The 90,620-nt window shown below is 58.3% G+C and carries 86 protein-coding genes and 7 tRNA genes; 49 read left to right on the plus strand and 44 right to left on the minus strand.

The window, feature by feature from the left end:
• Positions 1-154: 154 nt before the first annotated feature.
• From AB5Y90_RS09100 to yjjG, 3 genes are all read left to right on the plus strand, one after another.
• Positions 155-231: transfer RNA gene (locus AB5Y90_RS09100), tRNA-Met, on the plus strand.
• 171 nt (positions 232-402) lie between these two features.
• Positions 403-1,902 (plus strand): leucyl aminopeptidase family protein, encoded by a 1,500-nt coding sequence (locus tag AB5Y90_RS09105; protein WP_307896858.1) that lies wholly within the window; start codon positions 403-405, stop codon positions 1,900-1,902.
• A gap of 14 nt (positions 1,903-1,916) precedes the next feature.
• Positions 1,917-2,597, plus strand: a complete 681-nt coding sequence (yjjG, locus tag AB5Y90_RS09110) for a pyrimidine 5'-nucleotidase (RefSeq protein WP_307894998.1) — start codon at positions 1,917-1,919, stop codon at positions 2,595-2,597.
• A gap of 117 nt (positions 2,598-2,714) precedes the next feature.
• Here yjjG and AB5Y90_RS09115 read toward each other — a convergent pair whose 3' ends face one another.
• From AB5Y90_RS09115 to dusC, 3 genes are all read right to left on the minus strand, one after another.
• Entirely contained in the window at positions 2,715-3,440 is a 726-nt protein-coding gene (locus tag AB5Y90_RS09115) for an ABC transporter substrate-binding protein (RefSeq protein WP_307894997.1), read from the minus strand.
• Between the two features lie 154 nt (positions 3,441-3,594).
• On the minus strand, positions 3,595-3,963 hold the full coding sequence (locus AB5Y90_RS09120; RefSeq protein ID WP_019445807.1) for an RNA polymerase-binding protein DksA: 369 nt from the start codon (positions 3,961-3,963) through the stop codon (positions 3,595-3,597).
• Between the two features lie 97 nt (positions 3,964-4,060).
• Complete coding sequence (gene dusC, locus AB5Y90_RS09125; RefSeq protein ID WP_307894996.1) at positions 4,061-5,005, minus strand: tRNA dihydrouridine(16) synthase DusC; 945 nt, start codon at positions 5,003-5,005, stop codon at positions 4,061-4,063.
• A gap of 123 nt (positions 5,006-5,128) precedes the next feature.
• On the opposite strand from dusC, the gene AB5Y90_RS09130 reads away from it, so the two are divergent.
• The 5 genes from AB5Y90_RS09130 (at position 5,129) to nfo (ending at position 10,516) form a co-directional block, all read left to right on the plus strand.
• Positions 5,129-5,506 carry a YbaN family protein gene (locus AB5Y90_RS09130; RefSeq protein ID WP_064335934.1) on the plus strand — a complete coding sequence of 126 codons (378 nt, stop codon included), beginning with the start codon at positions 5,129-5,131 and terminating at the stop codon, positions 5,504-5,506.
• 134 nt (positions 5,507-5,640) lie between these two features.
• Entirely contained in the window at positions 5,641-6,186 is a 546-nt protein-coding gene (apt, locus tag AB5Y90_RS09135) for an adenine phosphoribosyltransferase (RefSeq protein WP_058056893.1), read from the plus strand.
• A 172-nt stretch (positions 6,187-6,358) separates the two neighbouring features.
• Positions 6,359-8,911 (plus strand): DNA polymerase III subunit gamma/tau, encoded by a 2,553-nt coding sequence (gene dnaX, locus AB5Y90_RS09140; protein ID WP_307894995.1) that lies wholly within the window; start codon positions 6,359-6,361, stop codon positions 8,909-8,911.
• Between the two features lie 114 nt (positions 8,912-9,025).
• Positions 9,026-9,355: a YbaB/EbfC family nucleoid-associated protein gene (locus AB5Y90_RS09145; RefSeq protein ID WP_005333445.1), complete on the plus strand. Its 330-nt coding sequence runs from the start codon at positions 9,026-9,028 to the stop codon at positions 9,353-9,355.
• A gap of 318 nt (positions 9,356-9,673) precedes the next feature.
• A complete protein-coding gene (gene nfo, locus AB5Y90_RS09150; protein WP_236272397.1) occupies positions 9,674-10,516 on the plus strand; it encodes a deoxyribonuclease IV in 843 nt (280 codons plus the stop codon).
• A gap of 95 nt (positions 10,517-10,611) precedes the next feature.
• Here nfo and AB5Y90_RS09155 read toward each other — a convergent pair whose 3' ends face one another.
• Positions 10,612-11,517: a LysR substrate-binding domain-containing protein gene (locus tag AB5Y90_RS09155; protein ID WP_019445811.1), complete on the minus strand. Its 906-nt coding sequence runs from the start codon at positions 11,515-11,517 to the stop codon at positions 10,612-10,614.
• Positions 11,518-11,619: 102 nt separating this feature from the next.
• Here AB5Y90_RS09155 and AB5Y90_RS09160 point away from each other — a divergent pair, with 102 nt between their 5' ends.
• The 4 genes from AB5Y90_RS09160 (at position 11,620) to AB5Y90_RS09175 (ending at position 16,062) form a co-directional block, all read left to right on the plus strand.
• Positions 11,620-12,612, plus strand: coding sequence for a TDT family transporter (locus tag AB5Y90_RS09160; RefSeq protein WP_005352390.1), 993 nt, complete (start codon positions 11,620-11,622; stop codon positions 12,610-12,612).
• 258 nt (positions 12,613-12,870) lie between these two features.
• Positions 12,871-13,860, plus strand: coding sequence for a lauroyl-Kdo(2)-lipid IV(A) myristoyltransferase (lpxM, locus tag AB5Y90_RS09165; protein ID WP_307894993.1), 990 nt, complete (start codon positions 12,871-12,873; stop codon positions 13,858-13,860).
• A 150-nt stretch (positions 13,861-14,010) separates the two neighbouring features.
• Positions 14,011-15,006: a lauroyl-Kdo(2)-lipid IV(A) myristoyltransferase gene (locus tag AB5Y90_RS09170; protein ID WP_307894992.1), complete on the plus strand. Its 996-nt coding sequence runs from the start codon at positions 14,011-14,013 to the stop codon at positions 15,004-15,006.
• Positions 15,007-15,201: 195 nt separating this feature from the next.
• Positions 15,202-16,062, plus strand: coding sequence for a PA4780 family RIO1-like protein kinase (locus AB5Y90_RS09175; protein WP_307894990.1), 861 nt, complete (start codon positions 15,202-15,204; stop codon positions 16,060-16,062).
• Positions 16,063-16,122: 60 nt separating this feature from the next.
• Here AB5Y90_RS09175 and AB5Y90_RS09180 read toward each other — a convergent pair whose 3' ends face one another.
• Positions 16,123-16,647 (minus strand): GNAT family N-acetyltransferase, encoded by a 525-nt coding sequence (locus AB5Y90_RS09180; RefSeq protein WP_307894989.1) that lies wholly within the window; start codon positions 16,645-16,647, stop codon positions 16,123-16,125.
• Complete coding sequence (locus AB5Y90_RS09185) at positions 16,644-17,873, minus strand: GGDEF domain-containing protein (protein ID WP_307894988.1); 1,230 nt, start codon at positions 17,871-17,873, stop codon at positions 16,644-16,646. The genes AB5Y90_RS09180 and AB5Y90_RS09185 overlap by 4 nt, the downstream gene beginning before the upstream one ends.
• Positions 17,874-17,898: 25 nt before the next feature.
• Here AB5Y90_RS09185 and AB5Y90_RS09190 point away from each other — a divergent pair, with 25 nt between their 5' ends.
• On the plus strand, positions 17,899-18,027 hold the full coding sequence (locus tag AB5Y90_RS09190) for a hypothetical protein (protein ID WP_258721970.1): 129 nt from the start codon (positions 17,899-17,901) through the stop codon (positions 18,025-18,027).
• A 109-nt stretch (positions 18,028-18,136) separates the two neighbouring features.
• Here AB5Y90_RS09190 and AB5Y90_RS09195 read toward each other — a convergent pair whose 3' ends face one another.
• Positions 18,137-18,631 (minus strand): prolyl-tRNA synthetase associated domain-containing protein, encoded by a 495-nt coding sequence (locus tag AB5Y90_RS09195; RefSeq protein ID WP_124929351.1) that lies wholly within the window; start codon positions 18,629-18,631, stop codon positions 18,137-18,139.
• Positions 18,632-18,797: 166 nt separating this feature from the next.
• On the opposite strand from AB5Y90_RS09195, the gene AB5Y90_RS09200 reads away from it, so the two are divergent.
• Together AB5Y90_RS09200 and AB5Y90_RS09205 are read left to right on the plus strand one after the other, a co-directional pair.
• On the plus strand, positions 18,798-21,224 hold the full coding sequence (locus tag AB5Y90_RS09200) for a DNA polymerase II (RefSeq protein ID WP_307894987.1): 2,427 nt from the start codon (positions 18,798-18,800) through the stop codon (positions 21,222-21,224).
• Between the two features lie 74 nt (positions 21,225-21,298).
• Positions 21,299-21,550 carry a DinI family protein gene (locus tag AB5Y90_RS09205; protein WP_005333426.1) on the plus strand — a complete coding sequence of 84 codons (252 nt, stop codon included), beginning with the start codon at positions 21,299-21,301 and terminating at the stop codon, positions 21,548-21,550.
• Between the two features lie 175 nt (positions 21,551-21,725).
• Here the strand turns inward: AB5Y90_RS09205 and AB5Y90_RS09210 are convergent, their stop codons facing one another.
• From AB5Y90_RS09210 to dcuC, 5 genes are all read right to left on the minus strand, one after another.
• Positions 21,726-22,589: a DUF2927 domain-containing protein gene (locus tag AB5Y90_RS09210; protein WP_307894986.1), complete on the minus strand. Its 864-nt coding sequence runs from the start codon at positions 22,587-22,589 to the stop codon at positions 21,726-21,728.
• Positions 22,590-22,615: 26 nt separating this feature from the next.
• On the minus strand, positions 22,616-23,119 hold the full coding sequence (locus AB5Y90_RS09215) for a M48 family metallopeptidase (protein ID WP_040068060.1): 504 nt from the start codon (positions 23,117-23,119) through the stop codon (positions 22,616-22,618).
• Positions 23,120-23,262: 143 nt separating this feature from the next.
• On the minus strand, positions 23,263-24,906 hold the full coding sequence (locus AB5Y90_RS09220; protein WP_307894985.1) for a hypothetical protein: 1,644 nt from the start codon (positions 24,904-24,906) through the stop codon (positions 23,263-23,265).
• Positions 24,907-25,092: 186 nt separating this feature from the next.
• Positions 25,093-26,739 carry a bifunctional UDP-sugar hydrolase/5'-nucleotidase gene (locus AB5Y90_RS09225; RefSeq protein WP_201941625.1) on the minus strand — a complete coding sequence of 549 codons (1,647 nt, stop codon included), beginning with the start codon at positions 26,737-26,739 and terminating at the stop codon, positions 25,093-25,095.
• A 91-nt stretch (positions 26,740-26,830) separates the two neighbouring features.
• The gene (dcuC, locus tag AB5Y90_RS09230; protein WP_005336914.1) at positions 26,831-28,183 is read right to left on the minus strand and encodes an anaerobic C4-dicarboxylate transporter DcuC; all 1,353 of its coding nucleotides are present in this window, start codon (positions 28,181-28,183) and stop codon (positions 26,831-26,833) included.
• 195 nt (positions 28,184-28,378) lie between these two features.
• Between dcuC and AB5Y90_RS09235 the strand changes: the two genes are divergently transcribed.
• Complete coding sequence (locus AB5Y90_RS09235) at positions 28,379-28,903, plus strand: hypothetical protein (protein WP_234917168.1); 525 nt, start codon at positions 28,379-28,381, stop codon at positions 28,901-28,903.
• Positions 28,904-29,028: 125 nt separating this feature from the next.
• Positions 29,029-29,625, plus strand: a complete 597-nt coding sequence (locus AB5Y90_RS09240; protein ID WP_307894984.1) for a DUF922 domain-containing protein — start codon at positions 29,029-29,031, stop codon at positions 29,623-29,625.
• A gap of 95 nt (positions 29,626-29,720) precedes the next feature.
• Here AB5Y90_RS09240 and mnmC read toward each other — a convergent pair whose 3' ends face one another.
• Positions 29,721-31,739: a bifunctional tRNA (5-methylaminomethyl-2-thiouridine)(34)-methyltransferase MnmD/FAD-dependent 5-carboxymethylaminomethyl-2-thiouridine(34) oxidoreductase MnmC gene (mnmC, locus tag AB5Y90_RS09245; RefSeq protein ID WP_201941623.1), complete on the minus strand. Its 2,019-nt coding sequence runs from the start codon at positions 31,737-31,739 to the stop codon at positions 29,721-29,723.
• Between the two features lie 19 nt (positions 31,740-31,758).
• Between mnmC and AB5Y90_RS09250 the strand changes: the two genes are divergently transcribed.
• The 7 genes from AB5Y90_RS09250 (at position 31,759) to fabB (ending at position 39,623) form a co-directional block, all read left to right on the plus strand.
• Positions 31,759-33,189 (plus strand): tyrosine-type recombinase/integrase, encoded by a 1,431-nt coding sequence (locus AB5Y90_RS09250; RefSeq protein WP_368166832.1) that lies wholly within the window; start codon positions 31,759-31,761, stop codon positions 33,187-33,189.
• 309 nt (positions 33,190-33,498) lie between these two features.
• The gene (locus AB5Y90_RS09255; protein ID WP_368166833.1) at positions 33,499-34,065 is read left to right on the plus strand and encodes a recombinase family protein; all 567 of its coding nucleotides are present in this window, start codon (positions 33,499-33,501) and stop codon (positions 34,063-34,065) included.
• Positions 34,066-35,409: 1,344 nt separating this feature from the next.
• Positions 35,410-36,009: a Bro-N domain-containing protein gene (locus AB5Y90_RS09260; protein WP_368166834.1), complete on the plus strand. Its 600-nt coding sequence runs from the start codon at positions 35,410-35,412 to the stop codon at positions 36,007-36,009.
• Between the two features lie 134 nt (positions 36,010-36,143).
• Positions 36,144-36,575 carry a hypothetical protein gene (locus tag AB5Y90_RS09265; protein WP_368166835.1) on the plus strand — a complete coding sequence of 144 codons (432 nt, stop codon included), beginning with the start codon at positions 36,144-36,146 and terminating at the stop codon, positions 36,573-36,575.
• On the plus strand, positions 36,572-37,015 hold the full coding sequence (locus AB5Y90_RS09270) for a hypothetical protein (protein WP_368166836.1): 444 nt from the start codon (positions 36,572-36,574) through the stop codon (positions 37,013-37,015). Before AB5Y90_RS09265 ends, AB5Y90_RS09270 begins: the two co-directional genes overlap by 4 nt.
• Positions 37,016-37,087: 72 nt before the next feature.
• The gene (locus tag AB5Y90_RS09275; RefSeq protein ID WP_368166837.1) at positions 37,088-38,170 is read left to right on the plus strand and encodes a hypothetical protein; all 1,083 of its coding nucleotides are present in this window, start codon (positions 37,088-37,090) and stop codon (positions 38,168-38,170) included.
• 241 nt (positions 38,171-38,411) lie between these two features.
• The gene (gene fabB / locus AB5Y90_RS09280; RefSeq protein ID WP_201941621.1) at positions 38,412-39,623 is read left to right on the plus strand and encodes a beta-ketoacyl-ACP synthase I; all 1,212 of its coding nucleotides are present in this window, start codon (positions 38,412-38,414) and stop codon (positions 39,621-39,623) included.
• A 319-nt stretch (positions 39,624-39,942) separates the two neighbouring features.
• On the opposite strand, the gene AB5Y90_RS09285 is transcribed toward fabB, so the two are convergent.
• The gene (locus AB5Y90_RS09285; protein ID WP_128815308.1) at positions 39,943-41,628 is read right to left on the minus strand and encodes an aspartate:alanine antiporter; all 1,686 of its coding nucleotides are present in this window, start codon (positions 41,626-41,628) and stop codon (positions 39,943-39,945) included.
• Between the two features lie 137 nt (positions 41,629-41,765).
• Here AB5Y90_RS09285 and AB5Y90_RS09290 point away from each other — a divergent pair, with 137 nt between their 5' ends.
• Positions 41,766-41,930 carry a hypothetical protein gene (locus AB5Y90_RS09290; RefSeq protein WP_162519568.1) on the plus strand — a complete coding sequence of 55 codons (165 nt, stop codon included), beginning with the start codon at positions 41,766-41,768 and terminating at the stop codon, positions 41,928-41,930.
• A gap of 471 nt (positions 41,931-42,401) precedes the next feature.
• On the opposite strand, the gene AB5Y90_RS09295 is transcribed toward AB5Y90_RS09290, so the two are convergent.
• Positions 42,402-42,477 (minus strand) — tRNA-Asn (locus tag AB5Y90_RS09295).
• 133 nt (positions 42,478-42,610) lie between these two features.
• Between AB5Y90_RS09295 and uvrB the strand changes: the two genes are divergently transcribed.
• The 3 genes from uvrB to AB5Y90_RS09310 all read left to right on the plus strand — a co-directional run bounded on the left by uvrB (position 42,611) and on the right by AB5Y90_RS09310 (position 45,704).
• Positions 42,611-44,623, plus strand: coding sequence for an excinuclease ABC subunit UvrB (gene uvrB / locus AB5Y90_RS09300; protein ID WP_307894983.1), 2,013 nt, complete (start codon positions 42,611-42,613; stop codon positions 44,621-44,623).
• Entirely contained in the window at positions 44,620-44,877 is a 258-nt protein-coding gene (locus AB5Y90_RS09305) for a YkvA family protein (RefSeq protein ID WP_307894982.1), read from the plus strand. The genes uvrB and AB5Y90_RS09305 overlap by 4 nt, the downstream gene beginning before the upstream one ends.
• Before the next feature lie 179 nt (positions 44,878-45,056).
• Positions 45,057-45,704: a DedA family protein gene (locus AB5Y90_RS09310; protein WP_041202713.1), complete on the plus strand. Its 648-nt coding sequence runs from the start codon at positions 45,057-45,059 to the stop codon at positions 45,702-45,704.
• A 77-nt stretch (positions 45,705-45,781) separates the two neighbouring features.
• Here AB5Y90_RS09310 and dsbB read toward each other — a convergent pair whose 3' ends face one another.
• Positions 45,782-46,303, minus strand: coding sequence for a disulfide bond formation protein DsbB (gene dsbB, locus AB5Y90_RS09315; protein ID WP_005336895.1), 522 nt, complete (start codon positions 46,301-46,303; stop codon positions 45,782-45,784).
• Between the two features lie 98 nt (positions 46,304-46,401).
• On the minus strand, positions 46,402-47,982 hold the full coding sequence (nhaB, locus tag AB5Y90_RS09320; RefSeq protein WP_100653658.1) for a Na(+)/H(+) antiporter NhaB: 1,581 nt from the start codon (positions 47,980-47,982) through the stop codon (positions 46,402-46,404).
• Between the two features lie 333 nt (positions 47,983-48,315).
• Here nhaB and fadR point away from each other — a divergent pair, with 333 nt between their 5' ends.
• The 6 genes from fadR (at position 48,316) to AB5Y90_RS09350 (ending at position 53,926) form a co-directional block, all read left to right on the plus strand.
• Positions 48,316-49,029 carry a fatty acid metabolism transcriptional regulator FadR gene (fadR, locus tag AB5Y90_RS09325; protein WP_026034983.1) on the plus strand — a complete coding sequence of 238 codons (714 nt, stop codon included), beginning with the start codon at positions 48,316-48,318 and terminating at the stop codon, positions 49,027-49,029.
• 265 nt (positions 49,030-49,294) lie between these two features.
• Entirely contained in the window at positions 49,295-49,435 is a 141-nt protein-coding gene (locus AB5Y90_RS09330; RefSeq protein ID WP_005345965.1) for a TIGR02808 family protein, read from the plus strand.
• Between the two features lie 188 nt (positions 49,436-49,623).
• Entirely contained in the window at positions 49,624-50,181 is a 558-nt protein-coding gene (locus tag AB5Y90_RS09335; protein WP_307894981.1) for a YaeQ family protein, read from the plus strand.
• 12 nt (positions 50,182-50,193) lie between these two features.
• Complete coding sequence (locus tag AB5Y90_RS09340; protein WP_307894980.1) at positions 50,194-51,078, plus strand: AEC family transporter; 885 nt, start codon at positions 50,194-50,196, stop codon at positions 51,076-51,078.
• Positions 51,079-51,342: 264 nt separating this feature from the next.
• Positions 51,343-51,807 (plus strand): hypothetical protein, encoded by a 465-nt coding sequence (locus AB5Y90_RS09345; protein ID WP_058056875.1) that lies wholly within the window; start codon positions 51,343-51,345, stop codon positions 51,805-51,807.
• Positions 51,808-52,090: 283 nt separating this feature from the next.
• Positions 52,091-53,926 (plus strand): sigma 54-interacting transcriptional regulator, encoded by a 1,836-nt coding sequence (locus tag AB5Y90_RS09350; RefSeq protein WP_270657014.1) that lies wholly within the window; start codon positions 52,091-52,093, stop codon positions 53,924-53,926.
• 170 nt (positions 53,927-54,096) lie between these two features.
• On the opposite strand, the gene AB5Y90_RS09355 is transcribed toward AB5Y90_RS09350, so the two are convergent.
• The 7 genes from AB5Y90_RS09355 to AB5Y90_RS09385 form a co-directional block, all read right to left on the minus strand.
• A tRNA-Val gene (locus AB5Y90_RS09355) sits at positions 54,097-54,173 on the minus strand.
• A gap of 38 nt (positions 54,174-54,211) precedes the next feature.
• Positions 54,212-54,288, minus strand: a tRNA-Val gene (locus AB5Y90_RS09360).
• A 34-nt stretch (positions 54,289-54,322) separates the two neighbouring features.
• Positions 54,323-54,399, minus strand: a tRNA-Val gene (locus AB5Y90_RS09365).
• Positions 54,400-54,417: 18 nt separating this feature from the next.
• Positions 54,418-54,494, minus strand: a tRNA-Val gene (locus AB5Y90_RS09370).
• Positions 54,495-54,507: 13 nt separating this feature from the next.
• Positions 54,508-54,584: transfer RNA gene (locus tag AB5Y90_RS09375), tRNA-Val, on the minus strand.
• 159 nt (positions 54,585-54,743) lie between these two features.
• Positions 54,744-56,123, minus strand: coding sequence for an MATE family efflux transporter (locus tag AB5Y90_RS09380; protein WP_005360967.1), 1,380 nt, complete (start codon positions 56,121-56,123; stop codon positions 54,744-54,746).
• A 149-nt stretch (positions 56,124-56,272) separates the two neighbouring features.
• Positions 56,273-56,479: a YaeP family protein gene (locus AB5Y90_RS09385; RefSeq protein WP_005336882.1), complete on the minus strand. Its 207-nt coding sequence runs from the start codon at positions 56,477-56,479 to the stop codon at positions 56,273-56,275.
• A gap of 130 nt (positions 56,480-56,609) precedes the next feature.
• On the opposite strand from AB5Y90_RS09385, the gene AB5Y90_RS09390 reads away from it, so the two are divergent.
• Together AB5Y90_RS09390 and AB5Y90_RS09395 are read left to right on the plus strand one after the other, a co-directional pair.
• A complete protein-coding gene (locus AB5Y90_RS09390; protein ID WP_307894979.1) occupies positions 56,610-57,512 on the plus strand; it encodes a DMT family transporter in 903 nt (300 codons plus the stop codon).
• Positions 57,513-57,615: 103 nt separating this feature from the next.
• On the plus strand, positions 57,616-58,233 hold the full coding sequence (locus AB5Y90_RS09395) for a riboflavin synthase subunit alpha (RefSeq protein WP_270657043.1): 618 nt from the start codon (positions 57,616-57,618) through the stop codon (positions 58,231-58,233).
• A 174-nt stretch (positions 58,234-58,407) separates the two neighbouring features.
• On the opposite strand, the gene AB5Y90_RS09400 is transcribed toward AB5Y90_RS09395, so the two are convergent.
• From AB5Y90_RS09400 to AB5Y90_RS09415, 4 genes are all read right to left on the minus strand, one after another.
• The gene (locus AB5Y90_RS09400) at positions 58,408-58,611 is read right to left on the minus strand and encodes a CPXCG motif-containing cysteine-rich protein (RefSeq protein WP_005336871.1); all 204 of its coding nucleotides are present in this window, start codon (positions 58,609-58,611) and stop codon (positions 58,408-58,410) included.
• A 271-nt stretch (positions 58,612-58,882) separates the two neighbouring features.
• Positions 58,883-59,542, minus strand: coding sequence for a hexitol phosphatase HxpB (hxpB, locus tag AB5Y90_RS09405; RefSeq protein WP_139741909.1), 660 nt, complete (start codon positions 59,540-59,542; stop codon positions 58,883-58,885).
• A 127-nt stretch (positions 59,543-59,669) separates the two neighbouring features.
• Positions 59,670-60,848 (minus strand): formate-dependent phosphoribosylglycinamide formyltransferase, encoded by a 1,179-nt coding sequence (gene purT / locus AB5Y90_RS09410; RefSeq protein ID WP_270657011.1) that lies wholly within the window; start codon positions 60,846-60,848, stop codon positions 59,670-59,672.
• A gap of 86 nt (positions 60,849-60,934) precedes the next feature.
• Positions 60,935-61,777 (minus strand): DMT family transporter, encoded by an 843-nt coding sequence (locus tag AB5Y90_RS09415; RefSeq protein WP_257124992.1) that lies wholly within the window; start codon positions 61,775-61,777, stop codon positions 60,935-60,937.
• 274 nt (positions 61,778-62,051) lie between these two features.
• Between AB5Y90_RS09415 and AB5Y90_RS09420 the strand changes: the two genes are divergently transcribed.
• The gene (locus tag AB5Y90_RS09420) at positions 62,052-62,639 is read left to right on the plus strand and encodes an FMN-dependent NADH-azoreductase (RefSeq protein ID WP_257124867.1); all 588 of its coding nucleotides are present in this window, start codon (positions 62,052-62,054) and stop codon (positions 62,637-62,639) included.
• Between the two features lie 198 nt (positions 62,640-62,837).
• Here the strand turns inward: AB5Y90_RS09420 and AB5Y90_RS09425 are convergent, their stop codons facing one another.
• The 4 genes from AB5Y90_RS09425 to AB5Y90_RS09440 form a co-directional block, all read right to left on the minus strand.
• On the minus strand, positions 62,838-63,017 hold the full coding sequence (locus AB5Y90_RS09425) for a hypothetical protein (RefSeq protein ID WP_257124868.1): 180 nt from the start codon (positions 63,015-63,017) through the stop codon (positions 62,838-62,840).
• Between the two features lie 163 nt (positions 63,018-63,180).
• On the minus strand, positions 63,181-63,369 hold the full coding sequence (locus AB5Y90_RS09430; RefSeq protein ID WP_019445848.1) for a DUF4250 domain-containing protein: 189 nt from the start codon (positions 63,367-63,369) through the stop codon (positions 63,181-63,183).
• Positions 63,370-63,371: 2 nt separating this feature from the next.
• Positions 63,372-63,836, minus strand: coding sequence for a MarR family winged helix-turn-helix transcriptional regulator (locus AB5Y90_RS09435; protein WP_005336856.1), 465 nt, complete (start codon positions 63,834-63,836; stop codon positions 63,372-63,374).
• Between the two features lie 170 nt (positions 63,837-64,006).
• Positions 64,007-65,221 (minus strand): YecA family protein, encoded by a 1,215-nt coding sequence (locus tag AB5Y90_RS09440; RefSeq protein WP_257124869.1) that lies wholly within the window; start codon positions 65,219-65,221, stop codon positions 64,007-64,009.
• Between the two features lie 231 nt (positions 65,222-65,452).
• On the opposite strand from AB5Y90_RS09440, the gene AB5Y90_RS09445 reads away from it, so the two are divergent.
• Together AB5Y90_RS09445 and AB5Y90_RS09450 are read left to right on the plus strand one after the other, a co-directional pair.
• Entirely contained in the window at positions 65,453-66,313 is an 861-nt protein-coding gene (locus tag AB5Y90_RS09445; RefSeq protein ID WP_005336853.1) for a S1 RNA-binding domain-containing protein, read from the plus strand.
• Position 66,314: 1 nt separating this feature from the next.
• Positions 66,315-66,626, plus strand: coding sequence for a DUF1289 domain-containing protein (locus AB5Y90_RS09450; RefSeq protein ID WP_005360950.1), 312 nt, complete (start codon positions 66,315-66,317; stop codon positions 66,624-66,626).
• Positions 66,627-66,681: 55 nt separating this feature from the next.
• Here AB5Y90_RS09450 and AB5Y90_RS09455 read toward each other — a convergent pair whose 3' ends face one another.
• Entirely contained in the window at positions 66,682-67,005 is a 324-nt protein-coding gene (locus tag AB5Y90_RS09455; RefSeq protein WP_005336851.1) for an HI1450 family dsDNA-mimic protein, read from the minus strand.
• A 147-nt stretch (positions 67,006-67,152) separates the two neighbouring features.
• Here AB5Y90_RS09455 and AB5Y90_RS09460 point away from each other — a divergent pair, with 147 nt between their 5' ends.
• Positions 67,153-67,281 (plus strand): hypothetical protein, encoded by a 129-nt coding sequence (locus AB5Y90_RS09460; RefSeq protein ID WP_019445852.1) that lies wholly within the window; start codon positions 67,153-67,155, stop codon positions 67,279-67,281.
• Positions 67,282-67,284: 3 nt separating this feature from the next.
• Here AB5Y90_RS09460 and mtgA read toward each other — a convergent pair whose 3' ends face one another.
• From mtgA to minC, 5 genes are all read right to left on the minus strand, one after another.
• The gene (gene mtgA / locus AB5Y90_RS09465) at positions 67,285-68,076 is read right to left on the minus strand and encodes a monofunctional biosynthetic peptidoglycan transglycosylase (protein WP_307894977.1); all 792 of its coding nucleotides are present in this window, start codon (positions 68,074-68,076) and stop codon (positions 67,285-67,287) included.
• Positions 68,061-68,387 carry an HI1450 family dsDNA-mimic protein gene (locus AB5Y90_RS09470; protein ID WP_005352317.1) on the minus strand — a complete coding sequence of 109 codons (327 nt, stop codon included), beginning with the start codon at positions 68,385-68,387 and terminating at the stop codon, positions 68,061-68,063. Before AB5Y90_RS09470 ends, mtgA begins: the two co-directional genes overlap by 16 nt.
• A gap of 197 nt (positions 68,388-68,584) precedes the next feature.
• Complete coding sequence (gene minE, locus AB5Y90_RS09475) at positions 68,585-68,851, minus strand: cell division topological specificity factor MinE (RefSeq protein WP_005336848.1); 267 nt, start codon at positions 68,849-68,851, stop codon at positions 68,585-68,587.
• 2 nt (positions 68,852-68,853) lie between these two features.
• Positions 68,854-69,666 (minus strand): septum site-determining protein MinD, encoded by an 813-nt coding sequence (gene minD / locus AB5Y90_RS09480; RefSeq protein ID WP_005336847.1) that lies wholly within the window; start codon positions 69,664-69,666, stop codon positions 68,854-68,856.
• Positions 69,667-69,684: 18 nt separating this feature from the next.
• Positions 69,685-70,404, minus strand: coding sequence for a septum site-determining protein MinC (gene minC / locus AB5Y90_RS09485; protein ID WP_013723728.1), 720 nt, complete (start codon positions 70,402-70,404; stop codon positions 69,685-69,687).
• A gap of 107 nt (positions 70,405-70,511) precedes the next feature.
• Here minC and AB5Y90_RS09490 point away from each other — a divergent pair, with 107 nt between their 5' ends.
• The gene (locus AB5Y90_RS09490; protein ID WP_005360946.1) at positions 70,512-70,790 is read left to right on the plus strand and encodes a YcgL domain-containing protein; all 279 of its coding nucleotides are present in this window, start codon (positions 70,512-70,514) and stop codon (positions 70,788-70,790) included.
• Between the two features lie 854 nt (positions 70,791-71,644).
• Here the strand turns inward: AB5Y90_RS09490 and AB5Y90_RS09495 are convergent.
• The 3 genes from AB5Y90_RS09495 to AB5Y90_RS09505 all read right to left on the minus strand — a co-directional run bounded on the left by AB5Y90_RS09495 (position 71,645) and on the right by AB5Y90_RS09505 (position 75,115).
• Positions 71,645-73,015, minus strand: a complete 1,371-nt coding sequence (locus AB5Y90_RS09495) for an L-serine ammonia-lyase (protein ID WP_005336844.1) — start codon at positions 73,013-73,015, stop codon at positions 71,645-71,647.
• Between the two features lie 275 nt (positions 73,016-73,290).
• Complete coding sequence (locus tag AB5Y90_RS09500; RefSeq protein ID WP_368166838.1) at positions 73,291-74,676, minus strand: L-serine ammonia-lyase; 1,386 nt, start codon at positions 74,674-74,676, stop codon at positions 73,291-73,293.
• 154 nt (positions 74,677-74,830) lie between these two features.
• On the minus strand, positions 74,831-75,115 hold the full coding sequence (locus tag AB5Y90_RS09505; protein WP_005336842.1) for a pyrimidine/purine nucleoside phosphorylase: 285 nt from the start codon (positions 75,113-75,115) through the stop codon (positions 74,831-74,833).
• 270 nt (positions 75,116-75,385) lie between these two features.
• Between AB5Y90_RS09505 and AB5Y90_RS09510 the strand changes: the two genes are divergently transcribed.
• A complete protein-coding gene (locus AB5Y90_RS09510; protein WP_320545016.1) occupies positions 75,386-76,627 on the plus strand; it encodes a dicarboxylate/amino acid:cation symporter in 1,242 nt (413 codons plus the stop codon).
• A 1,635-nt stretch (positions 76,628-78,262) separates the two neighbouring features.
• Here the strand turns inward: AB5Y90_RS09510 and pfkA are convergent.
• From pfkA to elyC, 3 genes are all read right to left on the minus strand, one after another.
• On the minus strand, positions 78,263-79,234 hold the full coding sequence (gene pfkA / locus AB5Y90_RS09515; protein WP_005336840.1) for a 6-phosphofructokinase: 972 nt from the start codon (positions 79,232-79,234) through the stop codon (positions 78,263-78,265).
• 148 nt (positions 79,235-79,382) lie between these two features.
• Positions 79,383-80,138, minus strand: coding sequence for a triose-phosphate isomerase (gene tpiA / locus AB5Y90_RS09520; protein WP_047440675.1), 756 nt, complete (start codon positions 80,136-80,138; stop codon positions 79,383-79,385).
• Positions 80,139-80,273: 135 nt separating this feature from the next.
• Positions 80,274-81,044, minus strand: a complete 771-nt coding sequence (elyC, locus tag AB5Y90_RS09525; protein WP_368166839.1) for an envelope biogenesis factor ElyC — start codon at positions 81,042-81,044, stop codon at positions 80,274-80,276.
• A gap of 101 nt (positions 81,045-81,145) precedes the next feature.
• Between elyC and cmoM the strand changes: the two genes are divergently transcribed.
• From cmoM to def, 7 genes are all read left to right on the plus strand, one after another.
• Positions 81,146-81,922, plus strand: a complete 777-nt coding sequence (cmoM, locus tag AB5Y90_RS09530; protein WP_031227571.1) for a tRNA uridine 5-oxyacetic acid(34) methyltransferase CmoM — start codon at positions 81,146-81,148, stop codon at positions 81,920-81,922.
• A 100-nt stretch (positions 81,923-82,022) separates the two neighbouring features.
• The gene (mukF, locus tag AB5Y90_RS09535) at positions 82,023-83,357 is read left to right on the plus strand and encodes a chromosome partition protein MukF (RefSeq protein WP_005345760.1); all 1,335 of its coding nucleotides are present in this window, start codon (positions 82,023-82,025) and stop codon (positions 83,355-83,357) included.
• Positions 83,338-84,057 (plus strand): chromosome partition protein MukE, encoded by a 720-nt coding sequence (mukE, locus tag AB5Y90_RS09540; RefSeq protein ID WP_005345759.1) that lies wholly within the window; start codon positions 83,338-83,340, stop codon positions 84,055-84,057. The genes mukF and mukE overlap by 20 nt, the downstream gene beginning before the upstream one ends.
• A gap of 3 nt (positions 84,058-84,060) precedes the next feature.
• Positions 84,061-88,488 carry a chromosome partition protein MukB gene (gene mukB / locus AB5Y90_RS09545; protein WP_368166840.1) on the plus strand — a complete coding sequence of 1,476 codons (4,428 nt, stop codon included), beginning with the start codon at positions 84,061-84,063 and terminating at the stop codon, positions 88,486-88,488.
• Between the two features lie 256 nt (positions 88,489-88,744).
• Positions 88,745-89,131 carry a septal ring lytic transglycosylase RlpA family protein gene (locus AB5Y90_RS09550; protein WP_164979957.1) on the plus strand — a complete coding sequence of 129 codons (387 nt, stop codon included), beginning with the start codon at positions 88,745-88,747 and terminating at the stop codon, positions 89,129-89,131.
• 244 nt (positions 89,132-89,375) lie between these two features.
• Positions 89,376-89,858, plus strand: coding sequence for an N-acetyltransferase (locus AB5Y90_RS09555; RefSeq protein WP_139747306.1), 483 nt, complete (start codon positions 89,376-89,378; stop codon positions 89,856-89,858).
• Positions 89,858-90,361 (plus strand): peptide deformylase, encoded by a 504-nt coding sequence (gene def, locus AB5Y90_RS09560; protein ID WP_139440848.1) that lies wholly within the window; start codon positions 89,858-89,860, stop codon positions 90,359-90,361. The genes AB5Y90_RS09555 and def overlap by 1 nt, the downstream gene beginning before the upstream one ends.
• Positions 90,362-90,620 lie beyond the last annotated feature (259 nt).

Raw genomic sequence — 90,620 nt, forward strand, 5'->3', positions numbered from 1 at the left:
GCAGCTCGGTAGCTCGTCGGGCTCATAACCCGAAGGTCGTCGGTTCAAATCCGGCCCCCGCAACCAACTTTTTCGTCAGCGTGCGATTGTGTAAACAGTCGAAAGCAGACAAACGCCACCAAGCTACTGCTCGGCTTGAAGGTGACAATTCGGACGCGGGGTGGAGCAGCTCGGTAGCTCGTCGGGCTCATAACCCGAAGGTCGTCGGTTCAAATCCGGCCCCCGCAACCAACTTTCTGTACGTTCCCTTCCTGTATTGCCAATCATTGAACAATCCTTCTTGATGCTCATCACCATCTGGTGATTGCTGCTATTTCTGACGCTTTTTCAAGACCAAAACTGGTCGTATCAACCATTTGTTGGGTATCATCAGGTATCTCTTCATGGATGAGGCACGTGCCTGTGATCACTCCCTTCACCTATCTTCCTCCTGCTATTGAAAGCCGGGATGCCACGCTGGCCGAAGCCCTTGCCCTAGGGCTGCCGTTGCAACTGCTGCTGATCGCCGAAGAGCAGAAGGAGTCCTTGCTTTCGCTGCCCGCCCTTGCGGGTCTCCAGACCCAGCTTGCGCTGGGGAAAAAAGCGCCCTTTACCCTGATGCATGGCAATACCCTGTTGCAGGTGATGTTTGTGGCCGGCAGTGTGACGCGGGATCACCGCCTCTATAAACAGATCAGAGGCTGGATTGCTCCTCTTTCTGGGCTTAATGTGGAGCGGCTCGGGCTGCATCTGGAAGGTTTTTCCCCCTCCGAGCGAGTGATGCTGGCCGAAGTGATGTTGTCGGCCCTGCTTGCCGTCAATATTTCGTTGCCCACCAGCAAGCGCCGCAGTGCAAGCTGCTGGAGCTACCAGCAGATCAAGGTTTCACCCGCGGTGGTGCTGGACTTGGCGCGCCTCTACAGCGAAGCGGGGGGCAACGGGCTGGCTCGCCATCTGGCGGTGTTGCCTGCCTCCGAGCTGACGGCCGCCAGCTATCGCGAGTTTGTCAGCAAGCTGGCGCAAGATGAGGGGTGGCAGTGTCATCACTATGATCAGGCGCAGCTGGCCGAGTTGGGGGCGGGGGCGTTTCTGGCCGTTGCTCGTGGCTCGGAAGACAATCAGGGGGCCATGGTCAAGCTCAGCTACTACCCGCCTAAGCCGGTGCGCCGCATTGCATTGGTGGGCAAGGGGATCTGCCACGACTCTGGCGGTTACAACCTCAAGATCTCCGGCAGCATGTATGGCATGCATCTGGACATGGGGGGTAGCGCGGTGGCGCTCGGTACCCTCTACGCCATCAGCCGGGCTCAGCTACCCTACGAGGTGCACTGCTGGCTGGCCATTGCCGAGAACCATATCGGCCCTCATGCCTATCGTCCTGGCGAGGTGGTGACCGCCATCAATGGCACCTCCATCGAGGTGGTCGATACCGATGCCGAAGGGCGAATGGTATTGGCCGACACCCTGGCGATGGCGGTGCAGGATACTCCGGATCTGCTGCTCGATTATGCGACCCTGACCGGGGCCTGCAAACGGGCGCTGGGTAGCCGCTACAGCGGTGTCTTTACCAATCGCAGCGAATGGATGGCATCACTGGTCAATCTGGGTCAGCGCAGCGGTGAGCGGATCTGGCCCTTCCCGCTTGATGACGATTACGACGACAACATCGAGAGCGAGTGGGCCGATCTGTTGCAGTGTGCGCCGGGCAGTTCGCCGGACCACATCGATGCGGCCCGTTTCCTCGCCCACTTCGTGCCCGAGCAGACCCCCTGGCTGCACTTCGACCTGAGCGGTTTTCGCAACAAGGGGGGCAATGGGGTGGTCTCCAGCGAAGTGACCGGCTTTGGCGTGCGTCTCACGCTGGATCTGCTGGCCAGCCCGCTTGGCAGAGTTGGTCGTCAAGCCTCTGAACAATCTGAATGATAACAAGGAGTTCTGTGAAACAACCAAGCTATGACTGGGTGCTGTTCGATTTGGATGAAACCCTGCTCGATTTTCCGGTCGCCTCTGCGCTGATGCACACCTTGCAGATCTATGGCGTACAGGCTGATGACGCCAGCATGGCGCAGTATCACGCCCTCAACCATGGGCTCTGGCAGAAGTACAACGACGGCGAGATCGATGCAACGGCGTTGCAGCAGACCCGCTTCTCCCTCTTTGCCCAGCAGGTCGCCGCCGATCCCATGGCGATGAACAACACCTTTCTGGAGCAGATCATTGCCCTTAGCATGCCTCTTGAAGGGGTGGTCGAGACTCTGCAGGAGCTGCGCAGCAAGGTGCGGATGGGGATCATCACCAATGGTTTCAGCGTGCCTCAGCGGGGGCGGCTCGGCAAACTGGGCTGGAGTGAGTGGTTCGAGCCGCTGGTGATCTCCGACGAGAGCCGGGTGACCAAGCCGGCGCCAGCCATATTCCAGCACACCCTCTCCCTGATGGGGCAGCCAGATCCGGCCCGGGTGCTGATGGTGGGGGATAACCCGAAAACCGATATTGCCGGGGCGGCGGCGCAGGGGCTGGCGACCTGCTGGTACAACCCGGCGCGGCAAGCGGGCGAGTGCGATGCCACCCACGAAATCCACCACTTCGCCCACCTTGCCGACATTGTGCTGGGACGCTGATAGCCAGGCTTAACCCATCACGTTATCGGTGACCAAAACGTCCTGGCAAGTTGCAACCAGGGTTGTTTGAAACAGGATTGGGTTTGCTTGAGACTGCAAGGGGAGCTGATGCTCCCCTTACTTATGAGTGTTTTCCTGTGAATGCAGGGATCTGAACTGGTAGCGATCGAGGATCTGCTGATAGTCGGGACTCTGTTTCAATTGATCGATAGCTTGATTGATCCGCTGCAGTTGCGCCTCAGTGGTGCTCTCTTTGCTAAGCATCAGGTGAACAGGTGTCTGTTCGATATGCAGCAGAATATACAGCTTGTCCTGCACGCCATCCTTACTCTGCCACTCCTGCAGTCCGTGGGGATCCAGAATAAACCCCTGGATCCGTCCCCCTTGCAACATCTTCAGCAGCTGATCCAGCCGCAGGCGCATCTGCAAACGGGGCTGCAGCTCGGGCCTTGCCATCAACTGGCGGAAGGTATTGCCGTAATCAAAGCCCTTGAGCACCCCGATATGAAAGTCAGGGGTGTTGATCAACTGCTCCAGGGTGGTAATCCCGCGCCAGCGATCGGCATCTTGCCGACGGATGACGATGGCCGTCTCCTCTTCCCGATAGGGGTGGCTGAAGCGGGCATATTGCTGCCGCTCGGCGGTGATATTGGCTGACATGGCCAGTTGAACCGTGCCGAATTTCAGCTCGTGCAACACGCGAGCCCAGGGCATTTCACTGAATTTGGCCTGATAACCGGCCCGCAGGAAGATGGCGTTGAGCAGCTCCACATCCAGTCCGCGGAGCTGTTGTTGTTCATTGCGATAACTGAAGGGCTGCCAGTCGACCCAGCCGACGACCAATGACTCCTGTGCCGTAGCCTGGCAACACAAACACCATAACAACAAGAGTCTGTACACAACGCATACCCTCGAACAGGCTGATACGGTGAGTATTGGACAGGAACGACGGAGTAACCAGTGCTGAGGGTTGAGCGGATGCACAGATGTGCATCCCTCACAGTTCGTGGGCGTGGAATCCCTTGCGATAGCGGGCTTCGCAGCGCGGGCAGCGTTGCAGGGTCGGATCCTGTTCCAGCTGTTCGATGGAAAGCGGCTCTTCACAATCGGAGCAGAGGCCATAGAGGCCGAGATCCATCTGGCAGAGTGCCGCATCGATCCGCTTGAGGCGGGCCACGCTCTGCTCAACCTTCGGCAGATCCAGCCGGCTGGTCAGTTCCACCAGTTGATCCTGCTCGCAGTGACCGACCTGTTCGGCCCACTCGTCACGGCGGCAGGCTTTGAGCTGACCGATCAGCGTTTCTCGTACTTGGGCCCAGTCTGACAGCAGGCGATTACGCCAGACAGTCAACTGTGCTTGCGTCATTTCACACACATTATCCCCCACAGGACAGACGACAGATTTGGGGCAGTATAGGGATCCGATAACTCTATCAAGATGATATGCGTCAAGTTAAACGTGGTTAGCCGTGGCTTTTGGCTGCTTGCAGCAGGGCATCGCGGATCGGATCCGTCTCTTTGAGCACCCGGATCTCCTGAAACAGCTGGTCCGCTTCGGGATATTCCCGCTTGAGATAGCTGAACCACTGTTTGATGCGGCTGGGGTAGTAGTCGGCTTTTTCGCTGGCCAGATCCTGCTCGGTATAGCTCACCATCAACTGCAGCACCTCGGCCCAGCTCATGTGCGGGCAGCCGGTTTTCATCACGTTGGCCAGATTGGGCAGGGAGATGGCGCCGCGCCCGACCATCAGGGCATCGCAACCCGAGACCCTGGCGCAGGCGAGGGCATCTTTGTGATCCCAAATTTCGCCGTTGGCGGTGACGGGGATGGGCATGGCGCGGCGAATGGCGTCCACATACTCCCAGTGGGCGGGGGCCTTGTACCCTTCACGCTTGGTGCGCGCATGAACGGCCAGCTCGTTGGCGCCCCCCTGAAAGACCGCCTGAGCGTTTTCCAGATAGAGCTCCTTGTCATCGTAACCGAGACGAATTTTTGCGCTCACCGGCAGATGGGCGGGCACCGCCTCGCGCACCGCCTTGACGATGCGATAGATGGTCTCGGGCTCTTTGAGCAGCACCGCACCGCCCTTGCTCTTGTTGACCGTAGGGGCGGGACAGCCGAAGTTGAGATCGACCCCGGGGGAGCCCAGCTCGATGGCGCGCAAGGCGTTCTCGGCCAGCCACTCGGGGTGTTGCCCCAGCAGCTGGACCCGCACCGGGGTGCCTGCGCGGGTTTTGCCATCTTGCAGCAGTTCAGGGCAGAGGCGGTAGAACACCTTGGCGGGCAGCAGCTGATCGACGACCCGGATAAACTCGCTCACGCAGAGATCGTAATCATTGACGGAGGTGAGTACCTCCCGCATCAGGTGATCCAGTACCCCCTGCATGGGGGCCAAAATAACGCGCATAACGGCTTTCCGACGAGAGTGGCAAGAAAAAAGAGCGCAGATTGTAGTGGGGTTGCGGCCCGCTGTCAGCACCCGCTCAAACTCTGTTAGGCTAGAGGGAGATAAATCACGCAAGGAGAAGGAATGAAGCGTTGGTGTCTGATGGCGCTCGGGTGGCTGGCATTTGCCACTGGTATTGTGGGCATTGTGCTGCCGCTCTTGCCGACTACCCCCTTCATGTTGCTGGCTGCCGCTCTGTTTGCCCGCTCGTCGCCCCGTTTTCATCGCTGGTTGCTGACCCATCCCTGGTTTGGCCCGCCCATCGTGGATTGGCAGCAGTATCGCGGCATTCGTCGTCAGGCCAGACGGCGCGCCATTATCTTCATTTTGCTCACCTTTTCGGTGTCGCTGGCGGTGGTGCCACTGCTGTGGGTCAAGGGGTTGCTGGTTATCATAATGGTGATCCTGCTCACCTGGTTAATGCGTCTGCCGGTGCTGGAGCCAGTTGCAATGGTGAAGTGAAGTCCCTAAGCTATTGCAGCAATAATGCTATGGAGTCGGCCTGTCATTTTTGCGTGACAGGCTTTTTTATTTCCCGCAGAAGGGAATTGAGAAAAAATGGCCACCCCTGGGTCAAAAAAATAAGCGGTCAACACATGAATCCGGAAACCCTGAAATTTATCGAAGCAAGCATCAAGACCATTCCCGACTATCCGAAGCCGGGCATTCTGTTTCGTGACATCACCAGCCTGATTGAGAACGCCGAGGCCTTCAAGGCCACCATCGATCTGCTGGCCAATCATTATCGTGATCAAGGGATCACCAAGATTGTTGGCACCGAAGCTCGCGGCTTCATCTTTGGCGCGCCGGTTGCCTATGCCATGGGGCTGGGCTTCGTGCCGGTCCGCAAGCCGGGCAAGCTGCCGCGCGAAGTGATCGAGGAGTCCTATGCCCTCGAGTACGGCACCGATACCCTGCAACTGCACACCGATGCCATCGTGCCCGGTGACAAGGTGCTGGTCGTGGACGATCTGCTGGCGACCGGCGGTACCGTCGATGCGACCGTCAAGCTGATCCGCCGCGCAGGTGGTACTGTGGCAGATGCGGCCTTCATCATCTCCCTGCCGTCTCTGGGCGGCGATGCCCGTCTGACTGCCGCTGGCATCAAGGTGGTCTCACTGGTCGAGCTGGCCGGCGAGTAATGCCTCTTCGGCCCGATCCTCTGCATCGGGCCTGCATTGAACCGGTGCCCTTGCGGGCATCGGTTTGAAAATCAAGCGATCCCTCCCGCTCTCACCGATAGCCGATACAGCCAGCCCGCCATTTGTGTTAGCATCCGGCCTCAATGCCCTGTCTTCCCTGCATGATGGATTTATGAGCTATCAGGTTCTGGCGCGTAAATGGCGCCCCCATACGTTTGAACAAGTGGTAGGCCAGCAACATGTGCTGACCGCCTTGACCAACGCCCTGGATCAGGGACGGCTGCATCACGCCTATCTGCTGAGCGGTACCCGCGGGGTCGGCAAAACCACCATCGCCCGTATTCTGGCCAAGAGCCTCAACTGCGAGCAGGGGATCAGTAGCCACCCGTGCGGCGTCTGTGATACCTGCCGCGAGATCGATCAGGGCAACTTTGTCGACCTGCTGGAGATCGATGCGGCGTCGCGTACCAAGGTGGAAGATACCCGCGAGCTGCTCGACAACGTGCAGTACCGACCGGCCCGTGGTCGCTTCAAGGTCTATCTCATCGACGAAGTGCACATGTTGTCCCGTCACAGCTTCAACGCGCTGCTGAAAACCCTGGAAGAGCCGCCCCCCTATGTGAAGTTTCTGCTGGCCACCACGGATCCGCAGAAGCTGCCCATTACCATTCTCTCGCGCTGCCTGCAGTTTCATCTGAAGAGTCTGGATCAGACCCAGATCGCCAAGCAGCTCGAATGGGTGCTGGATCAGGAGGGGCAGCCCTTCGAACCACGCGCCCTGCTGGCCTTGGCCAAAGCTGCAGATGGCAGTATGCGCGATGCCCTGAGCCTGACCGATCAGGCGCTGGCCCACGGTAACGGCAGTGTGCGCCTCGACAGCGTGCTGGCGATGTTGGGCACGCTCGATCACCGCCATCTGCACCAGTTGCTGGAAGCCATTTTGCGGCAAGATGCCCCCGCGACCATGGCCAAGATCACCGAGATTGCCACCCTGGGCCCCGATTTTGATCAGCTCCACGCAGAGCTGGAAGGCTTGCTCCATCGCATCGCCATGGCGCAGCTGCTGCCTGCCAGCGTGCAGGAGCAGGGGGCGGATGCCGATTCCCTGCTGCAACTGGCCAAGGCGATGAGCCCGGAAGAGGTGCAGCTCTGCTACCAGATCGTGCTGGGTGGCCGTAAAGATCTTCCCTGGGCTCCCGATGGCCGCACCGCGCTGGAGATGACCTGCCTGCGGATGCTCGCTTTCTCGCCAAGGCGTGATGCCCTCCATCCGGCCAGCCTCACTGCGTTGCCCCCGTCAATGACGAGCAGTGCGGCGAGCAGTGCCACGCCGGTAGCCTCCTTGCCGGGAAAGCGCCCGGCCGCTGAATCGGCCGCAGTGGCACCGATCAGCGGCGCCGTGCCAGCGGTTGATGTCTCCCTGCCTGCGATGGTGGATGACATCGGCAACCCCGCCGACAGCGAGGAGGAGGCGCAAGCCGCCGAGCTGTTCAGCCAGCAGGATGAACTGCTGCGCGAAGCTGCGGGCATGGGGTATCAACCCGAGCCCGCGTTGCCACATGCGCAGCCCGATGTGCCAGCGCACTCAGCCGAACAATCTGCTGATGCTGATGATCGAGCGCCTGCCGCAGCCGATATGGACTATTCCCGTGGCGAGCCGCTGACCGCCCCCTTCGAGCCCGCGCTCGAACCGACAACCGCGCCGGTTAGCGCACCTGAAGCCGTGTCTGCGGTATCGAGCATGCAAAGCCTGCTTGGTAAGCGAAACATGTTGCGCAGCCGCCAGCGTGGTCAGGATGCCCCGGCGGCGCCCGCGCCGCGCGCGGTGCCGGTTGCGCCAGCTCGTCCTGTCGCGCCCGCCGCCGCACCGACCGTAGCGCAACAGCCAGCTCCGGTCAGCCAACCGGCCGGGCAGGGGATGCCGGCGATGGGTCACTATGATGATCTGCCGCCAGTGGATCTCTATAACGACGGTTACGAGCCGCAGGGTGACAACGGGGAATACGAAGAGTACCTCAATCAGGGCTTTGCCGAGCAGACTCCGGTGATGAGCCACGCCCCCGTCACGGCTCCGGCCCAGCCAACCGATCTGCCCCCCTGGGATCTCGACGTACAGCCGAGCTATCGACCCGGTGAGCGCAGTGCTGGGGTGCCTGCGGTGACGCCCACCCCAGCGACCCAGCCGCCCGTTGCCATCACGGCAGTGGCTGCTGCCCCTGTGATGCAGAGCGAACCCCCTCAGCCGGTGATGGAGACCATTGACTGGGATGAGCTCGAGAGCGACAGCGAGCCGCAAGAGGGAGAGGCGACTCGCCTTATCCCCTCCTCGCTGCTCAATGGTTGCGGCGACCCTTGGGCCGAGTTGATCGCTCACACTCAGGTGGGAGGGCGGCTGCGCCAGTTGGCCATCAACTCGGTGATGACGCGGGAAGGGGACAAGGTACTGCTAACCCTCAAGCCTGAACAGCGCCATCTGGTGAGCGACAAGGCGCGCGCCGATCTGGCCGAGATCATTGGGCCAGCGCTGGGTCAACCGGTGCAGGTCGAGGTGACGCTTGGTGTGGTGCCTGACCAGGAGACCCCCCTCGAGATCGAACACCGCCTCTATCTCGGGGTGCGCGAGCAGGTGACCCGGGATCTGGAGCAGGATCCCAACGTACAGTTTTTAGTTCAGCGGTTTGGTGCCGTGCTTCATCACGAGAGCATCGAGCCCCTCAACCGCTAAATTCCGTGGCCGGGAGCTTGCTTCCGGTTGAAAAGCAGTTTGGCTGTCCCCATCTAGGACAGACAAGCCCACAGCCCGGCGCTGGATGCCGGATTTCAAGACGAGAGACGACATATGTTTGGTAAAGGTGGAATGGGGAACCTGATGAAACAGGCCCAACAGATGCAAGAGCGTATGCAGAAGGCGCAGGAGCAGCTGGCTCAGATGGAAGTGACCGGTGAAGCCGGTGCTGGCATGGTCAAGGTCACCATGACCGGTAGCCACAGCGTCCGTCGCATCGAGATCGACCCCTCCCTGATGGAAGATGACAAGGAGCTGCTGGAAGATCTGGTTGCCGCCGCTTGCAACGATGCCGTGCGTCGTGTGGAAGAGCAGAACAAGGCCAAGATGGGCGAACTGACCGGTGGCATGCAACTGCCGCCAGGCTTCAAGATGCCCTTCTGAGGCGACTCTCCCCGCGCATTCTTGCTCCCTTGTCGCTGGCCATTCGGGTCACGGCAAGGGGGACGGCCGAGAGACCCAAAGACGCAGCGTTATTGCTCAGGCGATACGCTGCGTTTTTTTATGGGCGCCATGCTGGCGTGGATGGGCTCTAACTATCCCTTCTGGGGAGAGGTTGCTACAGCGCAGGCCGATTGCGCCATGAAACGCAGCCGCCTTGCTAAGGCAGCACTTTTTGTCGATACCCGCTATCGGATATCCCGGTTTGGCGTGGCCGGGCTGGATCGGCATAATGGCGGCTTGCCGTATCGAGGAGATTGTATGAAATATATTGGAGCCCACGTCAGTGCGGCCGGTGGGGTGGAGAATACCATCGCCCGCGCCCAGGCCATCGGGGCCAACGCGTTTGCCCTCTTTACCAAGAATCAACGTCAGTGGCAGGCGGCCCCCTTGTCGGATGCCACCATCCGTGCCTTCAAGGCGGCTTGTGACAAGGCCGGTTTTCTGCCGGAGCAGATCCTGCCCCACGACAGCTATCTCATCAATCTGGGCCACCCGGATCCCGATGGTCTGGCCAAATCCCGCGATGCGTTTCTCGACGAGATGAAGCGCTGCGAGCAGCTGGGGCTTTGCTATCTGAACTTCCACCCCGGTAGCCATCTCAAGCAGATCCCTGAGGCGGCCAGCCTCAAGCTGGTGAGCGAGTCCATCAACTGGGCGCTGGAGCGCAGTGAAGGGGTGACGGCGGTGATCGAGAATACCGCCGGGCAGGGGACCAACCTCGGCTGGTCGTTCGAGCACCTCGCCACCATCATCGAGGGGGTGGAGGACAAGAGCCGGGTCGGGATCTGTTTCGATACCTGCCACGCCTTTGCCGCAGGTTATGATCTGCGCACCACCGAGAGCTGCGCCACTGTCTTTGCCGAGTTCGACCGCACGGTGGGTTTTCATTATCTCAAGGGGATGCATATCAACGGCGCCAAGTGTACCTTCGGCAGCCGGGTCGATCGCCATCACAGCTTGCGGGAGGGCAATCTGGGGGAGGCGGTATTCCACCACATCATGAATGATGATCGCTTCGATCGCATTCCGCTGATCCTCGAGACCATAGACGAGTCCATTTGGGGCGAGGAGATCAGCTGGTTGCGCAGTCTGGCGAAGTGATACTCAGAAGCGAATCAAAGAGAGGGAGCCGTGGCTCCCTCTCTGTTTTTTTTCCCATAGGCATGCAGGTCTGCCAGCGGCGCTCCGAGCGCGCGTTACTCTGCACGGCTCACCTCGGCATTGTTCACCTGAGCCCGGCAGAAGTGGATAAAGTGGCGCAGGGAGGTGGAGTGGTACTTCTGCTTGTGCCAGATAAGGGAGAGCTGGCGCGGGAAGCGGCGGGAGAGGGGCAGGGCGATCAGCCGCCCATCTGCCAGGCGATCCGAGGCTGCCAGCCGGGAGATAAAGGAGATACCAAGCCCCTTCTCCACCGCCAGCATCACCGCCTCCAGGGTGTTGAGTTCAAGCCCTGGTTGCCAGCGGGGCAGCTCGGGCTGGATCTGCTGGATAAATTGCTCGCGGCTGCCCGATTGTGCTTCACGCAATACCCAAGTCTCGCCCCCCAGACGGGAGAGGGAGAGCTCCTTCTTGTTGGCAAGCGGGTGACCGGGTGGGGCCACCACCAGCATCTCGTCCTGCAGCCAGGGTTCGGCGAGCAGGTCGGGGTGGTGGTTCTCCCCCTCGATCAGCGCCATATCCAGCTCGAAGTTGGCCAGCGCATGGCAGAGCAGGTGTGTGTTGTTGATGGTCACCTTGGGGGGGAGCCCCAGCTCCTGTTTGCTGCTGGCGAGCAGGGTGGGGAGCAGGTAGTTGCCGATGGTCTGGCTGGCACCAAGGCGCAGCTGGCCGCTCGGCTCGGCATCGGGGCTGAACAGGTTCTCGATATCCTGCATCCGGGTCAGCAGCTCTTCGGCGGCCGGTTGCAGCAGGCGCCCCTCGTTGTTGAGCTGCAATCTGGGGTGAATGCGGTCAAACAGCGGGGTAGAGAGCTGGCGCTCCAGCTCCTGCAGCGACTGGGAGACGGCCCCCTTGCTCAGGCAGAGCTCGTTGGCGGCAAGGCCAAGGTTTCCATAACGGGCAATGGTGGCGAACACTTTCAGCTGCTGCAGGGTCAGTTTCATCGTGTTTGGTTTTCCTGAATGATTGATTTAATTCATTTAGATATCGTAAACGATAAGGGGGCATTATCCTATCGCCATAGTCATCAATAGAAAGGTGTCATCATGATCGCAAGAACCCGTAAATCACTGGCTGCCGCCCCAACCCCCATGGCGGGTCTGGCGCTGGGCATCGCCAGCCTTGGTTGGTGTTGGGAAAATGCCGGTCACTTCGATGGCCGGATGCAACTGCTGGGCGCTGCCATTGCGGCCGTGCTGCTGGTGATCCTGACCTTCAAGTTTCTGCTTCACCCCCGCCTGCTGTTGCAGGATCTCGCTCACCCCGTGGTGGGCAGTGTGGTACCGACCTATGCCATGGGCACCATGGTGGTCTCCAAAGCGCTGGGTATGATTGCGCCGCAAGCGGGCGAGGCCCTCTGGCTATTTGCCGTGGCAGTTCACCTGCTGTTCCTGGCCACCTTTATCTGGCATCGCGCCAAAGAGTTTGAAATCCACCACATGGTGCCGAGCTGGTTCGTGCCGCCGGTGGGCATCATCGTTGCTGACGTCGCCTTCCCGGGTGGTCAGTTTGCCCCGCTGGCTAACGGCTTGCTCTGGTTCGGGATCATATGCTACGGCCTGATGCTGCCGCTGATGCTCTATCGCCTGATCTTCAGCCATGAAGTGCCGGATGCCGCCAAACCGACCATCGCCATTCTGGCTGCCCCTGCCAGCCTCTCTCTGGCCGGTTACCTGACCGTCAGCCAGGAGCCGTCACTGCTGCTGGTGGCCGTGCTGTTGGGGATCGCCATCCTGATGACCGGCATCATCTATCTGGCCTTCATCAAACTGCTGCGTCTGCCCTTCTCGCCGGGTTATGCCGCCTTCACCTTCCCGCTGGTGATCGGTGCCACCGCCCTGTTCAAAGTGGCTCATCTGGTGGAAGGGTTTGCGCAAGGGAGTCACTACGTCGAGCAGATCAGACTGCTGGCCCACTTCGAGCTTGGGGTGGCTACCGTCATCGTCGGGTATGTGGCACTGCGTTACCTGATGTTTTTTCTGCCGCAGCGTAATACCGAAATGAATAACGGCATGGCCCGCCAGGGTGCTCACCGCTAAATCTTGAAGAAGATGTGACATCGGGAAATGGATAAGCAGTGCGCTCCGAGAGCGACGGGATAAACGACCAGTCATACGATGGATGGACAAAGAGCCTCCACTCTGGTTGTGTAACGAGCAAAATGCCCCGCAGTGCGGGGCATTTTTTTATGGTTTTTTGATGTGGCGCCCGTGGCGGGCTATTTGCCATGGATTTAACTGGTATTACCTGTCAGGACGACTACAATGCAGCACCACTTTTTCGCTCGACCCCAATACATGTCGTCCCAAGATCCCGTATTTGACTCCTCTTTTGAAGCCCGTTTTCTGCATCCCCGCTACTGGTTTAGCTGGCTGGCGCTCGGCGTGCTGATGCTGCTCGCCTTTGTGCCGGTGCGATTGCGCGACCGTTTGGCCGAAGCCTTGGCACCGCTGGTGTTTCGTATCTCGAAAAAACAGATCTATATCGCCAGAACCAATCTGGAGATCTGCTTCCCGGACAAGAGCCCGGAAGAGCGGGATGCCATTGCACTGACCTCGATCCGGGTCGGCCTCAAGAGTCTGTTGGGATTTGGCGAGTTCACCATGCGCAGCCAGCGTTATCTGATGAGCCGGATGCAGGTGATCGGTTGGGAGCATATCGAGGCGGAGCGGGCGGCCGGCCGTCCGGTGATCCTGGTGGTGCCCCATACCTGGCCGGTGGATGCCGCTGGTTACTGCTTCACCCAGCGCGGGGTGCCGATGTGCACCATGATGAAACGGGCGCGTAATCCGGTGTTTGACTGGCACCTCAACCGTGCACGGGCCAAGAACGGTTGCCGCGTCTATGAGCGCAGCGCCGGGATCAAGGCGGTGATCAGGACCATCAAGAGCGGTCGCAGCTTCTTCTATCTGCCGGATCAGGATCATGGCCGCGAGAAGAGCATCTTCGCCCCCTTCTTTGGCTATCCCAAAGCGACCCTGCCTGCCTTGCCCCGTCTGGTGCAGGTCAGCGGCGCCAAGGCGGTGCCTCTGCTCGCCTGCTATGACGAAGCGAACCACTGCTACCGGCTGGAGATTGAGGCACCGTTCGACAACTATCCCACCGAGGATGTGATGGCCGATACCTGTCGTATGAATGAGATGGTGCAACAGCAGCTGATGCGCCATCCGGGCCAGTACATGTGGTTCCTCAAGATTTTCGATACCCGTCAGGATCAGGAGGGGCTGGATGGCCTCTACGAGGCGGGGATCCAGCGGATCCGCAAGGGATTGTCGCCCCACGGCTGACCCGGAATTTGCGTTGATTGAAATGGCCCCAGGTGGGCCATTTTTTATGATAACTCGTCTGATCAGTGCCTTGCGGGTCGATGGCCTGCCTCCCCAGGGTAGAAAAAAATGTCAGGATAACTACAATAACCGTTTGTTTTTGATGACTTGATGGCCGCCATGTCTGCGTTAGATCCGGTATTTGATACCTCATTTCATAGCCGCCTGCTGCATCCCAAATGGTGGGGTAGCTGGTGTGTGCTGGGCCTGCTCTCCCTGCTGGCATTTACCCCCGCGAGACTGAGGGATCGCTTTGCCGATCTGGTCTCACCGACCCTGCTGCGTTTTTCGAAAAAGCAGGCCTATATCGCCGATACCAACCTCAAGATCTGCTTTCCCGAGCTGGATGCCGCCGCACGACAGGCGCTGCTGCTCAAATCGATCCGGGTCGGGCTCAAGACCTTTATGGGCTTTGGCGAGCTCAGCTGGCGCAGCAAGGCGCGGCTGACCCGCCGTATCAAGGTCACCGGCTGGGAGCATGTGCAAGCGGAGCAGGCTGCAGGCCGCCCGGTGATCCTGGTGGTGCCTCACACCTGGGCGGTTGACATGATTGGTCGCTACTTCTCCATGATGGGCATCGAGATGTGCACCATGATGAAGAGCCCGAAAGATCAGGTGTTCGACTGGTACATCAACCGCGAGCGGGCCAAAGCAGGCAAGGTCTATGAGCGTAGCGCCGGCATCAAGCCTGCGATCAAGTCGATCCGCGCTGGTGCCAGTTTCTTCTATCTACCGGATCAGGATCACGGCCGCGAGGCGAGCGTGTTTGTTCCCTTCTTTGGCCGCCCCAAGGCAACCCTGCCAGCCTTGCCCAAGCTGGTGAAGCTGACCGGTGCAAGGGCCGTGCCCATCTTCGCCAGCTATGACGAGGATGAGGGGTGCTATCTGCTGGAGATTGAGCCGCCGTTTGACCCTTATCCCACAGCCGATCTGCTGGCCGATGTCAACGCTATGAACCGGGTGGTGGAGAGGCAGGTGGCCCGTCATCCCGAGCAGTACATGTGGTTTCTCAAGATCTTCGAAACCCTGGAGCATCAGGAGGGGGATGACGGCCTCTATGAAGCTGGGATCCAGCGCATTCGTCAGGGTTTGCCGCCCGAACCTTGAAAATTGGCCCGCTTGCGGGCCATTTTTGTTGGTACAGGGGTCTCGCGCTTATGGCCCGCTGCTGGTGGTTTTTAAGGCGAACGGGTGGACAAAAACAGCGCAAACAGGGGATAACAGGGTGTCTTATGAAAGGGAGAGGCAGGTGAGCGTGCGCGGAGCTATCTTCGAGAGCGGAAATAGGGTAAAAGGGCGGCCATGAAAATTCCAAATCGAATCCAACCTCTGGTTGATGACGGCCTGGTCGATGAGGTCGTCAGCCGGTTGATGAGCGGCAAAGAGGCCGACGTCTATGTGGTGCGCTGCGGCGACGAGATCCGCTGCGCCAAAGTCTATAAAGAGGCGTCCAAGCGCAGCTTCAAGCAGGCCGTGGTCTATCAGGAGGGGCGCAAGGTGCGTAACAGCCGCAGCGCTCGCGCCATGGAGAAGGGCTCCAAGTACGGCCGCAAACAGCATGAAGAGGTGTGGCAGAACACCGAGGTCGACGCCCTGTTCAAGCTGGCGGCGGCCGGTGTGCGGGTGCCGCAGCCCTATGTCTGCCTCGATGGTGTCCTCTTGATGGAGCTTATCACCGACGAGGATGGCAATGTCGCGCCGCGCCTCAACGATGTGGCGCTTACCCCCGAACAGGCGGTCATCGACCATGCCAAGGTGATCCGTTACGTGGTGCGGATGCTCTGCGCTGGTCTCATTCACGGCGATCTCTCGGAGTTCAATGTGCTGGTGGATGAACAGGGTCCCGTCATTATCGACCTGCCCCAGGTGGTGGATGCCGCCGCCAACAACCAGGCCAAGGCGATGCTGGAGCGGGACGTCAACAACATGCGCAACTACTACGGCATGTATGCCCCCGAGCTACTCAAGACCCGTTATGCCCAGGAGATGTGGGCGCTGTTTGAAGATGGCAAACTCACCCCCGATAGCGAGCTGACCGGTCACTTTGAAGATAGTCGCGCCGCCATCGATCTCGATTCGGTGCTGCAGGAGATCGAGAGCGCCGAGGAGGAGGCCTATGCCCGTCAGGCCCGGATGAAGGCGGAGCAGGAAGACAGCTACTAACGGTCTTGCCACGTTCGCAAAAAGAGCGCCTTCGGGGCGCTCTTTTTATTACTGCTGCGGCTATGGTCGGCTGGGGCAGGGGACTAGTTGATACATCTCCAGCCAGTTGCGATCCCCCGGATGGAAGCGCCGTCCCAGCCACACGCCACCGGCTGCTGTAATCACCTTGCGGGAAGCCAGATTGTCTTGGTCACAGCAGATCAGCACCGGCGCTGCCAGCACCTGTTGTTGTACCCAGCGCAGCAGCACGGTCGCGGCCCCTTCGCCACGGCGAGAGGGGCGAGTTTCGTAACCGATATGACCCAGCCACTGGCGGGTTGCCTCATTGTCACCGTGACGCAGACGCAGGGTGGCGATGATCTCCTCGCCATCGAGGGCAAAATAGGTGGTAGTCGGCAAGTATCTACTGGGCAAGTTGCGTCCTTTGGCGTGATCCAGCAGACTCTGTAGCCAGCCGTCCGGGTCAAATTGTGCCACCTGATAGAGCGGCTGTCCGTCTTTGGCGCATTCGGTGACATAGCGACGGTAAGCCGGAGCATCTGCCAGCCTGGCCGGTCGGCACTGCAGAGCGAGCACTGTGCTCATGACAGGAGCGCGCAGGGCTGCAGCGGTTGCGGTTCGCTGTGGTGGGGTTCCAGCACGCAGGCCCGTTGCCTTCCAGCCTGTTTGGCGGCGTAAAGAGCCTGATCCGCTCGCAGGTAGGCCGCTTCAAATCCCTCGTCAGGGTGCAGCGAGGTGAGGCCGATGCTGAGGCTGATGGGGCCACCAGCCAGCGCCCGGGTCGCCTCGGCGATCTGCTGTTGCAGGCTGTGGCAGTAGTCGGGCAGGGTCTGCGGGTCGGCCATCAGCAGCAGGGCCAGCTCATCGCCACCAAGCCGACCGGCCATGCCCTCGGCAGGCAGGGTATTGGCGATCACCCGACCCACGGCCCGCAGCATGGCATCACCGGCGAGGTGGCCGTTGATCTGCTTGAAGTTGTCCAGATCGATCAGCAGCAGCTGGCTAGGGCTAGCCATCTCGCGGGCACGCAGGGCAACCTGGCGTTCGAAATAGTGGCGGCTGAACAGGCCGGTCAGCTCATCCTGATTGGCGCGCCGCTCCAGCTTGCGCTGGGTGGCCAGCAGGGCTTGCTGTTGGCGGGTGTGGACCAGGCTCAGCAGCAGATAACTGCGGGCGATGGTAAAGAGCAGGCTGAGCAGGATCACAGGCCCGAGCAGCGGGTCGGTGAAGGAGTTGGCCGCCTGCTCCGGCTGCCAGAGGTGTTTGGCGATCCGCAGTAGTTGCAACAGCAGTTGCAGGCCGAGCAGCAGAATGGCAAAGCGCAGCACCCGATAGACGGGGGCCAGCCGCTGGTAGCGCCAGAGCTGCCAGATAAGCAGCGCAATCTGCAGCGAGAGCACGCCGGAGAGCACGATGATCCGGCTGTGCACATCAAAGAGGGGTTGCTGCAGGGCGGTCAGGGCAAACAGGACGAAACCGCCGAGGGTAACGGTGGGCAGCAGCCAGCCCAGTTGGTCGGCTTCACGGCGAAAGAAGTGGCGCATACCCCGTTCATAGAGCAGGGCGGTCGACATCAACAGCAGGTTGGTGCAGAGAATATTGACAAGGGATGCATTTCCCTCAAGGGGGCGCAGCAGCAGGCAGCAAAAAGCCCCTGCGATCACCAGTTCCCCCCCTGACCAGTAGATCAATGCCCTGAGCTGGCGATGGGTGTGCCACATGGTGGCGAAAATGGTGGCGACCCCCACATGTGACAGCGTGACGAACAGCACCAGACTCAACAACTGGGCCGAGGAAAACAGACTTGGCATCAAGGGGCTCTCTGGGAAGTCACCTGTGAACGAACAGGCGATGGGGTATCGCCCGCTGGCAGTGGCCGATCACAACATGAATCCAACCTATTATCAATGGGTTAAATGGCCGAATGTGCTCACCTCCGATTTCTTGCACGATGGCAACTGCTGACTCGATTTATCAAAGCACAAGGAGCCATTTTATTGTCTTGTCAGTCAATTTCGCTGTGTGAAAGGAGGTTGTGTTGGCGGCAGGGTGAACCCAACCGCCAGACGTTGTGCTAATCGCAGGTTGCAGCAGGCAAGCGCATTACGATGGCCTCCCTGTCCAGATGGGTCAGCAGACGGCGCACATCGTCGAGGCGGATGATCAGAGTAGCGGTGTTGACCAGCGGATGGCACTGCACCTGTTCGGCCTGCCAGATGGCTTCGTCCACCACCAGCTCTACCGCTTTTTCCCTGTCGCGCACCATGGCTAGCAGGGTCACCGAGCCCGGGGTGAGGCCGAGCACCGCATCGAGCCGCTCCGGGGAGCCAAAGCTCAGCCGCTTGACGCCGAGCATGGCAGCCAGCGCCTTGAGGTCGACCCGGCGCTCCTCCGGACTCACCACCAGAAACAGCCGCTCGCTTTTCGGATCGCGCAAAAAGAGGTTCTTGGTCTTGGCGGCGGGCAGGTCGGGCAGCAACTTGCTCGCCTCCTCACAGGTAAACACCGGAGGATGGTCAAAGCGCTGGTAGGGGATAGCCAGCTGATCCAGCAGGGAATAGATTGCCACAGAGACTCCTTTTGTCGGCGAAGAGTGGTCAGAACGGGATGGGCGGGAATAACGACCGGATCGAGCTTACCAGTTTGACTCCCGCCTCGCAGCAAGCGTGACGATTGCGAGCAGGCACTGTATGAACGTACAATAGTCCCATTCTCGGACAGCCCCTTTACGCTTCATGACTGCAACCCAGCCCACCGTACCCGCCACTCCGCCCCTCGACGGTTTTATCCTGACCCGCCACGGTCGGGACGTGCGCGGCCGCAACGGGCACGCCGCTACCACCGAAATCGTGATGTGGCTCTGGAGCGCGCAGGGGCCGGTGCGGGTGGTGGTGCCGGGGCAGGAGCCGTTGTTCTTTTTGCCGCAGAGCCATATGGCAGAAGCCGCCGAGCTGTTCAAGGGGGCCGGGGTGAGCGGGCGGTTTCGCCGCCTGCCGATGCACACCTTCGACGGTCGCCCTGTGGTGGGCTGTTATTTCGCTACCCTGAGTGCCTTTCACCGCGCCATCGAGCTGTTGCTCATTCGCGGGCTGGAGCACTTCGAGGCGGATATCCGGCTGCCAGAGCGTTTTTTGATGGAGCGCTTCATCACCGCTGGTGTGCGCTTCGATGGCCGGGCGGTAAAAAAGGGGGGCCAGCAGGGTTACTGGGAGGTCAACGAGGCACGCTGCGCGCCGCAGGCGGTGACGCCAACCCTCTCCTGGGTGTCGCTGGATGTGGAGTGCGCCATGGACGGGGCCCTCTTCTCGGTCGGTCTTTACAGCGAGCAGGATGCGCGGGTCATCATGATCGGCACCCCGGAGGCCGATGCCTACAGCTGGGGCACCCAGGTCCAGTGGGTAGAGGACGAGAGCGCCCTGCTGAGTGCGCTGGAGAGCTGGTTCAGCCTGCATGACCCCGATCTGGTCATCGGCTGGAACGTGGTCAATTTTGATTTTCGCCTGCTGCTACGCCGCGCCGAGCTTAACAAGCGGCGGCTGCGGCTCGGGCGGGGTCGTGAGCTCTGCTTCTGGCGCTCGTCACGGGGCGATCCCCAAACCGGCAACGTCATCATTCCCGGGCGCATGGTGCTCGACGGCATCGATACCCTGAAAAGCGCCACCTGGCAGTTTGCCAGCTACAGCCTGGATGCGGTGGCGAGCGAACTGCTTGGCCGTGGCAAGGATATCGAGGACGTGGCCAATCGGGGGGAGAAGATCACCGAGCTGTTCCACTCCGATAAGGAGGCACTGGCCCGCTACAACCTGGAAGATTGCAAGCTGGTGTGGGAGATCTTCGATTACTGCCACCTTATCCCTTTTGCCATCGAGCGCGCTTCCCTCACCGGCCTTGAGCTGGACCGGGTGGGGGGCTCGGTGGCGGCCTTTACCAACCTCTATCTGCCGCGGCTCCATCGTGGCGGCTACGTGGCCCCCAATCTGCCGGCCGACGGGGGGCTGGCAAGCCCCGGCGGCTATGTGATGGACTCCAAACCCGGTCTCTATCGCCATGTGCTGGTGCTCGATTTCAAGAGCCTCTACCCCAGCATCATCCGTACCTTCTGCATCGACCCCATGGGGCTCATCGAAGGGCTGCAGCATCCCGAGCACGCCATTCCGGGCTTTCGCGGCGCCATGTTCTCCCGCGAGCGGCACTTCTTGCCGGAACTCATCGCCACCCTGTGGGCGGCGAGGGACAGAGCCAAGGCCGCCAGCAACAAGGCACTCTCCCAGGCCATCAAGATCATCATGAACTCTTTCTACGGGGTGCTGGGGTCGGGGGGCTGCCGTTTCTATGATCCGCGCCTAGCCTCCTCCATCACCCTGCGTGGCCACAGCATCATGCAGCAGACCCGCGAGTGGATTGAGGCGAAGGGGTTCGAGGTGATCTATGGCGACACCGACTCCACCTTTGTCCATCTGGGGCGCGAGACCAGCCCCGATGAGGCGGACGAGATCGGCCAGCGACTGGCTCAAATGATCAACGATAACTGGGCTGCACTGATCAGGCGCGAGTTCGACCTGCCGAGTTATCTCGAGATCCAGTACGAGACCCACTACCGCCGTTTTCTGATGCCCACCATCCGCGGGCTGGAGAAGGGCAGCAAGAAGCGCTATGCGGGGCTGGTTGGCAAGGCCAGCGAGGGGAGTGAACAGCTGGTGTTCAAGGGGCTCGAATCGGTGCGCACCGACTGGACCATGCTGGCCAAGCAGTTTCAGACCCGCCTCTACGAGCTGGTGTTTCACGATGAAGATCCCAGCGGCTATGTGCGCACCATGGTGGATGAGACCCGCGCCGGTCGTCACGACGATCTGCTTATCTACCGCAAACGGCTGCGCCAGAAGCTCGAGGAGTATCAGAAGAATGTACCGCCCCATGTGCGAGCGGCGCGGCTGGCCGATGAGGAGAACCTGCGCCGCGGTCTGCCCCAGCGCTATCAGCATCGGGGCGCCATCGCCTATCTGATGACCCTCAATGGCCCAGAGCCGCTGGAATACAGGCGCAGCGCCATCGATTACGAACACTACATAGACAAGCAGTTGCGGCCCATTGCCGATGCCATCCTGCCCTTTATCGGCGAGTCGTTCGACCGGATCTGCGGTCAGCAGCTGGATCTTTTCTGATTGGTGCAAGTTGGCACTTTACTTCCTATGAATACTGGATAAAAATACAGTTATAAATCATGGAGAAGTTTCCTATGCGTCTTGAAATCATCATCGACAGAAAACATCAGATCCCGACCTCGACCATGGAGGCGCTACGTCAGGAGCTGCTCAAGCAGCTTGGCGAAAAATTTCCCGACATCCATGTGCGGGTCGCGCCAGGCAGTGCCATGGCTCTGACCGTCAGCCGTGCCAGCAAGGAAGACAAAGAGCTGGCCGAAGCCATGGTGCAGGAGGTGTGGGAGAACGCCGAGAGCTGGATGCCGGAAGAGAACGTCGCCTCCTGATCCCGCACTGTCAGTGGATAACTCGGGCGTTGGATAAATGGGTTGCTGATAAACGGGCATGCCCGCGAATGATCCGCCGATCCCCGGACAACAAAAACGCAGCCAGGTGGCTGCGTTTTTTGTGGGTGGTGAGAGGTTCGCGGTGGCTTGTCTGACTCTGGGTTGAGCCATGCCGTTACAGTCCCGCCCAGCTTTTCAGGCTCTGCTGCTGCACCCGGCGATTGGCTTCGCGGATCTCCCCTTTGGCGCGCAGATCGGCCAGCGCAATGGGCAGTGCGGCGCGGATCTCGTCACTGCTCATCCCGGCTTTGAGGGCAGGGTGATAGGCCATCTTGAGCAGCACATAGTCCAGCCCGGTCAAAAAGCTGTCGATGCTGTTGTCATTGAAGATGGAGGGAAACACCTTGTCCGAGTCGTTGGGCAGCCCCATCACCTGGGTGAACTCCTCCACCACGCAGTCGAGAAAGCGCCCCTTGGCCCGGCTGTAGTCTACCGGAATGATGATGGTGGCACGGCTGATCTCGTGTTTCGCATTGGTTGCGAAGTTGGCAAGGCAGAGCCCCTCCTTGAGCGCCATCTTGACCGATGGATCACCACCCATGGTGCGGTTGGCCCAGCTTTTCATCTTGCTGTAGTCGGTCATGATCAGGGTGAGGTTGGGCTTTGCGGCCACCATGCTGATGGAGTGGCCGGTGATGCGAGCCAGATGGGCCGCCTGTACCTTCACCACGTCGGACTGCAGCGGCTTGTCACCCGATTCGTTGATAAGTTGCAGCCGGATCGGCTGCTGCCAGCGGGCAAAACGGGTCTGCCTGGCTTCGCCATACTCCCGCTCCATGGCGATGGCCATAAAGCTCTCGACCAGATAGCTGTCGCTCTGCCAGCGCTCATCGGCCCGGGCGCTGTGCCCCGCGAGCAGAAGCAGCAGGGCCAGCAGCCCACGTGACGCGCGGCGGGGACGGGCAGCGCAGACCAAGTTGGCCATTACCAAAGTGGCAATAAAGCGGGTGGCACCAAAGGGGGTTGCGGCGAATGACATGTTTCCTCCCTGAAACGGTTGTCAGCCTAGCGGTTGGCCTTGTCGATATCGCGCCAGGTGAGCCAGAGCCTGAGATCAAACTCCAGTTGATGATAGTCGGGCTCCATGTGCTGGCAGAGCTGGTAGAAGCTCTTGTTATGATCCTTCTCTTTGATATGGGCCAGTTCGTGCACCACGATCATTTTCAGGAACGGGGGCGGTGCCTCCTTGAACAGGGCGGCGATGCGGATCTCGTTCTTGGCCTTGAGCTTGCTGCCCTGCACCCGGCTGACGTAGGTGTGCAGGCCGAGGGCATCTTTGATCACGTTGATCTTGCCATCGAACACCACCTTTGACAGGGGCGCCGAGCTCTTGAGGTAGCGGTTCTTCAGCTCCATGGTGTAGGCAAGCAGCGCCTTGTCGCTCTGGATCTGGTGGCTCTCCGGATAGCGTTTGGCCAGCATCTCCCCCAGCTTGCCTGCCGCAATCAGCTGTTGTACCTGTGCCTTGAGGGGGTCTGGATAGACGCCCAGATAAGTCAGTTCCGCCATGGTGTTACTCGTTACATCCAAAAGAGCGTCATTGTAGTTATCTCGGGCGGGCTTGCCTACTGCGGGCCGCTGCTGCAAGGGCTCTGGCGCAAGAAAAAGGGCGGCCATTGCAACAATGGCCGCCCTGCAGGGCGTATTGACGATCAGCGTCGGCGATAGAGACCCGGATCCACCTCTTCATAGTGGCTGGTCAGGTATTGATAGAAGGCGAGATGGGAAGGGGAGCTCGGTTTTTTCAGCTCCTCGCTCACCCGATCCGGCTTGGCGATGATGAACTTCGGATTCTGGCGCTGGATATCGGCCAGCACTCGCTCGCGCACGTCATAGGGCGGATTGACGTTGGCAAAGAAGAGGTAGGCGGATGCTGGCTGGCGATCGGTCCAGAGATAATATTGCGGCTGGATGCCATCGACCCAGATCTTGTCGCTCGGGCTGGTCTCTGCCTTGATGCGATCAACCCGTATCTGCGCCGCCGGATTGAAGGGGCGACCCTTGAGGGTCCCTTCCCAGGCGTTGTTGATCATCAGCAGCAGCATGGCCAGCGTCGCCAGCCAGGGGGTGGCACTGCGCACATCCCAGGCGCGCCAGAGGGGGATGAGGATGAGCACCGGCAGCGCCCACAGCAGGCTGGTGCCGAGCACCTCGTTGACCCGCTCGAGGGACCACTCCTTGGTGCTCCAGCCAAAGGCGAGTTGCTGGGCCAGCAGCCAGCTGGCGGTGAGTACCACCAGCGAGATGCAGAGCAGGCCGATGGCATCTGCCTGCTGTTCGCTGCGATCCAGCAATACCGCCAGTGGCAGCAGTGCCAGTTGCAGATAGAGCACGTCGTAGTGATCGAACACATGGCCGGAGACCGAATTGGCGATCAGGGTAAACAGCACCCCAAACAGGGTCGCCAGCAGGGCGGGCAGATACCACTCCTGACGGCGGCTCAGCATCAGAATGATGAAGGCGGGCAGCAGCATGATGAGGCCGGTGCGCAGCAGGCCGACGGCGCCCACCATGGGGGAGAAACCATTGCCGTAGCTCCCCTCGAAGAAGATGTCGAAGGCGTAGTATTTGAAGGCCGCCAGCAGATCATGTTGCTGAAAGTAGGCGTAAAGCGGGCCGCCAATCAGCGCCAACCCCAGCAGGCTGGAGATGAGCAGCAAGATGGCGTCACGCCACTTTTCGTGCAGACACCAGTGGCAGAACAGCACCAGATACCAGGCACCCCAGAAGGCGCCGTTGTTGGTGCGCATCCAGGCGACGATGGCGAAGGTGAGGGCCGCCACCAGCGCCGGCCACCAGCGAAATCCCTTGTCCAGCAGCAGGGTAATGAAGGCCCACTGGGCGATGAGGGCGAGGTGGAAGGTCCAGTCCTCGGTCATGTTGCCGTAGTAGTAACGGGTGCCGTAGAGAGCCAGCACCGCCAGCATGGCGCCAAGGCGCGCCTTGAACGAGAGTCCGAGCTGGGCAAAGGCCTGCCAGCTGGCCAGCAATCCGAGCCAGCAGAGCACCCACTCCAGTGCCCAGATCCCGACAAATCCCCCCAGTCCATAGCCCAGCGCGTCGAGGGCGAAGATCATCGGCCCCTTGATGTCGATCATGTCGCGATAGAGCACGCCCCCTTCGCTCCACATCTTGCCCATCACCGCAAACAGCGAGGCATCAAAGCCCGGCGCCATGGCGTGGAAGAGCGGGTTGCGCAGACAGAAGAGCAGCGCCAGCAAGGCGGTCAGCAGCACGATGGCTGGCTTGATGCCCGGGTTGACGCGAGGGGGAGTGAAACGGATGGAGTGATTCATGAAGTCGCCTGTTCCTGCAGCTGGTCTTGAAAGCGGGCCTATCTTGCCGAGCTAGTGAGTGCGATGCAATGGGGCGGGCCCGTGTGGGGCAAATATTCTCGAAAAAGCCCGGTTCTTGCAGGGAACCGGGCGCTGGCTGCGGCAATTTTGGCCGTCAGGGGATGTGGCAAGCCATCCCCCTCTGCATCAGCTGAGGTACTCAAGCAGGGGCGGCTGCGCTTCCAGTGTCGGCAGGTGACGGGCCCAGCGGATAAAGGCGTCGGCCAAGGTGATGCCGAGCTCCTGATTGTGCTGGGTCAGGGTCCGCGCCAGTGCGGTGTAGCCCTCCTTGCCGGAGGCGGTATAGGCGCTCGACACTCCGCGATAGACCTGTTCGGCATTGACCGCTTGCCACTGGCCGGGGGCGGCTTCCCACTCCAGTCGGGTGATGCGCTGGCCCTTGGGCCGATCGGCCTGATAGGTGAATCGCACCCCCGCGGTGTAGGGGAAGCTGCCGTTGCCATTGCCGACCACGCCGTTGTTGGTGGCGTTGTCGATGGCATTCTCCAGCGCTTCCGCCAACTCGTGACCGTGCACCCGATAGAGGGTGAGGGGAATGGCAAACGGCAGCAGGCGACCGGCGATATCCGCTTCGCTCAGGGGGCCAGGCTCCAGCGAGCAGCGCACGCCGCCGGCGTTGTGCAGGGCAAAGTCCACCTCGCCTACCTGTTCACGGGCAGCGGTCAGCATGGCGCGGGCCACCAGCGGGGCGAGCTGGCTGCCGTGCGGCAGGGTGGCATCCGGCAGTCGCTGATGGAGCAGGGGCGCCGCCAGTCGGGTGACGATGCGCTGGCTCATGGTTTCAATCTCCGGCCGGTAGCGTTTGGCCAGATGTTGTTCAAGCTGTTGATCCGGCTTGCAGAAGGTGAGCCCGGCGGGTGGGGTGGAGGCAAATGGCCAGGGCTGCCAGGGGAGCCACTCCAGCTGCCCCTCACTTTGCACGACGCGGCCTGCCTCATCGAAGGTGAGCTCGCAGACACCGAGGCAGAGGGCGCTGTGGCCAGCATGCAAAATAGCCACCCCGTTGTTCATCAGCGGATAGCAGCCTTCACTTGGCAGACCCAGCGGCGCGAGATCGCCGAGCAGGCTGTGGGTATGGCCGCCAATGATGAGACTGAGCTCGGGGAAGCGCTCGGCCAGCAGCTTGTCCTGATCCAGCCCGAGGTGGCTCAGCAGCACGATATGGTGGATCCCTTCGCTCTTTATCTCCCGCAGCACCTTGGTGAGGGTGTCGGCCACCGCGTGAAAACGGGTGTGGGGATCCGGGTTGGCGATGGCGGCCATCTGGGCGAGAGTGATGCCAAGCAGCGCAAAGGGAACCCCGTCGATCACCTGACGATGCCAGGGCTGATGGGCGTCGTAGAGGTGGGGAATATCCCACAGCCCAAGCGGCGTGTCGGCAGGCTCCTGACTGTTGTCCAGATTGGCGGCCAGCACCGGAAAATCGAGCTGGCGCAAGAACTCCACCAGCGGGCCGTTACCCAGATCGAACTCGTGGTTGCCGAGCACCATGGCATCGGGGGCCAGCATGGCGAGCAGGTCGGCGTTGGCGCGCCCTTTGAAGCGGTTGAAATAGAGCGAGCCCTGAAAGGAGTCGCCACCGTGCAGAAACAGAAAACGCTGGCCGTCTGCTGCGGCTTTGGCACGCAGTTGGGTCAGTCGGGTCAGGATCCGGGCATAACCGCCGCACTGGGTGCGCCATTGGCTTTCACCGACAGGGGAGAAGCTCATGGGCGCGCCATCGAAGTGGGAGTGGCAATCACTGAAATGGGCAAGTTGAACCGTAATACTCATCTCGGTCCTCCTTAGGGGGAAAATGAGCACCGAGTCTACTGCAAAGGGGGGGGAGGATACCAGCCCGGCAGGGTGCCGGGCTGGTCAATGATCAGGCGGGTACCATGATCTGGGTGGCGACGATCACCACCAGCAGGCCGACGGCGACCGGCATACTGGTGCGCTTGACCACCTCGAACGGCGAGAGCTTGCCCATCCCGGCACAGGCGACCACCACCCCGGAGACTGGAGAAATGGTGCGACCCAGGTTGGAGGCTTGCAGCATGGGAATCACCAGATAGGCCGGGTTGATGCCAAGGCTGCTGGCCAGGTTGGGGATCAGCTCCACGAAAGCGTAGAAGGGGGCATTGCCCGAGCCGGTGGTGAAGGCGGCCAGGGTGGTGATCACCACCAGTGACAGCATCATGATCAGGCCGCCCGAACCGAGATCCTGCGCGTGAGCCAGCAGGGTGTCGATAAAGCCGATGGTCATCAGACCCTGGGCGAAGACGCCGGCACCGACCAGCAGCATGACCACACCGGCAAAGGCGTCAGCCATGTTGCGCCAGCAGACCTGCAGACCGTCCAGCAGCTCCTTGCCATTGCGGATACGCACGAGTTCCAGCAGGCTGGCCAGCACCATGCACATGACGATGATGGTGACGATATCCAGCTGCGGACCCCATTTGCCGTCAAACACCAGCACCCCGATGATGGGGGTAAAGGGCAGGATGGCGTAAAAGGCAGGCGCAGTCGTCACCAGATCACCCGGGGCGACCGGCTCGTTGTGCTCACCGGATTTCTGGTCAAGGTAGCGCTGCCAGAAGAAGTGGGTCACCGCCATGCAGGCGATCGCCACCAGCGAGATGGGCAGGGTCAGCTTGAAGGCAAAATCCAGCAGCGGCATGTTGGCGGCCTGGGCGGCCATCACCACGTCACCGGAGGTGGGTGCCAGAATGATGGCGGCTGGCGAGGCGCACACGGCCGCAGCCGCGCCACGGGAGATCCCCATGTTGACCATCAGCGGGAACAGGGTTGCCATCAACAGCACGCCGAGGCCGGTAGCGGAGCTGACCGCCAGCGACATGGCGCAGGCCACCAGATAGGCAGCCACCAGCAAGATATAAGGGGACTTGATGATGCCGAGCGGTTTGCTGGCCAGCTTGACCAGAATGGTGTTGGCACCGATATGGCTCATGTAGCCGGCAAAGCCGCACAGCACCATGATCAGCATCCCCAGTCCACCGCCACGGTCATTGAGCAGGAAGCGGACGTATTCGAAGATATCGGTTGCGATATAACCGGTGCTGACCACCTTGCTCGGCAGTACCGGCTTGCCCATCATGGCGGTGATGACCAGCAGCAGCAAGCCGCCGCTCAGCAGCACCCCGGTCGCGGAGTATCCTTTGAAAATGGCACGGCCCACCACCAGGGTGACTAGGGTGCCAACGATGAGTTCCAGCATATGTTGCCTTCTGATTGGATGAGAGTGGAGGGAGTCTATTCCGATAGGGGTAGAGTGGCGACTGGAAACAGGATGTTGTGTGAGCTAAATCAACGTTTAACCCCATGAACAGAATTAAAGAAAGGTAAAGGTACTTTACCCAGCGGGTTTGGCTACCTACCCTTGCCAGCCTTGGTTGTCTTTTGAGGCTTTTATGTGGTGGTTGGTGATTTTTCAGGCATTAAACGCTCTCTTTTCCTGCTTGCGATGCTATTTTCACCTACTTGCGTGTTTGCAGTAACCAATGACGGTTTTCATCAAACCGGTCCTCATCAGGCGGTCGCTATGCGGCGTCTCATGGCTCCTCACTCTTACGGCGTACTGGTGGTTGCCGAGGGGAACAGACCCCGTTTTGCCGCGCTGACATCCAAAACCACCGAAGCAAACTGCCTGGCTCGTCATGCCATCCGGGTAGATGGGGTTGCGCTGCTGGTCACCCCGAGATTCTATGCCAGAGAGGGAAAACGGGGACTTTGCGAGCTGTGGCTCAATGAGGGGGCAGATCAGGACTTTTTTGCCAACCGTCTTAAAAATGATCATTTTATTCAGATAGATGGTCATGACATCAATGTGAAAAAAACTATCACCTCGACTGGCAGCGCATCAGCCGTCATGCTCAATAAAAATACAGTTTTGCCCTTGTGCCATACTCTGCTCACGCAACCTGTGAGCGTGCTCTGATTTCTGGGCGCATCATTGTATTGCGCCGCCTCGTCGTCACACATAGGCTATACCCGTCATCTGTGTGGCGGTGGGGTTCACCAAGGTTGGTACTCCGCCCGTGCAATCAAGGAAGGTAGTCTGGCATGGTCAGCAAGGTTTATGGAGTAGTGGGGGTCGGGTTGTTGCTGTTCCCCCTGATGAGTCAGGCTCAGCCGAGCCGGCCGCAAGTGGTGCCAGAGTCCCGCATCAATGTCCGTTTTTATGAGGTCAATGCAACCAGTCCGGAGCAGCTTGCCCGGGCGATTGCCCAGAGTGCTCCCAAGGTGAATGGCAAGCCCGTACTCGGCAAGGCGAGTTATCAGGTGGACTGGCAGCTGGATACCGAGCAGTTGCCGGGGCGCTGCCAGCTCAACCGGGTGACGGTGACCACCAACGCTACCGTGTTGCTGCCCCGCTGGCGTCAGAGCGCGAACAGTAACGATCCTGCCCGTCAGCGCTGGGGGCGGCTGCTCTCCAGCATGTTTGACTACGAATCCCGCTTCAAGGAGATGGTGCTGCAAGGGGCCAATCAGGTGGGCGGTGCGATTGCGGGATTAGCCGGTCATGCAGATTGCCAGGCGCTGCGCTATGCCGCGTGGGCAGCGGGCAGTGGCGAGCTGAACAAGATCAAGGGACGGCTCGACGGATTCCAGCGTCAGACAGGTTACGGCGAACAACTCGGGGTGCACTGGCCCAAATGAGCGCTATCTCAAGACGCAATATCCAGCATCGCACGATTTGATAAATAGAATGGCCGCCCGATGGGCGGCCATTCTATTTGTTTGCAGAGTCCGGTTTAGACCAGCGCTTTGCCCTTGAGCAGCTTGCGTACCCAATAACGGGCTGGGTGGAGCGCTTCCAGCAGATCGGCGGCCAGCGGCAGCGGATCGCCGCAGATCTCGCTGGCGAGCAGCTCACCACAGAGCGGCGCCGAGCAGAGGCCCCGCGAGCCGAGCGCCCCCAGCACATAGAGGCCGGGGTGAAGGGGGAGCGGCTGGGCGTTGTGCTGATCATGCTGCAGCTGCGCGTAGTGATCCGCCAGACCTTGCAATCTGGCCACTGGCCCCACCACCGGCAGGTGATCCCGACTGGCACAACGCACCCCCACGCGCGCCTCGTTGCCACTCACATCCACCTCGGCGGGCCAGGTTTGCTCCGGTAGGCAGGCTTGCAGCCGCACCTGATTCTGGATTTGCTCCTCGGCACGAAATTCAAGGCTGCTCTGGTTGCGGCCATAACTGGCGCCGATGCAGTGTTGATCGTTGTGCATCGGCGTGAGGTAGCCATCGTAGCAGAGCACTGTGCTGAGCTGACGCAAGCTGGCCGTGGTCGGCACATGGCTCACCTGACCGCGCACCGGATAGAGCGGCAGCTCGGCAAAGGGGAGCAATGCTGGCAATTGGTGACCGGCAGCGACCACCAGATTGGGGGCCTGCCAGTGGCGGCCATCCTGGCTCTCTAATTGCCAACCATCGGCCAGTTCAGTAATAGCGACTACCTCGGTGTTGAACACGACCTCCAGCAGGCCGCTGGCTTGTGCTTCTTTGATAGCTGCGCGGGTGAGATCGGCCGGACAGAGCCAGCCCCCCAGCGGGTAACTGACGCCGCTGTGGCCACAGGGCAGGCCGACTACCTGCTCTACCTCTGCTGTAGAGAGGGAATGCATCAGTTCGGACGGGAAGGGGCCCTGGCTCATTTTCGCCAACTTGGCTGCCGATTTGTCGTCATAACCGAGCTGTGTCACTCCGCACAATTCGAAAGCGATAGGATGGCGTTCGGCCAACGCCAGCAGCCGTTGGCGGGCATAGCCAAAGGCGAGGGAATAGAAGCGTGACAGGGCATCGTGCTCGCCGTTGAGCAGGGGATAGAGCGCGCCCTGGCGGTTGCCGGAGGCGCCGGTGGCCGGTTCGCTATCTGCACACAGCAACGTCACCTTGCGACCCCGCTCCACCAGAGAGAGCGCCGTCATGGCCGAGGCGATGCCGCCGCCGATGATCACCACCTCGCCAGTGCGTCCGGCAGGACGGGCATACCAGGGGGCGATGGTCTGCTGCGGCTGCTTGTCGGTGCGATCCCCCACCAGCATCTCCCGCTTGCTGCCGTGGCCCTTCACCTTCTTCATGGCAAAACCGGCGGCAATCAGGCCGCGGCGGACAAAACCGGCACAGGTAAAGGTGGCGATGGAGCAATCGGGACGGGCGAGGCGAGCGAGACCATCAAACAGCTCCTGTGTCCACATCTCCGGGTTCTTGGCCGGGGAGAAACCATCCAGATACCAGGCATCCACCAGCCCCTCTGCCCGGTGAGGCACCTGCGGCAGCATATCCTTGATGTCGCCAAACCAGAGATCGAGGCGAATGCGGCCACCCGCAAAATGCAGCCGATGGCAACCGGAGACCGGCAGCGGCCATTGGGCGACAAGATCCTGGCTCAAGTGGCCAAGTTCAGGCCAGGCGGCCAGCGCCTTGCGCAGATCGTCTTGGGTCAGGGGGTATTTCTCGAAACTGATGAAGTGCAGACGGGAGCCGTTACCGGATTGGGGCGCCTGTTCCAGGAAGGCTTGCATTGTCGCCAGAAAGTTAAGGCCTGTGCCGAAACCTGTTTCACCTATCACGAAACTGTCACTATCGTGGTGCGAAAATCGCGCAGGTAGCCGGTTTTGCTGCAAAAAGACGTAGCGGGTTTCACTTAGACCGTTATCATTGGAAAAGTACACATCCCCGAAGTCACTGGAGACAGGAGTTCCCGCTTCATTCCAGTCCAATCGGGCATGATGTAAGGATGTTTGACTCACGTTTTCCTCGGCTCGCGTCACAAAATCGCGGGCATTCTACGTGAAATCCAATCCTCAGCGAATAGCCATCGACGTTACCACCCGCCGTTCCTCTACCGGAAAGTCCTTCATCCGTATGCGATGCGGTTCAAAGTGGTCAGCATCACAGGCCATCCCCAGCGGTGAAGATGTAGAGCTGGTGCGTCAGTTCATCAATGAGAGAGTTAAACCCATCATGAAAGCCTATGCCGTCACAGTCTCCGATAAGTGGGACGCTCTGACCCTGCTGAATCGTCTTCTCTTGGCACGTGGTTACGGTGAAGACCGAGCCATTGCAGTTATCGCTGAATGCGAACAGAGAGCCCAGAGAGGCCCCCAGCGTCAGACCTCTAGGGACTGGCTGGACTTAATCACAGAGGTCGCCCCTGAGATTGAACCTGATGTAACTACCCCAGTTGAAACACCACGAGCAGTCAGAGACCCAAGCCCTGAGCAATTGCAGGTCGAACAAGGGCCAACACTGGGTCAGGTCTTTGAACGCTTCTTACAACTCCGACTCCCTGACTGGAAGACCAGCACCGCAGGGGCATACAAAACCACCCTAGCCAAGCTCAATGCCTTGGGCCTAGCGTCTCTACCCGTTGCTGACTTGAAGCGCTCCACGTTGGATACAACCCGACAGGGGATGATTAACGATGATGGGGGTATGAAAGCTGGGTCAGTGAACCTTGTGTTCAGACACCTATGCCAAGCACTCCGAGAGGTTGAGCAGGTCTATGGGGAAGACGAGGGGCTCGACTTCACGAAAGCCATTAAGCACCTGACCGGATTGAAGCCTCTTAAGGATGAATCCAAGGCGGTAGACCGAGCATGGCCCGCTGAGGCAATCACCGAGGTATCCGATAAGTTAGCCGACAAGATGAACTCTCCGCACCTCTCCGAGGCCAACAAGGTCAGACGCTCAGGGGCCTATTGGCAGCTCTGGCTGTCTCTCGCTACTGGTTGCCGGAAGGGTGAAGCCGAAGTCTTACGTAAAGGCGACATAGTGAGGGAAGGCTCATTGATGGGTATCCATATCAAGGGAACCAAATCAAAGGCATCTGACAGAATGCTCCCGCTTGTGGATGGTCTGAATGGTTTCAACCTGTCAGAGTTCGAGGCATACCTTGAGACCCTGCCCAGTGATGACACTCTGCTATGTGGTGGTGGGTCATTGGAGAACCTCAGCAAGACCGAGAGGGCAGCCTTCCAGATGAGTAATGGTGATGGCCTGACCATTCATGGATTACGTCACACAGCGGCTACCACCTTGGCGACTTTGGGTTTAGACCCCGTGCTTCTCTCTCAGTTCATGGGGCACGCCCAAGCGGTGGCAGGCTCAGAGGTGACGCAGCGTTACATCACGGGAGCCATTGAGGCGCGTAAGGGGGAATGGTTGAAGTTACATGAAGCGATAGAACCCTTGGTTAAAGCCTCTGAGAGGCCTGATTAGAAATTCACCACAAAAATCTGAGACCCCATGTAATGGTAAACAGAAGCGGCAATACCCCCGTATACCCTTCAAGTTCATACAGTTAGGCGCGTCTCTGTGTGAAATCAGCAGGGTCTACACCTTGCCAGCCTTAGGGATTTCACGTAGCTGTGCGAACCATTCTCATTTAGGTGGTGTCATCAAACAACCGTTAGGTGATACCAGAGGGTAGGGTCATTTGTTGGTGTCATCAAAATAGGCGTTGACCATAGTTGCTACCGGCGATTATGATGATACCACTTTATGCCACCACCGAGAGATTGAAGCATCATGTCCCGCACCTTCGCTTACTGCCGAGTGTCTACCGTTGAGCAGGCCACCGAGAACCAAGTCCTTGAGATTGCCAAGCGGGGATACACTGTAGAGCCGCACAGGGTCGTCACTGAGACCATATCGGGGTCAACCCAAGCCAGTACACGTCCTGAGTTCAGGAAGCTGCTAGAGCGTATGGAAAGCGGTGATACCTTGGTTGTCTTGAAGTTGGACAGATTGGGTAGGGATAACATTGATGTGCAGACCACTATCACCAGCCTGACCGAGAGAGGAATCAAAGTGGTGTCCCTTGATTTACCAGTGTCAGACCTAACGTCACCAGAGGGTAAGCTCATGTTGCAACTCATGGGGGCATTCGCTGAGTTTGAACGTAACCGCATCAGGGAGCGTACACAGGAGGGGCTACAACGAGCTAAGGCAGAGGGTAAGGCGCTGGGTAGACCCGTTGCTGTAGACACCACTGAGGCCGTTCAGAGAGCCAAAGGGGAAGGGTTGAGTCAGAGCAAGGTAGCGGACAAGCTGGGAATCTCACTGGCTACCGTTAAGAGACATTGGAACAAGTAGATTTGCATCACGTTCAGTGAAAAGGGAGGCCATGTGTCTCCCTATCTGTATGCTGCAATAGCCACCTAATACCTACTTTTTGTCGTGCCCATACTTTATATGGTTATAGATATGAACAGCATAAACGAACCCGCAAAAAATGGCCGATATACCACCAATGACCTCTAAGGGGTTATATCTGGTCGCTGTCCAAATGTAACTAAAGATACTAACCAATACAGTTCCTAATAATGCAGTTACAATCAAAGCGCCGCAGAATCGAGCAAACATATAACGTAATCCTCTAGTTGTTTAAGTAATCAGTATGGGAGTCATTCTACCCACTCAATGGCCTTACGTTAAGCTCTTGGCTGTGCTCTCCATCAAGGTTTTAGCCCATTGTGATTAAACCCTGACTATAGGGAGAGAGACCTCTCACCATCACATTTATTTTCATCCACTAATCATCATCTGAACCCAGTGAGCCATCATGTCGTTAGAACCTATCGACCTCTCATTGCTCAATCTCTGGGTTAACACTGTGCACGTCTGAAAGGATGCCCTTGGCGGGGTCTCTGGGGATGACTATTAGCTACTCTCTATAGGTAGCACTCGGCTAGGCAGAATGATTCACCATTAACGTACTCTTTGGGCCTCAGGCACCCATCATAGAGGAATTGACAATGGCTAGGGTCATTACCTTGGCAAGTAGGAGACTACGATTATGGAGACCATTGGCTACGATTACAGGCCAGTCCTTGATAAAACATTAAGATGAACTTTGAGATATTACATCATGTTTCCTATAGTGTGAGCATTGAGACAATACTCAGTGTGAAGACCATAGGGATTGATGATGACCATTCTCATTGTTAAGGATGGATATTGTAATAATAAATATCACCCTAGCTCAGTGTTAGACGTTAATGATGGTCATTAAGATAAGGCCTAGTGACCATCTCAGGGTCTAGCCTAGTGGGCTGGTCTCAGTGTCTGCCTCAATGGTCTCCATTAAGTGACCATCTCAAGGTCTAGCTTAATGGTCTAGCCTAGAGTTCCGCCTCAGTATGGGAACCTACTGGGGTGGATCATGCTAAGAAAGCCCTGATTTAGAGTGACCTCGATTAAACCCTGACTATAGGAGGGAAGGAGCATCACCTTGGTGGATTATTGTTGTGTACCCGCCCTCGATTCTACCCAGTGTCTCATCGCCGAGACCATCAATCCAGTATATCTAATCCAGCCGCTTATTGTCGGTGCCTTCTTGTCTTGCCTGTCCGGTTAACCGTTGGTTGTTTCGGTGCTGGAGGCTGAGACAGGAGGCGACCTGACAAGAGGGCATCTACAATAGGAGAAAAGACAATCATGAATATCACCACCGCTAATAACCCAATATCCGAAGTGTTTCACTTTGACGGATACAAGCAGATTAGAACCATGTACCGACCCGAGGATGACGCTGTGTTGTTCTGTGGGAAGGACGTTGCTGAGGCTCTGGGGTATAAGAACACACGGGACGCACTGCTCAAACACTGTAGACGCCAAGTTACCTTAGACCTACGACAATCAGACAATACCGTCGCGATTTGCGCAGGTAATCCAAATGCAGTATTCATCCCTGAATCTGACGTTTACCGCCTAATCATGAAGTCACGCCTCAAGACTGCCGAGAAGTTCGAGGAATGGGTCTGCGAGGAGGTTCTACCATCAATCAGACGCTCTGGCATGTACTCCAAGGCTGTCGCTGAATCCAACCTCAAGCCTGAATTACAAAATGCGCTGGCTGTTCACATCGAAGGGCAGACCAGAAGAATGCTTGATGAGCTTGACCGAATGGACTACTTCGGTACTGCTTCTGATGCAGCGAAAAAGACTATCCGAGAAGTGGTCGCCAAGCGTTTCAATGTGCCTGAGAGTTTGATTACCGAATTGCAACGCAAGGGGCTTGCTGGGATGGTCAAGTAAATCTAAATCGCCCTTCCCCGAGTTTAATTAGCTATATCTTCAGCCCGTTGAATCTAAATATCCAAATCCAATAGCCCCATAAGGCCGCCCATTAAATTGGGAGGGCAGGGGCATATCTACGAATCACCAGTAGCGTGAGCTACGCCCACATCACCACCAACAACAACCACTATTCAAAAATTAAGGAGAATCTTTATATGACCAATATGAACACTGCCCCAGTGGCCACCTTATTGAAAAACCCAATGCCTTCCCGAGAGAAGCCTAAATTTATTCATACAGTCCGCCTTATTCGCAAGCAGCAAGATGTTTTAGAGGAGCGGGGCGACCCTATTTCCCTGAGTGTCTTCGATAAACTTGAGTGCATTATGAATGGTGCCAGAGGCATTCGCTTTACAGCTCAGGAGCGTGGTCGGCAGGAGCAGGCATTCATTATCGCAAAGCATCGTCTGGCAGCCGAAGACGCTGAATATAACTGGGAACGTTTCGAGAGCTGTGTCCATCTGACACGTAGCTATCAGAATGCAAGCGAAGCAAATGAAGCTGGTAAGGAGGTTATGGCATGAGTGTTACCAATATTTATGACATTGAAATCAACGCTGATAACAACACTGCTGTTTTCCTTGGTCAAACGGTCACTCTTGATTACCTTGCTCATTTCATCCTGCCATCACTCATAGGGCATAGCTGGTCTGTTTCCGCTCTGGTCGCCTCTATGGAACGGGCTGGGGTTCCCTCTCGTTATCCGGTATGGCGACACCCGAAGATTCAACGTTTCCTCATTGAGCGCCTAGAGGCCCAGCAGAAGGCTGAGCAAGAAGCCCGAGAGCATGAAGAACGCCGCCGCGCTATGTTCCCGACCCCCGAGGAAATCAAAGAAGACCAGCGCAAGCGAGCGGAACGCAAGGCCCAAGCTGAGAAGGTAGCCGCAGAGATTCGCCAGCAGCGAGCCTCATCTGGTCGCCGTAGGGATATCCCCGAAGGTTTGAACATTCTGGCCCTGTAATCGGGGCCATTTCACCACAGCTAGGTTACTGGCACAGGAGCAATTACCACCAAAACACAGGAGGAACCTTTTATGCAAACCGCAATGAACACCACCAAGAATGACATCGCCGCCACCAACATCCAAATCATCGACCGTGGTAGCGAACCATGTTTCTCAGGCATCGTGTCTCATACCAACCCCGAGAATGGCCAAACTCATAACATGGAAGTGACCAACGCAGGCCCATCGACCAGTTATATCTCGATGCTGGCATCCCGTATCGATCGCATCATGAACAGTGTTGAGTACAAAGAGTGCATGGGTATGGAAGGTGAGGGGCTCTTTGCTTTCCACCGCGATACTGACGCCCCGACACCCATCATTGTCCCGAGCCTGACGAACCGCTCTGTGACCGTGAACATGAAAGACCCCTACAGCAACAACACCATGCCAAGCAAGCTGACCATCCTTCAAGGGGAGAGCATCGTGTCCAAGCCCGCTGCTGATGCCCTGCTGTTGTCCTTCGCGCTGGAGCGTGGTGATTCTGAGGTTGATGGCACACTGACCGAGCTGACACTTCATCAGGAGTTTATGCGCTTGGTTGAGTCTTTGAACTTCGAGACAACTAACGCCATTGTGAAAGCTGTCAAAGAGTCCCCGAAGAAAGCCGCCCTGATGGTATCTGAGACCGTCACACTGAATGGTGGTGCAGGTGTTAACCCCAAGGTTGAAGCCGCTGAGGACGCACTAGACAAAGCGACAAAGGCTCTGGACATCATGGGTCAGTCTATCGAGGACTTTTCCGTATTGATGACCCCTGCACTGCACAAGGCGTTTGCCCGAGTGGCTCGCCGTACTGGTGTCAGCAGTGTGAATCACTTTGTTGGTACTGAGGTCACCCTCTACAACGACCCTGACGGCCTTGAGTTCGGCCTTATCGTTGCCCCAAAGCGGGCTATCTGCATCTCTTTTCGTGAGCGTGAGGATGGCGAGGTGTTCAAGTGCATGGTCACTCGCAAGCCTGATACACAGAGCACAGCTTTGGAGATTGTGGCGGTAGCTGACCTTTTGATGGAAGGTTTCACCAAGGCCAAGCGTGAGGATGGCTCCATTGTTGAGGTGGCATTGCCGCTGATTCGGGAGTTCACCTTTACCGAGGGCACAGCACCTTAATCAGTCGTTGTCACGCTGTTGTCACTTGTCAGATGTAAATCAATCAAGGGTCGCCCTAGCGGGTGGCCTTTCTTTGCGATTTAACCCTGAATATGTGTTAACGCTGACACCAAGAAGTCACCATGATAAACTCACAGTTCAACCATAAAGGCACCATTTCTATGCTCTACGTGAAAGCAGACCAGTTTGGCAGCCGAAAGCGGGTAGACTTGGCGCCAGTTTTTCCAGACGAGATGAATTAATGAGAAGAGCAGTGATCACCGGTATCGGCGTCATCTCCAGTATCGGCAACAACAAGGAAGAAGTGCTGGCCTCCCTGAAAGCAGGTAAATCCGGCATCACCTATTCCGAGCAGTTCGAGCAGCACAACCTGCGCAGCCGTGTCTGGGGTAACATCAAACTCGATCCGTCTGAACTGATCGACCGTAAAGTCATGCGTTTCATGGGTGACGCTGCGGCCTACGCCTACCTCTCCATGCAGCAGGCCATTGAAGATGCCGGTCTGGCGGAAGATCAGGTCTCCAACGAGCGTACCGGCCTGGTGGTCGGTTCAGGTGGTGCCTCCGGCAAGAACACCTCGGAATCTGTGGATATCGCCCGCGAGAAAGGGGTCAAGCGTGTGGGTCCTTACATGGTGCCACGCACCATGTCTTCCACCACCTCTGCTTGCCTCGCGACCCCTTTCCAGATCAAGGGTGTCAACTACTCCATCAGCTCAGCTTGCGCCACCTCTGCTCATTGCATCGGTCACGCGCTTGAGCTGATCCAGCTTGGCAAACAGGATGTGGTCTTCGCCGGTGGCGGTGAAGAGCTGGACTGGTCCTCTACCATCCAGTTTGACGCCATGGGCGCGCTCTCCACCAAGTACAACGACACGCCGGAAAAAGCGTCCCGTACCTATGATGCGAACCGCGACGGTTTCGTTATCTCCGGTGGCGGCGGCATTCTGGTGATCGAAGAGCTGGAACATGCGCTGGCGCGTGGTGCTCACATTTATGCCGAGCTGACCGGTTACGGTGCTACTTCCGATGGCTATGACATGGTCGCGCCGAGCGGTGAAGGTGCGGTGCGTTGCATGAAGATGGCGATGCAAGGTGTTGGCAAGGTTGACTACATCAACACCCACGGCACCTCCACCCCGGTCGGTGATACCAAAGAGCTCGAAGCCATCCAGACTCTGTTTGGCGCCAACGGTCCCAAGATCTCTGCCACCAAGGCGATGACCGGTCATGCGCTGGGCGCTGCGGGCGTGCACGAGGCTGTCTACTCCCTGCTGATGATGGAACACGGCTTTATCGCCCCCAGCATCAACATCGTGACCCTGGACGAGAAAGCCGAAGGCCTGCCCATCGTGCGCGAGTACGAAGCGGCCGAACTCAATACCGTCATGTCCAACAGCTTCGGCTTTGGCGGTACCAACGCCTCTCTGGTGTTCAGCAAGTTCAAAGGCTGATATCCGGTTGATATGAAAAAAGCGCCTCAGGGCGCTTTTTTTGTTTCCGTGATCTGCCATCACTCATTGCAGAGCAGAGCAGAGCAGAGCAGAGCAGAGCAGAGCAGAGCAGAGCAGAGCAGAGCAGAGCAGAGCAGAGCAGAGCAGAGCAGAGCAGAGCAGAGCGTCAACCATTGTAGGGTAGGGGGCAGAGTTCAGCGCAGATGGTTGGTTTCAGGTGAGATCACACCAATGAGCCAGCTCCGCATCTTGGGAGAAAGGCAGATAGCAAGAAGGGAGCCTGAGGCTCCCTTCTTTGTTAGCGGTAACTTGATGGCTGCTAGAACCAGAAGCCGATGATAAAGGAGCCTGCCAGCGTCAGCATCACGTTTGCCACCGCATAGGTACCGGCATAACCGAGCGCCGGAATGGAGCTGTTGGCTGCCTCGTTGACCACATCCATCGCCGGGGCACAAGTACGGGCACCTGTGATAGCACCGAGCAGCAGCGCCGGGTTCATCTTGAGCACCCAGACCCCAAACAGATAGCCGACCAGCACCGGCAAGGTGGTCACCAGCATGCCGGAGAAGAGCACTACCGTACCCACCTCGCTGAGGTGGTCGAGGATGCCGCCACCGGCTTTCAGGCCCGTGCTCACCATAAAGACCGCCAGACCGAGATCCTTGGCCAATCTGAGCGCGCCGGGCGGCACATAGCCGACCGTCGGGTGGTTGGCCCGCAGATACCCCATCAGAATGCCCGCCAGCAGCAGGCCGACGGCGTTGCCGAGGCCAAACTCGATCTGACCGAACACCAGCGAAACGGAGCCGATCAGCAGGCCCAGCACGAAGAAGGTGGTGAAAGCCACCAGATCTGTGGTCTGGCTGTGGATGCTGATAAAGCCGATCTTGTTGGCCAGCAGTTTGACCCGCTGCTTCTCGCCGCTGATCTGCAGTACGTCGCCTTTTTGCAGCATGATGTTGCGATCGAACGGCATCTCGATCTGGGAGCGCACCACCCGGTTGAGGAAGCACCCCTTCTCGGTCAGGTTGAGCTCCACCAGATGGCGGCCTACCACGGAGTCATTCTTTACCACTATCTCTTCGGTGACGATCTGCAGGTCAAGCAGGTTGCGGTCGAACACCTCTTTACCGTTGCGGTAGTTGACGTCCAGCTTCTCGTGGCTCTCGGGATAACCCACCAGGGCGATCTCATCCCCTTCCTGAATGACGGCATCGCCATCAGGACTGGCCAGAATGCCGTTGCGGCGGATCCGCTCTACATAGCAACCGGTATGGGGGTAGATGCCGGTCTCGCGCAGGGTACGGCCACCGATCCAGGCTGCCAGTTCGGGGCCAACCCGATAGGCGCGGATGATGGGCAGGTAGGTCTTGCGACTGTCGCTGTCGGAGAGGCCCCGCTCACGGGCGATTTTTTGCGCCTCGGTATTGAGGTCTAGGCGAGCCAGTGAGGGGAGGTAGCGCACCACCAGCATCAGGCCCACCAGACCCACCAGATAGGTCAGGGCGTAGCCGATGCCCATGTTGTCGAGCACCGCCTGCATATCGGTTTGATGGGGCAAGTTAAGCAGACCGCTACGCAAGGCATCCTGGGCACCCACCAGCGCCGGGGTCGAGGTGAGGGAACCCGCCAGGATCCCCGCCGCCATGCCCGGCCCCAGATTGAAGAACTTGGCCAGCCCCACCGTCAGCAGCAGGGCGGTCAGCAAGATCACCAGGGTCAGGGTGATGTAGTGGATGCCGTCGCGCAGGAAGACGCTGAAGAAGTGAGGGCCCGCCTCGATCCCCACACAGAAGATGAACAGCATAAAGCCGACGTTTTCAGTGGTGGCCGCAAATTCGAAGCCCATCTGGCCGAACAGCAGGGCGGTAAACAGCACACCTATGGTGTTGCCAATCTGAAAGTTGCCAATTCGCACCTTGCCAAGCAGCAGGCCGAAGGCCAATACCACGAACAGCAGCAGGGAGTCGCTTTGATGTAGCAGTGTCACGAAATCTATGGTCATGCCCGGAAAAACCGAGGAAAAAAGTGGGGTCGATATTGTGCCGGATCTATCCCCAATAAAGAAGCGCAAGGGAGCGATTAATCGGACGTTATCGGACGCTATTTGTGGAGCCGGCGGCGTGATAGGGAGACAAGCGGATGAAATCTGGCTATTTTTGCTGTAACCGTCGTTGTCAATTAGTGAAATCTGCTGCCCGCGACCGAAGTGCTCTGGCGCAGGCCGATATTTTAGATTCTGCTGTCCGGCCGCTTGGCGGGGATCAGTTTCAGCAGATTCAACCGATGGCCACCATGGTTGGCTGAGGGGCAAATCAGCTTGATATTTACCCGTTCGCCCACGGGGCATGGGTTGGCAAAAAGATGCTTCTGAAAAGTGCCAATAGAGCCTGTCACTAGGTGGTTCCGGAGGGGGCAAAAAAACAGCATAAAATCAGGTTGGCCAGCAAAATGACTCTTCGCCGGGGGCCATCAAGGGCAATCCCGCGTCCTGACAGGGCTTGCTGCACTTACCCACAGAATCTGTGGATAACCCTGTTTATGAAACTTGTTCATCGCCCTGAAAGCCGCGCCAGCACTGGGATGCAAGGGCTGTTCAAAAAATACCGGAAGAAAAATGTTTGTATAAAAATCAAATAGTTAGATGCGACAGGAGAAAACTCTGTCGAGCAGGAACGGGTAACAAAAGGGATCGTCAGCAGCAAGAAGGATCTTGTGCATTAAAATTGGCAGGAGAGGGCACTAAAGTGGATAACTTGCACCGAGATGGTGAGGAATTGGCTCCCCCGACTGGACTTGAACCAGTGACATACGGATTAACAGTCCGCCGTTCTACCGACTGAACTACGGGGGAACATCAGGCAAGGAGGAGCATCATACAGAAGGTGTCCGAGGTGGTCAAGCCATTCGCGGGATGATGGCACGGGTGTACCGCTGCCAAACCCTCGGTTACACTGCTCCTCTGCTGTTTTGTGTCGGGAGTGTTCATGAGCAAATTGTTCAAGTTAGCCAGCCAGTTTCAACCCGCCGGGGATCAGCCCACGGCGATTGCCCAACTGCTGGATGGCATCGAGTCGGGGCTGGCCCACCAGACCCTGCTCGGGGTGACCGGTTCGGGCAAGACCTTCACCATGGCCAACGTCATCGCCACCCTGAACCGCCCGACCATGATCCTGGCTCCCAACAAGACCCTGGCCGCCCAGCTCTATGGTGAGATGAAGGAGTTCTTCCCCGACAACGCGGTGGAGTATTTCGTCTCCTACTACGACTATTACCAGCCCGAAGCCTATGTGCCGACCACCGACACCTTTATAGAGAAGGATGCCTCGATCAACGATCACATCGAGCAGATGCGATTGTCGGCCACCAAGGCGCTGCTGGAGCGGCGCGACGTGGTGATCGTTGCTTCGGTGTCGGCCATCTATGGTTTGGGGGATCCCCAGGCTTATCTGAGCATGATGTTGCACTTGAAAGTGGGGGATGTGATCAACCAGCGGGATATCCTGCGTCGCCTCGCCGAGCTGCAGTACACCCGCAACGACATGGCGTTTCAACGCGGCACCTTCCGGGTGCGCGGTGAAGTGATCGACATCTACCCCGCCGAATCGGACAAGCTGGCCCTGCGGGTAGAGCTGTTTGATGAAGAGGTGGAGCGCCTCTCCCAGTTCGACCCGCTGACCGGCGCTATCGAGCAGACGGTAGTGCGCTATACCATCTACCCCAAGACCCACTACGCCACCCCGCGCGAGACCATCCTGGGGGCTATCGAGCATATCAAGGAGGAGCTGCGCAGCCGCCGCGAGCAGCTGTTGTCCCTCAACAAGCTGGTGGAAGAGCAGCGCATCAGCCAGCGTACCCAGTTCGACATGGAGATGATGCAGGAGCTGGGTTACTGCTCCGGCATCGAGAACTACAGCCGCTACCTCTCCGGCCGTGCGCCGGGGGAGCCGCCGCCGACCCTGTTTGACTACCTGCCGGGGGACGGCCTGCTCATCATCGACGAGTCCCACGTCACGGTGCCGCAGATCGGCGCCATGTTCAAAGGGGACCGCTCCCGCAAGGAGACCCTGGTGGAGTACGGCTTCCGGCTCCCCTCGGCGCTGGACAACCGGCCGCTCAAGTTTGACGAATTTGAAGCGCTGATGCCGCAGACGGTGTTTGTTTCGGCGACTCCCGGTCCCTACGAGCTGGAGAAGTCCGGCGGCGATGTGGTGCAGCAGGTGGTGCGCCCAACCGGCCTGCTCGATCCGGAGATCGAGGTGCGTCCGGTGACCACGCAGGTGGACGATCTGCTCTCCGAGATCCGCAAGCGGGTCGCCGTCGAGGAGCGGGTGCTGGTCACGACCCTGACCAAGCGGATGGCGGAAGACTTGACCGAGTATCTGGCGGAGCACGACGTCAAGGTGCGCTACCTCCACTCCGATATCGACACGGTCGAGCGGGTGGAGATCATTCGCGATCTGCGCCTCGGCAAGTTCGATGTGCTGGTGGGCATCAACCTGCTGCGGGAAGGTCTCGACATGCCGGAAGTGTCGCTGGTGGCAATTCTCGATGCAGATAAAGAGGGCTTCCTGCGCTCCACTCGCTCGATGATCCAGACCATCGGCCGGGCGGCGCGTAACCTCAACGGCAAGGTCATTCTCTACGGCGATACCATCACCAACTCGATGAAGGTAGCCATTGAGGAGACCGAGCGGCGCCGCGCCTTGCAGCATGCCCATAACCTCAAGCATGGGATCACCCCCAAAGGGCTCAACAAATCCATTGGCGATGTGATGGATATGGGGGGCAGCCGCACGGCTGGCAAACCAGGCAAGGGGATGCGCAAGGCAGCCGAGCCGCAAGGGGAGTACCATGTCCGATCAGCCAGCGAGATTGCCAAAGAGATCAAGCGGATGGAGGAACAGATGTTCCAGCATGCCCGGGATCTGGAGTTCGAACAGGCGGCGGCACTGCGGGATCAGATCCAGCGGCTGCGCAGCGAGTTGATCGAATCATGAGCCGCAAACGCTGGCTGATTTGGCAACGACTGCGTCGTCTCTATCAGGGCTTTCGCCATCCCGGTACCCCCTGGTGGGCGAGGGGGCTGGTGATCCTTATCCTGCTCTATGGCATCAGTCCGGTGGATCTTATCCCCGACGTGGTGCCCTTGCTGGGTTGGTTCGATGATGTGACCCTGCTGCTGGTGTTGCTATGGGACTGGGAGCGTTGTTTGCCCCCCGCAGTGCGCAGCGATCTGGAACAGGCCTCCTAGTTCACCTTTTCAACAACATACTCGGCTTCTCTCTTTGTGCTCCCACCCTCGAAGGAAGCGGAAAAACGGTTTCATTTGAAGGTGGGCACTGCGGGACAAAAAAGAGGCTGCCCCGGTGATTGTCGCCCGGATGGCATTGGCGTAGACTCCACGCCGTTCACTTTATGGGTATGGAAAAAATGGATCTGATCCTCTTTGCAATCGACTTTATCCTGCACGTTGACGTGCATTTGAAAGAGCTGTTCGAGAACTATGGCGTCTGGGTTTACGCCATCCTGTTTCTCATCATCTTCTGTGAAACCGGTTTGGTAGTGACGCCGTTCCTGCCGGGTGACTCCCTGCTGTTTGCCGCCGGTGCACTTACCGTGGGCAGCGTGCTGGACGTCCATACTCTGGCGGCCGTGCTGATCATCGCTGCCGTGCTGGGCAACGTGGTCAACTACACCATTGGTCACTTCTTCGGCGAGCAGCTGTTCCGCAACCCGGACTCCAAAATCTTCCGCCGCGACTATCTGGAGAAGACCCATGCTTTCTACGCCAAGCATGGCGGCAAGACCATCATCATCACCCGCTTCCTGCCCATCGTGCGTACCTTTGCGCCGTTCGTGGCAGGGATGGGGGCCATGACCTATCCGCGCTTCCTGGCGTTCAACCTGGTTGGCGGCCTGCTGTGGGTACTCTCCTTCGTTTATGCCGGTCACTTCTTTGGCAATCTGCCGGTGGTGCGTCACAACTTTACCCTGCTGATCTTCGGCATCATCGGTATCTCCCTGTTGCCCATGGTAATTGGCGCGGTCAAGGCCAAGATGAGTACAGCCAAGGCGTAACCAGAATACGGTCAGCCAGAATGAGAAAGGGGGAGCCATTATGGCTCCCCCTTTTTATCTCCACACGGCCATGATGATCAGTTGCAGCAACGCCCTTTCACCAGATTGCCGATGGCCACCACGGTGAAGACCAACAGGTAAGCGGCGAAGATGACAACCAGCCACTGGGGCATGGAGTAACCGAAGAACTGCCAGGTGATCTGGGCACAATCCCCTTCCGGCATAAAGAGCCAGGGGAGCCACTGATCGAGCGGAGCCCAGCTCGGGAAGTCGGCAAACGGGCTGCAGACGTTGAACGGGGAGGGGTTGACCTGATAGTCCACATGCTTGAGGGCCAGCTGGAAGCCGCGGAAGGCACTGTAGCCCCACAGCAACATGGCACTCCAGCGAACATACCACTTATCCGGCGCCACCATGCCGAGCAGACCGGCGGCCAGCACACCCAGGGTCGCCAACCGTTCGTAAACACACATCACGCACGGGGAGAGGCCCAGCACATGCTGGAAGAAGAGGGCGCACAACTCGAGGAACAGGGCTGATGCTGCCAACAGACCCCAGGCCAGCCGATGGGCGGCGATACGGCGGAGAAACTCGATCATCTAATTGATCTCTCAGAAAAAACAGTGGCTGAATTAGAGCAGAGCGGGGCAGAAAAGAAAAGGGCCCTGAAAGGGCCCTCGGAAACCATCTCAATGGATTAATGCAGCGCCGGCTGTACCGCTGGCTGCGCACTCTCCATCACCAGCCATCCATGCTGATAGAACCACTCGGTGGCAGGACCAAGCAGCAATTCGACAGAGAAAAAGCCGATCAGCCCCAGCACCAATGTGTAGGGCAGCGCCATCCAGACCATGCGGCCATAGGAGAGACGCAGCAGCGGCGCCAATGCCGAGGTGAGCATAAACAGGAAGGCGGCCTGACCATTGGGGGTGGCGACTGACGGCAGATTGGTACCTGTGTTGATGGCTACCGCCAGCAGATCGAACTGGGCGCGGTCGATGGCACCATTGAGCATGGCCGTCTTCACCTCATTGATGTAGACAGTGCCGACAAAGACGTTGTCACTGACCATGGAGAGCACCCCGTTGGCCAGATAGAAGAGGGCCAGCTGGTTCTCCGGTTTGGCAGCCAGTACCAGCTGGATCACCGGCTTGAACAGCTGCTGATCGATGATGACGGCGACCACGCTGAAGAAGACCGCCAGCAGGGCGGTGAAGGGGAGTGCCTCCTGGAAGGCTTTACCCAGAGAGTGCTCCTCGGTGATCCCGGTCAAGGAGGTGGCCAGCACGATGACCGAGAGGCCAATCAGACCAACGGCTGCCAGGTGCATGGCCAGACCGACGATCAGCCAGATCGCAATCAATGCCTGAACGATCAGCTTCGCCTTGTCTTGGGGGCTGCGTTTAGCTTCTTCGTAGCGGTTGTACTCCTCCATGATGGCGCGCACCGTGTCCGGCAGGCGGGCGCCATAGCCAAACCAGCGGAACTGCTCCACCAGCACGCAGGTCAGCAGACCGCAGATAAAGACGGGGACGGTGACGGGAGACATACGAATGGCAAATTCGGCGAAGTTCCAGCTCGCTTGCTCGCCGATGATGAGGTTTTGCGGCTCGCCCACCAGGGTGCAGACACCACCCAGCGCGGTACCGATGGCGGCATGCATCATCAGGCTGCGCAGGAAGGCGCGAAAATCGTCGAGATCCTGGCGATTGAGCTCGGCGACTTCCTTATCATCGGTATGGTCATGGCTGTGACCAAACTCCTTGCCGGACGAGACCTTGTGGTAGATGGCGTAAAAGCCGGTGGCGACGCTGATCACCACGGCAATCACGGTCAGGGCATCGAGAAAAGCTGACAGGAAGGCGGACACCAGACAGAAGGAGAGGGAGAGCAGGATCTTGGAGCGTACGCCGATCAGCAGCTTGGTGAAGACATAAAGCAGCAGCTGCTTCATGAAATAGATGCCTGCCACCATGAACACCAGCAACAGCAGCACTTCGATATTGGCGACCAGCTCGTGTTTGACCTGATCGGCGGAGGTCATGCCGATCAATACGGCTTCGATCGCGAGCAGACCACCCGGTTGCAGGGGGTAGCACTTGAGGGCCATGGCCAGGGTGAAGATAAACTCAACGACCAGTAACCAGCCCGCAATGAAAGGATCAAGGTGGAAGGCGATCGGATTGATCACCAGAAATAGCAAGATGGCGCTTTTATACCACTGTGGTGCATTGCCCAAGAAGTTCTTGGCGAATGCCTGCCCTAGGCTTATTGGCATGATAATGGGTCTCAACTTTGTTGTTAGGATCTGCTTCTATGCAGTCAAGGATGATTCGACCTGTGCCTCCGGATGTTGGCCTTTATCTGTCTGATTCCTCGTGATTTTAATCAAAAAGCGTGACGATTATAAATGATAGCCGATGGATCTCTGCCCATCTGTCTGTTTTATAACCACCTTGTCGGGGTTGGCTGGCTCCCTCGTGGCGATTAGATACATATTCCCAACACTATATTTGCCATATGTGAGCAGAGGACTGACCTTATGCTTGCCAGCCATCATCGCTTTGATATCATTCGTCAGCCTTTTTACGCATTACAACAGAGTCAATTCATGGTTATAAAAGCGCAGAGCCCAGCTGGGTTTGCCGAGGAATACATCATCGAGTCCATCTGGAACAATCGCTTTCCTCCCGGATCTATTCTGCCCGCCGAGCGTGAATTATCCGAGTTGATCGGGGTGACGCGGACCACCTTGCGCGAAGTGCTGCAGCGACTGGCCCGTGATGGCTGGTTGACCATACAGCATGGCAAGCCGACCAAGGTGAACAATTTCTGGGAAACCTCCGGCCTCAATATTCTGGAGACGTTGGCTCGTCTGGATCAGGACAAGGTACCTGACCTGATAGCTCAGCTGCTCTCCGCCCGTACCCACATCTGCACCATCTTTATCCGCGGGGCGATCCGTCACAATCCGGAACAGGCTGCCGAGATCCTGCGTGGCGCCGATGGGGTCGAGAACAACGCCCAGGCTTATGCCGAGTTCGATTATCGCCTGCACCACCAGCTGGCGTTTGCTTCCGGCAATCCGATCTACGCCCTGATCCTGAATGGTTTCAAAGGGTTGTACAGCAGAGTCGGCAGCTACTACTTCTCCGACAAGCAGGCTCGCGAGACCGCAGATGCCTACTACAAGACCCTGCTCAATCTGGCGGAGACCAAGAACCACGAAGCGGTGTTCATGACGGTGCGTCAGTACGGTATCGAGTCCGGCAAGCTGTGGACACGCCTGCGTCAGGACATGCCAAGCGATCTGTGCGACAACTGATCCCTTGCCTGTGCTGTCCAAGAAACGCGCCATCCGGCGCGTTTTTTTATTCTGCCGTGTTTGTGTCTATCCTTGATTGGCGGTGGTAATTGCTTGAACTGCATGGATATTTGGCCAAAAAGCTTGATCCAGCGCAAATGAACCCTGCATTTATCACTTTGGTGGCATAGGACCCAACCGCTGATTGAGGTCAAATGGAGGCATCAAGAGCGGAGCCAATATCCGCCAGAAGGAACACACCTTTCACCGGATGAAGGACACAACAATGAGTCTTCTTGAACACACCATCTGGACAGTACTGGGATACGGGGCCATGCCCTTTATCTTTCTGAGCGGATTCGTGGCGGTGGCAGTGACCTGTTGCATGCTGCTGAACGCGTTCGGGGTACAGTCCGCCGAGAAGTGAGTCGCTTCTCCATGCCGCCAAATGCCAGTCCTCGGACTGGCATTTGTTTTTTGTGTTTTTTAAAGCTCTTATCCCGGCAGGGAAGGGGAAATCTTTGGTCAGGATGGTCGAACCTGCCGCCGATTTTGATTACACTGGCGCCCGTATTTCCCACTCACCCTTCTCTTATCAGGTGTTCAAGGTTTTCTATGGCTCTCAAGGCAACCGTATTCAAGGCCCAGATCAGTTTGTCTGATATGGATCGCAATCTGTATCAGGACTTCTCCCTCACGCTGGCGCGCCACCCCTCCGAAACTGATGAGCGGATGATGATCCGGCTGGCGGCCTTTGCCTGGCACGCTGCCGAGCGACTGGAATTCACCAAGGGATTGAGCGCTGATGATGAACCTGAGCTCTGGTGCAAGAACTACTCGGATGAAATAGAGCTCTGGATCGAGCTGGGCCAACCCGATGAAAAACGGCTCAAAAAAGCCTGCAACCGCGCCCGTCAGGTGGTGCTCTACCTCTACGGCGGTCGTGGCACCAGCGTCTGGTGGAAGCAGAACCAGGGCAAGCTGAGCCAGCATGACAACCTCAGCATCATCGAACTCTCCGACAGCCAGACCCTTCCGCTGACCGCCATGGTCGAGCGCTCCATGCAGCTCACCTGCACTATCTCCGATGGTCAGCTCTGGGTAAGCAATGGCGCACTGGAAGTGACGCTGGATCCGGTGGTGCTGATGGGCAAACCGGCCCGCGAACTGTAACGGACGCAGCCCATGTTCAGCGCCTTGCTCAATATCGTCATTCCGGTGTTCGGTGTGGTCGGGCTCGGCGCCCTCTATGGGCGATTGCGACCGGGGGCCGCGCTCGGTTACGTCAATCGGGCCAATATCGAGCTGTTTACCCCGGCGCTGGTCTTTTCCGCGCTGGTCAAGTATCCGCTGGCGCTGGCGGAGCATCTGCCGCTGATTGCGGCGGGGGCGCTGGTTATTCTGTTACCCGGTCTGCTGCTCGCGCTGCTCAAACTCAAAGGGATTGAGCGGGCAGCGCTGATCTTGCCCGCCATGTTCCGAAATACCGGCAATCTTGGTATCCCCTTGATGGTGCTGGCATTTGGCGAGCAGCAACTGGGGGCCATCGTGATCCTCTTTGTGCTCTCCAATCTGCTGCACTTCTCGGTCGGCATGTTTATCCTCTCGGCCAATACCTCCCGCTGGCTGTGGCTGCGAAGCCCTGTGCTGTGGGCCGCGCTGGCCGGTTTGCTGGTGGCCAACTTGCACATTACGCTGCCGGAATATGTGGTGACCACGGCCTCGCTGCTCGGTCAGATCTCGGTGCCCCTGATGCTCTTTGCGTTGGGCATTCGCCTGATGGAGGGAGAACTCGATCACCTTGGCCTCGCGCTCAAGTGCAACCTGCTCTATCTGCTGGCGGGGGGATTGTCGCTGCTGCTGGCGATCTGGCTGTTGCCGCTCAAGACGGAGTGGATCCCGCTGTTGATGTTGTCGGTTTCCTTGCCCCCTGCGGTCTTGAATTACATGCTCTGCGAGCAATATCAATGCCAGCCGGACAAGGTGGCCAGTATCGTGCTCGGCGGCAATGCCCTCTCTGTGGTGGTGATCCCGCTGGCGGTCTGGCTGGTACTTCATCTGCCTGGCTAAGTCAGATTGCATCGCTGCGGCGGTGCGACTCACTGGTCAATTGCTTGATCGAACCGAGTCACAGTCGTTCGCATCTCATCCTTGCAGGGGAAAGTTAGCCTATCAGGATCAGCAAGCTCTTCCATGCCATCTCTGTCCATCATTGCCTCCGTAATATATCTGTCGTCCCCGTATCCGACCCTGAGCCCCGGGCCTAACGGCGACAGCTATAGTTGAAAAAGAGCTGACTGACACTGTTTAACCAATGCCAGTGAGGGAAACCGGATGGGCACAAGTGAGCAATCTGATCCTGTGGGGCAGGCAAAATCGCGCTATGACCCGGCATTGCCTACCGGTTATGACTGGCGCAGACACCGCCGTTTTATCCTTAGTGGCGGTGGTTACAAGGCGGAATGTCGCCGTCGCAACTGGTTTCTGGAGTTGCTCAATCCGGTGCCCTATGTGGTGGTGCGAGACATAGCCATCGGCGGCATCGGCATTCTTGGGGCCATACGGTTGAAAGAGGGGGATGAGCTGGTGATTACCATTCCCTCTGGCGAGAAGCTGCGTGGTCTGGTCGTGAGATCCCAGCCAGACCCACTTTTTCCCAAACTCTATCGCACCGGTATTCGTCTGCATCGTTATCCGACGGCCGAGCTGTTTGCCCGCTGGCAAAGTTACATTCAGCCGCAAGATAAAGCGGATTTCGACCATGAGTGCCAAGTCTTGAAACAGGTACGCGGCGCGTGAGTCACGTACCATATCAGTGGTTGGTTTCCCCACATTCAGCATGATCTGTCGATGGACTTTGCGGATCAGCAGGCTTGGTTGGCCCGAGTGGCTTATCTCACTGCATGTGTTTTCATCTTTATGTTTTTATTGAATTTTATCTGTGCCTCGGAAGTCGCAGAGGATGCGGATCATTTTCCCTTTTCGTGATCCCCCCCGAAGTAGTTCCCCCTGATATCCCTTAGTATCTGGCCAGCATGACTCCCTTTAGGGGGAAGAGAACAAGAACAAAAAGGAATGATGGATGAGATCCGTGAGCAACCAGTGTCTGTTGATGCAGATCCAGCCGACCATCTTGCGCTTTGCCAAGATGCTGGCCAGTGTGCTACAGCTTGAGGTCGAGATTGTGGATGCCGATATGGTTCGGGTGGCTGGCACCGGGCCCTATGGCAAGTTCTTCGGACGTCAGTTGGAGGGGGATTCCCGCCTGCTGCGCTATGTGATTGATAATCAGCGGGAGAAGATCGTTACCCACACCAGCGATGATCCCGTGTGTGACGGTTGTACCTGCAAGGAGAGCTGCCGTGAGCGCGCCTTCCTCGGGGTGCCCATCATGGTGGACGAGCGCTGCATCGGGGTGATCAGTCTGGTGGCCTTCAGCGACGAGCAGCAGGCGCGCCTCAACAACAATCTGCAGGATGTGTGTGACTATGTGCGCCATATCTCCACCATCTTTGTGGCCAAATTGCTCGATTCGCGCGGGCTGTCGGACGGGGTCAACAAGGTGTTCCTCAATCTGATGACCAACATGGATCAGGGCTGCCTGCTGCTCGATGACAAGAGTCAACTGCTCTACGCCAACGAGGCGGCACTCCATCATCTGGGTTGCCAGCAGGAACAGCTGCAGGGGCGCGAAGTGGGGATCCGCCCGCTCACCTTCTCCCAGCAGGGGCTGAGTGGTCATCTCCAGCACATCATCACCTTTGAGGGGCGTCAGGAGTTGATCATCGGCCAGCTACACCATGTGCAGGGCCAGCAGCTCTTTCTGATGGCGTTTCACCAGTCCCACTCCGGTCAGGTTCAGGAGCCGGATCCGGATGTGCGGATCGATCAGCTGATCGGCGAGAGCAAGCCGATGCGTACCCTCAAACGGCTGCTGCACCGCATCGCCCAGAGTCCCTCCAGCGTGCTGATCTGTGGCGAGAGTGGCACCGGTAAAGAGGTGGTGGCCCGCGCTGTCCATCGCCTGAGTCCCCGTCAGGACAAGCCTTTTATTGCCATCAACTGTGCCGCCATTCCCGAACAACTGCTGGAGAGCGAGCTGTTTGGTTATGTGAAGGGCTCCTTTACCGGTGCCTCCAGCGGCGGCAAACAGGGCCTGATCCAGGCGGCCCATCAGGGCACCCTGTTCCTTGACGAGATTGGCGACATGCCGCTCACCATGCAGGCCAAGCTGCTGCGGGTGCTGGAGCTGCGGGAGGTGACTCCCATCGGGGCCAGCCGACCGGTGCCGGTGGATATTCGCATCATCGCCGCCACTCACCAGCATCTCGATCAATACATCGCCGAAGGGAAGTTTCGTGAAGATCTCTACTATCGCATCAACGTCATCCCCCTCAACCTGCCGCCGCTGCGGGAGCGGGAAGGGGACGTGGAGCTGCTGACCCACTACTTCCTCAACCTGCACACCAGCCGCATTGGCATCGTCTATCCCGGTTTGGCGCCCGAGGTGATGGCGTTGCTCAAGGGGTATCGCTGGCCGGGCAACGTGCGCGAGCTCAGCAACCTCATCGAATATCTGGTCAACGTCAGCCAGGCGGGCGAGGTGATTGACGCCGGCCTGCTGCCCCCCAACATCATCCGCAATCAGGAGCCCCATCACGTCTCCGCCCAGTCGATCCCGGTGACCAATCTGGATGCGGCGTTCAATGTCCCTGCCACGGCTCCGCTCGCCGCCACGCCGGAGAAGCTGCCTGAACCCGTTCCGGGTGAGAGCGGCCTTGAGAGCATGGAGAAACAGATGATAGAAGAGACCCTGCAGCGGCTCGGCAACAAGAAACTGGCTGCACAGGCGCTGGGGATTGGGATTGCTACCCTCTATCGCAAGATAAAGAAGTACGAGATTGCCGTGCAGAGCTGAGGCGCTGGCGGCATCTATCCGGCCCGTGTCGTTTATCAGACGACACGGGTTTTTTTATGGGAACAAGGCTTTGCGCCATTGCCGAATTGTGCTGAACGAATTGGCGGGGCAGGGGATTGGCTGCATGGCAGAATGCAAAAAGCCCGCTCGATGAGCGGGCTTTTTTAATCTGGTGCGTCCTAGTGGATTCGAACCACCGACCCCCACCATGTCAAGGTGATGCTCTAACCAGCTGAGCTAAGGACGCAGGGTGCGCAATGCGACTTTTATTTCTTTATGCAGAAGTGGTGGGTTTAATTGGATTCGAACCAACGACCCCTACCATGTCAAGGTAGTGCTCTAACCAACTGAGCTATAAACCCACATCTGGAATAACTGCAAAGTATTGAAACTGAATGGTGCGTCCTAGTGGATTCGAACCACCGACCCCCACCATGTCAAGGTGATGCTCTAACCAGCTGAGCTAAGGACGCATAATCAGTGTTCTGTAATGGTGCGTCCTAGTGGATTCGAACCACCGACCCCCACCATGTCAAGGTGGTGCTCTAACCAGCTGAGCTAAGGACGCATCACAGAAAAAGTGGTGGGTTTAATTGGATTCGAACCAACGACCCCTACCATGTCAAGGTAGTGCTCTAACCAACTGAGCTATAAACCCACTTTCTCTTACTTCACTACGCCAGCGCTGCTGACGTGGTCGGCATACTACCCATGCCCCCCAAGGCTGTCAACAGGCCATATGCACAAAGGAGACTGTTTGCCCAGTTCTTGCGCAGCCTGTTGATTTTGCAGGCGAGTTGTCGCTTGCCAAGCCCTGTTACTGAGATCGCGACAGGGTAGTGCAGGCTTCCGGAGTGGCAAAGCGGCCATAGATGTAGCGCAATCTCGCCCCCAGCATCAGGGCCGCACTGGTGAGGCCGACGATAAAGCCGATCCAGAAGCCCTGCGGCCCCATCCGCGGCACCAGCCAGTCGGTCAGACCCAGGATCATGCCGGTGGGCAGCCCCAGTCCCCAGTAGGCGACGATGGTGACGTAGAAAATCGCCTGGGTATCCTTGTAACCGCGCAGCGCAGCGGCCGCGACCACCTGCACCGAGTCGGAGATTTGATAGATGGCGGCGAAGAACAGCAAAATGGCCGCCAGGACGATCACCTGCTGATCATCGGTATAGATGGAGGCGATCTGCTCGCGCAGCAGCACCGTCATGGCGGCAGTGGCAGCAGCGATGGCCATCCCCAGCATCAAGCCGGTGCGAGCCGCCACCCGGGCGTGATGGGGTTGCCCTTCGCCGATGCTGTGACCGACCCGGATGGTGACACCCACCCCGATGGAGAGGGGCAGCATAAAGACCAGGCTGGAGAAGTTGAGGGCAATCTGGTGGCTCGCCACCGTCTCGGCGCCGAAGGGGGCCAGCATCAGGGCCACCACGGTAAACAGGGTCACCTCGCAGAAGATCGCCATGGCGATGGGGAAGCCCAAGCGGAACAAGCGCCAGATCCGGCTGCCGTTGGGGCGAGCCAGCTGGGAGAAGAGGCGGATCTCGGTGAAGTGACGGGAGAGCTTCACATAGAGGATCATCGCCAGCAGCATGGCCCACAGCACGATGGCCGTGGCCACGCCACAGCCGACCCCGCCCAGTTTCGGCATGCCGAAGTGGCCGTGAATGAAGATGTAGTTGGCGGGAATATTGACCGCCAGCCCGACAAAGCCGATCACCATGGTAGGCATGGTGTGGGAGAGCCCCTCACTGAAGTTGCGCAGCACCTGGAACAGCACGAACGCGGGAAGGCCCCACAGAATTGCGTGCAGATAACCAGTGGTCTTGGCCGCCATCACCGGCTCCACATCCATGAACTGCAACGCCAGCGGGCTGTAATAAAGCGCAATCATCGCCAGCGGGGTGACGATCAGTGCCAGCCAGAAACCCTGATGAACGGCCGGGCGAATTGCCTCCCGTTTACGGGCGCCATTGAGCTGGGAGACGATGGGGGTGAGCGCCATGATGATCCCCTGCACCAGCAGGATCACCGGTAGCCAGAAGCTGGACGCCACTGACACGGCAGCCAGATCGACAGCACTCACCTGTCCCGCCATCACGGTATCGACGAAGTTCATGGCGACCTGGGCGACCTGGGCGACCAGTATGGGGCTGGCTAGACGGACGAGCTGCTTCGCCTCGGACCAATAACGTTGCACTGACACCTCCGAGTGGATCAGATAAGAGTAAAAAAGAGCGGAAATCGGGAAGAGCCTTTGCACTTTCGGACGAAAGTGCAAAGGGTGGGGGAGGCATTCTAGCCTGAAATTCAGCCAGGACGAAATAGTTGCCACCCCGAGGGGCAGGATCAGGCGTCTTCGTGATCGCTGATCAGCAGGTTGGCAGCGGCATAGGCAGCCTGTTCACGCAGTTCGGCGGGTACCCGCTCATCGGCGGCGACCGCGTTGAGGGCGCGAATAGTGGCGGCAATGGCGTTTGGCACATAGCCCTGTTCACCGGATCCAATCTGGTTATAGGCGATACGGATCGCTTCACAGCACTCATAAACCATCATGATTTGCTTCCTTGAAAGTAAAAAGGCGAGCAAATATAGCGGTTTTGCTCCCATTTTGTCAGTCTCGCGGTTGTAATTTGCGGCAAGCCCGTTAGTTTGGTTACCCCCTTTTCCTGTTTCGGCCTCTTTGATGCTGTTCTCTTCGCGCAACTCACTGGCGATCTTTCTGACGCTGTTTGCACTTCTCGCCCTGACGCTTAAGGATGGCGCAGACAAATATCTGGTACTCCATGGCTACTCCGTGATGGAGATGGTCTGGTTTCGCTTCTTTGTTCCTTTCCTCGGTCTGCTGCTGTTGTTGCCAAGGCGCACCATGTCGGCGCTGCTGGCGGTGGATCGCTGGCTATTGTTGCGCTCGCTGCTGTTTCTGGTCTGTGCGCTGGTCTCGGTGATTGCACTGGCCCATGTACCGCTCAACGTCTACACCATCATTTGCCAGCTTGGTTCGCTGGCTTTCGTGGTGGCGGGCGTGATCTTTTTCAGGGAGCGTCTGACCCGGGCCAAGGTGGCGGCCGTGCTGTTGGGGTTGTTTGGCGTGCTGGTGGTGACCCATCCTGACGGGGGCGACGCGAACCTCTACTATCTGCTGCCACTGGTCATTGTACTGGCCAACACCGGCTACAACCTCATCACCAAGCTGGTGGATCCACATCTGACCACCCTCGATATCCTAATCGTCACCTGCTTCATGCTGGGGATGGTGGCAATGGTCGCACTCTGCTGGCAGCCTGCACTGTGGCGCTTTCCGGCGCTTGCCGACTGGCCCTATCTGCTGGCGCTACCAGTGGTGACCCTGCTCTCCCAATATTGCCTTATCAAGGCGATGCAGTATGCGCAGGCCTCTACTCTGGCGCCCTTCTTCTATTTCCAGATCTTTTTTTCTACCCTCTGCGGCTATCTGATGTTTGGTGAAATGCCGACCCTCAGTAGTATGGCGGGGGGTCTGCTCATCGTGCTGGCTGGCATAGTGGTCATCCATTCCCAGCGCCGGGCTCGTGTGCTGGCGCGGTCTGAGGCGGCGGAGCAGGTGTGACAGTTTGTACGAAACGAATTGTGTAAAAAACGGATTATGTAAAAGAAGCGGCCACAGGCCGCGATAAAAAACAGAGCGTGTTACCAGAAACAAAGAGGTGATGATGTTTACCGGAATTGTGCAAGGTGTGGCCGAGCTGGTCGCCATCGAAGAGAGTGCTTCATTTCGTACCCACGTGATCCGCATGCCCAGCCGGGAGTGGGGGGAAGGGCTGGCCCTCGGCGCTTCGGTCGCCCACAACGGCTGCTGCTTGACCGTTACCCGGGTAGAGGGTGAGCTGGTCAGCTTCGATCTGATGCAGGAGACCCTGCGCCTGACCAACCTCGGCAAGCTGCAGGTGGGGGACAAGGTCAATGTGGAGCGGGCTGCCCGCTTTGGCGATGAGATCGGCGGTCATGCCATGTCTGGCCATATTATCGGCATGGCAGAGGTTACCTCGGTGATCGATACACCCAACAACCGTCAGGTGTGGTATCGCCTTGCTCCCGAGCTGATGAAATATGTGCTGACCAAGGGATACATCGGCATCGACGGCATCAGCCTGACCATAGGTGAGGTGCGCGAGCAGGAGTTTTGCGTTCACTTGATCCCCGAGACCCTGGCTCGCACCAACCTGGGTTGGGTCAAGGCCGGCTGGCCGACCAATATCGAGATCGATCCCCAGACCCAGGCCATCGTCGATACGGTGGAGCGGGTACTGGCGGTGCGCGCGGGTCACTGAAAGGAAACGGCTCGGTGTCAATCCCCTCATAAGCAAGGGCCTGCAGTGTGCAGGCCCTTGTTATTTACATGGTGAAAATATCCACTCAACTTTCTATGGCTCGCAGTCACAACATCTGCTCAGCTCTTTGCGACTTGCAGGCAAAACAGATGCTCGGCCTTTTGTGACTCGCAATCAAAACAGTTGCTCGTCGTCTGCATCCACAAACAACTGCAAACAGTCGCGGGCTTCGTCGCGGTGAAGCCGCAGGTGGATCGGATTGCAACAGGCCATGCAATCTTCGTAAAACTCCTGATCACCCTGGCTGGCATCCAGCTCGACCCGGGTATGGTGGCCGCAGTGGGGGCAGACGATGCGCTTGCTGGTGTACTCGATCATGATAACCTCCTCGGGCCCTGGGGCCGCCTATCTACCCTGATTCTAGTCGGGCTGCAGGGGGTTAACCGCGAGCAAACGCACGTTTATGACAGAGATCAAGCCTGAGCGATGGCAAGGTGCAACCGGTTGGAGTGGTCGTGTGCGAGAGGAACAATCTGGTTGAGAATGACAGGTGAAAAGAGGGGAATTGCCAACGGTTGTTTGGCAATCACAGGGGGCTGGAGCCCCCTGCGGATATGAGAACGCGAGCGCAGCAAGGCGCCGATAGGCGCTACTTGACCCAGCTGGCCAACATGTCGGCATTCAGCTCGGCCAGCGAGCCTAGCTGGTAGTTGGCGATGGCCAAACGTGGGTCACCCACTAAAGCCGGATCCGGCACGATCAGCGCGGTCATGGAGGCCGCCTTGGCTGCCAGCAGACCGGTAAAGCTATCTTCGATGGCCAGACAATGAACCGGCTCTACCCCCAGTTTCTCGGCGGCGTGGATGTAGACATCCGGGTGCGGTTTGCCGAAACGCTCGATTTCCGCAGAGTGAACCGCCATAAAGCGATCGCGAATGCCAAGTTTGCCGAGCACTGCTTCTACCATCGCAAAGGGGGAGGAAGTGGCCAGACCCACTTTCAGGCCGCGGGCTTCGATAAGGTCGAGCGCCTCCAGCACACCGGCTTTGGCCTGACCTTCGGAGAGGATCAGGGCGTTGACCCGATCCAGAATGCGCTGTACCACCTCTTCCTGAGTTGGGCCGCTCCACGGGCGCAGGCGATACCAGTGGGCAACCAGCTGATCGATGCGCACGCCGATGGTCGACTCACAATCCTCGACGGTGTGGGGGTGACCCAGTTCGGAGAAAACGGCGATCTGGGCCCGTTGCCAAAAGGGTTCCGAGTCGATCAGAACACCATCCATATCGAAGATCACGGCAGCTAACATCTTGTACTCCTGACAAATTTGAAGAGGGGATTATAAGCCTGACGGGGAAATGCAAAAGGGGCATTACCATGCCCCTTGCGCCCGATCACATCGGCAAACGTTTGTTTTGCTGTGACAAAAAATGCCCTTAGAACAGTACTTCGACCTTGGCGGCCACGGCTTTGGCTTTTTCCACCGCATCCTGGCAATCCTCTGCGCGGGCCAGCGCCACGCCGAGACGGCGGCGACCGGCGATCTCCGGTTTGCCAAACAGTCGCAGCTGGGCGCCCGGCACCTTGGCAAGCGCCTCGCCAATCCCCTGATAGCGGATATCCTGACTGTGCCCTTCGCGCAGCACCACGGCAGAGGCGCTCGGCCCGTACTGGGTGATGGTGCCGACCGGCAGCCCCAGAATGGCGCGCACGTGGAGGGCGAACTCGGAGAGATCCTGCGAGATCAGGGTCACCATGCCGGTATCGTGGGGGCGCGGCGAGACTTCGCTGAACCACACCTCGTCGCCCTTGATGAAGAGCTCGACCCCGAACAGGCCGTAACCACCGAGGGCCTCAACCACCTTGGCGGCCACCTCTTTGGAGCGGGCCAGCGCCAGCTCGCTCATCACCTGCGGCTGCCAGGATTCGCGGTAGTCGCCATCTTCCTGCCGGTGGCCGATCGGCTCGCAGAAGTGAATGCCATCGACGGCGCGTACCGTGAGCAGGGTGATCTCGTACTCGAAGGGAACGAAGCCCTCGACGATCACCTTGCCACGACCGGCGCGGCCGCCTTCCTGGGCGTAGGTCCAGCTCTCATCGAGCTTGGCGAGATCGCGCAGTACACTCTGCCCCTTGCCGGACGAACTCATCACAGGTTTCACCACACATGGCAGGCCGATAGCCTCGACTGCGGCGACAAACTCCTCTTTGCTTTGGGCAAAACGGTAGGGTGAGGTGGGCAGACCCAGGGTCTCGGCGGCGAGGCGGCGGATCCCTTCCCGGTTCATGGTGAGCTGGGTAGCGCGGGCGTTGGGCACTACCTTGACCCCTTCTTGCTCAAGGGCCGCCAGGGTATCGGTGGCAATCGCTTCAATCTCGGGGATGATGAGGTCGGGTTTAACCTCGGCGACCAGGGCACGCAGGGCGTTGCCATCGAGCATATCCAGCACGTGGGCTTTGTGCGCCACCTGCATGGCGGGGGCATTGGGGTAGCGGTCGGCGGCGATCACTTCGATCCCGAACCGTTGCAACTCGATGGCGACCTCCTTGCCGAGTTCGCCGGAGCCCAGCAGCAGGGCACGGGTGGCGCCGGGGCGGGTTGCGGTTCCAAACATACGATCTCTCCTGATGTCGATGGTCATTGTTGATGATCGCTATCGCACGAATAGCGGACAAAAAAAAGAGGCACGCATGGCGTACCTCAGGAAACGGGTTTGTGAGCGCGCTGCTCCAGATGGGTCAGCAAGGTAATGGCGCCAATGATGATGGCGGCGCCAAGCCACAGACGGCCGGGGGGCGCCCAGCCAAATACCAGCCAGCCCGCCAGCACGTTCATCGGCAGCTTGGCAAAATCGAAAGGCTGCACGAAGGAGGCCTCCGCCACGCTGTAAGCGCGGACGATGGACATCTGGGCCAGTGCCGTCAGCACGCCGGAGGCGGCAACCAGCAGCCACTGGCTCTCGCTTGGCAACTGCCACTCCGGCAGGGCCAGCATGACGTTGAACGGGGTACTGAAGATAAGCAGATACACCACTATGGTGTGGGATGATTCGTTGGCCGCCTGATAGCGCACCATCAGGGAGTAACCTGCCCAAAACAGCGCCGCCGCCACCGGCAGCAGGGAGGCCCAGTTGAATTCGTCAGTCCAGGGGGCGAGGATCAGCATGGCGCCGGCAAAGCCCGCCAGGGTGGCCAGAATGCGGGTGCGGCTCACCTGCTCCTTGAGCAGCAGGGCGGAGCCCAGGGTGGCAAACAGCGGTGAGGTCATCAGCAGGGCGATCCCCTGCCAGATGGGGACGGGGTACGCCAGTGCCCAGAGCCAGAGCTGGATGCCGATCACTGCCAGCAATACCCGCAACAGGTGCAACCGGAACTGATTGGTCATCAGGGATTGGCGCAGGCCATGACGAACCAGCCAGGGCAACAGGCAGATCAGGGCGATCAGGTATTGATGAAAGGCTACCTGAGTAGAGGCAAGGCCGAGTTTGAAGCTAACATACTGGCTCAGGCTGTTGACGGCGGCGAAGCAGAGTCCTGCCACCATCATCCAGACTGCACCGGCCAAAGGAGAGTGCCTGCGCGAGGGTATCATGGGATCCGGGTCGCTGGAAAAAAGTGCGGCGGATCATAACGGCAATCGTTTGTTCTGCCAAGGGTTGAAGCGCGGCCGCAGGGTTGGCTGGCGAGGAAGTGGCCTTTCATCAAAAAATTTGAACAAGTTGAGCATCTATTTTCGCTATCAGCAAATAAGCACAATGTTTAGAGTGACCTCCATCGACAGCAACGCTGTTCAACCGACAACCAAATGGAGTTTCACCATGGCCAATATCCTCGTACTCAAATCCAGCATCCTGGGTCAATATTCCCAATCCAACGCCCTGATCGACGGCTTCCTGGCTGACCATCAGGATGATGTCGTCACCGTGCGTGATCTGGCAGCACTCAACCTGCCGGTGCTGGATGGCGAGCTGGCCTCCGGCCTGCGCGGTGGTGATAACCTGAGCGAGCGTCAGTTGGCGGTGATCGCCCAGTCCGACGAGCTGATCGCCGAACTCAAAGCAAGCGACTTGGTGGTGATTGCGGCCCCCATGTACAACTTCAACATCCCGACCCAGCTGAAAAACTGGATCGATCTGGTGGCTCGCGCTGGCGTCACCTTCCGCTATACCGAGACCGGTCCGGTGGGTATGGTTGAAAATACCCGTGCGCTGGTGATCAGCCCCCGCGGCGGCATGCACGTTGGCAGTGCCACCGATCTGGTCACTCCCTACATGCGTACCGTGCTCGGTTTCATCGGTATCAAAGAGGTGGATTTCATCTACGCCGAGGGGATGGGTATGGGCCCGGATGCCCAGAGCAAGGGGATGGAAGCGGCCAAAGCGCAGCTTGAGGCTCTGGCTATCTAAGGGCTCTCTCTATAAGGGCTATCTATCCCGTCAGGGGTTATCTCTTCAGGGGTTGCCCCGCCAGATACAAGAACGCAGCCATCAGGCTGCGTTTGTTTTTTGGCTTGGTGTGATTGCGACAGACGTTATTGCGACAAGACCGTAATGCTACAGAGAGTATCGCGGCAAGCGGTCGGTATAGACGTTCCGGCGGAGTCACTACTCCATCATAAAGCGGCGACAACCGCGCACCAGTAGCAGCGCCACCGTGACCAGCAAGCAAAGCAAGAGGGTGGTCAGCCACTGTTCGGTACTTTGCGGCATGTGGGGCGTGAAGAGGCTGATCATCAACAGGGTACAGAGCGTGATCAACAGGCTCTGTCGGGTCATCAATATCATGGGGTCATCCTTGGTTTGCTCACCTGAAACGATTTTAATGCCCTCTTGTGACAGGGGGATGTATCCGTGCATCACCCTGTTGGGGCTCTTCAGACCATATCAGGTTTTTACCGCAGAGCTAGCGCCATCACTGGCGCTGTGATCCCGATCCCGCTAGCTCTCTTTATCTGAACTGTTTCTGCGCTGGCTGGTAGTGAAAATCGCCGCTGGCGAGCCGCGCTTCCAGTGCTGCCTGATCGATCTCCTGCGCCTTGCAGAGATCATCCAGATCGTCATATCGATCACGCAGCTGCATATTGACGACGCTCAGCAGCATGTTGATGTCCATGGTGGCGAACTTTTTCAAATCCATGATTATTTCTCCCGATCCAGTGATTGCAGCTGCTCGATGGCGGCGCTGACGCTGTGCAGATGCTGGCGGATCGCCTCGCGGGATTCGCTCGGCAGATAGTCGGTCAGGGTGTGTTGCCAGCTGCCCGCTTCGCTCTTGAGCTGCAGGAAGAGGGCGAGCCCGGCATTGGTGAGGGAGACCAGGCTGATGCGTTTATCCTGCTCGCTGCTCTCGGTGAAGATGATCCCTTTTTCGACCAGACGGCGGATCTCGCGGGAGATGCGCACCTTGTCCATGCCGCTCGCCTCGACCAGCTCTTTCTGGCTGATGGGGTAGTTGGGGCCGAGCACCATCATCAGGCGCCATTGCGGAACGGTCAGCTGGTAACGCTGTTCATAAAACTGTTCGAAGGTATCCCGTAGCATCTCGGCGGCATGTACCAACTGATAGGGCGGGTAGTGAGCGAGTAACGCTATGATTTTTGACATATTACACCCTGCTGTGACGGCTGCATCAGATGCAGTTTCTTTTGATACTTTGACATTGATGATACGAAACTCAAGCTGATTTGTCTGACCCGGTTGCGATGAAATGTGCGGTGGCGCACGCCCTCAAGGAAAAACCGGGTCTGACCGACTGGATTTTAAGCCAACGCTGTTCAGCCTTTACGCAACCAGATGAGGGCGTTCTGCTTGAGCCAGGCCTCGCGAGTGTGGATGGCGTAGAGCGCGGCCTCGTCGCGGCTGCCTGCTTGCCAGCTTTGCGGCTCCTGTTTGGGCAGCTTGCGCTGACCCAGCAGGCAGGCCGGAATGTGCGGGTTGGCCTCGATGGCGACCAGCAGATGGGGCTTGGCTGCCTCGGCACCCTCGGTGGCAAAGACCATCAGTGCCTTGTTATAGAGCAACCAGCTGGAGGCTTCCTCGAAGCGCACCAGCAGGGCGGCCAACGCCTGCCAATCCCCTTGCAGTGCATAGAGGGTGGAGAGGTTGTAGCGGCAACCCAGCTCATCGGCCATGCAGATTGTCAGCAGCGCCAGATACTCCGCTTTGGCCTCGCCCAGCTTGCCAAGGCGCAACAGGCAGTCGGCGCGGCCGGCTCTGGCGGCCAGCAGAGGACGCAGCTCGGGGGCACTCCAGCCGTGACCGGCGATTTGCTGCCAGAAGGCGTCGTCAAAGAGCGGAGTGGCATCGGCGATGATCTTCTCGAACCAGCCGAGGCGGGCCTGATGATCGCGGCAGCTGTCGGCCAGCTCGAACCAGGTCTGCCACTGTTGGGCCTGCTCGCCATTGAGGGCCACATCAGCGCTGGGGGCGGCCTGATACTGGTCGAGGTTGAGCAACTGGTTGAGGGCGGTTTTCATATTCTGGCGCTGTCGTTTGCAGAACTCGACAAAGGGGAGTTCGCTGGCGGCGGCGCTATAGAGCATCTGGGCCATCTGCTTGTCGCGAAACAGGCTCAGCTCGGCGGCCAGACTGAAGCGGTACTGGGTGGTCGGGTCGTTCAAATCCTTCGGCTTGGGCCAAGTGGCAAAACCCATGCTGAAGCCATAACACCATTGACCGAGGGGGTGGCTCTGTTCGAACACCTGCTCGGGGTTATCGCTGGGCAGGCGGCACTGGCTGGGCAGGGCCAGCTGGGCGTCGTCGGCTTGGGATTCCAGCTCGGCGATCAGGTGGTTGAGGGCTTCTGCGCTTTTTTCATCCAACTCGGCATCCTGTTCCAGCAAACCAGCCAGCGGGCGTTGCCAGTCAGGGCTTTCCGGCCCCACCAGACGAGCACAGAGAAAACCGTGCAGGGCCGGGTAGGTCATATCCTGATCGCTGTGGCTCTGGATCCATTGATTAAGATGGCGGGTACGAGTGGATGGGTTCATCGACAGTTCCTCTGGATTTGAACAGCCGCGAAGTCTACCTAAAAGTGGGGTTATTTGCAGCAAATGGCCGCCTGTTTGGCGATTTAATCACCATTGGCGGATAAGATAAGGGCGAAAGGGCGGCCAGTGGTGGCTTGGGGACTAGGCCGGATCACCGCTCTTGAGGTAACATGCGCGCCCATAGGGGCCATGATCAATTGGCCCATCCGGGTAATGAGAAAAGAGAGCACCATGATACAGATTGGCAAGATGAACACCCTCACCGTTGTTGAACTCGAAGACCGTGGCGCCTGGCTTGCGGCCGATGAGTACGGTGAACTGCTGCTGCCCAAACGTCAACTGCCGGAAGGGGTGAAAGAGGGGGATAGCGTGCAGGTCTTCCTCTATCTGGATGCCGATTGCGAGCCGGTGATCACCACCGACAAGCCATTTGCCATGGTGGACGAATTTGCCGGTCTGAAAGTGGTTAATGCCAACAAGATTGGTGCCTTCCTCGACTGGGGCATGAAAAAGGATCTGTTTGTGCCCAGCCGCGAGCAGAACAAGCCGATGCAAGTGGGCCACGTTTATCTGGTGCGTCTGCAACTGGATAACGAAGGGCGCATGGTCGGCACCAGCCGCATCGAGCGTTTCCTGACTCCGGCCGGCAGCAACTTCAAGGTTGGTGACGAAGTGACCGCGCTGCCGGGTGAGCACTCGCCCCTTGGCATCAAGGTGATCGTCAACGGTCAGTATCCCGGCATGCTGTTCAAGAACGAGGTGTTTGGCCGGGTGATGACCGGTCGGCCGCAAACCGCCTGGGTCAAGCAGGTGCGCGAGGATGGCAAGCTCGATCTGACCCTGCAAAAGCCGGGTCTGGCACGGGTTGATGATGCCGGTGAACGCATTCTGAGCCGGATGAAAAAGCAGGGCGGCAGTCTGGCGGTGGGTGACAAGAGCGAACCCGAGCTCATCTACAAGCTGTTCAGCATGAGCAAGGGCACCTTCAAGAAGGCGATCGGCGGCCTCTACAAGCAGGGCAAGATTGTCATCGAAGATAACGCCATCACTCTGGTGGCCACAGAGACCGACTCGGCAGTGGATAGCGAATAAGATGCCGAGTCCCTGTGTTGGCCTCTGCAAGGCGAAAGATGGGCTTTGCCTTGGTTGTGGCCGTACCTTGACCGAGATCGGCCACTGGTCGGCGATGGATAGCAAAGCCCAGCTGGCGGTGATGGCCGAGCTGAATGGCTCGAAAAGCACCCACCGCTGTCCGGGTTGTGGCGAACCGGCCTATTGCGCCGTCTCTGCCGGTCAGACCATCGCCCAGTGCTGGTGCAGCCAGTTGCCGGTATTGCCGATGCAGGAGGCCAGCGCTTGCTGGTGCCGCCGCTGTCTGGCCAAGGCCATCGCGGCGCAGGATTAGCAGAGAACAGCAATAAGAGTGCACAGAAACAAGGAAGGCGCCGATGGCGCCTTTTTTATGCCTGCTGCTGGCGATGCCAGCGCACATGCACTTGATCTTCGGTCAGCAGACGGGGCAGCAGGAAGGTGGCGAAGATCACCTCAAACTCATCCTGATGATCCAGCAAACCGACCCACACTTCGACCCAGCGCTCCATATCGACCGGCTCACCCAGCTCGGTCGACCAGTCGGCATTGGGCAGGGTTGCCTCCACGGCGCCACGCTGCTCAAACTCCAGGGTGATGTCGACTATTTGTTCGGGGGCCAGCATATCGGCGGCCTGCTCAAGAAACTGATCATAGGCCCATTCGACCAGCTGATCCGGGGTACGCTGTTCCATGAAATCACTCCAGATACATCGAGGTTCGCTACTGTAACAATTATTGGCTGTGGCGGCCAGACCAGTGCGCCGGGCGTGGCTGGCCTGTCCAAGTTGCCGTTGGGGGAGTATGGTTAAGGCGCGGATCATCTGGCAGGGAGTAAGGGGATGAAACAGCGGGGACGGCGGCAACAGATCAAGCGACGGCGCGAGGCCTGGTGGTGGCACTATCTGCCGCTTCACCGCGAGACGGTGGGCGGCCATCTGGGCCCACCGGAGAAACCCGATGAGCCCTGAGGATCAGTCGGCCTGATGCACCCGATTGAGGGTGATCTGACCCAGTTGCCCCATCTGGCGGCGGATCCAGACCGAGCGTTTCTGCACATAGGGTGAAGGGGGCTTGATCCGATAACGCCACGGATTGGGCAGGGCGGCGGCCAGCAGGGATGACTCGTAGCGGGTCAAGCGGCTGGCCGGTTTGCCAAAGTAGGTGCGGGCGGCGGCTTCGGCGCCATAGATGCCGGGGCCGAACTCCACTATATTGAGATAGACCTCGAGAATGCGGGCCTTGTCCCAACCCAGCTCCATCAGCAGGGTAAACCAGGCCTCCAGCCCCTTGCGCAGGAAGCTGCGATCACTCCACATAAAGAGGTTCTTGGCGGTCTGCTGGCTGAGGGTGCTGGCGCCGCGCACCCTTTCGCTGTGCTGGTTGTGCTTGAGCGCCGCGTTGATGGCATCCATGTCAAAGCCGTTGTGATCGGCAAAGCGCTGATCCTCGGCGGCGATCACCGCCAGTTGCAGCTCCTTGGAGATGGACTCCAGATCTACCCATTGATGGCGCACCTGGGTGATCTTGGCGGGCGGAAAGAGGGCCCGCTCGATACGCCAGCTCCACATCGGCGGATCGATAAAGCGCAGCAAGGCGACCGAGCCGACCGAGCAGAGCAGCCCGGCCAGCGCGATCTTGCCTGCCCACCTCAACACCCGGCGCCCAAACGATGCAGATGCGCGCACGGGGGCCACGGCGTCAGGGTCAGACTCCCACTGATAGTGGCTGGGATCATCGGGATCCGGAATTATTGGGGCAGCCATTCGATGTGGCAGAACTTCTCGTCAACACGGCGGGAGAGCAGCATGCGGGCAAACAGGTGCTCATACTCTTGTTCTTCATTGCCAAGGCCAACCCAGATCTCGGCATAGTCGGTATCGCTCACCGCAAAACCCACGTCCGCCTCCCAGTCATCGGCCGGGTCGGTTTCGGCCAGCAGGCCGCGGTCGTTGAACTCCTGATTGAAACGGGCGATCTCCTGCTCCGGCAGGTTGTCAGAGGCCAGCTCCATAAAGAGTTCAAGGGCGGTGTCGAGCAGCTCTTCGACGCTGTGCATTTCGTCATTCATAGACATAAGCGGTCTGTTCCAGAAAAGAGAAAAAGGTGCCGACGCAGATCACTGCCTGCGGGGCGGCGCTATTCTAGCTGTCGGCAGACCCCTTGGCGAGATGAGGCGAGCCGCTGTGACCTGTTTTTGTGCCAATAAAAAACCGGATCCAGTGACAGGATCCGGTCTTCATTGGGGGAAGGGGTCACGCATAGGGCGTCAGCTCATCCCTTCTTGTCATCGGCGAAGGTGATGTTGAGCTCCAGTACCGACAGCTCATCACTCTTCTGATCCAGTTGAACGGTTATCTTCTCCGGATCAATGTTGACGTATTTGCGGATCACATCGAGGATATCCTGCTTGAGCTGGGGCAGGTAATCCGGCCCCCCTCTGGATGAACGCTCGTGAGCAACAATGATCTGCAACCGCTCTTTGGCCAGTTGTGCGGTGTTCTGTTTCTTGTTGGAACGAAAATAATCCAATAATGACATGTTTAACTCCCGAACAGTCGGCTAAAGAAGCCCTTCTTCTCTTCTTCCAGAAAACGAAATTCCTTGGCATCGCCCAGCAGGCGGGACACCGCATCTTCGTAGGCCTGACCGGCATCGGACTCCTTGTCCAGAATGACCGGCTCGCCGGAGTTGGAGGCGCGCAGCACCGCCTGGGACTCCGGGATCACCCCGAGCAGAGGAATGGCCAGGATCTCCTGCACATCCTGCACGCTCAGCATGTCGCCACGGTTGACGCGGGTCGGGCAGTAGCGGGTCAGCAGCAGGTGCTCCTTGATGGGGTCTTCGCCACGCTCTGCGCGACGGGACTTGGAGGCCAAGATGCCAAGGATGCGGTCGGAGTCACGCACGGAAGAGACTTCCGGGTTGGTGGTGACGATCGCTTCGTCGGCAAAATAGAGCGCCATCAGTGCGCCCGCCTCGATCCCTGCCGGGGAGTCGCAGACGATGTAATCGAACTTCATCTCCGCCAGTTGATCCAGGATCTTCTCGACCCCCTCACGGGTGAGGGCATCTTTGTCCCGGGTCTGGGAGGCGGGCAGGATAAACAGATTTTCCGAGCGTTTGTCCTTGATCAGCGCCTGATTGAGGTTTGCTTCCCCATTGATGACGTTGACGAAGTCATACACCACGCGCCGCTCGCAGCCCATGATGAGATCCAGGTTTCTCAGACCGATGTCAAAGTCAATGACCACTGTCTTGTGACCACGCTGGGCTAAGCCGGTGCTCAGGGCCGCACTGGTTGTGGTCTTGCCAACGCCACCTTTACCCGATGTAACGACTATGATTCGCGCCATTCTCGCTTCCTTGTAACTCTATTTGATACGGTCTATTCGGAGTTGTTCGTTGTCCAGCCGGACGTGTACCGGTTGCTGGATCAGGCCTGCCGGCAATGCATCGCTCAGCTGGAATGTGCCCGCGATGGAGAGCAGCTCGGCCTGTAATTGCTGGCAATAGATCCGGGCCTGGGTATTTCCCCGGGCACCGGCAATGGCTCTGCCACGCAGGGTGCCATAAATATGAATGCTGTCGTCGGCGAGCACTTCGGCTCCCGGACTGACGGACCCCAGCACCACCAGCGAGGTGCCGGCGGCGTAAATCTGCTGGCCGGAACGAACCGGTCCCACATGTACCTTGCTCGGGATCAAGGGGGCGGGTTCGGGCTCGGGAACCACCTCAGGGGCGGCTGGCGCGGGGGCAGGCTCGGGTTCCGGTTCGCTCTTGCGACTCTTGCCCGAGGCCATCACGGCCAGTCCCACCGCCTTGGCGGCGGTCTTCATCTCTTCACTGCGCGCCCCCGTGATGCCGACCAGCACAAATTCTTCGGACTCCACCAGCTCTTTGAGCTGTTCGAAATCGGGAATATGTTCCAGTCGGGAAACATTGATCACCAGCGGCGCACAATTAAAAAAGTAGGGTGCCTGGGCCACTTTTTCGGCCAACAACTGACGGATCCGCTCAGGCTCGCCATCGCTGATATGCAACACAGAAATAGTGAAGGTGGTCCCTTTCAATTCGTTATCGCGCTCAACCATGAATCTTCCCCGAGGCAGAGATGCTAATCCGTTATTGTTATTCAATTCCTGATGTTATAGTTTGCCTCCATCAGAGGCAATAAACTCGTCGGATTATATCAATTTCCATGTTGTGTGCAGTCTATAAAAGTCGCAAAAAAGCCGAGACCTACCTTTTTGTTGAAAAAAGAGAGGATTTCTCCCGCGTTCCCGAGCCATTGCTGAGCGCATTCGGGCGTCCCGAGCTGGTGCTGATGACCAAGCTGGATCCGGCCAAGCCCTTGGGGTTGGCTGATGTCGGCAAGGTGATGGCCGCGCTGACCAACCAGGGGTTCTACCTGCAGGTGCCGCCGCCCCCTGAGAATTTGCTGGAGCAGCACAAGGCCAGCCTGAAAAAACCATCCTGAATATCTAGCCCCGTGGTGTGTTCTGCCCAGCGGGGCTAATTCTTTGTGACTCTGCATGACGCCTTCCGGCCCGGGAGAGGTGGCCTGCGATAATCCCGTGACAGGATCTGGCCAAATTAAACCCTCCCTTTGGTGATATTCACTTTTCGTTGTTTAAATAGAAAGTCAATCTGCTCCCAACACCATATCCTCAACCTTTGCTGGCGCTCACAAAAATAGAGAGTGGCGCGTACTCATATCCTCCATTTCAACGGCTATTGGCCCATTCATCGATTATTTTCAGCCTCTTCCTTGGGGCGCTTTTGGCCTCCACTGCTCGATGCGTTTTACATCAAATAGGGAGTAAAGAGGGCGGTGATAACTGTGCTAAAACCAGTTTGCGCGATGCGCTGTGGCCAAAATGATGAACTAACCCCCTGTTTGTGTACTTGATTGTTTGCCCTGATCACGAAAGTGCCACATAGGAGGCAATCAATGTGGCGGCGTGATAATCCGCAGGGTGAGCGGTAACCGCGTCTTGCCAAACAAGGGTATGACCAAAGGAGGGATATTGAGCTGAGGGGGCATCTCGATATCGATTAGTTGTGGAATCGTGACCGGGGCAAGATAGCGGGTAAATGTTACTGGCAGGGGCAGAACGTCGCTTCCAATCCACTGAGACGAGTTAATCAAGGTATCTCATCAGAGAGGCATTCAGAAAAAGCAATCCGCATTGTGGTGGCGTAGCAGGGGTATATCAGCAACGCCCTACAGTGAAATGGTCGGTATGCCGGTATAAGTGCCCTGCATCCCATTCGGGCAATAAAAAAGGCGGGATATCCCGCCTTTGTTCAGATGAGGGTCGCAACCCTTATTTATTCGCAAGCAACCTGCATCACCTTGATGGCCAGACCGCCACGGGAGGTTTCACGGTACTTGGAGTCCATGTCCTTGCCGGTGATGTACATGGTCTCGATCACCTTGTCCAGGGAGACGCGCGGCTTGGAGGTACGACGCAGGGCCATACGGGAGGCGTTGACCGCTTTCATGGCTGCGATGGCGTTACGCTCGATGCAAGGCACCTGTACCTGACCGGCAACCGGATCACAGGTCAGACCCAAGTTGTGTTCCATGCCGATCTCGGCAGCTTCGCAGACGTGCTCCGGGCTACCGCCCATCAGCTCGGTCAGACCGGCAGCGGCCATGGAGCAGGAGACACCCACTTCACCCTGACAGCCCACTTCGGCGCCGGAGATGGAGGCGTTCATCTTGTAGAGGATGCCGACGGCACCAGCAGCCAGATAGAAGCGGGTGTATTCGTCGCGGCCAACCGGCTGGATGAACTTGTCGTAGTAAGCCAGTACGGCTGGGATGATACCGGCAGCGCCGTTGGTCGGTGCAGTGACCACGCGGCCACCGGCAGCGTTCTCTTCACTCACGGCCAGAGCGAACATGTTGACCCAGTCAACGATGTTCATCGGATCGCTCGAGAGGTTCTCGTTGGTGTTGAGCTGACGGTAGAGCGGTGCGGCACGACGGGGTACGCGCAGCGGGCCGGAGAGAACACCTTCGGTACGGCAGCCGCGCTCGATACCTTCACGCATGGTGTTCCAGATCTTGCCGAACTTCTTGTAGATCTCTTCCGGAGTGTTGAAGCACTTCTCGTTTTCCATCATCAGGGCAGAGATGGAGAGACCGGTCTGGCTGCAATGGGCAACCAGCTCGGCTGCGCTCTTGAACGGATAGCGTACGGACATGTCGCCGCTGTCAGCCTTGCCGAAGTTCTCTTCGTCAACGATGAAACCGCCACCGATGGAGTAGTAGGTCTTGCTATAGACCACTTCATCTTCGATCAGGGCAGTCAGCTTCATGCCGTTTTCGTGCAGCGGCAGGGCTTCGTCGTGGAATACCATGGCGTCACGCGGGAAGCTGACGGTGTGGCAGTGCAGGCCGATCGGCAGGCGCTCGGTCTGCTCAACACGGGAGATAAACTCGGGGATGGCATCGATATCGACATTTTCCGGCAGGTTGCCAGCCAGGCCCATGATGATGGCGGTGTCGGTATGGTGGCCTTTGCCGGTCCAGGAGAGGGAGCCGTAAACATCGACATTGATCCGGGTTACATCGCGGATCTTGCCGCCCGCGCGCAGCTCGTCAACAAACTGTTTGGCCGCTTTCATCGGGCCAACAGTGTGGGAAGAAGAGGGGCCTACACCGATTTTGAAGATATCAAAAACGCTGATCATGTCACTATTACCTCAGGGTAGAAGGGGGCGGCATGCCCACTCACAGAAATTTGGGAGATCCATGGAACGCGCTTGTCAGCGCAGGTCACAGAACCAGATAACCGTAGTGTAACGGCTCCAGACCTAAAAAAAGTTGAAATAGATCTATTTTTGTTGAATCTGAGGCGCGAGTATAAAATTTATTTTTGTGCTTATCCATTTTGTTAAGCGTTTGCCCATAAAAATACCCGGCGATGCCGGGCATTTCGGAACCAAATGGAGTCATTTGCCGTTTTTTAACATTCGGTAATGTTAACGGCGAGGCCGCCACGGGCCGTCTCCTTGTATTTGGTCTTCATGTCGTTGCCGGTCTCCCACATGGTCTTGATCACCTTGTCGAGCGACACCTTGTGCTCACCGGTGCCGCGCAGGGCGAGGCGGGCGGCATTGATCGCCTTGACCGCCCCCATGGCGTTGCGCTCGATGCAGGGCACCTGCACCAGTCCGCCGATGGGATCGCAGGTGAGGCCGAGATTGTGCTCCATGCCTATTTCGGCGGCGTTCTCCACCATGGCCGGACTACCCCCCAGCAGTTCGGTCAGCGCGCCAGCCGCCATGGAGCAGGCAACCCCAACTTCACCCTGACAGCCCACTTCGGCCCCGGAGAGGGAGGCGTTCTTCTTATATAAGATGCCGATGGCAGCCGCGGTGAGGAAGTAGCGGATCAGCGTCTCGTCATCCACCTTGTGAACGAAGCGATCGTAGTAGTGCAGCACGGCGGGAATGATGCCCGCGGCGCCATTGGTGGGGGCGGTCACCACCCGGCCACCGGCGGCGTTCTCCTCGTTGACCGCCAGCGCAAAGAGATCGACCCACTCCATCACCATCAGCGGATCCTTGTTGAAGTTGGTCTCGCAGCTTAGCTGGCGGAACAGCCCCGGGGCGCGGCGCCGAACCTTGAGGCCGCCCGGCAGCACCCCTTCGCTCTTGCAACCTCGCTCGACGCAGCCCTGCATCGCCTGCCAGATCTTGCGCAGCCCCGCTTTTATCTGCTCATCGCTGCGAAATACCCGCTCATTGGCCAGGATCAGCACCGAGATGGAGAGGCCGCTCTCCTGACAGTGGGCCAGCAACTGGGCGCCGCTGTCGAACGGGTAGGGGACCGGATGTTCGGCATCCGACTTGGCGGCCTCTTCTTTGGCGGTGGCAAAGTGGCTCTCTTCAATGATGAAGCCGCCCCCGATGGAGTAGTAGGTCTGGCTGAAGCGCAGGTTTTCCTCTTTATCAAAGGCCCGCAGAGTCATGCCATTGGTGTGGGCCGGCAGGGTTTTTCGGCGGTTGAAGATGATGGCACCGGTGCGGGGAAAATGGCTTGGTTGTTCGCCTGCCAGCTGCAGGCTCTGCTCCTTTTCCACTCGAGCCAGAATGGCGGGTATGGCATCGATATCGACCGATTCCGGTTCAAAGCCGGATAGCCCCAGAATGATTGCCTTGCCGGTACCGTGCCCTTTGCCGGTCTGGCCCAGCGAGCCGTAACACTCTACTTCGACCCGCGTGACTTGTTGCAGATGCCCTTGCAGTTTGAGCTGCTGGACGAAAGCATAGGAGGCACGCATGGGGCCGACAGTATGGGAAGAGGAGGGGCCAATTCCGATGGAAAACAGGTCAAACACGCTGATCATGACATCAATCCGGTGATGGTTTATGTCTGTTTATTCTAGGATTTTTGACGTGGATGGAAAGCGGGGATGTGCGGTGCTGTGACATGGACACAGATAATGGGGCTGGGGATTGCCCAAGAAGGTTGAAGGGGCTGATCCCCTTCAACCGGCCTGATCAGTCGAGAAATTCGCACAGATAGGCAGTGGGAGTTTTCACTTCCAGTTTGAAGGAGGAGTGACCGGCCACCAGGAAGGATTCACCCTGGCTGTAGGTGTGCCACTCATCTTCATCAGCCAGCTGGATGGTGAGGGCGCCCTTGATCACTGTCATCCGTTCGGGGGCGGCGGTGTTGAACAGGTAGTCACCGGCGTTCATCACCCCGACAGTTGATTTCTCGCCTTTTTGTTCGAAACCGATGGATTTTACATTTCCGTCGAAATACTCGTTAACTTTCAGCATCTTTACATCCCTGTATGTACGTTTGTGCAGCCAAACTAGCACAATCTTTTGCCAGTTGTCATGGGGGATGAGGTAAAAATCGCCGAGACCGCTTTGAATCTTCACTTTGTCGCAAACTTATTAATAGCCAAGGTTAATGATTTGCTGATTTAAAACAGCAATTAAATGTGAGATAACACGCGCAAACAGGGGAATGGGCAGCCGCTCATTCCCCTGTTTGGTTAATTGCACTGGGAAAAGTGTGAATTTTGCTACATAAAGGAACATATTGTGTTAACTAAAGGACTCATTAAAAACATCGGCTTCCAGGTTGTGGTCGCCATGGTACTGGGCGCAGTGGTCGGCGCGTTCATGGGTGAACAAGCCACCGTGTTTGCACCGCTCGGTACCCTGTTTATCCAGCTGATCAAGATGCTGGTGATCCCGCTGGTGGCGGTTGCCATCCTCTCCGGCGCCGCCAATCTGGGCGCCAGCCCGGCTGCGGGCAAGATCGGTGCGGCGACGCTGGCCTTCTTCCTCGTGACCTCAGCGTTGGCCGTGTTGCTGGCACTGGTAATGGGGCAGATCTTCAAACCGGGTGTCGGGGTCGATTTCGCTTCCGTCGCCTCCATGTTTGGTGGTGACTACGCCGATAAAGGGGCGCTGCCGGATGCAGTCGCCACCTTGCTTGGCATGATCCCCACCAACGTCTTCAACTCCCTCAACGAAGCGAACATCCTGCAGATCCTGGTGTTCTGCATGTTCCTCGGCATTGCGCTGGCCAAACAGCCGCGCGAGCGGGCCAAGCCACTGGTCGATGGGCTCAATACCCTGGTGGATGCCTTCGTCTGGATGATCAACAAGGTGATGATCATCGCGCCGCTCGGGGTGTTCGGTCTGATGGCGGAAGCCATCGGTACCTATGGCTTCGACGTGCTGACCCTGGTACTCAAGCTGTTCGTGGTTTATGTGGCTGCCATCCTCATCTTCGGCTTTGTGGTCTATCCGCTGCTGGTGATGATGTTCTCCAACACGCCGGTAATGAAGTACCTCTCTGCCATGAAGAAGCCGCAGATCGTGGCCTTCTCCACCGCCTCTTCCATGGCGACCCTGCCGGTCAATATGGAGACCTGCGAGCATGATCTGAAAGTGACCAACGCGACCGCCTCCTTCGTGTTGCCGCTGGGGGCCACCATCAATATGAGCGGCAACGCCATCTATTACGGTCTGGTCGCCATCTTCTTCGCGCAGGTTTACAACGTCGATCTGAGCGTCGGTGCCTGGGCGGCCATCATTGTGACCTCCACTCTGGGGGCGATCGGCCAGGCCGGTGTGCCGGGCCCAAGCTTCCTGGTGGTTGCCGTGCTGCTGGCGGCCGGGATCCCCATTGAAGGGTTGCCGCTGCTGTTCGCGCTGGATCGTCTGTTCGACATGATCCGCACCTCCCTCAATATCACCGGCGATGCGGCCTGTGCTGTCATTGTTGACCGCTTCAGCCCGGAATATGACCCAGAGCGCTGGAACAAGGCATAACTGCTTTGAGCTGGACTGAGATATAACAGCCCTAAGCTGACACTGCGTAACGCGAGCCCCTGCCATGATGGCGGGGGCTTTTTTATATCTGCCGGACAAGTATCAGAGCAAAGGTGTGCACAAGAGATTGCTGACGGATGTAGCTGTGTTGAATGGAGAGTACAGGAGGGGAAAACATCAGTTGTGGGCATGGGCCGTATGGCGTCAACCGGCCTGTTGTAGATGCCGGGGTAGGGGATTGTCAAACGGCGGGTAACAAAAAGGGGAGCCTTGCTCCCCTAGGATATGATCTGCTGCTGGTTCTACTCCATCAGGCCATATGGTTAAACCATCCTGGTTACACCCTTGTGGTGAAAGAAACAGCGTCAACGTGATGAAATCATATCTATGTTGACCATCTCGGCATTATTACTGAAAAGCGCCAGTTGATGGCGATTAAACAGACATGGCAAAGAGAGTCGGTCCGGATTGATGCCTCTCTATCCGGCTCAGAACTGTGACAGTGAGGGCAGAGAGACAGCAACCAGGGTGAAAAACACCGTGAAAACGGCAGTAACGACAAACTCTTTCATTTTTCTCTCCCTAAGTTGTTGGTTGATGCAGTCAAGATACCATAACAAGGGGGTAAAACAAGGTGTAAGTTGATAAAATAACTGCTTTATGTTCGTGGTTGGTTGAGATGGCTATTTTTGTCATATTGAGCTGATTTTATCACCTGCCATGGCAGGTCAGGCATTCAAGATTCTGTTTTTATGGTTATTTCATTTAAATTCAATCAGTTGATGAGCTGCTGGTCGGTTTTGTGAGGGGTTCTGTATGGAGCTCAAATGGCATTTTATAAGTTTTCACCCTCGTAATAGTGTCATTGAGGCCATAAAAAGTGTGCGAGGCAATGATTTGACGACTCCTGACGTAGATAGCCCATCCAAAAGAAGTCTATGGAGAGAGTCTGGTTGCCAACCCTTGTCACACCATCACTTTATCAGTCCAGAGTCTCCGCATTTTTACAGCAATACACGGGGTTCATAGGGATGAGAGCCGTACATCGGGGGGATACAGAGTGGCAACTGGCTGTTTTATCACCGCCAATTTTCCCGTCGGCCTCGGAATAGACATGGCCACAGCAAGAGTGAGGTGCGCAATAGGCCAGAGGAGTATTCTCTGGCTGGGCTGGGCTGGGCTGGGCTGGGCTGGGCTGGGCTGGGCTGGGCGCGAGCAGCGATCTGCGTGGCCGGTGCACCTGCGTGAGTCATGTGATTGCAATACGAGATCAGAGCCGGAGCATGGTTGGGTAAGATATCTGAATCCCTTCTACAAGATTGACATATAAAAAGCGGCGTATGACGAGGAGGCTGAACAAGCTCGTTTCAGGGGCGACAGAGCGCAGGTCAACGCAATCCGGTTCGCAGTAATAAAACACATCCACGACAATACCGGAACTCTGTTCGTAGGCTGATGCCGGTTGCTGTGAGGAGAGGAAGGCTGGTGATCAGTCAGATGGCGCAAGGGTTGGTAATCAGGCAACCCGTATAGTGAGGGCCACACAGCGTGCCGATGCCCCCGTTTTTGTAAGATATTAAAAAACCCTCCGATGGAGGGTTTTTGTCATCAACAGCCGGTTAAAAGCCGCGTGGCTTAGAACAGGGTGGTGGAGAGGTTGTACAGCTCCTGATCGAACGGACGCTTCATGTTCTCGATGCAGTCGATGATGTCGTGGTGTACCAGCTCGTTGCGCTGGATACCGACGCAGCGACCACCGTGACCAGCGAGCAGCTGCTCAACGGCGTAAGCACCCATACGGCTGGACATGATGCGGTCACGGGCAGTCGGGGCACCGCCACGCTGGATGTGGCCCAGGATGGTGGCGCGGGTTTCACGACCGGTCAGGGCTTCGATGTCCTTGGCCAGCGCATTCACGTCGGTTACGTGTTCGCAGATGGTGATGATGGCGTGCTTCTTGCCCTTGGCTTCGCCTTCCTTGATCTGCTTGAGCAGCTTCTCTTTGTCGAAGGCTACTTCCGGTACGATCACATATTCGGCACCACCGGCAACGGCGGCGGACATGGCCAGATCGCCACAGTGGCGGCCCATGATCTCGACCACGGAGATACGGTGGTGGGAGCTGCAGGTGTCGCGCAGGCGGTCGATGGCGTCAACCACCACGTTTAGAGCGGTATCAAAGCCGATGGTGAAGTCGGTACCGGCGATATCGTTGTCGATGGTGCCCGGCAGGCCGATGCAGGGGAAACCCTCTTCGGTCAGCTTCTTGGCACCCATGTAGGAGCCGTCACCACCGATGACGACCAGCGCATCGATACCGTGTTTTTTCAGGTTTTCGATCGCTTCGGCGCGCACTGCGGGGTCTTTGAAGGCAGGGAAACGGGCGGAGCCGAGGAAAGTACCACCACGGTTCACCACGTCGGAAACGCTGTGACGCTCCAGCTTGACGATGCGATCCTGGTGCAGACCGAGGTAGCCATCATAAATACCGTAAACTTCCAGGCCATGATGCAAACCGGCGCGAACCACGGCGCGAATGGCTGCGTTCATACCCGGTGCGTCGCCACCACTGGTCAAAACACCAATACGTTTGATTTGTTTGGTCATGAGTGCCTCTGGATCTGAGTTGTCAAATACGAATGTTTAAATAGACAAGCCACTTTTACTATATCGGCTTTCATATGGAATGCGGGGGCCACCATAGGAAAAGCGATACAAGAGAGGGGACGAGCCCCTCTCTTTGCCGTAATCAGGATTACTTGGCAGCGCCAGCGATGATCTGGGAGAAATCGTCCACTTTCAGGGACGCACCACCGACCAGGCCACCGTCGATGTCCGGCTGACCGAACAGGTCGGCTGCAGTGGCGCCAGTGACGGAACCGCCGTACAGGATCTGTACTTTGGCAGCAACGGCGGCATCAAAACCGGCCAGGTACTGACGGATGTGAGCGTGGACGGACTGAGCGATCTCCGGAGTGGCAGTCTTGCCAGTACCGATGGCCCATACCGGCTCGTAAGCGATAACGGCGTTGTTGAATGAGGCGATGCCGCAACGGTCGATAACGGCTTTCAGCTGGGTCTCAACCACGTTCTTGGTCACGCCGGCTTCGAACTGCTCCAGAGTTTCACCGATGCACAGAACCGGGATCAGGCCGCCTTTCTGGATCGCTTCGTACTTGGCTGCAACCACGTCGTCAGTCTCTGCGTGCAGGGTACGACGCTCGCTGTGGCCGACCAGAGAGTAGGTGCAACCAAAGGCTTTCAGCATGGAGGGGGCGTTTTCGCCGGTGAAGGCACCAGACTCGTGAACGTCAGCGTTCTGGGCACCGTAGGCAATCTTGCTGCCAGCGGTCAGTTGCTCAACCAGACCCAAAAAGATAACCGGCGGGCAGACGGCGACTTGTACAGAAGGATGAGCGGCAGCAGCCGGGGTCAGTCCTTTGATCAGAGCTTCTACAGAAGCTTTGGTGCCGTTCAGTTTCCAGTTACCCATTACCAGGTGCTGTCTCATCTTGTATATCTCCTAGGCATTTGATTGCGCGACATTATATGAATTGAACCGAGCCCAAGATAGCTGACCCGGCGGCAAATGACGTAATTTTTTTTCGCTTTCCTGATCCAAATCAGGAATGAAACGCTTGATCGCTCATTCGTTAACCTGCCCCCGCAAGCGAGCCCACCATACCCCAATCCATTCGTGGATGGCAGCTTCGGAATACATCAAATAACGCCCTTTGGGTAAATAACTGTAGAGGGGCTGGGGTACCTGGCTCTGCTTGGCGGTGTAGTCGGTGGGGGCCGGCACGGCATTGAGTCCCTGACCTTGATAGAGGGCCATGGCGCGCGGCAGGTGGGTTGCTGAACTGACCAGCGCCACCTCTTTTCCTTTCAGATGTCGGCTGATACTGACCGCCTCATCATGAGTGTCTTTGTTGTTTTCAAACAACGTCATCCGCGAACGGGGAATGCTGAGGCTCTCGGCCATCCGGGCATTGACCTCGGCATTGGAGAGGGGATCCCCCGACACATAGCCGGAGAAAACCAGTTCGGCTTCGGGATAGGCCTGGGCGAGGCGCACCCCTTCGAGAGTGCGGGCCAGGGCGATATTGTTCTGCCAACTGCGCATCGGTACCGCCGGATCGCTGACATGACCGTTGCCGAGCACCACGATGGCATCGATGTTGGGATGCTGGCTCACCTCGAACGGCGGGAAGGTCTGCTCCAGCCCGCGGGCCAGTTCATAGCTCACCGGCCGCATCCCCATCAGCGCCACAATGAGCAGCGAGAGAGTGGCCAGCAGTTTGCCAGTTTTCTGAAAACGGGTGAACCAGAGTAGCAGCAGGGCGACCAGCAGCAGGGAGAGGGAGAAGGGGAGCGGCATCAATAGCTGACCCAGCCACTTTTTGAGCACAAACACGGCAGACACTTCCTTGAGTTTTCAGCAAATTCGGGATGTGACAGAATACCTCTCTTTTTTGGGATGGCCACAACCCTGTGGCGCTAATGTTGAGTTTCTCCTTGAAGCACGATCAGAGTTTTGACGGGCGCGCCGACAAGTTCGCCCGCAACATTTACGACTCCACCAAGGGGCGCATCCGCACCACCATTGTCTGGAGCGACATCGAAGCCTGCCTGGCCCGCCTTGGCAACCGACCGCTGCGCATCCTCGATGCGGGGGGCGGTTTTGGCTATTTCGCCCAGAAGCTGGCGGCCATGGGCCATCAGGTGGAGCTGTGCGATCTGTCAGCAGAAATGCTGGAACTGGCCCGCAGCCAGATCGCCGAGAAGGGGCTGGAAGACAAAATCCGTCTCATCCATTGCCCCATTCAGGATCTGAAGCAACACGTGACCGGGACCTTTGATCTGGTGCTCTGCCATGCGGTGCTGGAGTGGCTCGCCGAGCCGCGCCAGACCTTGCTGGGTCTGTTCCCTTTCGTCAATGCCGGGGGCATACTGTCGCTGCTTTTCTACAACCGTCATGGTTTGCTGTTCCAGAGCCTGGTGGTGGGCAATTTTGACTATGTGCGCCTTGGCCTTCGCAAGAAGCGGCAGACTGCGCTTACACCCACCAATCCCCAATTGCCGGAGCAGGTCTATGACTGGATTGGTCGCGGGGGGCTGCGCATCATCGGCAAGACCGGGGTGCGGGTGATCCACGACTATATGCGTCACAAGCAGGATCAGGTGGAGAAGTTCGACGATCTGCTGGCCATGGAGCAGCAATATTGCCGTCAGGAGCCTTTTGTCGCCCTCGGTCGCTATATCCATGTGATGGCCCAGAAGCCGGCCAGCTGATTGCTCGCGGTTCACGTCGATGTGAACCATGTTTTCGATGCTACCGGATGTAGCCGCGCGCACGATTTTGCGCCCAATACAACAACGAGATGACAACATCATGATGAGTACATCCCGTACCCTGCCAGAGCGTTCTTTGCCGGAGCTAGTAGGGTGGGTCAGGCAGGAGGGGCTGGCGTTGAGCCTGCCAACCGACCGGCTGGCCTTTCTGATTGCAATCAAGACCCTGTCCGAAGATGAGTCGGACCTGTCGGAAGCGGCGCTGCACGATGCCTTTGGCTATGTCAGCAGCGCCTTCGGCCAGATGGACGAGACCCTCACCGGTCGCGCCAACAACGCCATCAACGATCTCATTCGCCAGCAGCTGCTGTCGCGCTTCAACACCGACATGGTGGCGGGGGAGAGCCTCTACCGCCTGTCGCGCCTGGGCGTGAGCATCGTCGACTTCTTTATGGATCAGCGTCAGGTTGACTCCATCAAGCTCTCCATCCTGCTCGAACACCTTGCTGCCGAGCTCGACACCGCCCGCAAGGCGGCGCTCGAGACCAACACCCGTGAACAGTGGGATGCCGAGGTGCTGCCGCGCCTCACCTTCTCGCTGGAAGAGACGCTGGGGCGGATCGATCTCACCCAGCGCGCCATGGATGAGCAGCAGAATCAGGTCAAGAGCGAAATCGCGGCCCTGCTGACCCAGAACTGGGTCGATGCCATTCACAGCTGCGAAAAGCTGCTGCACGAGACCGGCCAGACCCTGCGCGAGCTGCAGGATACCCTGGACGCTGCCGGCCACCGCCTGCAAGCGGGGCTGCTCAACATTCAGGAAGCGGCGCAGGGGCGCGACGATCTGTTCCACGTCGAGGAGCTGACTCACGCCTTGCAAGGTCGTCTTGACGTCATCACCAGCTGGGGTCAGCAGTGCATCGAGCTCTGGTCCCGCTACGACAGACATGTCCACAAATTTATCCGCAACGCCATCGACATGGACAAGAACCGTGCCTTCAGCCAGCGGCTGCGCGAGTCCATCCGCAACTTCGAGCAGCACAACTGGCAGCTGCGGGTGGCCGAAGAGCCCCGTCTGCTGGAGCTGCGCGACGAAACCATCGCCATCCACGACGAGGAGGTGACCGGTGAGGTGCCCCTCGAGATGGAGTACGTCGAGATGGTGGACATCAACCAGGAGCTGGCCGAGCGCATCGAGCGCTATCTGGCCCGCTACCCCGAGCAGGGGCAGCAGCTGGACTTGGCCGACGTGCTGCGGGAATACCTGCTGGACTACCCAGCTCATGCCCACTTCGATGTGGCGCGTCTTCTGATCGACCAGGCCGTGCGCCTGGGCCATGCCAGCGGCGAGCGCGAACTGCATCGCCAACCCGCATGGAAACCCATTAACCAAGCTGGATCCAAGGTTCAGGCCTATGTCATTGATCAATACTGAGTTTCCCTTGCCGCTGCGGCTTGCAGAGGCGATTGCCAACCCCTTGTTTCCGCGCATCGACACCGCCTTGCGCTCGGGTCGCCACATCAGTGCCGACGAGTTCGAGCAGCATTCGGCGCTGGTCGAATATCACAGCGAGCTGGAGATCTTCTACGGCCGCTATCAGGTGGAGTTGATCAAGGCGCCGGAAGGCTTCTTTTACCTGCGCCCGCGCCCGAGCTCCGACATCGGCACCACTGTGCTCTCCGAGCTCGATATGCTGGTGGGCAAGGTGCTCTGCTACCTCTACCTGAGCCCGGATCGTCTGGCCTCGGAAGGGGTATTCGCCATGGCCGAACTGCAGGAGGAGGTGCTGAGCCTCGCCGACGAGAAGCAGCTGCTGCGGATGGTCAACAGCCGCTCCGGCGGTACCGATCTCGACAAGAAGAAGCTGCTCGAAAAGATCCGTACCTCCATGCGCCGTCTGCGTCGCCTTGGCATGATCACCGCCCTTGGCAACGGGGATAAATTCCGGGTCAACGAATCGGTGTTCCGTTTCGCCGCCGATGTGCGTTCCGATGAAGATCCGCGCGCCGTTCAGCTGCGGATGATCCAGGAGGGTGAAGCCATCTTCCACGACGACGAAATGCCGAGCAGCGACTCGCTCTTTGATGACATCGAGGCGGATCTCGATGAAGAACAACTGGATCTGGAGGTATAACCGGTGCGAGGCAAGTTCAAATCCCTGACCATGGTCAACTGGAACGGCTTCTTTGCCCGTACCTTCGATCTCGACCAGCTGGTCACCACCCTTTCCGGCGGCAACGGCGCGGGCAAGTCCACCACCATGGCGGCCTTTATCGCGGCGCTCATCCCCGACCAGTCACTGCTCCATTTCCGCAATACCACGGAAGCGGGATCGAGCAGCGCCTCCCGTGACAAGGGGCTCTACGGCAAACTGCAGCGCGGCCACTGCTACTCACTTCTGGAAGTGATGAACAGCCGCGAGCAGCGGATCTGGGTCGGCGTCCACCTCGAGCAGGTGGCCAACCGCGACAACAAGGTCAACATCACCCCGTTTGCGCTGGTGGATGTGCCGGAGAATCTGGCACCGACCGATCTGCTGCTGGAGAAGCTCGATGGCGGCAAGGGGCGGGTACGTGCCTTTACCGACCTGAAAGGGGCGGCCGCCGAGCTGGGGGCGCTGAAAGTCGCCAAATTCAATACGGTGACCGACTATCACAACTTCATGTTCGAGTTCGGCATCACCCCGAAGAAGCTGCGTGATCAAAAAGATCGCGGCAAGTTCTATCGCCTGATCGAAGCTTCTCTCTACGGCGGTATCTCCTCGTCCATCAGCCGTTCCCTGCGCGAATACCTGCTGCCGGAGAACTCCGGGGTGCGCAAGGCGTTTGCAGACATGGAGGCGGCCATCTATGAAAACCGCCGCACGCTGGAGGCCATCAAGGAGACCCAGGGTCAGCGGGATCTGTTCAAGAACCTGATCACCGAGACTACCCACTATGTGGCCGCTGACTATGTGCGCAATGCCGCCGAGAAGAGCCGCCTCTCCGAGCTGGCCCTCAAGGCTCGCCAGGAGCTGGCCGACAAGCGCCGCATTCTGGCCGAAGAGAAGCAGCGCGCCATCTATCTGGCGGATGAGGTGGAGCAGCTCACCAACCGCGAGAAACTGCTGACCGACGAGCTGGAGTCTGCCTCCGAGCATCTGGCCAAGGTGATGGCGGCCGTCAGCTTGCAGAAGAAGATCGAGATGTACCGCGCCGATCTGGCGGATCTCTCTGACAAACTCGAACAGCAGCAGGCGGTAGTGGAAGAGATCCATGGCCAACTGCTGGAGGTGGAAGAGCGCAAGGAGCTGGCGCAGGCCGAGGTAGACAGCCTCAAGACCCAGCTGGCCGACTACCAGCAGGCGCTCGATATCCAGCAGACCCGCGCCATCCAGTATCGTCAGGCGGTGCAGGCCCTCGATGCTGCTCGCGAGCAGTGCGAGCTGCCGGGGCTGACCGCCGAACAGGCGAGCGACACCCTGCATCAGTTCCGCGCAGCCGAGCAGAGCCTCACCAGCCGGGTGCTGGGGGCCGAGCAACAGCTGGCACTGGCCAAGGCGGCAGTGGCCGAGCACGAAGCGGCGCTGGCGCTGCTGCTCAGCATCGCTCCGGAAACAGTGCGCGAGGCCGCTTGGCCCACAGCCCAGGCGCTGCTCAAGCGTCACATCGAAGACAAGGCTCGCATCGCGCAGGGGCAGGGGCTGCGCGCAGCGCTGGCTCGCCTCGAGAAAGAGAGCGAAAGCCAGAAGAGCCTCTTCAAGCTGCGTGACGAGCTGCAGCAGGCCTCTGGCCAGCTGATTGCCAGCAGCGACGAGCTGGAGATCTTCCTCGAAGCCCAGCGCACCCGTCAGGAGGAGCTCTCCGAGCAGCAGGCGGAGGTGAACCAGCGCCGCGCCAGCCTCGAGCATCAGGGCACCCAGCTGGGCCGTGATATTGCGGAGCTGACCAAGCTGGCGCCGCGCTGGCTGAAATCGTTCGAGAAGCTCGAGCAGCTGCGCGAGCAGAGCGGTTTGCCGCTCGCCACCGCCGAAGAGCTTTCGGCCGGTATGCAGACTGTGCTCGACAAGGAGCGCGAGTTCGAGCAGGAGAGCAACCGCATCGCGGCGCAGAAACAGGCGCTGGAGCTGCAAATTCGCAACCTGCAGTTGGGTGCTGGCGAAGCGGATCCCCGTCTTGCCCGCATCGCCGAGCAGGTGGGGGGCGTGCTGCTCTCCGATGTCTATGACGATATCTCCATCGACGATGCCCCTTACTACTCCGCGCTCTACGGCCCGGCTCGCAGCGCCCTAGTGGTGCTCGACCTCGAAGGCGCCATCGAGCGGCTGAAAAAGCTGGAAGATTGCCCGGAAGATATCTACCTGATTCAGGGCAACCCCGACTCCTTTGACGAGGATCTCGTGGAAGCGGACGAGCTGGGGGACGCCGTGCTGGTGCGCACCAGCAAGCGTCAGGTGCGCTTCTCACGCTATCCCGAGCTACCGCTGTTTGGTCGCGCCGCCCGTGAAAAGCGGATCGAGCAACTCGACCTTGAACGCGAAGGGCTCATCGAGGGTTACGCCAAGGCCGCTTTCGAGCAGCAGAAGTACCACCGTCTCTACGGTCACTTCCGCGACTTTATCGGTCAGCATCTGGATATCGCCTTCCGCCCCGACCCCGAAGCCGAAGTGCAGGCCAAGCAGGCCGAGCTGCGCGCGCTGCAAGGAGCCATCGGCGAGTGCGACAAGCAGCTGAGTGATGCCAAAGCGGCCGCAGCCCAGCTGACTCGCCATATCCAGCTGGTGCAGGGGATGCTGCCCTTTGCCCACCTGTTTGCCGAGACTGAGCTGGCGGCCCGTCTCGAGGCGGCTCACGCCGATGTGGAAGCGCTAAAACAGGCCGAAGCCTTTATCGCCAAGCACGGCAAGTCGCTGGATAAACTGGAAACCATGGTGCAGGTGCTGCGTCAGGATCCGCAGGATCTGGCCGCGCTGCAGGCAGCTTACGATGAGGTGAGCGACCTGCTGGCCGAGCAGAAGCGCCGTTGCTACGCCCTCGATCAGCTGGTGGCCCGTCTGCCGCACTTTGCCTATCAGGATGCACAAGACCTGCTGGGCAAGGCGTCCGAGATGAGCGAGCGACTCAAAGAGAAGCTGAAAGCAGCCGAGCTTGCCGCCCGCACCGCTGGCGAGCAGCACAAGCAGATTGCCCAGCGCCACACCGAGGCGTTGCAGCTGCGCACTGCGCTGAACTCCAGCGTCGAGGCCAAGCGCCAGACCCTGACCGAGTTTGAGCAGGAGCTGGCAGCCATGGGGCTGACCCTCTCTGACGATATGGAAGAGAAGGCGCGCGCCCACAAGAAAGAGATCGAAGAGCTGCTGATCCGCACCCGTTCCCGTCGCACCAGCGCCGAGGCCCAGCTGCAGTTAACCAAGCGCGAGATCGAATCCCTCGGCGGTCGTCTCAAGCTGGAAGGCAAGGATTACTACAGCGCCCGTAAATCTCTGGTGGGTCACAAGGCGAGCTGGTCGCGGGTGGTGCGACTGGCTCGGGAGACCGACGTCGAGAAGCGCCTCAACAAGCGCGAGCTGGCGTACCTTGACAGCGACGAGCTGCGTTCCATGTCGGACAAGGCCCTCGGCGCCCTGCGGGTGGCGGTGGCCCACGACGAGGCCCTGCGCGATGCGCTGCGTCTCTCCGAGGGCAACCGCAGCACCGAGCAGAAGGTCGCCTTCTACGTGCAGGTCTACCGTTACCTTAAAGATCGCATTCGCAACGACATCATCCGCTCCGATGATCCTGTCGAGGCGATCGAGGAGATGGAGATCGAGCTGGCCCGTCTGGCTGACGAGCTCAAGCAGCGGGAAACCCATCTGTCGCTCTCCTCCCACGAGGTGGCGGCCAAGATCACCAACATCATCCGCCGCGAGCAGAACCGCATCCGGGTGCTCAATCAGGGCTTGCAGAACATCGCCTTCGGTCTGGTGCGCGGGGTGCGCCTCAACGTCAATATCCGCGAGGCCCACACCCGTCTGCTGACGGCGCTGGCCGATCAAACCGCCATGCACAACGATCTGTTCGCCGACAAGGAGCTCAGCTTCTCCGAGGCGATGGCCAAGCTGTTCCAGCGCCTCAATCCGCAGATCGAGCAGGGGGATCGCAGCTATCAGGTGATGGGCGACGTGCTGCTCGACTATCGCAACTATCTGGAGCTGGAGATCGAGGTGCAGCGCGGGGCCGATGGCTGGCTGCGTGCCGAGAGCGGCGCGCTCTCCACCGGTGAGGCGATCGGTACCGGTCAGGCCATTCTGTTGATGGTACTGATCAGCTGGGAGGAGGAGTCCCGCCGTCTACGCGGCAAGGATATCGCCCCGTGCCGTCTGCTGTTCCTCGACGAAGCGGCCCGTCTGGATGGCAAATCCATCGCCACCCTGTTCGAGCTGTGCGAGCGGCAGGATATGCAGCTGCTTATCGCGGCGCCCGAGAACATCAGCCCCGAGAAGGGCACCACCTACAAGCTCATCCGCAAGGTGCAGGGCAAGCACGAGCACGTGCATGTGGTGGGTCTGCGTGGCTTCGGCTTCGCCGATGACAAGCTGATTGCCTGAGAAGTTTCTGGCCCATCCCGACACGGGATGACCGGTAACTAGTTGAAAGGGAGGCATTTGCCTCCCTTTTTACATGGAAGATATGGCAAAGTAGCCGCACCGTCGCTGCTGCCTGACAACAAGGCGAGTAACATGGTGAGTGCCTTGGATCTATGGCAAGGTGAGAGCTCCCGCCTGCAAGTGTGTCGCCAGCGTCACCGGTCGCATCGAAGAAGAAAAATTGCGCATAGCGAAAAGAAGAGAGGAGAGGGGAAAGGTGCAACATATCCAGAAAGGGCTGCAGTTATCTCTTTGCCTGCTGCTGGCCGCCTGTAGCAGCCGTTATGACGAGAGTCACGGCGGCAGCTGGCGCGGCTATAGCGAAACCGGCTATGCCAGTTATTATGCCGACCGCTATCACGGCAAAAAGACCGCCAGCGGCGAGCTCTATCGCAACAACCTCAATAGCGCCGCCCATATGGAGTTGCCCTTTGGCGTCATGGTGCGGGTTACCAACCTCGCCAACGGCAAGAGCGTAGTGGTCAAGGTCAATGACCGTGGTGCCTTTAAAAGCGGGCGTATTATCGATCTCTCCAAATCGGCTTTTAGCACCATCGGCAATATTCGCGACGGGATTATCAAAGTAAAAATAGAGGTGCTCTAGGGAAGGTGCGAATAAGTCACCAAACATAAAAATGCGCCCTTGTAAGCATTTGAATTTAATAAACTAAATTTTTCAGTTTCGTTGTGGAGGGTGCTTATTCGCACCCTCCATAAGACATCCAAATGAGAATTTAATTTGGGCTCAAGTTCAGTGGTAGTGGTATAACCTGCTATCGCGGGAAGGCATACCAAAAGATGGTGCTGACCATCAGCGCGTCGATATGAGGTAGGCAGGGAGGACGATAATGGGTATTGAACTTGTAGATGTACCGCAAAGTGAATTTGAGCAGGTCTTTACTGCCGTGAAACAGGGGATTTTTCCCTATGTTGAGGCGCTCTTTGGCTGGGATGACCAATTTCAACGCGAGCGACTAACCAGCTCCTATCTGCCGCAATGGTTTTCGTGGATTTTGCATGGGGGAGAGCGCATTGGTCTGTTATGTAGCAAGCCATATGAGGATGCCCAGCATGTTCACCTGCTGATCATTTTCCCTCAGTATCAGGGGCGGCAGCTTGGCGCTGCCGTGATGGAACGGCTTCATCAGGAGGCTGAGCGTGAGGGGAAATGCCGGGTCACCTTGTCCAGTTTCACAGACAACCATGGGGCGATACGGTTTTATGAGCGCCTTGGTTACAACGTGGTCGAAGAGGATCAAGAGTTTGTCTCCATGTCCCGGCCGTTGGGCTGTGACCTCGGATTGAAAAAAGTGGTTAATGGAGAGTTGTGATGGCAATTTTGAATATTTTGACGGCTCCCGACCCCAAATTGAGGCTCAAGGCCGAGCGGGTTGAGGATATCGCTGCCGTACAGGGGCTGATCGATGACATGCTGGAGACCCTGTATGCGACGGAAAACGGGATTGGCTTGGCCGCGACTCAAGTCGGGCGCAAAGAGGCAGTCGTTATTATCGACTTGTCCGAGAGCAGGGATCAGCCGCTGGTTTTGATTAATCCACAAGTGATAAGCGGTATTGAAAAGGTGCTTGGACAAGAGGGATGTCTCTCCGTGCCGGATTACTACGCGGATGTCGAGCGTTACAGCTCGGTGGTGGTATCTGCACTGGATCGAAAAGGTAATCCGATCACCATCGAGAGCAGCGATTTTTTGGCCATTGTCATGCAGCATGAAATTGATCATCTGGATGGCAACTTGTTCATTGATTACCTGTCACCGCTCAAGCGGCAGATGGCACTCAAACGAGTTAAAAAATCTCTGAAGTCCGCCAGTTAACATCTGCAGATAGTGGCTGGCCGTTTTAGTTATGTGGAGAGCAGGCAGAATGAAAGTGGCAAGATGGAATGTCAGGGTGCTGTTTGGCCGCAATAGCAGTGAGGTGCGGGGACGTTATGGGTTGAAGGCTCTACTGTTGCTGGGAACATTGTGGGTAGCTCTCCCCCTTAACCATCCCCTCATATGAGCGAGGCGTGGCGCGGCTTCTGAGGTATGATCGCCATCCTTGACCAGCTAATACCCAACAGACTATCCCCAT

Origin of the sequence: Aeromonas sp. R4-1 (assembly GCF_040908325.1) — a bacterium.
GTDB classification, from domain to species: Bacteria; Pseudomonadota; Gammaproteobacteria; order Enterobacterales; family Aeromonadaceae; genus Aeromonas; species Aeromonas veronii.

What these genes read in the sequence shown, in the direction of transcription:
- AB5Y90_RS09435 (WP_005336856.1), bottom strand. Translation starts at nt 63,836, where the DNA reads ATGTCAAAAATCATAGCGTTACTCGCTCACTACCCGCCCTATCAGTTG.
- AB5Y90_RS09505 (WP_005336842.1), bottom strand. Translation starts at nt 75,115, where the DNA reads ATGCTGAAAGTTAACGAGTATTTCGACGGAAATGTAAAATCCATCGGT.
- AB5Y90_RS09345 (WP_058056875.1), top strand. Translation starts at nt 51,343, where the DNA reads ATGGGCACAAGTGAGCAATCTGATCCTGTGGGGCAGGCAAAATCGCGC.
- minE (WP_005336848.1), bottom strand. Translation starts at nt 68,851, where the DNA reads ATGTCATTATTGGATTATTTTCGTTCCAACAAGAAACAGAACACCGCA.
- AB5Y90_RS09225 (WP_201941625.1), bottom strand. Translation starts at nt 26,739, where the DNA reads ATGAGTATTACGGTTCAACTTGCCCATTTCAGTGATTGCCACTCCCAC.
- AB5Y90_RS09130 (WP_064335934.1), top strand. Translation starts at nt 5,129, where the DNA reads ATGAAGCGTTGGTGTCTGATGGCGCTCGGGTGGCTGGCATTTGCCACT.
- AB5Y90_RS09450 (WP_005360950.1), top strand. Translation starts at nt 66,315, where the DNA reads ATGCCGAGTCCCTGTGTTGGCCTCTGCAAGGCGAAAGATGGGCTTTGC.
- AB5Y90_RS09120 (WP_019445807.1), bottom strand. Translation starts at nt 3,963, where the DNA reads ATGACGCAAGCACAGTTGACTGTCTGGCGTAATCGCCTGCTGTCAGAC.
- AB5Y90_RS09495 (WP_005336844.1), bottom strand. Translation starts at nt 73,015, where the DNA reads ATGATCAGCGTTTTTGATATCTTCAAAATCGGTGTAGGCCCCTCTTCT.
- AB5Y90_RS09255 (WP_368166833.1), top strand. Translation starts at nt 33,499, where the DNA reads ATGTCCCGCACCTTCGCTTACTGCCGAGTGTCTACCGTTGAGCAGGCC.
- AB5Y90_RS09305 (WP_307894982.1), top strand. Translation starts at nt 44,620, where the DNA reads ATGAGCCGCAAACGCTGGCTGATTTGGCAACGACTGCGTCGTCTCTAT.
- AB5Y90_RS09340 (WP_307894980.1), top strand. Translation starts at nt 50,194, where the DNA reads ATGTTCAGCGCCTTGCTCAATATCGTCATTCCGGTGTTCGGTGTGGTC.
- AB5Y90_RS09260 (WP_368166834.1), top strand. Translation starts at nt 35,410, where the DNA reads ATGAATATCACCACCGCTAATAACCCAATATCCGAAGTGTTTCACTTT.
- uvrB (WP_307894983.1), top strand. Translation starts at nt 42,611, where the DNA reads ATGAGCAAATTGTTCAAGTTAGCCAGCCAGTTTCAACCCGCCGGGGAT.
- minC (WP_013723728.1), bottom strand. Translation starts at nt 70,404, where the DNA reads ATGGTTGAGCGCGATAACGAATTGAAAGGGACCACCTTCACTATTTCT.
- AB5Y90_RS09555 (WP_139747306.1), top strand. Translation starts at nt 89,376, where the DNA reads ATGGGTATTGAACTTGTAGATGTACCGCAAAGTGAATTTGAGCAGGTC.
- AB5Y90_RS09470 (WP_005352317.1), bottom strand. Translation starts at nt 68,387, where the DNA reads ATGTCTATGAATGACGAAATGCACAGCGTCGAAGAGCTGCTCGACACC.
- AB5Y90_RS09200 (WP_307894987.1), top strand. Translation starts at nt 18,798, where the DNA reads ATGACTGCAACCCAGCCCACCGTACCCGCCACTCCGCCCCTCGACGGT.
- minD (WP_005336847.1), bottom strand. Translation starts at nt 69,666, where the DNA reads ATGGCGCGAATCATAGTCGTTACATCGGGTAAAGGTGGCGTTGGCAAG.
- nhaB (WP_100653658.1), bottom strand. Translation starts at nt 47,982, where the DNA reads ATGCCAATAAGCCTAGGGCAGGCATTCGCCAAGAACTTCTTGGGCAAT.
- AB5Y90_RS09455 (WP_005336851.1), bottom strand. Translation starts at nt 67,005, where the DNA reads ATGGAACAGCGTACCCCGGATCAGCTGGTCGAATGGGCCTATGATCAG.
- AB5Y90_RS09205 (WP_005333426.1), top strand. Translation starts at nt 21,299, where the DNA reads ATGCGTCTTGAAATCATCATCGACAGAAAACATCAGATCCCGACCTCG.
- AB5Y90_RS09425 (WP_257124868.1), bottom strand. Translation starts at nt 63,017, where the DNA reads ATGATATTGATGACCCGACAGAGCCTGTTGATCACGCTCTGTACCCTG.
- mukE (WP_005345759.1), top strand. Translation starts at nt 83,338, where the DNA reads ATGTCATTGATCAATACTGAGTTTCCCTTGCCGCTGCGGCTTGCAGAG.
- AB5Y90_RS09290 (WP_162519568.1), top strand. Translation starts at nt 41,766, where the DNA reads ATGAAATCTGGCTATTTTTGCTGTAACCGTCGTTGTCAATTAGTGAAA.
- AB5Y90_RS09430 (WP_019445848.1), bottom strand. Translation starts at nt 63,369, where the DNA reads ATGGATTTGAAAAAGTTCGCCACCATGGACATCAACATGCTGCTGAGC.
- mukF (WP_005345760.1), top strand. Translation starts at nt 82,023, where the DNA reads ATGATGAGTACATCCCGTACCCTGCCAGAGCGTTCTTTGCCGGAGCTA.
- AB5Y90_RS09415 (WP_257124992.1), bottom strand. Translation starts at nt 61,777, where the DNA reads ATGGTGGCAGGACTCTGCTTCGCCGCCGTCAACAGCCTGAGCCAGTAT.
- AB5Y90_RS09335 (WP_307894981.1), top strand. Translation starts at nt 49,624, where the DNA reads ATGGCTCTCAAGGCAACCGTATTCAAGGCCCAGATCAGTTTGTCTGAT.
- AB5Y90_RS09240 (WP_307894984.1), top strand. Translation starts at nt 29,029, where the DNA reads ATGGTCAGCAAGGTTTATGGAGTAGTGGGGGTCGGGTTGTTGCTGTTC.
- AB5Y90_RS09215 (WP_040068060.1), bottom strand. Translation starts at nt 23,119, where the DNA reads ATGGCGGAACTGACTTATCTGGGCGTCTATCCAGACCCCCTCAAGGCA.
- AB5Y90_RS09270 (WP_368166836.1), top strand. Translation starts at nt 36,572, where the DNA reads ATGAGTGTTACCAATATTTATGACATTGAAATCAACGCTGATAACAAC.
- AB5Y90_RS09180 (WP_307894989.1), bottom strand. Translation starts at nt 16,647, where the DNA reads ATGAGCACAGTGCTCGCTCTGCAGTGCCGACCGGCCAGGCTGGCAGAT.
- AB5Y90_RS09285 (WP_128815308.1), bottom strand. Translation starts at nt 41,628, where the DNA reads ATGACCATAGATTTCGTGACACTGCTACATCAAAGCGACTCCCTGCTG.
- purT (WP_270657011.1), bottom strand. Translation starts at nt 60,848, where the DNA reads ATGTTTGGAACCGCAACCCGCCCCGGCGCCACCCGTGCCCTGCTGCTG.
- mtgA (WP_307894977.1), bottom strand. Translation starts at nt 68,076, where the DNA reads ATGGCTGCCCCAATAATTCCGGATCCCGATGATCCCAGCCACTATCAG.
- hxpB (WP_139741909.1), bottom strand. Translation starts at nt 59,542, where the DNA reads ATGTTAGCTGCCGTGATCTTCGATATGGATGGTGTTCTGATCGACTCG.
- AB5Y90_RS09395 (WP_270657043.1), top strand. Translation starts at nt 57,616, where the DNA reads ATGTTTACCGGAATTGTGCAAGGTGTGGCCGAGCTGGTCGCCATCGAA.
- dsbB (WP_005336895.1), bottom strand. Translation starts at nt 46,303, where the DNA reads ATGATCGAGTTTCTCCGCCGTATCGCCGCCCATCGGCTGGCCTGGGGT.
- pfkA (WP_005336840.1), bottom strand. Translation starts at nt 79,234, where the DNA reads ATGACCAAACAAATCAAACGTATTGGTGTTTTGACCAGTGGTGGCGAC.
- AB5Y90_RS09275 (WP_368166837.1), top strand. Translation starts at nt 37,088, where the DNA reads ATGCAAACCGCAATGAACACCACCAAGAATGACATCGCCGCCACCAAC.
- AB5Y90_RS09500 (WP_368166838.1), bottom strand. Translation starts at nt 74,676, where the DNA reads ATGATCAGCGTGTTTGACCTGTTTTCCATCGGAATTGGCCCCTCCTCT.
- lpxM (WP_307894993.1), top strand. Translation starts at nt 12,871, where the DNA reads ATGTCGTCCCAAGATCCCGTATTTGACTCCTCTTTTGAAGCCCGTTTT.
- def (WP_139440848.1), top strand. Translation starts at nt 89,858, where the DNA reads ATGGCAATTTTGAATATTTTGACGGCTCCCGACCCCAAATTGAGGCTC.
- AB5Y90_RS09440 (WP_257124869.1), bottom strand. Translation starts at nt 65,221, where the DNA reads ATGAACCCATCCACTCGTACCCGCCATCTTAATCAATGGATCCAGAGC.
- AB5Y90_RS09460 (WP_019445852.1), top strand. Translation starts at nt 67,153, where the DNA reads ATGAAACAGCGGGGACGGCGGCAACAGATCAAGCGACGGCGCGAGGCC.
- dusC (WP_307894996.1), bottom strand. Translation starts at nt 5,005, where the DNA reads ATGCGCGTTATTTTGGCCCCCATGCAGGGGGTACTGGATCACCTGATG.
- AB5Y90_RS09155 (WP_019445811.1), bottom strand. Translation starts at nt 11,517, where the DNA reads ATGAAACTGACCCTGCAGCAGCTGAAAGTGTTCGCCACCATTGCCCGT.
- dcuC (WP_005336914.1), bottom strand. Translation starts at nt 28,183, where the DNA reads ATGCTGGAACTCATCGTTGGCACCCTAGTCACCCTGGTGGTGGGCCGT.
- AB5Y90_RS09385 (WP_005336882.1), bottom strand. Translation starts at nt 56,479, where the DNA reads ATGATGGTTTATGAGTGCTGTGAAGCGATCCGTATCGCCTATAACCAG.
- AB5Y90_RS09160 (WP_005352390.1), top strand. Translation starts at nt 11,620, where the DNA reads ATGATCGCAAGAACCCGTAAATCACTGGCTGCCGCCCCAACCCCCATG.
- AB5Y90_RS09420 (WP_257124867.1), top strand. Translation starts at nt 62,052, where the DNA reads ATGGCCAATATCCTCGTACTCAAATCCAGCATCCTGGGTCAATATTCC.
- AB5Y90_RS09390 (WP_307894979.1), top strand. Translation starts at nt 56,610, where the DNA reads ATGCTGTTCTCTTCGCGCAACTCACTGGCGATCTTTCTGACGCTGTTT.
- AB5Y90_RS09185 (WP_307894988.1), bottom strand. Translation starts at nt 17,873, where the DNA reads ATGCCAAGTCTGTTTTCCTCGGCCCAGTTGTTGAGTCTGGTGCTGTTC.
- nfo (WP_236272397.1), top strand. Translation starts at nt 9,674, where the DNA reads ATGAAATATATTGGAGCCCACGTCAGTGCGGCCGGTGGGGTGGAGAAT.
- fadR (WP_026034983.1), top strand. Translation starts at nt 48,316, where the DNA reads ATGGTTATAAAAGCGCAGAGCCCAGCTGGGTTTGCCGAGGAATACATC.
- AB5Y90_RS09490 (WP_005360946.1), top strand. Translation starts at nt 70,512, where the DNA reads ATGTTGTGTGCAGTCTATAAAAGTCGCAAAAAAGCCGAGACCTACCTT.
- fabB (WP_201941621.1), top strand. Translation starts at nt 38,412, where the DNA reads ATGAGAAGAGCAGTGATCACCGGTATCGGCGTCATCTCCAGTATCGGC.
- AB5Y90_RS09350 (WP_270657014.1), top strand. Translation starts at nt 52,091, where the DNA reads ATGAGATCCGTGAGCAACCAGTGTCTGTTGATGCAGATCCAGCCGACC.
- AB5Y90_RS09175 (WP_307894990.1), top strand. Translation starts at nt 15,202, where the DNA reads ATGAAAATTCCAAATCGAATCCAACCTCTGGTTGATGACGGCCTGGTC.
- AB5Y90_RS09330 (WP_005345965.1), top strand. Translation starts at nt 49,295, where the DNA reads ATGAGTCTTCTTGAACACACCATCTGGACAGTACTGGGATACGGGGCC.
- tpiA (WP_047440675.1), bottom strand. Translation starts at nt 80,138, where the DNA reads ATGAGACAGCACCTGGTAATGGGTAACTGGAAACTGAACGGCACCAAA.
- AB5Y90_RS09310 (WP_041202713.1), top strand. Translation starts at nt 45,057, where the DNA reads ATGGATCTGATCCTCTTTGCAATCGACTTTATCCTGCACGTTGACGTG.
- AB5Y90_RS09145 (WP_005333445.1), top strand. Translation starts at nt 9,026, where the DNA reads ATGTTTGGTAAAGGTGGAATGGGGAACCTGATGAAACAGGCCCAACAG.
- dnaX (WP_307894995.1), top strand. Translation starts at nt 6,359, where the DNA reads ATGAGCTATCAGGTTCTGGCGCGTAAATGGCGCCCCCATACGTTTGAA.
- AB5Y90_RS09445 (WP_005336853.1), top strand. Translation starts at nt 65,453, where the DNA reads ATGATACAGATTGGCAAGATGAACACCCTCACCGTTGTTGAACTCGAA.
- AB5Y90_RS09220 (WP_307894985.1), bottom strand. Translation starts at nt 24,906, where the DNA reads ATGAATCACTCCATCCGTTTCACTCCCCCTCGCGTCAACCCGGGCATC.
- apt (WP_058056893.1), top strand. Translation starts at nt 5,641, where the DNA reads ATGAATCCGGAAACCCTGAAATTTATCGAAGCAAGCATCAAGACCATT.
- AB5Y90_RS09210 (WP_307894986.1), bottom strand. Translation starts at nt 22,589, where the DNA reads ATGTCATTCGCCGCAACCCCCTTTGGTGCCACCCGCTTTATTGCCACT.
- AB5Y90_RS09170 (WP_307894992.1), top strand. Translation starts at nt 14,011, where the DNA reads ATGGCCGCCATGTCTGCGTTAGATCCGGTATTTGATACCTCATTTCAT.
- AB5Y90_RS09400 (WP_005336871.1), bottom strand. Translation starts at nt 58,611, where the DNA reads ATGATCGAGTACACCAGCAAGCGCATCGTCTGCCCCCACTGCGGCCAC.